This window comes from Actinomadura sp. NTSP31 (genome assembly GCF_041951385.1).
Lineage (GTDB): Bacteria > Actinomycetota > Actinomycetes > Streptosporangiales > Streptosporangiaceae > Spirillospora > Spirillospora napierensis.
Map to the genome: position 1 here is coordinate 1 of NZ_JBGNUT010000027.1, position 113,352 is coordinate 113,352.

The 113,352-nt window shown below is 72.8% G+C and carries 105 protein-coding genes (1 of these 105 only partly in view); 60 read left to right on the forward strand and 45 right to left on the reverse strand.

The window, feature by feature from the left end:
- Positions 1–53: 53 nt before the first annotated feature.
- Entirely contained in the window at positions 54–1,646 is a 1,593-nt protein-coding gene (locus ACA514_RS35015) for a RecQ family ATP-dependent DNA helicase (RefSeq protein ID WP_375045561.1), read from the forward strand.
- 36 nt (positions 1,647–1,682) lie between these two features.
- Here ACA514_RS35015 and ACA514_RS35020 read toward each other — a convergent pair whose 3' ends face one another.
- Complete coding sequence (locus tag ACA514_RS35020; protein WP_375045562.1) at positions 1,683–3,662, reverse strand: BTAD domain-containing putative transcriptional regulator; 1,980 nt, start codon at positions 3,660–3,662, stop codon at positions 1,683–1,685.
- Between the two features lie 112 nt (positions 3,663–3,774).
- On the opposite strand from ACA514_RS35020, the gene ACA514_RS35025 reads away from it, so the two are divergent.
- Entirely contained in the window at positions 3,775–4,653 is an 879-nt protein-coding gene (locus tag ACA514_RS35025; RefSeq protein WP_375045563.1) for an alpha/beta fold hydrolase, read from the forward strand.
- Positions 4,654–4,725: 72 nt separating this feature from the next.
- Here the strand turns inward: ACA514_RS35025 and ACA514_RS35030 are convergent, their stop codons facing one another.
- Positions 4,726–5,619 carry an alpha/beta fold hydrolase gene (locus ACA514_RS35030; protein WP_375045564.1) on the reverse strand — a complete coding sequence of 298 codons (894 nt, stop codon included), beginning with the start codon at positions 5,617–5,619 and terminating at the stop codon, positions 4,726–4,728.
- 205 nt (positions 5,620–5,824) lie between these two features.
- Between ACA514_RS35030 and ACA514_RS35035 the strand changes: the two genes are divergently transcribed.
- From ACA514_RS35035 to ACA514_RS35045, 3 genes are all read left to right on the forward strand, one after another.
- Entirely contained in the window at positions 5,825–7,216 is a 1,392-nt protein-coding gene (locus ACA514_RS35035) for an aspartate aminotransferase family protein (protein WP_375045565.1), read from the forward strand.
- 214 nt (positions 7,217–7,430) lie between these two features.
- Entirely contained in the window at positions 7,431–8,675 is a 1,245-nt protein-coding gene (locus ACA514_RS35040; protein WP_375045566.1) for a cytochrome P450, read from the forward strand.
- A gap of 92 nt (positions 8,676–8,767) precedes the next feature.
- Positions 8,768–10,027, forward strand: coding sequence for a cytochrome P450 (locus ACA514_RS35045; RefSeq protein WP_375045567.1), 1,260 nt, complete (start codon positions 8,768–8,770; stop codon positions 10,025–10,027).
- A gap of 21 nt (positions 10,028–10,048) precedes the next feature.
- On the opposite strand, the gene ACA514_RS35050 is transcribed toward ACA514_RS35045, so the two are convergent.
- Positions 10,049–11,593 carry a long-chain fatty acid--CoA ligase gene (locus ACA514_RS35050; RefSeq protein ID WP_375045568.1) on the reverse strand — a complete coding sequence of 515 codons (1,545 nt, stop codon included), beginning with the start codon at positions 11,591–11,593 and terminating at the stop codon, positions 10,049–10,051.
- Between the two features lie 151 nt (positions 11,594–11,744).
- Entirely contained in the window at positions 11,745–12,332 is a 588-nt protein-coding gene (locus ACA514_RS35055) for a lytic polysaccharide monooxygenase (RefSeq protein ID WP_375045569.1), read from the reverse strand.
- A 383-nt stretch (positions 12,333–12,715) separates the two neighbouring features.
- Between ACA514_RS35055 and leuS the strand changes: the two genes are divergently transcribed.
- Entirely contained in the window at positions 12,716–15,178 is a 2,463-nt protein-coding gene (gene leuS / locus ACA514_RS35060; RefSeq protein ID WP_375045684.1) for a leucine--tRNA ligase, read from the forward strand.
- A 94-nt stretch (positions 15,179–15,272) separates the two neighbouring features.
- Here the strand turns inward: leuS and lexA are convergent, their stop codons facing one another.
- Entirely contained in the window at positions 15,273–15,971 is a 699-nt protein-coding gene (gene lexA / locus ACA514_RS35065; protein ID WP_375045570.1) for a transcriptional repressor LexA, read from the reverse strand.
- Between the two features lie 175 nt (positions 15,972–16,146).
- On the opposite strand from lexA, the gene ACA514_RS35070 reads away from it, so the two are divergent.
- From ACA514_RS35070 to ACA514_RS35080, 3 genes are all read left to right on the forward strand, one after another.
- Positions 16,147–16,479: a LysM peptidoglycan-binding domain-containing protein gene (locus ACA514_RS35070; protein WP_375045571.1), complete on the forward strand. Its 333-nt coding sequence runs from the start codon at positions 16,147–16,149 to the stop codon at positions 16,477–16,479.
- A gap of 292 nt (positions 16,480–16,771) precedes the next feature.
- Positions 16,772–17,245, forward strand: a complete 474-nt coding sequence (nrdR, locus tag ACA514_RS35075) for a transcriptional regulator NrdR (protein WP_344263120.1) — start codon at positions 16,772–16,774, stop codon at positions 17,243–17,245.
- A 119-nt stretch (positions 17,246–17,364) separates the two neighbouring features.
- Positions 17,365–20,169, forward strand: a complete 2,805-nt coding sequence (locus tag ACA514_RS35080) for a vitamin B12-dependent ribonucleotide reductase (protein ID WP_375045572.1) — start codon at positions 17,365–17,367, stop codon at positions 20,167–20,169.
- A gap of 191 nt (positions 20,170–20,360) precedes the next feature.
- On the opposite strand, the gene ACA514_RS35085 is transcribed toward ACA514_RS35080, so the two are convergent.
- Positions 20,361–20,849: a MarR family winged helix-turn-helix transcriptional regulator gene (locus ACA514_RS35085; RefSeq protein WP_375045573.1), complete on the reverse strand. Its 489-nt coding sequence runs from the start codon at positions 20,847–20,849 to the stop codon at positions 20,361–20,363.
- Positions 20,850–20,929: 80 nt separating this feature from the next.
- On the opposite strand from ACA514_RS35085, the gene ACA514_RS35090 reads away from it, so the two are divergent.
- Positions 20,930–21,607, forward strand: coding sequence for a DUF4386 domain-containing protein (locus ACA514_RS35090; protein WP_375045574.1), 678 nt, complete (start codon positions 20,930–20,932; stop codon positions 21,605–21,607).
- Between the two features lie 5 nt (positions 21,608–21,612).
- Here ACA514_RS35090 and ACA514_RS35095 read toward each other — a convergent pair whose 3' ends face one another.
- Positions 21,613–22,530, reverse strand: coding sequence for a serine hydrolase (locus ACA514_RS35095; protein WP_375045575.1), 918 nt, complete (start codon positions 22,528–22,530; stop codon positions 21,613–21,615).
- Positions 22,531–22,640: 110 nt separating this feature from the next.
- Between ACA514_RS35095 and ACA514_RS35100 the strand changes: the two genes are divergently transcribed.
- The 5 genes from ACA514_RS35100 (at position 22,641) to ACA514_RS35120 (ending at position 27,109) form a co-directional block, all read left to right on the forward strand.
- Positions 22,641–23,267, forward strand: a complete 627-nt coding sequence (locus ACA514_RS35100) for a GntR family transcriptional regulator (RefSeq protein WP_375045576.1) — start codon at positions 22,641–22,643, stop codon at positions 23,265–23,267.
- 32 nt (positions 23,268–23,299) lie between these two features.
- Entirely contained in the window at positions 23,300–23,764 is a 465-nt protein-coding gene (locus ACA514_RS35105; RefSeq protein WP_375045577.1) for an OsmC family protein, read from the forward strand.
- 28 nt (positions 23,765–23,792) lie between these two features.
- Positions 23,793–24,698 (forward strand): LysR family transcriptional regulator, encoded by a 906-nt coding sequence (locus ACA514_RS35110; RefSeq protein WP_375045578.1) that lies wholly within the window; start codon positions 23,793–23,795, stop codon positions 24,696–24,698.
- A gap of 124 nt (positions 24,699–24,822) precedes the next feature.
- On the forward strand, positions 24,823–25,986 hold the full coding sequence (locus ACA514_RS35115; RefSeq protein ID WP_375045579.1) for an alpha/beta fold hydrolase: 1,164 nt from the start codon (positions 24,823–24,825) through the stop codon (positions 25,984–25,986).
- Positions 25,987–26,104: 118 nt separating this feature from the next.
- Positions 26,105–27,109 carry a hypothetical protein gene (locus ACA514_RS35120; protein WP_375045580.1) on the forward strand — a complete coding sequence of 335 codons (1,005 nt, stop codon included), beginning with the start codon at positions 26,105–26,107 and terminating at the stop codon, positions 27,107–27,109.
- Here ACA514_RS35120 and ACA514_RS35125 read toward each other — a convergent pair.
- Both ACA514_RS35125 and ACA514_RS35130 read right to left on the reverse strand, forming a co-directional pair.
- Entirely contained in the window at positions 27,106–27,687 is a 582-nt protein-coding gene (locus ACA514_RS35125; protein ID WP_375045581.1) for a TetR/AcrR family transcriptional regulator, read from the reverse strand. The two genes, ACA514_RS35120 and ACA514_RS35125, sit on opposite strands and share 4 nt — an antisense overlap.
- A gap of 72 nt (positions 27,688–27,759) precedes the next feature.
- On the reverse strand, positions 27,760–28,725 hold the full coding sequence (locus ACA514_RS35130) for a pirin family protein (protein ID WP_375045582.1): 966 nt from the start codon (positions 28,723–28,725) through the stop codon (positions 27,760–27,762).
- A gap of 133 nt (positions 28,726–28,858) precedes the next feature.
- Between ACA514_RS35130 and ACA514_RS35135 the strand changes: the two genes are divergently transcribed.
- On the forward strand, positions 28,859–29,908 hold the full coding sequence (locus ACA514_RS35135) for a biotin/lipoate A/B protein ligase family protein (RefSeq protein WP_375045583.1): 1,050 nt from the start codon (positions 28,859–28,861) through the stop codon (positions 29,906–29,908).
- Between the two features lie 22 nt (positions 29,909–29,930).
- On the opposite strand, the gene ACA514_RS35140 is transcribed toward ACA514_RS35135, so the two are convergent.
- On the reverse strand, positions 29,931–31,049 hold the full coding sequence (locus ACA514_RS35140; protein ID WP_375045584.1) for a Gfo/Idh/MocA family protein: 1,119 nt from the start codon (positions 31,047–31,049) through the stop codon (positions 29,931–29,933).
- Positions 31,050–31,256: 207 nt separating this feature from the next.
- Here ACA514_RS35140 and ACA514_RS35145 point away from each other — a divergent pair, with 207 nt between their 5' ends.
- Entirely contained in the window at positions 31,257–32,804 is a 1,548-nt protein-coding gene (locus ACA514_RS35145; RefSeq protein ID WP_375045585.1) for a TerD family protein, read from the forward strand.
- Positions 32,805–32,886: 82 nt separating this feature from the next.
- Here the strand turns inward: ACA514_RS35145 and ACA514_RS35150 are convergent, their stop codons facing one another.
- The 4 genes from ACA514_RS35150 to ACA514_RS35165 form a co-directional block, all read right to left on the reverse strand.
- Positions 32,887–33,519, reverse strand: coding sequence for an endonuclease (locus tag ACA514_RS35150; RefSeq protein WP_375045586.1), 633 nt, complete (start codon positions 33,517–33,519; stop codon positions 32,887–32,889).
- Positions 33,520–33,593: 74 nt separating this feature from the next.
- Complete coding sequence (locus ACA514_RS35155) at positions 33,594–34,313, reverse strand: ribonuclease HII (protein ID WP_375045685.1); 720 nt, start codon at positions 34,311–34,313, stop codon at positions 33,594–33,596.
- A gap of 89 nt (positions 34,314–34,402) precedes the next feature.
- Complete coding sequence (locus ACA514_RS35160) at positions 34,403–35,008, reverse strand: DNA-binding response regulator (RefSeq protein ID WP_375045587.1); 606 nt, start codon at positions 35,006–35,008, stop codon at positions 34,403–34,405.
- Between the two features lie 108 nt (positions 35,009–35,116).
- Positions 35,117–36,367, reverse strand: coding sequence for a sensor histidine kinase (locus ACA514_RS35165; RefSeq protein ID WP_375045588.1), 1,251 nt, complete (start codon positions 36,365–36,367; stop codon positions 35,117–35,119).
- 314 nt (positions 36,368–36,681) lie between these two features.
- Here ACA514_RS35165 and ACA514_RS35170 point away from each other — a divergent pair, with 314 nt between their 5' ends.
- From ACA514_RS35170 to ACA514_RS35180, 3 genes are all read left to right on the forward strand, one after another.
- A complete protein-coding gene (locus ACA514_RS35170) occupies positions 36,682–39,273 on the forward strand; it encodes an AAA family ATPase (RefSeq protein WP_375045589.1) in 2,592 nt (863 codons plus the stop codon).
- Between the two features lie 49 nt (positions 39,274–39,322).
- The gene (locus ACA514_RS35175; protein WP_375045590.1) at positions 39,323–40,408 is read left to right on the forward strand and encodes a winged helix DNA-binding domain-containing protein; all 1,086 of its coding nucleotides are present in this window, start codon (positions 39,323–39,325) and stop codon (positions 40,406–40,408) included.
- Positions 40,409–40,472: 64 nt separating this feature from the next.
- Positions 40,473–41,168, forward strand: a complete 696-nt coding sequence (locus ACA514_RS35180) for a histidine phosphatase family protein (protein ID WP_375045591.1) — start codon at positions 40,473–40,475, stop codon at positions 41,166–41,168.
- A gap of 29 nt (positions 41,169–41,197) precedes the next feature.
- On the opposite strand, the gene ACA514_RS35185 is transcribed toward ACA514_RS35180, so the two are convergent.
- From ACA514_RS35185 to ACA514_RS35230, 10 genes are all read right to left on the reverse strand, one after another.
- A complete protein-coding gene (locus ACA514_RS35185; protein ID WP_375045592.1) occupies positions 41,198–42,046 on the reverse strand; it encodes a biotin-dependent carboxyltransferase family protein in 849 nt (282 codons plus the stop codon).
- Positions 42,043–42,657 (reverse strand): 5-oxoprolinase subunit PxpB, encoded by a 615-nt coding sequence (gene pxpB, locus ACA514_RS35190; protein WP_375045593.1) that lies wholly within the window; start codon positions 42,655–42,657, stop codon positions 42,043–42,045. The genes ACA514_RS35185 and pxpB overlap by 4 nt, the downstream gene beginning before the upstream one ends.
- On the reverse strand, positions 42,654–43,406 hold the full coding sequence (locus tag ACA514_RS35195; RefSeq protein ID WP_375045594.1) for a LamB/YcsF family protein: 753 nt from the start codon (positions 43,404–43,406) through the stop codon (positions 42,654–42,656). The genes pxpB and ACA514_RS35195 overlap by 4 nt, the downstream gene beginning before the upstream one ends.
- A gap of 86 nt (positions 43,407–43,492) precedes the next feature.
- Positions 43,493–43,861 carry a hypothetical protein gene (locus tag ACA514_RS35200; RefSeq protein WP_375045595.1) on the reverse strand — a complete coding sequence of 123 codons (369 nt, stop codon included), beginning with the start codon at positions 43,859–43,861 and terminating at the stop codon, positions 43,493–43,495.
- Positions 43,858–45,918 (reverse strand): SseB family protein, encoded by a 2,061-nt coding sequence (locus ACA514_RS35205; protein ID WP_375045596.1) that lies wholly within the window; start codon positions 45,916–45,918, stop codon positions 43,858–43,860. The genes ACA514_RS35200 and ACA514_RS35205 overlap by 4 nt, the downstream gene beginning before the upstream one ends.
- Positions 45,919–45,980: 62 nt before the next feature.
- Positions 45,981–47,768, reverse strand: a complete 1,788-nt coding sequence (locus tag ACA514_RS35210) for an SseB family protein (protein WP_375045597.1) — start codon at positions 47,766–47,768, stop codon at positions 45,981–45,983.
- Positions 47,769–47,866: 98 nt separating this feature from the next.
- Positions 47,867–49,417, reverse strand: coding sequence for a hypothetical protein (locus tag ACA514_RS35215; protein WP_375045686.1), 1,551 nt, complete (start codon positions 49,415–49,417; stop codon positions 47,867–47,869).
- 171 nt (positions 49,418–49,588) lie between these two features.
- On the reverse strand, positions 49,589–49,837 hold the full coding sequence (locus ACA514_RS35220; RefSeq protein WP_344263059.1) for a hypothetical protein: 249 nt from the start codon (positions 49,835–49,837) through the stop codon (positions 49,589–49,591).
- A gap of 140 nt (positions 49,838–49,977) precedes the next feature.
- Positions 49,978–50,754 carry a cytochrome b/b6 domain-containing protein gene (locus ACA514_RS35225; RefSeq protein ID WP_375045598.1) on the reverse strand — a complete coding sequence of 259 codons (777 nt, stop codon included), beginning with the start codon at positions 50,752–50,754 and terminating at the stop codon, positions 49,978–49,980.
- Positions 50,741–51,442: a molybdopterin-dependent oxidoreductase gene (locus tag ACA514_RS35230; protein ID WP_375045599.1), complete on the reverse strand. Its 702-nt coding sequence runs from the start codon at positions 51,440–51,442 to the stop codon at positions 50,741–50,743. The genes ACA514_RS35225 and ACA514_RS35230 overlap by 14 nt, the downstream gene beginning before the upstream one ends.
- A 191-nt stretch (positions 51,443–51,633) precedes the next feature.
- Between ACA514_RS35230 and ACA514_RS35235 the strand changes: the two genes are divergently transcribed.
- The 3 genes from ACA514_RS35235 to ACA514_RS35245 all read left to right on the forward strand — a co-directional run bounded on the left by ACA514_RS35235 (position 51,634) and on the right by ACA514_RS35245 (position 56,685).
- Entirely contained in the window at positions 51,634–52,215 is a 582-nt protein-coding gene (locus tag ACA514_RS35235) for an HhH-GPD-type base excision DNA repair protein (RefSeq protein WP_375045600.1), read from the forward strand.
- 462 nt (positions 52,216–52,677) lie between these two features.
- Positions 52,678–54,759: a SpoIIE family protein phosphatase gene (locus tag ACA514_RS35240; RefSeq protein ID WP_375045601.1), complete on the forward strand. Its 2,082-nt coding sequence runs from the start codon at positions 52,678–52,680 to the stop codon at positions 54,757–54,759.
- A gap of 264 nt (positions 54,760–55,023) precedes the next feature.
- Positions 55,024–56,685 carry an RNA polymerase sigma factor gene (locus ACA514_RS35245; protein WP_375045602.1) on the forward strand — a complete coding sequence of 554 codons (1,662 nt, stop codon included), beginning with the start codon at positions 55,024–55,026 and terminating at the stop codon, positions 56,683–56,685.
- A 104-nt stretch (positions 56,686–56,789) separates the two neighbouring features.
- Here ACA514_RS35245 and ACA514_RS35250 read toward each other — a convergent pair whose 3' ends face one another.
- Complete coding sequence (locus ACA514_RS35250; RefSeq protein ID WP_375045603.1) at positions 56,790–57,530, reverse strand: YaaA family protein; 741 nt, start codon at positions 57,528–57,530, stop codon at positions 56,790–56,792.
- A 60-nt stretch (positions 57,531–57,590) separates the two neighbouring features.
- Between ACA514_RS35250 and ACA514_RS35255 the strand changes: the two genes are divergently transcribed.
- Positions 57,591–58,334, forward strand: a complete 744-nt coding sequence (locus ACA514_RS35255; RefSeq protein ID WP_375045604.1) for a GNAT family N-acetyltransferase — start codon at positions 57,591–57,593, stop codon at positions 58,332–58,334.
- A 195-nt stretch (positions 58,335–58,529) separates the two neighbouring features.
- Here the strand turns inward: ACA514_RS35255 and ACA514_RS35260 are convergent, their stop codons facing one another.
- The 3 genes from ACA514_RS35260 to ACA514_RS35270 form a co-directional block, all read right to left on the reverse strand.
- Positions 58,530–58,754: a hypothetical protein gene (locus tag ACA514_RS35260; protein ID WP_344263044.1), complete on the reverse strand. Its 225-nt coding sequence runs from the start codon at positions 58,752–58,754 to the stop codon at positions 58,530–58,532.
- 137 nt (positions 58,755–58,891) lie between these two features.
- Entirely contained in the window at positions 58,892–59,965 is a 1,074-nt protein-coding gene (locus ACA514_RS35265) for an ABC transporter permease (protein ID WP_375045605.1), read from the reverse strand.
- The gene (locus ACA514_RS35270) at positions 59,962–60,864 is read right to left on the reverse strand and encodes an ABC transporter ATP-binding protein (RefSeq protein ID WP_375045606.1); all 903 of its coding nucleotides are present in this window, start codon (positions 60,862–60,864) and stop codon (positions 59,962–59,964) included. The genes ACA514_RS35265 and ACA514_RS35270 overlap by 4 nt, the downstream gene beginning before the upstream one ends.
- A 227-nt stretch (positions 60,865–61,091) precedes the next feature.
- Between ACA514_RS35270 and ACA514_RS35275 the strand changes: the two genes are divergently transcribed.
- Positions 61,092–63,182, forward strand: a complete 2,091-nt coding sequence (locus ACA514_RS35275) for a type IIA DNA topoisomerase subunit B (protein ID WP_375045607.1) — start codon at positions 61,092–61,094, stop codon at positions 63,180–63,182.
- 191 nt (positions 63,183–63,373) lie between these two features.
- Here ACA514_RS35275 and ACA514_RS35280 read toward each other — a convergent pair whose 3' ends face one another.
- Positions 63,374–64,252, reverse strand: coding sequence for a hypothetical protein (locus ACA514_RS35280; RefSeq protein ID WP_375045608.1), 879 nt, complete (start codon positions 64,250–64,252; stop codon positions 63,374–63,376).
- A gap of 254 nt (positions 64,253–64,506) precedes the next feature.
- Here ACA514_RS35280 and ACA514_RS35285 point away from each other — a divergent pair, with 254 nt between their 5' ends.
- The 8 genes from ACA514_RS35285 (at position 64,507) to ACA514_RS35320 (ending at position 70,764) form a co-directional block, all read left to right on the forward strand.
- On the forward strand, positions 64,507–64,989 hold the full coding sequence (locus ACA514_RS35285; protein ID WP_375045609.1) for a hypothetical protein: 483 nt from the start codon (positions 64,507–64,509) through the stop codon (positions 64,987–64,989).
- Complete coding sequence (locus tag ACA514_RS35290; RefSeq protein ID WP_375045610.1) at positions 64,986–66,122, forward strand: sensor histidine kinase; 1,137 nt, start codon at positions 64,986–64,988, stop codon at positions 66,120–66,122. Before ACA514_RS35285 ends, ACA514_RS35290 begins: the two co-directional genes overlap by 4 nt.
- Before the next feature lie 16 nt (positions 66,123–66,138).
- A complete protein-coding gene (locus ACA514_RS35295) occupies positions 66,139–66,801 on the forward strand; it encodes a response regulator (protein WP_375045611.1) in 663 nt (220 codons plus the stop codon).
- A gap of 122 nt (positions 66,802–66,923) precedes the next feature.
- Positions 66,924–67,280: a hypothetical protein gene (locus ACA514_RS35300; protein ID WP_375045612.1), complete on the forward strand. Its 357-nt coding sequence runs from the start codon at positions 66,924–66,926 to the stop codon at positions 67,278–67,280.
- A gap of 53 nt (positions 67,281–67,333) precedes the next feature.
- Positions 67,334–67,696, forward strand: a complete 363-nt coding sequence (locus ACA514_RS35305; RefSeq protein WP_375045613.1) for a nuclear transport factor 2 family protein — start codon at positions 67,334–67,336, stop codon at positions 67,694–67,696.
- Positions 67,697–67,741: 45 nt separating this feature from the next.
- Positions 67,742–68,293 (forward strand): flavoprotein, encoded by a 552-nt coding sequence (locus ACA514_RS35310; RefSeq protein ID WP_375045614.1) that lies wholly within the window; start codon positions 67,742–67,744, stop codon positions 68,291–68,293.
- A 195-nt stretch (positions 68,294–68,488) separates the two neighbouring features.
- Positions 68,489–70,168: a purine-cytosine permease family protein gene (locus tag ACA514_RS35315; RefSeq protein ID WP_375045615.1), complete on the forward strand. Its 1,680-nt coding sequence runs from the start codon at positions 68,489–68,491 to the stop codon at positions 70,166–70,168.
- Positions 70,165–70,764 carry a cysteine hydrolase family protein gene (locus ACA514_RS35320; protein ID WP_375045616.1) on the forward strand — a complete coding sequence of 200 codons (600 nt, stop codon included), beginning with the start codon at positions 70,165–70,167 and terminating at the stop codon, positions 70,762–70,764. Before ACA514_RS35315 ends, ACA514_RS35320 begins: the two co-directional genes overlap by 4 nt.
- 82 nt (positions 70,765–70,846) lie before the next feature.
- On the opposite strand, the gene ACA514_RS35325 is transcribed toward ACA514_RS35320, so the two are convergent.
- Together ACA514_RS35325 and ACA514_RS35330 are read right to left on the reverse strand one after the other, a co-directional pair.
- Positions 70,847–71,050: a DUF397 domain-containing protein gene (locus ACA514_RS35325; RefSeq protein WP_375045617.1), complete on the reverse strand. Its 204-nt coding sequence runs from the start codon at positions 71,048–71,050 to the stop codon at positions 70,847–70,849.
- Positions 71,040–71,948: a helix-turn-helix domain-containing protein gene (locus tag ACA514_RS35330; RefSeq protein WP_375045618.1), complete on the reverse strand. Its 909-nt coding sequence runs from the start codon at positions 71,946–71,948 to the stop codon at positions 71,040–71,042. The genes ACA514_RS35325 and ACA514_RS35330 overlap by 11 nt, the downstream gene beginning before the upstream one ends.
- Before the next feature lie 245 nt (positions 71,949–72,193).
- Here ACA514_RS35330 and ACA514_RS35335 point away from each other — a divergent pair, with 245 nt between their 5' ends.
- A complete protein-coding gene (locus ACA514_RS35335) occupies positions 72,194–72,880 on the forward strand; it encodes an ATP-binding protein (protein ID WP_375045619.1) in 687 nt (228 codons plus the stop codon).
- Between the two features lie 33 nt (positions 72,881–72,913).
- On the opposite strand, the gene ACA514_RS35340 is transcribed toward ACA514_RS35335, so the two are convergent.
- Positions 72,914–75,412, reverse strand: a complete 2,499-nt coding sequence (locus ACA514_RS35340; protein ID WP_375045620.1) for a DNA topoisomerase (ATP-hydrolyzing) subunit A — start codon at positions 75,410–75,412, stop codon at positions 72,914–72,916.
- Between the two features lie 175 nt (positions 75,413–75,587).
- Between ACA514_RS35340 and ACA514_RS35345 the strand changes: the two genes are divergently transcribed.
- Complete coding sequence (locus tag ACA514_RS35345) at positions 75,588–76,754, forward strand: lactate 2-monooxygenase (RefSeq protein WP_375045621.1); 1,167 nt, start codon at positions 75,588–75,590, stop codon at positions 76,752–76,754.
- Here ACA514_RS35345 and ACA514_RS35350 read toward each other — a convergent pair.
- Positions 76,708–78,192: an FUSC family protein gene (locus tag ACA514_RS35350; protein WP_375045622.1), complete on the reverse strand. Its 1,485-nt coding sequence runs from the start codon at positions 78,190–78,192 to the stop codon at positions 76,708–76,710. The genes ACA514_RS35345 and ACA514_RS35350 overlap by 47 nt on opposite strands.
- A gap of 38 nt (positions 78,193–78,230) precedes the next feature.
- Between ACA514_RS35350 and ACA514_RS35355 the strand changes: the two genes are divergently transcribed.
- From ACA514_RS35355 to ACA514_RS35375, 5 genes are all read left to right on the forward strand, one after another.
- The gene (locus ACA514_RS35355; protein ID WP_375045623.1) at positions 78,231–78,665 is read left to right on the forward strand and encodes a MarR family winged helix-turn-helix transcriptional regulator; all 435 of its coding nucleotides are present in this window, start codon (positions 78,231–78,233) and stop codon (positions 78,663–78,665) included.
- Between the two features lie 53 nt (positions 78,666–78,718).
- Positions 78,719–80,011, forward strand: coding sequence for an alpha-amylase family protein (locus ACA514_RS35360; RefSeq protein WP_375045624.1), 1,293 nt, complete (start codon positions 78,719–78,721; stop codon positions 80,009–80,011).
- A gap of 91 nt (positions 80,012–80,102) precedes the next feature.
- Positions 80,103–80,759: an ATP-binding cassette domain-containing protein gene (locus ACA514_RS35365; RefSeq protein WP_375045625.1), complete on the forward strand. Its 657-nt coding sequence runs from the start codon at positions 80,103–80,105 to the stop codon at positions 80,757–80,759.
- A gap of 140 nt (positions 80,760–80,899) precedes the next feature.
- Complete coding sequence (locus tag ACA514_RS35370) at positions 80,900–82,036, forward strand: sensor histidine kinase (RefSeq protein WP_375045626.1); 1,137 nt, start codon at positions 80,900–80,902, stop codon at positions 82,034–82,036.
- Positions 82,033–82,638, forward strand: a complete 606-nt coding sequence (locus ACA514_RS35375) for a response regulator (RefSeq protein WP_375045627.1) — start codon at positions 82,033–82,035, stop codon at positions 82,636–82,638. The genes ACA514_RS35370 and ACA514_RS35375 overlap by 4 nt, the downstream gene beginning before the upstream one ends.
- 72 nt (positions 82,639–82,710) lie before the next feature.
- Here ACA514_RS35375 and ACA514_RS35380 read toward each other — a convergent pair whose 3' ends face one another.
- The 5 genes from ACA514_RS35380 to ACA514_RS35400 form a co-directional block, all read right to left on the reverse strand.
- A complete protein-coding gene (locus ACA514_RS35380; RefSeq protein WP_375045628.1) occupies positions 82,711–83,400 on the reverse strand; it encodes a class I SAM-dependent methyltransferase in 690 nt (229 codons plus the stop codon).
- Positions 83,401–83,439: 39 nt separating this feature from the next.
- Entirely contained in the window at positions 83,440–84,201 is a 762-nt protein-coding gene (locus ACA514_RS35385; protein WP_375045629.1) for an SDR family NAD(P)-dependent oxidoreductase, read from the reverse strand.
- Between the two features lie 126 nt (positions 84,202–84,327).
- Positions 84,328–84,909 carry a TetR/AcrR family transcriptional regulator gene (locus ACA514_RS35390; protein WP_375045630.1) on the reverse strand — a complete coding sequence of 194 codons (582 nt, stop codon included), beginning with the start codon at positions 84,907–84,909 and terminating at the stop codon, positions 84,328–84,330.
- Between the two features lie 40 nt (positions 84,910–84,949).
- The gene (locus ACA514_RS35395; RefSeq protein ID WP_375045631.1) at positions 84,950–85,522 is read right to left on the reverse strand and encodes a hypothetical protein; all 573 of its coding nucleotides are present in this window, start codon (positions 85,520–85,522) and stop codon (positions 84,950–84,952) included.
- A 97-nt stretch (positions 85,523–85,619) separates the two neighbouring features.
- A complete protein-coding gene (locus ACA514_RS35400; RefSeq protein WP_375045632.1) occupies positions 85,620–86,498 on the reverse strand; it encodes a hypothetical protein in 879 nt (292 codons plus the stop codon).
- 173 nt (positions 86,499–86,671) lie between these two features.
- On the opposite strand from ACA514_RS35400, the gene ACA514_RS35405 reads away from it, so the two are divergent.
- From ACA514_RS35405 to ACA514_RS35460, 12 genes are all read left to right on the forward strand, one after another.
- Positions 86,672–87,943: a sensor histidine kinase gene (locus ACA514_RS35405; protein WP_375045633.1), complete on the forward strand. Its 1,272-nt coding sequence runs from the start codon at positions 86,672–86,674 to the stop codon at positions 87,941–87,943.
- Positions 87,931–88,578, forward strand: a complete 648-nt coding sequence (locus tag ACA514_RS35410; RefSeq protein ID WP_375045634.1) for a response regulator — start codon at positions 87,931–87,933, stop codon at positions 88,576–88,578. Before ACA514_RS35405 ends, ACA514_RS35410 begins: the two co-directional genes overlap by 13 nt.
- A complete protein-coding gene (locus ACA514_RS35415; RefSeq protein WP_375045635.1) occupies positions 88,575–89,408 on the forward strand; it encodes a DUF4097 family beta strand repeat-containing protein in 834 nt (277 codons plus the stop codon). The genes ACA514_RS35410 and ACA514_RS35415 overlap by 4 nt, the downstream gene beginning before the upstream one ends.
- Positions 89,409–89,995: 587 nt before the next feature.
- Positions 89,996–91,069: a methionine ABC transporter ATP-binding protein gene (locus tag ACA514_RS35420; protein ID WP_375045636.1), complete on the forward strand. Its 1,074-nt coding sequence runs from the start codon at positions 89,996–89,998 to the stop codon at positions 91,067–91,069.
- Complete coding sequence (locus ACA514_RS35425) at positions 91,066–91,722, forward strand: methionine ABC transporter permease (protein WP_375045637.1); 657 nt, start codon at positions 91,066–91,068, stop codon at positions 91,720–91,722. The genes ACA514_RS35420 and ACA514_RS35425 overlap by 4 nt, the downstream gene beginning before the upstream one ends.
- A gap of 32 nt (positions 91,723–91,754) precedes the next feature.
- Entirely contained in the window at positions 91,755–92,570 is an 816-nt protein-coding gene (locus ACA514_RS35430) for a MetQ/NlpA family ABC transporter substrate-binding protein (RefSeq protein ID WP_375045638.1), read from the forward strand.
- A gap of 122 nt (positions 92,571–92,692) precedes the next feature.
- Positions 92,693–93,661 (forward strand): STM4015 family protein, encoded by a 969-nt coding sequence (locus ACA514_RS35435; protein WP_375045639.1) that lies wholly within the window; start codon positions 92,693–92,695, stop codon positions 93,659–93,661.
- Positions 93,662–93,683: 22 nt separating this feature from the next.
- Positions 93,684–94,769 (forward strand): STM4014 family protein, encoded by a 1,086-nt coding sequence (locus tag ACA514_RS35440; RefSeq protein WP_375045640.1) that lies wholly within the window; start codon positions 93,684–93,686, stop codon positions 94,767–94,769.
- Entirely contained in the window at positions 94,757–95,557 is an 801-nt protein-coding gene (locus ACA514_RS35445) for an STM4013/SEN3800 family hydrolase (RefSeq protein ID WP_375045641.1), read from the forward strand. The genes ACA514_RS35440 and ACA514_RS35445 overlap by 13 nt, the downstream gene beginning before the upstream one ends.
- Complete coding sequence (locus tag ACA514_RS35450; RefSeq protein WP_375045642.1) at positions 95,554–96,846, forward strand: STM4012 family radical SAM protein; 1,293 nt, start codon at positions 95,554–95,556, stop codon at positions 96,844–96,846. Before ACA514_RS35445 ends, ACA514_RS35450 begins: the two co-directional genes overlap by 4 nt.
- Positions 96,846–97,700, forward strand: coding sequence for an STM4011 family radical SAM protein (locus tag ACA514_RS35455; RefSeq protein WP_375045643.1), 855 nt, complete (start codon positions 96,846–96,848; stop codon positions 97,698–97,700). The genes ACA514_RS35450 and ACA514_RS35455 overlap by 1 nt, the downstream gene beginning before the upstream one ends.
- A 270-nt stretch (positions 97,701–97,970) precedes the next feature.
- Positions 97,971–98,357, forward strand: coding sequence for an ATP-binding protein (locus ACA514_RS35460; RefSeq protein ID WP_375045644.1), 387 nt, complete (start codon positions 97,971–97,973; stop codon positions 98,355–98,357).
- A gap of 99 nt (positions 98,358–98,456) precedes the next feature.
- Here ACA514_RS35460 and ACA514_RS35465 read toward each other — a convergent pair whose 3' ends face one another.
- The 3 genes from ACA514_RS35465 to ACA514_RS35475 form a co-directional block, all read right to left on the reverse strand.
- On the reverse strand, positions 98,457–99,608 hold the full coding sequence (locus ACA514_RS35465; RefSeq protein ID WP_375045645.1) for a DUF6745 domain-containing protein: 1,152 nt from the start codon (positions 99,606–99,608) through the stop codon (positions 98,457–98,459).
- 12 nt (positions 99,609–99,620) lie between these two features.
- Positions 99,621–99,947, reverse strand: a complete 327-nt coding sequence (locus tag ACA514_RS35470) for a hypothetical protein (protein WP_375045646.1) — start codon at positions 99,945–99,947, stop codon at positions 99,621–99,623.
- 79 nt (positions 99,948–100,026) lie between these two features.
- Positions 100,027–101,397 carry a threonine/serine exporter ThrE family protein gene (locus ACA514_RS35475; protein ID WP_375045647.1) on the reverse strand — a complete coding sequence of 457 codons (1,371 nt, stop codon included), beginning with the start codon at positions 101,395–101,397 and terminating at the stop codon, positions 100,027–100,029.
- A gap of 146 nt (positions 101,398–101,543) precedes the next feature.
- Here ACA514_RS35475 and ACA514_RS35480 point away from each other — a divergent pair, with 146 nt between their 5' ends.
- Entirely contained in the window at positions 101,544–103,637 is a 2,094-nt protein-coding gene (locus ACA514_RS35480; protein WP_375045648.1) for a RecQ family ATP-dependent DNA helicase, read from the forward strand.
- 330 nt (positions 103,638–103,967) lie between these two features.
- Here ACA514_RS35480 and ACA514_RS35485 read toward each other — a convergent pair whose 3' ends face one another.
- Positions 103,968–104,540, reverse strand: coding sequence for a CGNR zinc finger domain-containing protein (locus ACA514_RS35485; RefSeq protein WP_375045649.1), 573 nt, complete (start codon positions 104,538–104,540; stop codon positions 103,968–103,970).
- A gap of 84 nt (positions 104,541–104,624) precedes the next feature.
- Here ACA514_RS35485 and ACA514_RS35490 point away from each other — a divergent pair, with 84 nt between their 5' ends.
- Positions 104,625–105,116, forward strand: coding sequence for a carboxymuconolactone decarboxylase family protein (locus tag ACA514_RS35490; RefSeq protein WP_375045650.1), 492 nt, complete (start codon positions 104,625–104,627; stop codon positions 105,114–105,116).
- Complete coding sequence (locus ACA514_RS35495; RefSeq protein ID WP_375045651.1) at positions 105,113–105,574, forward strand: HPP family protein; 462 nt, start codon at positions 105,113–105,115, stop codon at positions 105,572–105,574. Before ACA514_RS35490 ends, ACA514_RS35495 begins: the two co-directional genes overlap by 4 nt.
- 133 nt (positions 105,575–105,707) lie before the next feature.
- Here ACA514_RS35495 and ACA514_RS35500 read toward each other — a convergent pair whose 3' ends face one another.
- The gene (locus tag ACA514_RS35500) at positions 105,708–105,917 is read right to left on the reverse strand and encodes a hypothetical protein (RefSeq protein ID WP_375045652.1); all 210 of its coding nucleotides are present in this window, start codon (positions 105,915–105,917) and stop codon (positions 105,708–105,710) included.
- A gap of 207 nt (positions 105,918–106,124) precedes the next feature.
- Here ACA514_RS35500 and ACA514_RS35505 point away from each other — a divergent pair, with 207 nt between their 5' ends.
- On the forward strand, positions 106,125–107,150 hold the full coding sequence (locus ACA514_RS35505; RefSeq protein ID WP_375045653.1) for a LysR family transcriptional regulator: 1,026 nt from the start codon (positions 106,125–106,127) through the stop codon (positions 107,148–107,150).
- Positions 107,151–107,189: 39 nt separating this feature from the next.
- Here ACA514_RS35505 and ACA514_RS35510 read toward each other — a convergent pair whose 3' ends face one another.
- Entirely contained in the window at positions 107,190–108,113 is a 924-nt protein-coding gene (locus ACA514_RS35510) for a carbohydrate kinase family protein (protein WP_375045654.1), read from the reverse strand.
- A gap of 164 nt (positions 108,114–108,277) precedes the next feature.
- On the opposite strand from ACA514_RS35510, the gene ACA514_RS35515 reads away from it, so the two are divergent.
- Positions 108,278–110,722 (forward strand): GNAT family N-acetyltransferase, encoded by a 2,445-nt coding sequence (locus ACA514_RS35515; protein ID WP_375045655.1) that lies wholly within the window; start codon positions 108,278–108,280, stop codon positions 110,720–110,722.
- Here the strand turns inward: ACA514_RS35515 and ACA514_RS35520 are convergent.
- On the reverse strand, positions 110,719–111,060 hold the full coding sequence (locus tag ACA514_RS35520; RefSeq protein WP_375045656.1) for a hypothetical protein: 342 nt from the start codon (positions 111,058–111,060) through the stop codon (positions 110,719–110,721). The genes ACA514_RS35515 and ACA514_RS35520 overlap by 4 nt on opposite strands.
- A gap of 137 nt (positions 111,061–111,197) precedes the next feature.
- Between ACA514_RS35520 and ACA514_RS35525 the strand changes: the two genes are divergently transcribed.
- The 3 genes from ACA514_RS35525 to ACA514_RS35535 form a co-directional block, all read left to right on the forward strand.
- Positions 111,198–111,779: a DUF5998 family protein gene (locus ACA514_RS35525; RefSeq protein WP_375045657.1), complete on the forward strand. Its 582-nt coding sequence runs from the start codon at positions 111,198–111,200 to the stop codon at positions 111,777–111,779.
- Positions 111,780–111,786: 7 nt separating this feature from the next.
- Positions 111,787–112,911 (forward strand): alkaline phosphatase family protein, encoded by a 1,125-nt coding sequence (locus ACA514_RS35530; protein WP_375045658.1) that lies wholly within the window; start codon positions 111,787–111,789, stop codon positions 112,909–112,911.
- 115 nt (positions 112,912–113,026) lie between these two features.
- A protein-coding gene (locus ACA514_RS35535) for a sulfurtransferase (protein ID WP_375045659.1) crosses the window boundary here: on the forward strand, positions 113,027–113,352 show its start. It continues 505 nt past the right edge of the window; 326 of the gene's 831 nt are visible here — the first part of the coding sequence; its start codon is at positions 113,027–113,029; the stop codon falls past the right edge of the window.

A 113,352-nucleotide genomic window follows, 5' to 3' on the forward strand; every position in this document is an offset into this window, starting at 1 on the left:
CCCCCGCCGCCGTCTTCGCGCATGGGCTCCTCCCGGCGGGGGAGTGAGGTGGCGTGAGCGGACGGGACGCCGGCGCGGTCGCGCGCCGGGCGCTGGGCCTGGAGCGGTTGCGGCCGGGGCAGCGCGAGGCGATGGAGGCTCTCGCCGGGGGCCGTGACGCGCTGGTCGTGATGCCGTCGGGCGGCGGCAAGTCGGCCGTGTACGAGGTCGCCGGGATCATGCTGGGCGGTCCGGTCGTGGTGGTGTCCCCGCTGGTGTCGCTGCAGCGCGACCAGGCGCTGGGGCTGCGGGAGGCGGGGCTGGAGACGCACGTGCTGAACGCGTCGACGGGGCGCGGGCGGCGGGAGGAGGCCGAGGCGGCCCTGACCGGGACCGCGGCGGCGTTCGTGTTCATGGCCCCTGAGCAGCTGCTCCGCGACGACGTGCGCCGGTTGCTCACCGGTGCGCCGCCCGCGCTGCTGGTGGTGGACGAGGCGCACTGCATCTCGGCGTGGGGCCACGACTTCCGTCCCGACTACCTCCGGCTGGGCGCGGTCGTGGCGGCGCTTCCGGAACGGCCGGTGGTGGCGGCGTTGACCGCGACGGCGGCTCCGCCCGTCCGCGCCGAGATCGTCGAACGGCTGGGGCTGCGCGATCCGGCGGAGGTCGTCCGGGGGTTCGACCGGCCGGAGATCCGGCTAGCGGTGCGCAGGTTCCGGGACGCGGACGAGCAGTCCGGCGCCGTCGTGGAGGCCGCGCAGGAGTTCGAGGGCCCCGGCATCGTCTACGCGGGCACCCGCAGGGAAACCGTCCGGTACGCGGACCGGCTGGACGGCGCCCGTCCCTATCACGCGGGGTTGCGCAAGAGCGAGCGCGACGAGGTGCAGGCGTCGTTCATGGACGGCGCGACGAGGATCGTCGTGGCGACGAACGCGTTCGGCATGGGCATCGACAAGCCCGACATCCGCTTCGTCCTCCACGCGAACGTTCCGGGTTCGCTCGACGCGTACTACCAGGAGATCGGACGCGCCGGACGGGACGGCCGGCGCGCCGACGCGGTCTGCTTCTACCACCCTGACGACCTGGCCCTGCCGAAGTTCTTCACCGGTGGCCTGCCCGACGAGGACACGGTCGCGGCCGTGTACGGCGCGGTGAACGAGGGGCCGGTGACGCGCCGGGATCTGGCCCGGCGGGTCGGGGTCCCTGCTCGCCGGCTCGCCGTCGTCCTCGATCTGCTGGAGGAGGCCGATGCCGTGCGGCTGCGCAAGCGCGTCGGGCCCGTCCGCGACGCGCCCGGGGCGGAGGAGGTGGTCGCGAGGGTGACGCACCTTGCCGAGCAACGGCGCGATGTGGAACGGACGCGCATCGAGATGATGCGCCGCTACTGCGAGCTGACCGATTGCCGTCGCCGCTTCCTGCTGCGGTACTTCGGCGAGAGGTACGACAAGCGGTGCGGACGGTGCGACAACTGCGAGGCGGGACGCGCCGAAGCGCGCGCGGACAACCGGACGTTTCCGACGGGCGCGCAGGTGGAGCACCGCGAATGGGGTCACGGGCAGGTGGTGGACGGGGAAGGGGACCGCGTCACCGTCCTGTTCGACGATGTCGGCTACCGGGAGCTGCTCGTGGAGTCGGTCCTCGACCACGACCTCCTCAAGCGCATCTGACCGCCCGCGATCGCCCGCGTGCGAAACCGTTCGCGTTCAACCGGCCGTGATGCCGCGCTCGATCCGGGCGAGCCAGGCGTCCACCGGTCCGAAGGTGAGCAGGCCGCTGCCCGCGCCCGCGAGCTCCCCGGCGGCGGGCAGCAGGCGGCTGCGGGAGCGCTCCAGGAGCGGCGTGTCGCCGAGTTCCAGCGCGACCGCCGCCTCCAGGCAGCACATCGCCTCGTACATCAGGTCGGCGGGCGGCTCCGGCAGGCCGTGCAGCGCCGCCTTCGCCTCGTCCCGCCGCCCGGCGTTCAGGAGCGCGAACGGTTCGACCCAGTCGCGGTACGGCCCCCAGTCGTCGTCCATGTCGACCTCGACCCGGTTCCGGCCGTCGAGCAGGCGCGCGCTGAGCAGCGCGAGAGGCAGCAGGCCCGCCGACAGCCCGGGCATTCCGGCGCCGTCCAGGGACCTGGCCGCAGTCCGGTACGCCGCCTCCGTCTCCGCCACTGAGGCCTGCCCGGACGCGGCCAGCCGCAGCGCCGCGTACCACTGCGTGAACACCCCGACCAGCGGGCGTTCGTGGCGTTCGGCGAGCCGCTCGACCTCGGCCGCGTGGCGGTCGGCGGTCGCGAAGTCGGCGAGCGCGCCGCGGGCCTGGACCCGCACGAGGTGCCCGAGCACCTCGAAGCTCGCCAGGCCGTGCCGGGCCGACAGCTCGACCAGCTCGGCGCCGATCGCGTCCCTGCGGGCGGCGAGCCCAGCCCGCGTGCACGACTGCATGAACGCGCCGTTGAGCGCGAACGCCAGCACCGCCGGATCGTCCAGCCGCCGCGCCAGCGCCTCCGCCTCCGCCGCTGCCTCCGGGCCCCGCGGCGACCGGGTCCCGCGCATCTCCAGCGCGATCGTGGACAGCAGCCGCGCCCGCGTCGCGTCGTGCGCGGGCTCCGGCGGCAGCCCGGCCAGGGCGCGTTCGGCCGCCGCGACGATCCGGCGTGCGAGCTCCGGGTCGTCGCTGCGCGTCCACACCGCCGGGACGTCGTAGGCGCCGATGACGCGGGCGGTCAGCTCCGGGTCGCCGAACTCCTCCGCCGCGGCGACGGCCGCCAGCCGGTGCCCCCGCGCCGCCTCCAGGCCGGGGCCCCCGGTCACCGCGAGGTCGCGGATCAGGCCGATCGTGGAGTCCAGGCGGGTGCGGGCGCTCGCGGCGACCGTGCGGTCGTAGTCGGCCGCCGCCCGCGTCCACAGCCGCGCCGCCGCCGACTCCGGCTCGGCCGGCCGGTCCAGGCCCGGGTCCTGGGCGAGCACGGCCGACTCCATCCGCCGCAGCTCGGGCCCCGGGTCCAGGCCGAGCTGCCCGGCGAGGATGTCGCGGGCCCGGCGCAGCACCGCCAGCGCGTCGGCCTGCCGTCCCGTCCGGTACAGGGCGAGCGCCAGCAGCCGCCAGCCGGATTCCCGCCACGGATGCTCGCTGACGTGGGCGTCCAGGTCCGGGACGGTCTCGGCGGCCAGCCCGGCGTCGAGCCGCGCCTGCGCCCGCCGCTCCACCGCGTGCAGCCGCAACTCGGCCAGCCGGGAACGCTCCGCACGGGTCCAGTGCTCGTCGGTGAAATCGGCGTAGGCGGGCCCGCGCCACCAGCCCAGCGCCTCGTCCAGCGCGGCCTGCGCACGGCCGGGCGGCAATTCGGCGGCGGCGGAGACGGCCTGCTCGAACCGCCAGGCGTCCACGTCGCCCGGCTCCGCGCGCAGCGCGTACCCCGGCCCCTCGGTGACCAGCAGCCGGGACGGCGTGCGCGGCGGGCGGTCGGGCTCCAGCGCCCGGCGCAGCGCGGCCACGAACGTCCGGACCGCGCCCACCGCGCCCGGCGGCGGCACGTCCCACAGGTCGTCGACCAGCAGCCCGACCGGGACGACCCGGCGGCGGGCGATGATCAGCCGGGCGAGCACGGCGCGGTGCCGCGGCCCCTTCAGGGCGATCGGTGCGCCCGCCGCGTCCCAGGCCGTCACCGGCCCCAGCACCCCGAACACGACCCCCACCCGTCTCGCCCTTCCCCGCCGGCCGCCCCTCGTCACGGTAGCGCGCTGACCGGATGCTCATTCGCGCCCCCCAACCTGGGGATAACCGCTCATGAAGGAGAAGGACCACACCATGACCACGACGATCAACGGTTTCGACTACCAGCGGGTCACCGTCGCCGACGGCGTGTCCCTGAACGCGGCCGTCGGCGGCTCGGGCAGCCCGGTCGTGCTGCTGCACGGCTTCCCGCAGACGCACCTGATGTGGCGGCACGTCGCCGCCGACCTGGCCGCCGACCACACCGTGATCTGCCCGGACCTGCGCGGGTACGGCGCGAGCGACAAGCCGGACGAGGCCGGCCCGGACACCTACTCCAAGCGCACCATGGCCGCCGACACCGTCGCGCTCGCCCGCGCGCTCGGCCACGAGCGCTTCGCGCTGGCCGGACACGACCGCGGCGCCCTGGTCGCCTTCCGCGCCGGCCTGGACCACCCGGACACGATCACGCATCTGGCCTGCCTGGACGTGCTGCCCACGCTGGAGATGTGGGACGCGATGCACGGCGTGAGCGCCGCCGTCGGCTTCCACCTCTACCTGATGGCGCAGCCGCCCGGCCTGCCCGAGCAGATGATCGCCGCGACCGCCGACGCGTTCTTCGGCCACTTCCTCGACGTCTGGGGCGCCGGCCCGGACGCGATCCCCGCCGACGTCCGCGCCGCCTATCTGGACGCCTGCCGCGCCGCCGTCCCGTCGATCGTCGCCGACTACCGCGCGTCCGCCGGCATCGACGTCGAGCACGACCAGGCCGACCGCGACGCCGGCAACCGGCTGCGGATGCCGGTCGCCGTCCTGCAGCAGGACTGGGGCGCCGCGCTCGGCTACGACGCGCGGGCCCTGTGGTCCGCCTGGGCGCCGGACCTGGTGCACGCGACGGTCGACCACGGCCACTTCATGGCCGAGCAGGCGCCCGCCGAGATCGCCAAGGCCCTCCGCGACCTGCTGGCGCGCTGAGCCGTCGCGGCGCGCTGAGCCGTCGCGGCACGCCGAGCCGTCACACGCTGAGCCGTCGCGCGCGGGGGCCGTTCAGTCGGACAGCCAGTCGAGGATGCGGCGGTTCACGTCGGCGGGACGGTCCAGCTGGAGGAAGTGGCCCCCGCCGGCGACGAGGTCGGCGCGCGAGCCGGGCGGGAGGGCGGCCAGGACGGCGCCGAGGTCGCCTCCGGGGGCGACGATGTCGGGCCCCAGGCAGCCGTCCTCGGAGCCGTGCAGGTAGAGGACGGGGCGTTCGCCCACCGACGAGGCCGCCTTCTGCTCGGCGGCATAGCGTTCGATGTGGCGGGACGGGTCGAGCATCGCGCGGTAGTAGCCGATCGCGGCCGCCAGGTTGTCCGGCGCGGCCAGGCAGTCCATGACGTGGTCGACGTCTTCGGCGGCGTAGCCGGAGTCCTTCGGCGACCAGTCCCGCCATAGGCCCTCGATGAAGGAGCGGTTGACGGCCGCCTCCGCCAGCGGCGTCTGGAAAAGGAAGATGTAGAACGAGCGCTTGAGCTGCTCGTAGTCGAAGAAGGCCGTGACCATCACCGCGAGAGGCGGGACGGACATGGCGACGGCCTTGCGCCAGCGGCCGGGGGCCGCCGCGGCGGCGCCGTAGGCGGCGAAGGCGCCCCAGTCGTGCCCGATGACGACGGCGTCGGCGCCGCCGCCGAAGGCCTCGTGCAGGGCGTTGGCGTCGGCGGCGAGGGCGCCGCCCTGGTAGGCGCCGTCCTCGGGGACGGACGTGGGGGCGTACCCGCGCATGAAGGGCGCGACGGCGCGGTGGCCGGCGGCGGCGAGTTCGGGGAGCAGGTGCCGCCAGGTGTGCGCCGAGTCCGGAAAGCCGTGCAGGCACAGCGCGAGCGGCCCGTCCTCGGGCCCCGCCGCGAAGTATCCGAACTCCAGCCCGTTCGCCTTGACCGATCCGGTCGTGATGTCGCCCATGCGGGTGATCGCCTCCTTCGTCCCGCCGCGACGCTACCCCGGCGCGTCCGCGGCGGATCGGGCCGGCTGCGGTTACCGGACAGCATCGCTACGGATACATGTGTCTGAATACGTATTTACATCGAATTCCGTTGTCATCTAGCATCAGGACAACTGGATCGCTCAGATTTTGTGGGCGTCCTCGAGTCATGACAAGGGAAGCGTGATGACGGAGCCGGACAGGACCAGCCAGCAGAACGAACCGATGCAGAGGGCGGCCCGCGACCACCTGTGGATGCACTTCGCGCGGCACTCGGCGTCGCAGGAGGGCGCCGAGATCCCGATGATCGTCCGCGGCGAGGGCCCGTACGTCTACGACGCGGCGGGCCGGCGCTACCTCGACGGGCTGTCCGGGCTGTTCACCGTCCAGGCCGGGCACGGCCGCGAGGAGCTGGCGCAGGCCGCCGCCAAGCAGGCCGCCGAGCTGGCCTATTTCCCGATCTGGTCGTACGCGCACCCGAAGGCCGTCGAGCTGGCCGAGCGGCTCGCCGGGCTGGCGCCGGACGGCCTGGACCGGGTGTTCTTCACCACCGGCGGCGGCGACGCCGTGGAGAGCGCCTGGAAGCTCGCCAAGCAGTACTTCAAGCTGACCGGCAAGCCGACCAAGCACAAGGTGATCAGCCGCGCGGTCGCCTACCACGGCACCCCGCACGGCGCGCTGTCGCTGACCGGCCTGCCGGGGCTGAAGGTGCCGTTCGAGCCGCTGGTGCCGAGCGCGTTCCGGGTGCCGAACACCAACATCTACCGGGCGTCCGAGCACGGCGACGACCCGGAGGCGTTCGGCCGCTGGGCCGCCGACCGGATCGAGGAGGCCATCGAGTTCGAGGGGCCGGACACCGTCGCGGCGGTGTTCCTGGAGCCGGTGCAGAACTCGGGCGGCTGCTTCCCGCCGCCGCCCGGCTACTTCCAGCGCGTCCGGGAGATCTGCGACCGGCACGACGTGCTGCTGGTGTCGGACGAGGTGATCTGCGCGTTCGGCCGCCTCGGCACCATGTTCGGCGCTCAGCGGTTCGGCTACACGCCCGACATCATCACCTTCGCCAAGGGCGTGACGTCCGGGTACTCGCCGCTCGGCGGGATGCTCGTCGCCGACCGGCTGTTCGAGCCGTTCAAGCACGGCACGACGATGTTCGCGCACGGCTACACCTTCGGCGGGCACCCGGTGTCGGCGGCGGTGGCGCTGGCGAACCTCGACCTGTTCGAGCGCGAGGACCTGCTCGGCCACGTGATGCGCAACCGCGACGCGTTCCGTGCGACGCTGGAGCGGCTGGGGGACCTGCCGATCGTCGGGGACGTCCGCGGCGACGGCTACTTCTACGGCATCGAGCTGGTCAAGGACAAGAACAGCCGGGAGACCTTCGACGACGACGAGTCGGAGCGGCTGCTGCGCGGCTTCCTCGACAAGGCGCTGTACGAAGCGGGGCTCTACTGCCGCGCCGACGACCGCGGCGACCCGGTCGTCCAGCTGGCACCGCCGCTGATCTGCGACCAGTCGCACTTCGACGAGATCGAGCAGATCCTGCGGTCGGTCCTGACGGAGGCGTGGGCGCGGCTCTGATCCTTCCGGGCGCGCCCGTGCCCGGTGCGGGGTGGGCGCGCCCGGAAGCACGGAACGAACCACCTCGAACGTGCGGAACCGCCCCGGACCGCCGGGGAGGGGCTACGCTCGGGGGCGGTGTGATGCGGGTCACCGCGCCGTCCGGTGTCGGTCATGCACTTTACTTTGAGACAGTGCATGTAAACCGAATCACGTTCGGACGAGGTGATAGCACGTGCTCACGGTCGAGGACATCAACCTGACGGACTGGGAGTTCTGGCGCCGGCCGCACGACCAGCGGCACGAGGCGTTCAAGGCCCTGCGATGGCATCCCGAACTCGTCAGGTTCGAAGAGCCGGACATCATCATCGCGCCGCAGGGGCCGGGCTACTACGCGCTCACCCGGCACGCCGACGTCGTCGAGGCGTCCCGCCGGCCGCAGGACTTCTGCTCCGGCCGCGGCGCCATCAGCATCCCGGACATGCCCGGCGACATGCACGAGTACTTCGGCTCGATGATCAGCATGGACGACCCGCGGCACGCCAAGATCCGCCGGATCGTGTCCCGGGCGTTCTCGCCGCGGATGATCCAGCGGTTCGAGGACCGGGTCGAGGCGGTCGCCGCCGAGATCGTCGGCAGCGTCGCGGCCGGCCGCGGCAGCGGCGACTTCGTCGCGGACGTGGCCGCCCGGCTGCCCCTGAAGATCATCTGCGACATGATGGGCATCGCCGAGGACCAGTACCAGACCGTCCTGGACGCGACCAACGTCATCCTCGCGGGCAACGACGCCGAGTTCGTCCCCGCCGGCGACCCCGAGCAGCTCGCCCTCGCGCTGCTCACCGCGGGCGAGACGCTGCGCGGCCTGGTCGAGGAGCTCGGCCGGCGGCGCCGCGAGGACCCCACCGACGACCTGACGTCCGCGCTGGTCAACGCCAACATCGACGGGGAGTCGCTGACCGACCAGGAGCTGGGGTCGTTCTTCATCCTGCTCGTCGTCGCCGGCAACGAGACGACCCGCAACGCCATCGCGCACGGCCTGGACCTGCTCACCCGCAACCCCGACCAGCGCGCCCTGCTCACCGAGGACTTCGACGGCCGCATCGCCGGCGCCGTCGAGGAGATCGTGCGGTACGTGTCGCCGGTCATCTGGATGCGCCGCACCGCGACCCGCGACACCACGCTGAACGGCCACGAGATCAAGGAGGGCGACAAGCTCGTCCTCTACTACTGGTCGGCGAACCGCGACGAGTCGGTCTTCACCGACCCGGAGAGGTTCGACATCCTGCGCGACCCCAACCCGCACGTCGGGTTCGGCGGCCCCGGCCCGCACTTCTGCCTGGGCGCCCACCTGGCGCGCCGGGAGGTCACCGTGATGTTCCGCGAGCTGCTGGCCAAGGTGCCCGGGATCAAGGCGGGCGAGCCCGACCGGCTGGAGTCCAACTTCATCAACGGGATCAAGCGCCTGCCCTACACGGTCTGAACCCGCGGGGCGGACCCCCTTGACGCCGGTGCCGGCTTTGTCACGATGGCGGAGGGCCCGCCATGCGGGACGGCCCAGCGCGGGAGGCGACAATGAGGACCGGCACCATCCGCCCCGAGGACCTGGACCTGTCCGACCTGGAGTTCTGGGCGCGGCCGCTGAGCGAGCGCAACGCGGCGTTCACCGCGCTGCGCTCGCTCGACCGGCCGGCGTTCTTCGCCGAACCGGACATGTCGTTCATCGGCGCCGAGAGCGGGCCCGGCTACTACGCGCTGGTCCGGCACGCCGACGTCGTCGAGGCCAGCCGCACGCCGCAGGTGTTCTGCTCCTCCCGCGGCAACATCGCGGGCACCTTCGATCCGCCGCCGGAGTTCCTGGAGTACTTCGGCTCGATGATCAACATGGACGACCCGCGGCACGCCCGGCTGCGCCGGATCGTCTCGCGCGCCTTCACCCACCGGATGATCGCCAAGATCGAGGACGACATCGGCCGGGCCGCGGTGCGGATCATCGAGGACGTCCGGCCGGCCGGGGGCGGCGACTTCGTCACCGAGGTCGCCGCCCGCCTCCCGCTGAAGATCATCTGCGATCTGATGGGCATCCCCGAGGAGCACTACCAGCGGGTCTTCGACCTGTCCAACACCGTGATCGGCGCCTTCGACCCCGAGTACGTGCCCGACTTCGCCGAGGTCGCCGCGGCGATCCTCGCGGCCGCCGAGGAGCTGCGCGGCATGGTCCGCGACCTCGCCGCCGAGCGGATCGAGCGGCCCGCCGACGACCTCACCACCGCCCTCGTCCACGGCAACGTCGACGGGGAGTCGCTGACCGACCAGGAACTCGGGTCGTTCTTCATCCTGCTCGTCGTCGCCGGCAACGAGACGACCCGCAACGCCATCGCGCACGGCCTGAAGCTGCTCACCCTCAACCCCGGGCAGCGCGACCGCTGGAAGTCCGACTTCGACCGGTACGCCCCGACGGCGGTCGAGGAGATCGTCCGCCTGGCCAGCCCCGTCACGTTCATGCGCCGGACGGTCACCCGCGACTACGAGCTGAACGGGCAGCGCTTCAAGGACGGCGACAAGGTCCTCATGTACTACTGCTCGGCCAACCGCGACGAGGCCGTCTTCCCCGACCCGGACGCCTTCGACATCACCCGCGACCCCAACCCGCACCTCGGCTTCGGCGCCGCGGGCCCGCACTTCTGCCTCGGCGCCCACCTGGCCCGGCAGGAGATCACGGTGATGTTCCGCGAGCTGTTCCGGCGGCTCCCGGACGTCCGCTCGACCGCGCCACCGGAACGGCTCTACTCCAGCTTCATCAACGGCATCAAGCACCTGCCCTACGAGTTCTGACCGGCCGGGAAGGGCCCCGCGTTAGCGGAGCTCGCGCTTGAGGATCTTGCCGGTGGCGGTCATCGGCAGCTCGTCGCGGAACTCCACGATCCGCGGGTACTTGTAGTTGGCGAACTGCTGTTTGCCCCACGCGATCAGCTCGTCCTCGGTCACCGTGGCGCCGGGCTTGCGGATCACGTACGCCTTGACCTCCTCGCCGTGGCTCGGGTGCGGGACGCCCACCACGGCGGCCAGCGAGACGTCCGGGTGGGTCATGAGGACCTCTTCCAGCTCCCGCGGGTACACGTTGTAGCCGCCCCGGATGATCATGTCCTTGGAGCGGTCGATGATGTAGTAGTAGCCGTCCTCGTCGCGGCGCGCGACGTCGCCGGTGCGGAACCAGCCGTCCCTGATCGCCTCGGCGGTCGCCTCGGGCCGGTCGTAGTAGCCCTTCATGACGTTGTGGCCGCGCACGGCGATCTCGCCGGGCCCCTCGCCCTCGACGTCCTTCCACTCGTCGTCGACGAGCTTCATCTCCACGCCCCAGACCGGCAGCCCGATCGAGCCCGGCCTGGTCGGCCGGTCCGGGCGGTTGAACGAGCAGACCGGCGAGGTCTCCGACAGCCCGTAGCCCTCCAGGACGTTCATCCCGAACTTCTCGCGGACGCCCTTGATGACCTCCATCGGCAGCGCCGCGCCGCCCGACACCGCGACCCGCAGGTTCTCCCGGATCGCCGCGACGTCCTCGGCGGAGGTGTCGTCGCTCAGCAGCGCCCAGTACATGGTCGGGACGCCGGCGAAGATGGTCACCTTCTCCTTCACCATCAGCTCGACCGCCTCCTTGGCGTCGAACCGCGGCTGCATGACGAGCGTGCCGCGCCGGTAGAACCCGACGTTCATCACGCAGGTCTGCCCGAAGATGTGGAAGAGGGGCAGCGTCACCAGCGACGTGTCGTGCAGCGTCCGCGCGAAGAGCGTGTCGTCGACCATCGCGTTCATCAGCAGGTTGCCGTGGGTCAGCTCGGCGCCCTTCGGCTGCCCGGTCGTCCCGCTGGTGTAGATGATCACCGCGGTGTCGGTGCCCTCGGTCCGCTCGGTCTCGAACGTGCCGGGGTGGCCGGCGAGCGCCGCCCAGAACAGCTCGGCGCCCTCGATCGGCGACTCGGCCGCGGCCGGGTTCGCCGGCAGCAGGAAGAAGTGCTCGCAGCCGGGGGCGTTCTGGAACCCGGCGTGGCCGGTCTCGCCGAGCGGCAGCTGCGGCGTCCCCTCGAAGCAGAAGAACGCCTTGGCGTCGGAGTCGCTCAGGTGGTAGGCGATCTCCCGCGGCTTGAGCAGCACGTTCAGCGGGACGACCACCGCGCCCGCCTTCAGCGCCCCGAAGTAGACCATCGGGAAGTACGGCAGGTTCGGGCTGGACAGCGCGATCTTGTCGCCGGGGCCGATGCCGCGCGCCCGCAGCAGGTTCGCGACCTGGTTCGCGACCTGGTCGACGAAGGAGTAGGAGAGCCGCAGGTCGCCGAACACGACGGCGTCGCGGTCGGGCGTCTCCCTGGCGGCGTCCTCCAGCAGCACGGACAGGTTGAGCATGGCACTCCTCGCGCGGGACCGGCCGGTTTGTTACCGAGGAGTCTATGACCAGGTGGCCAGGCGGGACGCGCGGTCCCGCCCGGCCACGGGGTGCGGGCGCCCGGAGCGGCGGGCCCGCGGAGGGGCGGTCACCGGACGGGCGCGGGGGAGGTCACCCGAAGTCGACGTCCGAGCACTGGTAGAAGGCGTTTCCGGTGTCGGCGATGTCCCAGACGGCGAGGATCATTTGCCGGCCGTGCTTGGCGGGCAGCGTGCCGCTGTGGCTGACGTCGTACGCCGGGCGCTGGCCGCCATAGTTCACCTGGAGGAACGGCGCCAGGTCGAGCTGCGCGCGGGTGAGCGGCCGGGTGGGGTCCCAGCCGTCACGGGTGATGAAGTAGCGGAACGACGTGGTGGCGTGGGCGGCGGTGAGGTGCCAGGTGAAGGTGTACGGCCCGCCGGCCACCTTCGTGGCGGGCCAGGTGCCGCCGCGCGGGTCGTCGAGCGGGGCCCAGCGGCTGTCGCCGGCCGCGCAGAGCGTCCCGTCGGCGGGGCCGGACTGGGGGAAGCCCTTCGGGCCTTCGGTGCTCTGCGGTTCCCACTGGATGGGCCCGCAGTTCTGCACGGCGCCCTGCTTGCAGAGGAGCGCCCGGCTGGGCGGGCTGTTGGTGTAGCCGTGGGCGAGTGCGGGAGCGGCGGTGAGGAGGGTGGCGCCGGCGCCCAGGGCGGCGGCGACGGCGAGGGTGGACTTGCGTGGCATGCGCGTCTCCTTGGCGGGGGTGGCCCCCTCTGGATGAGGGGGCGGGAGCGAGCCTCGGCCGGAGTCTCCAATAAATAGGAAAGTTTCCTTTTGGTAGAGGATGAGCGTCCGGCACCGCCCCGTCAACCCCCCGGCCGGCCCGGCCGAGCCCCCGCCGCAAGGCTTGCGGTTGCGCTACTCTTGATGTATGTCGGCCAGGCTGCTCCTTCGACGACCACGTTGACGCATCGACGTCGACGTGGTGGCCCCTCCTGCGCGAGGGGTCGTTTCATGTGGCGGAGAGCCCGTTGGCCCTGTGAACCTCAGATGAATACCGGAGCGGAAGCGTGAGCAGCGACGAACCCACCCGCGGAGCCGCGGGGGGTACAGGGGGGTCGTCCCCCCTGACCGAGACGTACGACCCACGGGCGGTTCAGGACAAGTGGCAGGCCCGCTGGGCGGAGCTCGACCCCTTCGCGGCCGAGGAGAAGGACGACGGCCGCGAGCGGCGCTACGCGCTGGACATGTTCCCCTACCCCAGCGGTGACCTGCACATGGGGCACGCGGAGGCGTTCGCCATCGGCGACGTCGTCGCCCGCTACTGGTTCCAGCGCGGCCACAACGTCCTGCACCCCATCGGCTGGGACTCCTTCGGCCTGCCCGCCGAGAACGCCGCCATCAAGCGCGACTCGCACCCCGCCGAGTGGACCTACGCCAACATCGAGACGCAGGCCGCCTCCTTCCGCCGCTACGCCCCGTCCTTCGACTGGACGCGCCGCCTGCACACCTCCGACCCGGAGTACTACAGGTGGACGCAGTGGCTGTTCCTGCGCTTCTACGAGCGGGGCCTGGCCTACCGCAAGGGCGGCCACGTCAACTGGTGCCCGAAGGACCAGACCGTCCTGGCGAACGAGCAGGTCGTCGGCGGGCACTGCGAGCGCTGCGGCGCGCTGGTCGAGAAGCGCGTGCTGACCCAGTGGTACTTCAAGATCACCGACTACGCGGACCGGCTGCTGGACGACATGGCGCAGCTGGAGGGCAAGTGGCCCGAGCGCGTCCTGCTGATGCAGCGCAACTGGATCGGCCGCTCCACCGGCGCCGACGTCGACTTCGCGATCGAGGGCCGGGACGAGCCCGTCACCGTCTACACCACCCGTCCCGACACGCTGTTCGGCGCCACGTTCATGGTGGTCGCAGCCGACGCCGCGCTGGCCGAGGAGGTCTGCCACCCCGACCAGCGCGCCGCGTTCGAGGCCTACCGCGAGGAGGTCTCGCGGGAGAGCGAGATCGAGCGGCTGTCCACCGAGCGCGAGAAGACCGGCGTGTTCCTGGGCCGCTACGCGGTCAACCCGGTCAACGGCGAGCGGCTGCCGGTCTGGGCGTCGGACTACGTGCTGGCCGAGTACGGGCACGGCGCGATCATGGCGGTGCCCGCGCACGACCAGCGCGACCTGGACTTCGCGCTGAAGTTCGGGCTGCCCGTCCGCGTCGTGGTCGAGACCGGGCTGCCCGACCCCGCCGAGACCGGCATCGCCACCCCCGGCGACGGCCGGCTGGTCAACTCCGGCCCGATCGACGGGCTGGGCAAGGCCGACGGCATCGACCGGATCATCGAGGTGCTGGACGAGCGCGGAACCGGACGCGCCTCCGTCAACTTCCGGCTGCGCGACTGGCTGGTGTCCCGGCAGCGGTTCTGGGGCTGCCCGATCCCGATCGTGCACTGCGCGGCGTGCGGCGAGGTCCCCGTCCCCGACGACCAGCTGCCCGTCCGGCTGCCGGAGAACCTGCGCGGCGCCGACCTGGCCCCCAAGGGCACCTCGCCGCTGGCCGCCGCGTCCGAGTGGGTCAACGTCGCGTGCCCGAAGTGCGGCGGCGCCGCCAGGCGCGACACCGACACCATGGACACCTTCGTCGACTCGTCCTGGTACTACTTCCGGTACTGCTCGCCCGGCTACGAAGAGGGCCCGTTCGACGTCGAGCAGGTCCGCAAGTGGATGCCGATCGACCAGTACACCGGCGGCGTCGAGCACGCGATCCTGCACCTGCTGTACAGCCGGTTCTTCACCAAGGTCCTGTACGACATGGGCATGGTCGACTTCACCGAGCCGTTCACCCGGCTGCTGAACCAGGGCCAGGTGATCCTGAACGGCAGCGGGATGTCGAAGTCGACCGGCAACCTGGTCGACCTGGGCGACCAGATCGGCGAGTTCGGCGTGGACGTCGTCCGGCTGGCGATGCTGTTCTCCGGCCCGCCCGAGGACGACATCGACTGGGCCGACGTGTCCCCGCACGGCATGTCCAAGTTCCTGACCCGGGTGCACCGCATCGCCACCGAGGTGTCCTGCGCGCCGGGCACCGACCCGGCGTCCGGCGACACCGAGCTGCGCCGGGCCACCGCCCGCACCGTCGACGAGGCCACGAAGATGGTCGAGACGCAGCGGTTCAACGTGGCGATCGCGCGGATCATGGAGCTGGTCACCGCGACCCGCCGGGCCATCGACTCCGGGCCCGGCGCCGCCGACCCGGCCGTCCGCGAGGCCGCCGAGGCGATCGCGGTGCTGCTGTCGCTGTTCGCCCCCTACACCGCCGACGAGGCGTGGGAGGTGCTCGGGCGCACCGCGCCGGTGATCCACGCGGGCTGGCCGAAGGCCGACCCGGCGCTGCTGGTCGAGGAGTCGGTGACCTGCGTCGTGCAGGTCGCCGGCAAGGTCCGCGACCGGCTGGAGGTGCCGCCCGGCATCGCCGCCGAGGAGCTGGAGCGGCTGGCGCTGGACTCGGCGAAGGTCCGGGACGCGCTGGGCGGCGCGGAGATCGCCAAGATCATCGTCCGCGCGCCGAAGATCGTGAACATCGTCCCGAAGCGCTAGCGGCGGCCTGAGACGCGCGGAGGCGGCCGCGGGGACCAGCCCCGCGGCCGCCTCTCGGTGCCGCTTCCGCGCCGGACGCGCGACGCGCCGTGCGCTACATCTTGCGCAGGACCGCCACGACGCGTCCGAGCACGGACGCCTCGTCGCCGGGGATCGGCTCGTAGGCCGAGTTCTGCGGCATCAGCCAGATGTGGCCGTCCCGGCGCTTGAAGGTCTTCACCGTCGCCTCGCCGTCGATCATGGCGGCGACGATGTCGCCCTGCTCGGCGACCGGCTGCTGGCGGACCACGACCCAGTCGCCGTCCGCGATCGCCGCCTCGATCATCGAGTCGCCGGTGACCTTCAGCAGGAAGTGCGTGCCCTCGCCGACGAGCTGCTTGGGCAGGGTGAAGACGTCCTCCACCGCCTCCTCGGCCAGGATCGGCCCGCCGGCGGCGATCCGGCCGACGAGCGGGACGTAGGCCGGGGCGGGCCGCGTCGCGGTCGGCTGGCCGCCCACCGCCTCGTAGGAGTCGGGCTCGGTGCGCACCGGCGTCGTGCCGGGGACCCGGACCTCGACCGCGCGCGGGCGGTTTGGGTCGCGCCGCAGGTAGCCCTTGCGCTGCAGGGCCCGGAGCTGGTGCGACACGCTGGAGGTGCTGGTCAGGCCGACCGCCTCGCCGATCTCGCGCATCGAGGGCGGATACCCCCGGCGCTGGACCGAGTCGCGGATCACCTCCAGCACCATGCGCTGCCGCTGGGTCAGGCCCGTTTCGTCCATGGGCCCGTCGGGCAGCTCCCGGACCTTGCTCATCGCTCGTCGCCTCCCGGGCGCCTCGGCTCCGTCACTCCTTGCAATGAACGCTATCGCGTCCGGACGAAATGATCAAACAATTGTTCGAAGATGTGCTCGCGTTTCGCGGGTGGGCTGCGGTACAACATCGTACAGGCGTTCGATCGAAAATCCATTCGAAGTCCAGGAGGGTGAGATGCCCGTTTCGTCGTCCGGGGAACGTGCTCCACTGCGCCTCACCCGCCGCGGGCGCGCCGTACTGGTCGCCTTCGCCGCCGCCTGCACGCTCGCCGCCCTGTGGCTGGACGGCGGCAGCGGCGCCTTCGCGGGCGGGCGCGCGCAGCACCACCGGCCGTCCGGGCACGTCCGGAGCACGGTCGTCGAGCCCGGCGACACGCTCTGGCGCATCGCCACGGACTGTGACCCCGGCGCCGACCCGCGCGTCACCGTCCAGCGGATCATCGACCTCAACGGGCTCGGCGGCGACCCCACGGTGCAACCGGGCCAGCAGCTCGTCCTGCCGGGCTGACCCGCCTCGCCTGGCCGGGATCGCCTGGATTGCCAGGATCGCGGCGCCCGGAACGGGGCCGCCCCGGCCGGGGTGCGGCGACACGCCCGGGGCCGCAACCGGATCGTCCGACGTGACCTGGATCTACGCGGCGGATGTGACGAGAGTCCGCTTCCGAGGCCCCGGATCAGGTTGCGTAGCCCTGCGTCGAGCCGTACGGTTGACCACAACATCTAGTAGTCACACTGATGTAAGTCACCCATATATGGCGTGCAGTCGGTGTGAGTCGTTTCCGTCAGGGGAGGGAAAGAGCGTGCACTGCCCGTTCTGCCGCAACCCTGACACCAAAGTGATCGACAGCCGTGCGACCGATGACGGCGGTGCCATTCGGCGCCGCCGCGCGTGCGCGGAATGCGGCAAGCGATTCACCACGCAGGAGAATGTGCTCGTGATGGTGGCCAAGCGCAGCGGGGTCACCGAGCCGTTCTCCCGGGAAAAGATCATCGCCGGGGTGCGCAGGGCCTGCCAGGGCCGCCCGGTGGACGAGCATGCGCTCGCGAAGCTGGGGCAGCGGGTCGAAGAGGCGATCAGATCGTCCGGATCCGCGGAAATCCCCTCGCACGAGGTCGGCCTCGCCATCCTCGGGCCGCTTCGCGAACTCGACGAGGTCGCCTATCTGCGATTCGCCTCGGTCTACCGGAGCTTCGAGTCGCTGGACGACTTCGCCAAGGAGATCGAAGCACTGCGGAAGGCCGGTTCCTCGGGGGAGCCCGGCCCGCCCCGGTAGGGGCGGTTCCGGAAATACCAGAAGCACATTGTGAAGGCGCCTCCGCGCGGGCATGGCCCGTGCGGCGGCGGAGTTGTTCCTGTACAGGGCCCGGCGGGAGGGCCCGGGAGGGGGAAGCCATGACGGAGACCGTCAGCGGGCCGACGCGGCGCGGCAAGGGAGGGCGCAAGGGGCTGAAGATGGAGCGGATCTTCACCACGCCCGGCGTTCACCCCTACGACGAGCTGCGCTGGGAACGCCGCGACGTCGTCATGACCAACTGGCGCGACGGCTCGGTCAACTTCGAGCAGCGCGGTGTGGAGTTCCCCGACTTCTGGTCGCTGAACGCCGTCAACATCGTCACGTCCAAGTACTTCCGCGGCGCCGTCGGCACCCCGCAGCGCGAGTGGAGCCTCAAGCAGCTCGTCGACCGCGTCGTCGGCGTGTACGTCCGGACCGGCCTCGAGAACGGCTACTTCGCCACCGAGCAGGACGCCGAGGTCTTCGAGCACGAGCTGAAGTACGCGCTGGTCCACCAGCTGTTCAGCTTCAACTCGCCGGTCTGGTTCAACGTCGGCACGAAGTCGCCGCAGCAGGTGTCGGCCTGCTTCATCCTGTCCGTGGACGACACGATGGAGTCGATCCTGGACTGGTACAAGGAAGAGGGCGTGATCTTCAAGGGCGGCTCGGGCGCCGGCCTGAACCTGTCCCGCATCCGCTCCAGCAAGGAGCTGCTGTCGTCCGGCGGCACCGCCAGCGGCCCCGTCTCGTTCATGCGCGGCGCCGACGCGTCCGCCGGGACGATCAAGTCCGGCGGCGCCACCCGCCGGGCCGCGAAGATGGTCGTGCTGGACGTCGACCACCCCGACGTCGCCGAGTTCATCGAGACCAAGGCGCGCGAGGAGAACAAGATCCGCGCGCTGCGGGACGCCGGGTTCGACATGGACCTCGGCGGCAAGGACATCGGCAGCGTCCAGTACCAGAACGCCAACAACTCCGTCCGCGTCTCCGACGAGTTCATGCACGCCGTCGAGTCCGACGGCGAGTTCGGGCTGCGCGCCCGGATGACCGGCGAGGTCGTCGAGACGGTCAAGGCCAAGGAGCTGTTCCGGCTCATGGCCCAGGCCGCCTGGGAGTGCGCCGACCCCGGCATCCAGTACGACGACACGATCAACGACTGGCACACCAACCCCGAGTCCGGCCGGATCACCGCGTCCAACCCGTGCTCGGAGTACATGTCGCTGGACAACTCGTCCTGCAACCTCGCCAGCATCAACCTGCTGAAGTTCCTCACCGGCGAGGGCACCTTCGACGTCGCGCGGTTCGTCAAGCTCACCGAGCTGATCATCACGGCGATGGACATCTCCATCACCTTCGCCGACTTCCCGACCGAGAAGATCGCGCAGACCACCCGCGACTACCGGCAGCTCGGCATCGGCTACGCCAACCTCGGCGCGCTGCTGATGGCGACCGGCCACGCCTACGACTCCGAGGGCGGCCGGTCCCTCGCCGCCGCCATCACCTCGCTGATGACCGGCGTCGCCTACCGCCGCTCGGCCGAGATCGCCGGGGTCGTCGGCCCGTACGAGGGCTACGCGCGCAACGCCGAGGGCCACAAGCGGGTCATGCGCAAGCACGCCGCCGCCAACGACGGCATCCGCGTCCTCGACGACATGGACCGGGCGATCCACGCCGCCGCCGCCAAGCAGTGGCAGGAGTGCCTGAAGGCGGGCGAGAAGCACGGCTACCGCAACGCGCAGGCGTCGCTGCTGGCCCCGACCGGCACCATCGGCCTGATGATGGACTGCGACACCACCGGCATCGAGCCCGACCTCGCGCTGGTGAAGTTCAAGAAGCTCGTCGGCGGCGGCTCCATGCAGATCGTCAACCAGACGGTGCCGCGCGCCCTGCGCATGCTCGGCTACCAGCAGGAGCAGATCGAGGCGATCGTCGAGTACATCGGCGAGAACGGCCACGTCGTGGACGCCCCCGGCCTGCGCCCCGAGCACTACGAGGTGTTCGACTGCGCGATGGGCGAGCGGGCGATCAGCCCGATGGGGCACGTCCGGATGATGGCGGCGACGCAGCCGTTCCTGTCCGGCGCGATCTCCAAGACCGTCAACATGCCCGAGCAGGCCACCGTCGAGGACATCGAGAAGGTGTACTTCGAGGGCTGGCGGCTCGGCCTGAAGGCCCTGGCGATCTACCGCGACAACTGCAAGGTCGGCCAGCCGCTGTCGGCCGCAGGCAAGAAGGAGGAGGCCAAGACCGAGGCCGCTCCCGCCGAGGTGCGGCCCGTCCGCAAGCGGCTGCCGAAGCAGCGGCCCGCCACCGTCACCCGCTTCTCCGTCGCGGGCGCCGAGGGCTACATGACCGCCTCGTCCTACCCGGACGACGGCGTCGGCGAGGTCTTCCTCAAGCTCGGCAAGCAGGGCTCCACCCTCGCCGGCGTGATGGACGCCTTCTCCATGGCCATCTCCATCAGCCTCCAGTACGGCGTGCCGCTGGAGACCTGGGTGGAGAAGTTCACCAACATGCGGTTCGAGCCCGCCGGGATGACCGACGACCCCGACATCCGCATGGCCACCTCGGTGATGGACTACATCTTCCGCCGCCTGGCGCTGGACCACCTGCCCTTCGAGGAGCGCGCGGGCCTCGGCATCTTCACCGCCGAGGAGCGCGCGATGCAGGCCAACGGCGAGGACCCGGCGTCCCTGCACGACGACGAGGTGATCGAGCACGAGACCCTCGCCCAGTCGGCGGAGATCACCCGCCCGGCGGCCCCGGCGTCCGCGCCCGAGGCGCGCTCCTCGATGGAGGTCATCGAGAGCCGCCAGGGCCGCACCGCCGACGCGCCGCTCTGCCTGACCTGCGGCACGAAGATGCGCCCCGCGGGCAGCTGCTACGTCTGCGAAGGCTGCGGCTCCACCAGCGGCTGCAGCTGATGCCGCACGCCGTTCGGGCGTGAATCGGAGTAATTGGAGCGGGGGAGTCGGCGTTGCGCCGGCTCCCCCGCTCCGGCTTTCCGGCGGCCGGGCGAAGCGGCGGGACCGGGCCGACCGAGGAAGAGCGGGCACGAGGGGGATCTGGACGCTGTCCAGGTCCCCCTCGTTCTGTGTGGGGGCGCGGTGGTGGGTCAGGGTTGGGGTTTGGGGTGTAGGCGGCGGTAGCCGGGGTGGACGTCGGGGCGCAGGCCCTGCTGGTCGGCGATGCGTCGTAGGAGCGCTTGGAGCCGGTCGTGTTCCTCGGGTGTGAGGGACTCGCAGATCTGTTGTTCGTGGTTCATGCCCACCTGGGCGAGTTCGGCGAGGAGGTCCTCGCCCTTGCCGGTGAGGTGCAGCGCGTAGATGCGGCGGTCGCTGGGGTTCCGGCGGCGCTCGATCAGGCCGCGCCCCTCCAGCTCGTCGGCGAACGGGACGAACCGGCTGGGCGGCATGCCCAGGTCGCCGGCGAGTTCGCGCTGGCTTCGGCCGGGGGCGGCGGCCAGCATGCGCAGCAGGCCGGCCTGCGGAGGTGTCAGGTCGAGGCCGGCGATCCGTTCGGCGAACAGGCCGGCGGCGTGCGCCCCGAGCTGGGCCAGCAGGAAGGCGACCCCCGTCCGGGGCGTGGGTGCGCTCGCGGTCATGGCGACATCGTAGCCGCTTGACAATCGTTTCACTTTGTAATCATTATCGAGTGTATACGGATCGTCGAGAGGGAGAGACCATGAACACCGAGACCGGCCGCCGCCCGCAGTCCGGGCCGCCGCTACTGCTGCCCGTCCTCGCCTTCACCGCGCTGACCGCCGCCTACGTGGTGGCCAACCGGTCCACGCCGCATCCGGACGCGTCCGGCGCCGAGGTCCTCCGGTACGCCCGGGACCACGGGACCGCGATCAAGGCCGGAACCTTCCTGCTGCTCGGGTCGGCGTTCCCGCTCACGGTGGCCGCCGGGACCCTCTACCGGCGACTCCGCGCGCTGGGCGTCACCGCGCCGGGGTCGGCGATCACGCTGGCCGGCGGGATCCTCGCGGCCGGCATGCTCGCGCTCAGCGCGATGTTCGGATGGGCGGGCGGCCGGCTGCCCGCGGACGCGAGCCCGGCGCTCGCGCGGGCCCTGGCCGATCTGTCGTTCCTGTCCGGCGGCCCCGCCTACGCGGCGACGTTCGCGCTGCTCGTCGCCGGTCTGTCGGTGACGGGGCTGTTCGCGGGGCTGCTGCCCCGGCCGGTCTCGTGGGTCGGCCTGGCGATCGCCCTGGTCGGCATGGCCGGGACGCTGACCCTGGTGGGCTCCGGGTTCGCCGTCCTGGTCCCGGTCGTCCGGTTCGGCGGCCTGCTGTGGCTGATCGCCGCCGCCGCGCTGATGCCGCGCACCCGCCACGACGTGCGGTCCCGCGCGGCGTGAGCGCGCTACCGCTGGGAGGCGCGGTCGGACGAGACGGCGCGGGCGAGGGCGGCGACGACGCTCGCGCACGCGTGCTCGACGGCCGCGATTCCCTTCTCCAGCGCCGGGTCGCGCTCGGAGACGGCCGCGACGAGGAACAGGCGGCCCGCGTCGCGGATCAGGCCGATGCTGTTGACCGTCCAGCGTCCGCCATGGACCTGCCGGGGCAGCCAGCCGTTCTTGAGCGCGACCTCCGCGCCGTCTTCGGCCGCGGCGCTCACTCCCCACGCCTGCTCGGGCGTCACCTCCGCCATCAGTCCCCGCAGGTAGCGGCGGCCGGCGGCGTGCAGGGGAGAGCGGCCGGAGGCGAGCGCGGCCAGCAGCCGGACCTGGTCGGCGGCGCCGGTCGTCGTCGACCCCCACGCGCCGCCCGGGCCGGGGTCGGTGTCGCGCAGGCCGAGCCTGCGGTTGGCGGACGCCAGCCCGGCCGCCCCGCCGATCTCGTTCCACAGCGCGCTGGTCGCGCCGTTGTCGCTGATTTTGATCGCCTTCTCGGCGAGCGCCCGCTCCGATGCGGTCAGGGCGCGTTCCTCCCGCTGGGCGCGCAGGAGCAGGGCGATGACGATGTCGACCTTGACGATGCTGGCGGTCGCCGTCCGCAGGTCGCCGTTGTAGGTGTAGCCGAGCCCCGTGGACACCTCCCGCACGGACACCGACAGGTCACCGGGCCTGTGCGCGAGGTAGCGGTCGAGGGCGCGGGTCAGGGCCGCGCGCTCTGACCCGCCGAACGCGGGAGTGGCGGACGGTGCGGGCATCGGCCTTCCGGTGGACGTTGGCGCCGGCGTGCGGGACGGGATCGTCGTCCGGACGACGGCGGACGAGCCTGCCGCCAGTATGGCGAGGGCGCCGGCCAGCGATGCGACCAGGAGCGCGACCGGTCTCATGGCGGCGGGGACGGGACGTCGGAATCCATGATCGTGAGTGTTCTGAGCGCGCCGTTACCTTGCCGTTAACCGATTTGCATGCACTGCATCCATTGCATACAATGGGCGCCGTGCAGGGTGACGTGGTGTATCGGCAGCTCCGCGACCTGATCGTCGCCGGGCGGTACATGCCGGGGGAGCGGCTCACCGAGTTGTCGGTGAGCGCGGCGCTGGAGGTGAGCCGCACGCCGGTCCGCGAGGCGCTCCGCCGGCTCGAGGGCGACGGGCTCGTCCAGGGGACCGGGCGGGGCGTCGTGGTGAACGCGCTGAGCGCGGAACGGCTGGCCCATGCCCACGAGGTGCGCGCCGCGCTGGAGGCGCTCACCGCCGAACTCGCCGCCGACCGGCAGCGGGCCGGCCGCGTCCCGCCCGCCGACCTGGCCGATCTGGAGCGGCACGCGCTGCTGATCGAGGACGTCACGGCGGCCGGTGACCTCGACCGGGCGGTCGCGCTCAACCGGGAGTTCCACCGCGGGATCGCCGAGCTGGCCGGCAACCCGATCGCGCTGGAGGCGCTCGACCGGCTGTGGGACCGGATCATCGTCTCGACGCGCGCGTCGCTCACCGCTCCGGACCGCCCGGAGACGGTGGCCGGCGAGCACCGCCGCCTGCTGCGCGCGATCGTGGACGGCGACCGGGCCCTCGCCGGGCGCATCGCCGGGGAGCACGCCCGCGCCACGAGCGCGACTCTCAACTGACCGCGACTTTCAACTGGCAGGGAGGACGTGCGATGCCCAAGACCCATCACTACGAGGTGACGGTGACCTGGTCGGATGACACCGGCACCAGTTCCTATCGCGCCTACGACCGGTCCCATGACGTGGAGGCCGCAGGAAAGGCGCCGATAGCGGGCAGTGCGGATCCGTCGTTCCGCGGCGACGCGTCCCGGTGGAATCCGGAGGAACTGCTCGTCGCGTCGCTGTCGCAGTGCCACATGCTGTGGTTCCTCGCCCTCTGCGCGGGCGAGCGGATCGTGGTCACGGCCTACACCGACCGCCCGCACGGGACGATGATCGAGACGCCGGACGGCGGGGGGCGGTTCGAGGAGGTCGTGCTGCGTCCCAAGGTGACCCTGGCGGATCCGGCCCGCGCCGGCGACCTGGGAAAGGTGCACGCGCAGGCCCACGAGAAGTGCTTCATCGCCAATTCGGTGAACTTCCCGGTCCGGCACGAACCTGAGACGGTGGCGGTCTGACGCGGCCGATGAGTGAGATGCTGGCGCGATGATCGGATCTCGCCAGCTCGAGTACTTCCGGGCCGTCGCACGCGAGCTGCACTTCACCCGCGCCGCCGAGGCGCTGCAGATAGCGCAGCCCGCGCTGTCCCAGCAGATCCGCAAGCTCGAACGGCAGCTCGGCATCGCGCTGTTCGAACGCAACAACCATCGTGTGGAGCTGACTCCGGCGGGCGCCGCCCTGCTGGAGCACGCCGAACGGATCCTCGCCGACATCGCGGCGGTCGAGGAGGAGATGAGCGGCTGGGCCGGCGGGACGCGCGGCCGCATCCGGCTGGGCGGCGCGCGCGGGCTGACGGCGCGGCTGGCGCGCCTGCTGGCCGCGTTCGCCGCCGAGTTCCCCGGCGTCGTCGTCGAACTGCTCGAGATGAACACCGAGGAGATGGTCGCGGGCCTGCACGGCGGACGGCTGGACGCGGCGACCCTCGTGCGGCTGCCCCCGCAGGAGGAGGGACGCCGGCTCGCCTCGCTGCCGCTCGGCGAGGAGCCGCTCGTCCTCGTCACGGCGGAGTCGGCGCCGCTGGCCGGCCGCTACCGCGTCCCGGTGCCGGCCCTGGACGGCATCGACCTCGTCTGCTACCCGCAGGGTTCGGTGATCCGGGAGATCGTGCTGTCGGTCCTCGCGGACGCCGGGGCGGCGGCGCGGATCCGGTTCGAGACCCGCGAGTACAGCACGGCGCGGGCCATGGCGAGCGTGGGCCTGGCCGCGGCCGTGATGCCGCGCTCGGTGGCCGAGGAGCCCGGGCTGCCGGTCGGCATCGTCCGGCTCGACCCCGAGCCGACCTGGGCGCCGTCGCTGGCGTGGCCGGCGGGGCGCCGGCCGGGCCCGGCGCTGGCGGCCTTCATCGCCTTCATGGAACGCCACCCGGAGCTCGCGTCGGTCGGAGGGCCATAAGCACGACGTTCATAAGCACGATGTTTGACCGATAGCTGTTTTATGTCTTGGACATCTGATGCGCCCGCACGCGACGATCGACGTGTTCCGCACAGCGCGGGGCTACTGGGACAGGAGCATCACGATGAACCGTGACGAGCGTGCACGCAGGGCTTATGAGGGCTTGATGGGCGTGCCGCCGGAGGAGGCGTTCGCCGATGTGCGGAGCGTGTCCCCGCAGATGTACGAGACGGTGCTCGAAGGGGCGTTCGGCGGCCCGCTGGCGCGTTCGGAGCTGAGCCGCCGGGAACGGGAGCTCGCGAGCGCGGCGATCGTGGCGTCCCTCGGAGGCGCCGACCGGCGCCTGGCCAGCCATGTGCGCGGGGCGCTCCACCAGGGGGTCGCGCCACACGAACTGCTGGCCCTCGCCGAGCACGTCGCGGTCTACGCGGGCTTCCCGCGCGCGTTGAACGCGCTGGACGTGGTCAACGAGGTGCTCCAGGAGGCGGGTGCTCCCGGGCAGCCCGCGCTGCACCGCGTCCAGCTGGCCGACCATGAAACCGTCGTGGCGCAGAAGGGCGACCGCGGTCCCGCGGTGATCCTTTCCCATTCCCTCGGTGTGGACTGGCGCATGTGGGAGCCGGTCATGGAGCGCCTGTCGCAAGGGCGCCGCGTCTTCGCCTACGACTTCCGCGGCCACGGCGGCGCGGCCGGCGCGCCCCGGCCCTTCACCATGGACGACCTCGCCCGGGACATGGGCGGCGTCCTGGACGCGTTCGACGTCGACCGGGCGCACGTCGTCGGGCTGTCCATGGGCGGCGGCATCGCGCAGACGTTCGCGGTGCGCTCACCGGAGCGGATCGAGTCGCTCGCCCTGCTGGCCACCACCGACCAGGCGTTCGCCGCGTTCGAAGGGCGCGCCCGCTCCGGCGAGGAGGACGGCATGGAGGCGCAGATCGTCCCGACCCTGACGCGGTGGTTCACCGCCCCCGCGCTCGCCACGAACGGGTGGGGCGTGCAGTACGCGCGGGAACTCATCCGGCGCTTCGACCCCGCCGACTGGGCCGCCGCCTGGCGCGCTTTCAAGGACGTCGACGTCGAGGGCAAGCTCGCCGGGCTCCAGGCGCCGACCCTGGTGCTGGTGGGGGAGGAGGACTACTCGACCACCCCCGAGGTCATGTCGGGGGTCGCCGAGCGCATCCCCGGGTCGACGTACCAGGTGCTGCCGGGCACGCCGCACATGCAGACGCTCGAACAGCCCGCCCTCGTCGCCGACGCGCTGGACCGCTTCCTCCCGGCCGACCGCTAGAACGAGAGGCGCGGAGACCGCCCGTCGGGACGGCTCTCCGCGCGCTCGCCCGTGCGGGGGAGCCGGGTGGTTCCCACGGGGGAGGCGGGCGCGGCGCCGCCGCTCGAAACTCTCCATCATGAGCAACGGGCTGCACACGCCGGTGAGCGGGACCGCCACACCGGTCGAGACGGACGGGATCGGCGCCAGATGGACTACGGTCCGCAAAGCGGCCGGCTACGGCGCCGCCCTCTCCCTGTCCCTCTACCTCGCGGTGAAGATCGTCTGGGTGGTGGCGGCGCTGCTCGGGCACACGCCGTCCGACTTCGGCGACGGCGACTGGATCCTGCTGAACACGGTCACCGTCGGCATGTCGGTCGTCGGCGTCGTCCTCGGGCTGGGCCTGGCGCAGCGATGGGGACGCCGCGTCCCGGCGCCGCCGCTGGTCTTCTGCGCCTGGACGGGCGCCGGGTTCCTCATCCCGATGATCCCCTACATGCTGCTCAGCGCCTTCGTGGGCGGGGACTCGGAAAGCGGCGGCTCCGGCGGGTCCGGCGGGTCGGACGCGGCGCCGTCCTGGGAGATGGTCTTCATCGGCGTGGGGTTCGCGGGCATGGCCGTGGGGCTGGCCGTCGGGCTCCCGATCTACATGCGGGAAAGGTGGCCGGCCGCGTTCCTCGGACGGGTCGGGGACCACGGGCCTGCGCTCCTCGGGCGGCACCGCCTCCGAGCCCTGAACGCCCTGGTCGCGGCACTGGCGCTCCTGTGGACGTACTGGGCGGCGGGCGGAACGCTCGGCATCGCCCACCCGGACATGATGGGCGCCAACGGGCGGCTGCTCGTCGGCAATTCCGCGCTCTGGGCCGTCATAGGCGCCGCTGCGGTCCGGGCTGTCGCCGCCGGACGCCCGAGGATTCCCCGGTGGATCCCGATGGCGCTGGGCTTCATCGCGTCGGGCTCGCTGTTCGCGTGGTCGGCGTGGAAGCTCCCCTGGGCGCTCCTCCACCCGGGCGGCTACACGCCCGTCGAGTACACGGGCGTTTCAGTGGCCGAGTACGGGCTGGGCATCACCGCCGGGATCACGATGCTCGCCGCGCTCCTGAAGGCGGCGCGACCCGGGTCGCGACCGGCGACCGCTCGCTAGGAGCCGCCCGCGATGATCGCCGTCAGGAGCAGGTCGAGGCGGGCGTCGCCGTGTCCGGGTCTCAGCCGGTGCCCGTGCGCGAGGGTGGCTAGGCCGTGCAGCGATCCCCAGGTCACCTCGGCGAGCGTCTCCACGTCCCGCCCGCCCGCGAGCGGCTCCAGCGCGGAGACGAACTCGCCGAAGGCCTCCCGCAGGGGCGCGGGCGACGCGCCGGTCCCGAACGTCACGTCGATCTGCTGGACGAACATCGCGTCGTACAGCGCGGGCCGTTCCCGGGCGAAGTCCAGGTAGGCCCCGGCCATGGCGCGCAGCGCCTCCTCCGGCGCCGGCCGGGCGGTCCGCGCCTCGCGCAGGAGGCCGGCCATCTCGCCGTACCCGTCCACCGCCACCGCCGCGACGATGGCGTCCTTGCCTTTGAAGTGGCTGTAGAGGACGGGCTGGCTGTACTCGACGCGTTCGGCCAGCCGCCGGGTGGTCACCGACTCCCAGCCCTCCGCCTCGGCCATCTCCCGGGCGGCCCTGACGATCAGCCGGTGACGTTCTGCTCGTTCGCGCTCACGGCGTTCTTGTACGGACACAGGGTGGACCCTAGCATCGCTAGACAAGCGAGCAAAGACAACATTCGGCTCGATGCACACGGGCGGACGCGGTCAGCGGACGCGCCCCCGAGGCTTGAGGGGCACGTCGGGAAGCGCCGGCGCCGGGATCGGAGGCCCGTCGTAGCCGTGCACGGCGCCGAACCGCTCGCCGGACGTCCAGTCCTCGCGCGCCCGGCGGATCTCCTCGCCCGACCGCGCGACGAAGTTCCACCACATGACCAGCTTCTCCTCGAACGGCTCGCCGCCCAGCAGGACGAGCCCGCTCGCCCCATCGGCGCGCAACCGCAGCTCCCGGCGGCCGCATCCGAGGTAGACCATCGAGCCCGGCTCCGCGCGCACCCCGTCCACCTCGGTGACGCCCGACATGGTGAGCACCGCGTACTCGAAGTCCGCCTCGACGGGCAGGCGCACGTCGGCGCCGTCCGCCAGGGTGATGTCCGCGCCGACGATGGGGCTGTACGCGGTCCCGGGTGAGACCGCGCCGTCGAGTTCGCCGAGGATCACCGTCCCGCCGAAACCCGGGCCGCGCACCACGGGGAGGTCACCGTGGTGCTCGAACGCCGGTTCGGTGCCGCGATGCGCGTCCGGCAGCGCCACCCACAGCTGCGCCCCGTGCAGCGTCGGCGCGTGGTCGCGCGGCGACTCCTCCGAGTGCGCGATGGCCCGCCCGGCCGTCATCAGCCCCAGCTCGCGCGGCCGGACGGCCTGCAGGCTGCCGAGGCTGTCGCGGTGCAGCACCTCCCCGGCGTGCAGCCAGCTCACCGTCTGCAGCCCGATGTGCGGATGCGGCGGCACCTGCATCCCGGGCTCGCCGGCTATGTCGTCCGGGCCGTAGTGATCGACGAAGCACCAGGCCCCGACCATCCGCCGGCCGAGGCTCGGCAGCAGCCGGCGGACGACCGTGCTCTCGCCGAGCGGCACCCGCCGCGGCGGGAGCACCTCGTGCACCGGCCCTCCGGCGACGTCCTCCCGGCCCCCGCACGTGACGGCCTTGGGCCGCACATCAAGATTGCTCACCGCACCGACTCCTTCATGAAGGCCACGCTACGGAACAGTCTGCGCGCGAACCCGACCGGGACCGACGACGTCCCCTTCCGCTTGGAGCGGAGCGCGGAATCGGGACCGGGGCGCCGGGGTTTGAAGGAACGTGATGCACGGTGAGTACAAGGTCCCCGGCGGCAAGCTCGTGGTCGCCGATGTCGACGTGGTGGACGGGCTGCTGCGCCGCCCGAGGATCAGCGGCGACTTCTTCATGGAGCCGGACGAGGCGCTGGAGGCCATCGACGCCGCCCTGGACGGGGTGCCCGCCGGCCTGGAGGCCAGGGAGATCGGGGCCCGCGTCCAGGCAGGGCTGCCGGCCGGGACGGTGATGCTGGGCATCACCGCCGAGGCCGTGGGCATCGCGGTGCGGCGCGCGGTCGCGCGGGCGTCGGACTGGCGCGACCACGAGTGGCGGCTGGTCCATGAGCCGCCGCAGGGCCCGGCGCTGCACATGGCGCTCGACCAGGTGCTCGCGGAGGAGGTCGGCGCGGGGCGCCGCCCGCCGACGCTGCGGGTGTGGGAGTGGGCGTCGCCGGCGGTGGTCATCGGCAGTTTCCAGTCGCTGCGCAACGAGGTCGACGCCGAGGAGGCCGGACGGTACGGCGTCGAGGTGGTGCGCCGCATCAGCGGCGGGGGCGCGATGTTCGTCGAACCCGGCAACACCATCACCTACTCGCTGTACGCGCCCGCGTCGCTGGTCGCGGGCATGTCGTTCGCCGAGAGCTACGCCTTCCTCGACGACTGGGTGCTCGGCGCCCTCGCCGAGCTCGGGATCCGGGCCTGGTACCAGCCGCTCAACGACATCACCTCCGACGAGGGCAAGATCGCCGGCGCGGCGCAGAAGCGGCTGGCCTCAGGCGCGGTGCTGCACCACGTGACGATGTCGTACGACATCGACGCCGCGAAGATGCTGCGGGTGCTGCGGATCGGCCGGGAGAAGGTGTCCGACAAGGGCATCGCCAGCGCCGCCAAGCGGGTCGATCCGCTGCGGCGGCAGACCGGCCTGCCCCGCGAAGAGATCATCGACCGGATGATCGCGCACTTCCGGAGCCGGTACGGCCTGGTCGCCGACGGGCTCACCGACGACGAGCTGCGCCTCGCGGACAAGTACGCGGCTGACAAGTTCACCACCCCCGAATGGACCGCCCGCGTCCCCTGACCCGCCCGGCCCGGTCACGGGTTCAAAGGGTCTGGCGCGTCCCGGTTCCTGCGGAACGGCGGACGGCGTCGAGGAGCCGGTGCACGTGCAGGCCCGTGTCGAAGCCCGGCACGGTACTGGCGCCCGTCCGGATGTCCTCGGCGAAGCGGGCGTAGAACTGCGCGACGTTGAGGACCTCGACCGTGCGCGCCTGCTCGGGGACCCATAGGTAGTCGTCCGGGATCGGCAGGTCCTCGCGGGGCGCTCCGCCGCCCCGGGCGCCGCGGAGCGCCAGGGCGCCTATCTGGACGCCCTCCTTGGCGCCGGGGCCGGGAGAGACCAGGGCGAGGTCCCCGTCGGTGCCCGCGATCTCGATCCGGGTGCGGGCGGCGGTGACCTTCGCGTCGTGCACGTGCACCGAGGCGGTGGCGCCTCCGGCGAGAACCGCGCCCACGACGATCTGGTCGGGTGTGTCGACCTTGACCGTCTCGTTCGTGCCCGTCACGGGGTACTCGGTGCGCTGCACTGCCAGCTCCGCCGACAAGGCCGTGACGTTGCCGGCGATGTACTCCAGGACGTCCAGCGTGTGGCCCGCGCCGACTTCGAGTGAGCCGGCGCCGTTCGTCTTGTCGAATGTGTAGGCGGCCCAGGCGGGGATCTCTCCTCCGCCGGCCTTGCCGCGCGCCGCGTAGACGTTGACGGAGGTCACCCGGCCGACGTATCCGTCGGCGACGAGGTCCCGCGCGTACTGCACGGCGGGGGAGAAGCGCGCTTGCAGCCCCACCGCGTGCCGCGCGCCGGTGCGCCGCGCGAGGTCCAGCAGGCCCTCGGCCTCTGCGGTGTCGAGCGCGAGGGGCCACTCGCAGTAGACGTGCTTGCCCGCGTCGAGCGCCGCCCGGACCAGCGCGTCGTGCGCCGGCACCTTGACGGTGATCACGACCAGATCGACGTCGGGATGCGCGGCGAGTTCCCGGGCGTCGGTGAAGGCGTGCGGGACGCCGAACCGGTCGGCCGCCGCGCGGGCGCTGGCGGCCCGGCTGGTGCCGACGGCCGTGACCTCGTAACCGGGCAGTGCGCGTAGGGCGGGGATGTGGGCCCGCGCGGCCCAGCCGCGGTCGGGGTTCGCGCCGACGATGCCGACCCGGATGCCGCCGTCTGCCATGAGGACCTCCTCGGATAACCGGACATTGATCGTCCGTTTCATCGAGGCTAACGCAACCGGACGCCGCTCGTCCACTTAAAAGGACGATGCGGGTCCGGTTGGGCCCCGGAACTACCCGGCGGCGTCGTGCGTCCACCTCACATGCAGGTCGCGGTGCCGCGGGTCGGCCCGTAGGTTGGTCACGTCGGCCGATGACGAGGAGCGTTAATGTCCATGCAGAAGGGCGCCAACACCGCGGTGCCGGTTCCCGCGGTCCGCGTGGAGGTCGGGTGGCAGAGCGGCCCGGGCGTGCCGGACGCCGACGCGTCGGCGCTGCTGCTGGCCGAGTCCGGCCGGGTGCGCTCCGACGACGACTTCATCTTCTACAACCAGCCGGCGCACGCGTCCGGCGCGGTCCGGTACGAGGGCAAGCAGCAGGGGCCGACGACGGTGGACGCCCTGGCGGTGGACCTCGGCCGCGTCGAACCGGCCGTCGAGAAGATCGTGATCGCCGCGTCCGCGGACGGCGGGACGTTCGGCCAGTTCCAGGGGCTCTACGTGCGCGTCGCGGACGCCTCCGGCGGTACCGAGGTCGCGCGTTTCGACAGCCCCGGCGCCACGAGCGAGACCGCGTTCGTGCTCGGTGAGCTTTACCGGCGGCAGGGCGGATGGAAGTTCCGCGCCGTCGGGCAGGGATACGACACCGGGCTCGCGGGCCTGGCCACCGACTACGGCATCACGGTCGACGACCCCGGCCAGTCGTCCGCGCCGCCTCCTCCGCAGGCCCAGACGCCCGCCCCTCCGCCGCCGTCGGCGGCCCCTCCCGCCCCGCCCCAGCCGCAGGCTCCGCCGCCCGGCCAATACGCGCCTCCCGGCGGGCAGTACATGCCGCCGCCTCCAGGCCAGTACGCCCCGCCGCCAGGCCAGTACGAGCAGCCGGGCCAGCCGGGCCAGTACGCGCCGCCGCCCGACCAGTACGCGCCTCCGCCGCCGCCGGGCGGGCAGTACATGCCGCCTCCACCGCCGGGGCAGCCCGGGCAGCCGGGGCAGTACGCGCCTCCGCCGCCGCCCGGGTACGCGCCTCCGCAGGGACCTCCGCAGGCGCCGCCTCCGCAGGCCCCGCCGCAGGCGCCGGCCCCGCAGGGCGGGAAGATCTCCCTGACCAAGAACCAGCCGTCGGTGTCGCTCACCAAGCACGGCGCCACCTCGGGGCACATGCGGGTCAACCTCAACTGGACGGCGCGCGAGGGCGTCGCCAAGGGGCGGCTCGGCAAGCGCCGGCGCGGCGTCGACCTGGACCTCGACCTGTGCTGCCTCTGGGAGCTGCAGAGCGGGCGCCGGGGCATCATCCACGCGCTCGGCGACATGGGCGCGCTGGACCGCCCGCCGTTCATCCGGCTCGACAAGGACGACCGCACCGGCGCGATCGAGACCGGTGAGAACCTCACCATCAACCTCGACCACACCGCCGACTTCAAGCGGATCCTGGTGTTCGCCGAGATCTACGAGGGCGCCGACGACTTCCGCGGCCTGGACGCGATCGCCACGCTGTTCCCGGTGAACGCGCCGCCGATCGAGATGCGCATGGACGACTGCATCGACGGTTCCCGCGACGCCGTGCTCGCCCTCATCGAGAACGTGGGCGGGGAGTTGCTGGTCCGGCGGGAGGGCCGGTTCGTGATGCCGCCGCCCGGCCGTCCGCGCTGGGGCAAGATGGCGGTCGACGAGGCGTACGGCTGGAAACTGGAGTGGGTGGCCGCGCGCGGCAAGGACTGACCCGGCCCGCGAGCACCCCAATGGCCCCCGCCGATGGCGGGGGCCTACCGGCGTTTCCGGCGTTTCCTGCCCATCGAGGCTCTCAGGCGGCCTTGACCGTGTCGGCGAGCTTCTTGTCGCGGGCCACCCGGACCAGTGCGGCGCTGAGCCGCGCGAGGTCCTTCTCCGGCACCTTGGAGGCGAGCTTCCCGGCGTCGGTGGGCAGCCCCAGCCGTTCCGCGCCCTTCTTGACCTGGCCGTCGACGTAGGGACGCAGCCACGGCCAGATCGCCTGTGCCTCCCGGCAGAAGATGTCCACGCCGGTGGGGCCGATGCCCGGGAACTCCCGCAGCAGCTCCGCCAGCTTGCCGGGATCGCGTCCGGCCTCGATGGCGAGCTTGCGCAGATCTCCCTTGTACTTGTCCTGGACCAGGTCGGCCGTCTCCCCGAGCCGTGTCGCGGTGCTCTCGTCGTAGCGCACGTAGTGGCCGCGTCCGAGCGCGTCCACGCGTTCCTGCCAGGTCAGCTTGGCCATGCCGCGGGCCGTCCCGCCGCCCGCCTCGAACAGCTCCCGTGCGGCGGCCAGCGCGATCTCCGACGAGATGCGGGCGCTCAGCAGGTTCGCCAAGACGAGCAGCTTGAACAGCGCCGCCGGCTGGTCCTTCAAGGGGATCCCGGCCTCTTCGGCGAACGTCTCTCCGGACTCGTGCAGCAGCTTCCTGACGACGGCGTCCATGGCTTTGCACCTCCCGTAGAGCGACGCTTACCCGGACCGCCGGGGATGACTCATCGCCCGCGCGCGGGCGGCCTCTACAGAAGGCTGAGCTGTCCCTCTCCAGCGAGCGGGTCGCGGTGCTTCTTCAGGTGCCGCCACTGGGGCAGATCGTCCAGATACGACCAGGAGAGCCGGTGGTGGGGTGTGGGCCCGGACTCCTCCAGGGCCCGCTGGTGGACGGGCGACGGGTAGCCGGCGCTGTCGGCGAACCCGTACCCGGGGAACTCGTCCTCCAGGTCCGCCATCAGGCCGTCCCGGTGGACCTTCGCCAGGACGGACGCCGCCGCGACCGTCACCGACCGCTGGTCGGCCTTGATCTCGCAGCGCACCCGCCACGGGCGGCGCAGGAAGTCGTGCTTGCCGTCCAGGATCACCACGTCGGGCGGATGCGGCAGCGCCTCCAGCGCGCGGACGGCGGCGCGGCGCAGCGCCTCGGTCATCCCGACCTCGTCGATCTCCTCCGGGGAGGCGGCGCCGATCGCGTGCCCGGCGAGCCATCCCGGCAGCACCTCGGCGAACGACGCGCGGTGCGCCGCCGTGAGCAGCTTGGAGTCGGTCAGCGCGACGGTCCGCTCGCCGCGCCCGCGCAGCACCGGCGGCGCGCTCAGATCGGTCACCGCCGCGCACACCACGACCGGGCCCGCCCACGCGCCGCGGCCGACCTCGTCCACGCCGACGATCCGGACCGGGCGGCCGCCGTCGGCGAGCGCCGCGCGCAGCTCGTCCTCGATCTCGTAGCCGGCGGCGCGGGAAATGGCCCCGCGCGCGGGCCGGGCGGGATCCAGGCCGGGCAGTGCGTCGGCGGTGCCGGTGGCGGAGTGGTCCTCAGGGACGTGTTCGGTGGTCACAGCCAGCCATTGTGGCGGGCCGTCCCGACCGCCTCGATGCGATTGCGCGCACCGGTCTTCCCGATCGCCGCCGACAGGTAGTTGCGGACGGTGCTCTCCGACAGGTGCAGGCGCCCGGCGATGTCGGCGATGGTCGCGCCGTCGGACGCGGCGGACAGCACGTCCCGCTCCCGCTCCGTCAGCGGGTTCGGGCCGACCGACAGCGCCGCCGTCGCGAGGGCCGGGTCGACGACCCGCTCGCCGGCCAGCACCCGCCGGAGCGCGGAGACGAGCTCCTCGATCGGGCCGTCCTTCACCAGGAACCCGCTCGCGCCCGCCTCCATCGCCCGGCGCAGGTAGCCGGGGCGGCCGAAGGTGGTGACGATCAGCACCTTGCAGCCGGGCAGCTCGCGCCGCAGGTCGGCGGCCACGTCGAGGCCGCTGCGGCTCGGCATCTCGATGTCGAGGACCGCCACGTCCGGGCGCGTCCGCAGGGCCTCCGGGAGCACCTGCGCGCCGTCCCCGACCTGCGCGACGACCTCGAGGTCCTCTTCGAGGCCGAGCAGCAGCGCCAGCGCGCCGCGCATCATGCCCTGGTCCTCGGCGAGCAGAACTTTGATCACGGGTCTCCTCCCGGCCCCATTGTCCACCGGCGCCGCGGTGACCGGCGCCGCGTCCCGGCGCAGCCCGATCAGATCGGTACAGGCCCGATCAGATCGGTACAGGCCTGATCAGATCGGTACGGTCGCCGTCAGCAGGAATCCGCCGCCGGGCGCCGGCCCCGTCCGCAAGGTGCCGTCGGCGGCGGCCATCCGTTCCGCCAGCCCGCGCAGGCCATGCCCGCCCGGGCCCAGCGAGAGCCCGCCGGGGCCCATGCCGGGGTGGTCGCCGTTGTCGCCGCCCTGGGCGGACGCGTCATGCGGGGCGCGAGTGCCGGTCCGCCCGCCGGGGCCCGTCCCGTCGTCACCGATCTCCAGGACGGCGCGGTCGCCGTCGTTGCGGACCGTGATGCGGCAGTGCCGGGCTCCGCTGTGCCGGATGACGTTGGTGACGCCCTCCCGCACCGCCCACCCGAGCAGCGCGTCCGGTTCCGGAGGGAGGGTCGGGCCGGCGCGCTGGACGGTCCCCTCCACGCCGGAGTCGGCCAGTGCGGTGAGCGCCGCGTCGAGTTCCTCGGCGAGGCCGCGGCCCCGGTATCCGGACACGGCCTGCCGCACCTCGCCGAGGGCCTGCCGCCCGACGCTCTCGATGTCGGCGGCCTGCTCGGCGGCCAGCGCGGGGTCGCGCCCGGCGACCAGCCGGACGGCCTGCGCCTTGACGACCATCAGCGACAGCGTGTGGCCGAGCAGGTCGTGCAGGTCCCGGGCGAAGCGGAGCCGTTCCTGCTCCACGGCCGCCTTCGCCAGTTCCTCGCGCGCCTCGCGGAGCATGCGGATGACGGCGAACAGCCGCAGGACGACCGCCGTCACCAAGGCCGCGGTGACCACGGCGTACCAGTTGCCCAGGACCGTCGAACCGTCGTCCCCCGCCGCCCACGAGACGGCGACGGTCAGCAGGGAGACGCCTCCGACGCCGACGAGCATCGGGAGTTCCGGCCCCTTCGTCTGGCGGGGCATATGGCCCACGACGATCCCGGTGGCCAGGCCGAGGAGCGCCCATAGCGTGAACCAGCGGTGCCCGAAGGCGGTGGTGGCGGCCGAGGCCAGGGCGGCCTCCACCAGCAACAGGCCCACCGGCACCTTCATCGGCACCCGCCCGTCGAACGCGGTGCGGGCGACGCCGAGGTGCACAGCCCCGAACGCGACGAGGGCGGGGATGGCCAGCCAGATCGGGTGCGACCGGCCGGCGATGATGTCGCGCAGCGGCCACGCGAGTACGATCAGCCAGAAGACGAACGCGTCCCCCTCGGGGCCGTTGCGGTCCAGTTTGTCCACGTCGAGGTCGGGTGTCCGCCTGGGCGGGACGTCCTTCCAGAGCTTCACCCTGCGCTCTCCTCGCTCACGCGGAAACCGTACGCGGCGGAGACGGTCATGCCGAACGCGCCGTCCCGTGGCACGTGGCGACGCCGGCGAACTCCACCGCGCCGGTCGTTTCCTCGGTCTGGACTGTCATGGAGTCGACGCTACGGATTTCACCGCGGCGCGCTGCAGAGCAGAACCTCTCCTTTTGGACGGGACAAATGTCCTGGTCTTCCGGGGGAGCGAACACGACCCTCAACGGGGCGGCGTCGTCAGGAGTCAACGAACGCGGCGCGGGGAGTCCCCTTCCGGCCGGTCCTGCGCTTTACTCGCTTTTGATGGCTTTGTTTGGCAGGTCCCGCTCCCGCCCGGCGAAGGACGCCGCGGCACGGGATCTATTCGAGCGCCTGCGCTGGCGTTACTTCCAGGTGCCGGCGGGGCTGCGCTTCCTGGGCGGGGTCCTGCTGGTCGCGCTGGTGCTGGCGGCGATGGTCGTCCTGGACGGGCCCGTCCTCGGCACGGCGGCGTTCGCGGTGATCCTGCTCATCGTCGTCCATCTGACGCTGCGCTCGCCCACCGGGATGGCGGTCGTGGCGGTCGTCGCGTCATGGCTGGCGCTGTCGGTCCCGCTGGCCCGGCTGTACCCGGACGAGGGGCGCCCGCCCTACCTGAGGCCCGAACTGCTCCTCGGGCTGCTCGCCCTGCCGGTGGCGTTCCTGGCCTTCCGCCTGCGCGGGTACGCGCCCTGGCGGACCGCGCTGCTCGCGCTGGTCGCGGCCGGCGTGGCGACGGCGGCGATCGCGCATCCGCTTCCGCAGGCGAGCGTCCTGCCGGGGTGGGCGGCCGCCTTGGCGGTGCTCGCCTACCGCTGGGACCAGGCGCGGCGCGCCGTGCCGGCCGAGGCGTACGAGACCGGCTGGGTTCAGGAACAGGCCACCCCGAAGGGGGACGGAACGGTGGGATCTCGTCGGAACCCCTCCGGCCCGGACCGGCGCGACCGGCCCGACCGGCGCGGCGGCGGCGCGGCGCGGCCCTCAGACGCGCCCCCGCGCGACGACGCGCCCGGTTCGGCCGCCGGGGCGGCGGCCGCCGCGGCGGCGGTCCAGGGGCAGCGTGCGGCCGCGCAGACCGCGGACGCCGCCGCGGTCCCGGAGTCCCGCGCGCCCGCCGACGCCCGCGGGACGGACGAGCCGGGCATCTCGGTCGCGGAGGCGCTCGCCGAGCTCGAGGGCATGATCGGGCTGGAGCCGGTCAAGCGGCAGGTCCGTTCCATCGCCGCCTCGATCGAGGCCGCGCACATGCGCGCCGCCGCCGGAGTCCCCACCGAGAAGCCCATGCGGCATTTCGTGTTCGTCGGCCCGCCCGGCACCGGCAAGACCACGGTCGCCCGCGTCCTGGCGAAGATCTTCTACGCGTTCGGGCTGCTGCCCGAGCAGACGGTGGTGGAGGCCCACCGCGCCGACCTCGTCGGCGAGTTCCTGGGCGCCACCGCCATCAAGACCAACCGGCTCGTCGACTCCGCCCTCGGCGGGCTGCTGTTCATCGACGAGGCCTACGCGCTGATCAACTCCGCCGAGGGCCAGCCCGACCGGTTCGGCGACGAGGCCGTGCAGGCGCTCCTCAAGCGCGCCGAGGACGACCGCGACAACCTGGTGATCATCCTCGCCGGGTACGACGCGCAGATGGAGGAGTTCCTCGGCTCCAACCCCGGGCTCGCCTCCCGCTTCGGCACCCGCGTGCGCTTCCCGTCCTACCGGCCCGCCGAGCTGCTCCGGATCGCCGAGTACCACACGGAGCTACGCGAGGACCGGCTGTCGCCCGAAGCGCGGAGCCTGCTCTCCGTGCGCTTCGAGGAGGTCGAACGGCGCGGCATCGTCGACGAACTGGGCAACGGACGGTTCGTCCGCACGCTGACCGAGGCGGCGGCGCGCGCGCGGGACGTGCGGGTCGTCGGCGCCGTCTCCTCCTCCGGCGAACCGGCCAGGCCCACCGCCGACGACCTCGTCACCCTCCGCGAGGAGGACGTCGAGACCGCCTTCGCCGAGGTGACCGAGCGGTACCGGGGCTATGCCGAGACGCCGACGCTGGAGGAGGCGCTCGGCTCCCTGGACTCGATGATCGGGCTGGAACCGGTGAAGCGGCAGGTCCGCGAGATCGCCGCGCAGCTCCAGGTGGCGCGGATGCGCCGGGACCAGGGCCTGGTGACCCGGCCGCCGACGCGGCATTTCGTCTTCACCGGCCCGCCCGGCACCGGCAAGACGACGGTCGCGCGGGTGCTCGGCAGGATCTTCGCCGCGTTCGGCCTGCTCGCCCGGCCGCAGGTGGTCGAGGCGCAGCGCGCCGACCTCGTGGGGGAGCATCTGGGCTCGACCGCGCTGAAGACCAACAAGGTGGTCGACTCGGCGCTCGGCGGCGTGCTGTTCGTCGACGAGGCGTACGCGCTGACCAACCCGGGCTACTCGGGCGGTGACGCGTTCGGCGCCGAGGCGGTGCAGGTCCTGCTGAAGCGGGCCGAGGACGACCGGGACCGGCTCGTCGTCGTGCTCGCCGGATACGAGGCCGACATGGACCGCTTCCTGTCGTCCAATCCGGGCCTCGCCTCGCGTTTCGACGTCCGGGTGGACTTCCCCTCCTACGGCCCCGACGAGCTGCTGCGCATAGCGCAGCTCATAGCCGAACAGGGCGGTGACCAATGGGAGGAACACGCGCTCGACGACCTCGCCCTGGTCTTCCAGCGCGTCTGCGGGACGGGCCGTATCGATGAACTCGGCAATGGCCGCTTCGCCCGCTCGCTGTACGAGAAGGCGTGCGCGTGCCGGGCCCTGCGGGCGGCGGGGCTCGGATCCGCGGCGACCACCGACGACCTGACGGTGCTGACCGCCGACGATGTGCGCGATGCCTTCGCCGAGCTCTCCCACCGCCTCAGCTGACATCCGGCCTCAGGCCCGTTCTGTCAGTAGGCCGCGATGTAATCGCGGGATGACCTCGGTTACATGGGCGCAGGTACTGGCCTGGCGGATGCGGCGGCAGTTCATCGAATCGCCGGGCGGGGCACCGGCCGTGGACATCGCGCGCCGGCTGGCGGGCGTGCAGGCGCAGGTCGCCTCCGCCGCCGGGGTGGCGGTGGCGGTCCGCCGCGCGGCCCCCGAGCCGGGTGAGGTGACCCGCGCGGTGCTGGACGATCGGACGCTCGTCAAGACGTGGGCGATGCGCGGCACCCTGCACCTGCTGCCGGCGGACGAGGCCGCCGCCTACCTGGTGCTGTGCGCGGCGATCCGCAACTGGGAGAAGAGCGGCTGGCAGCGGAACTTCGGCGCCACCCCGGCCGACCTGGACGCGATCGCCGCGGCCGCCGCCGAAGCGCTCGCGGGCGGCGGGGCGCTCACGCGCGAGGAGCTGACCGCCGCCGTGGTGGAGGAGACCGGTTCCCGGCATCTCGCGGAGGTGCTCGGCTCCGGATGGGGCACGCTCCTCAAGCCGCTGGCCTGGTGGGGCGTCCTCTGTTTCGGGCCGCCGCAGGGAACGCGGGTCACGTTCACGTCCCCCGCCCATTGGGTGCCGGGATGGACGGGCCTGCCTCCCATGGACGAGGCCGCCCGCACGGTCGTGCGCGCCTATCTCGGTGCGCACGGTCCGGCGACGCCGGAAATGTTCGACAACTGGCTCATGCGCAAGGGCAACCGGAAGAAGGATGTGAAGAGCTGGTTCGCCGCCGCCGAAGACGGGCTCTCCACGGTGGAGGTGGAGGGCGTCCCCATGTACATCTTGGAAGAACACCGCGAAGAGCTCCTGGACACGGCGCCCACCACCTCCGTCCGGCTCCTGGGCGCGTTCGACCAGTACGTCCTCGGCGCGGGCACGAGCGCCACCTACCTGATACCGGTGGAGCACCGCGCCGAGGTGAGCCGTGCGGGGGGATGGATCTCGCCGGTCGTCCTGCACGAGGGGCGCGTTGCCGGAGTGTGGGAGATGAAGGACGGCGATCCGGTGGTGACCGCGTTCGAGGACGTGCCCGCCGGCCCCCTCGAAGCCGAGACCGCCCGCCTGCGGCGGCTGGCGGGCTGACGCGCGGGCCTGCGGAGCACCCCGGCGTGGAGCGGGCGCCGCTCGCCCGCATAAGGTGCCGTTCGTGGACGAGCGGGAAGAGCCGGTCGAATACCGGCAGAAGCGTTACCAGCCGCCGGAAGGCGCGACCGAGCTGCTGCTGATCCGGCACGGTGCCTCCGCGCCGGCCCGGCCCGGCGCGCCGTTCCCGCTGGTGGACGGCCAGGGCGACCCGGAGCTGGCGCCGGAGGGCCGCGAGCAGGCCGACCGGGTCGCCGAGCGGCTCGCCTCGACGCGGCTCGACGCCATCTACGTGACCACCCTCCGCAGGACCGCGCAGACGGCCGCGCCCTTGGCGCGCAAGCTCGGGATCGAGCCGAAGGTCGAGCCCGCCCTGCGCGAGGTCCACCTCGGCGAATGGGAGGGCGGCCTGTTCCGCAAGATGGTCGCGGAGAACAGCCCGGTCGCCCAGCGCATGCTCGAGGAGGAGCGCTGGGACGTCATCCCCGGCGCGGAGGGCGACGAGGCGTTCGCCGCGCGGGTCCAGGAGGGCCTGGCGCGGGTCGCCACCGCCCATCCCGGCGGGTGCGTGGCGGTGTTCACCCACGGCGGCGTGATCGGGCAGGCGCTCGCGGCCGCCGCCGGGTCCAGGCCGTTCGCTTTCCTGACCGCGGACAACGGGTCGATCTCGCGGCTCGTCTGGGTGAACGGCCTGGCGTCGGTCCGCGGATTCAACGACGTCTCGCATCTGGACTGGTCCGCGCCCGCACCGCTGTCCTGACCGGGCCGTCCTGGCGGAAGCAGCGCTGCTCAGCGGCGGAACCGGACGTGCTGCCCCGGCCGCAGTTGCGCCGCGTCCGGCACGGACGCCGAGGCCAGCACCGCGATGACCGGGTAGCCGCCCGTCGTGGGATGGTCGGCGAGGAAGATGATGGGCAGGCCGCTGGGCGGCACCTGGATCGATCCGGTGACCATGCCCTCGCTGCCGAGCTCCCCGTCCCTCGCCCGGGCCAGCGGCGGCCCTTCGAGGCGCACGCCCACGCGGTTGCCCTCCGGAGACACCTGGTAGGGCGCCGACGTGAGCGCGGCCATCGCGTCCTCGGTGAACCAGTCGCCCCGTGGACCGGGCAGGACGCGCAGGACCGGAGTGCCGGCCGGGGACGGTGCCGGGGCCACGTCCACGGTGATGGCGCCCAGCCCCGTCGCCGGGCCCGTTGGAAGCCGGTCGCCGGGCGCCAGCGGAGCCGGGCCGAGACCGGACAGCAGATCGGTGGACCGGCTGCCGAGCACCCGGTCGACCGTTATGCCGCCGCGCACGGCGAGGTAACTGCGCAGACCCGACGCGGGGGTGCCGAGCTCTACCACTCCACTACGCCGCACATGACACGGCGCGTTCGTCCCGTGCGCGCGCCCGTCGATGCGCACGGGCACCGGCGCGCCGGTGACGGCCACCCAGGCGTCCTTGTGGAAACGCAACAAGCCGCCGCCGAAGGTGAACTCCACGCACGCCGCGTCTTCCGGATTGCCGACGAGCCGGTTGGCGAGGCGCAGGGCGCGCTCGTCGGCCGCGCCCGAATGCGGGACGCCGAGATGGGCGAGGCCCGGCCTGCCGAGGTCCTGGACGGTCGCCAGCGGGCCGGGCCTGACGACCTCGATCAAGAAGGCTCCTCGGGGACGAACCGGACGCGCGTGCCCGGCCGCAGCAGGGACGGGGGATCGCGCGTCACGTCCCATAGCGGCAGCGGACTCCGCCCGAGCAGCCGCCAGCCGCCCGGCGACCGCGACGGGTAAACCGCCGCGTACGGTCCCGCGATCGCCACCGAGCCCGCCGGGACGGCGGTGCGCGGCGACGCGCGGCGCGCCACGTGCAGCGCCGGGTCCAGGCCCGTCAGGTAGCCGAAGCCGGGGGAGAAGCCGAGGTAGGCGACCGTGTACGAACCGGACGCGTGCCGCCGGACGACCTCCTCGCGCGGCAGGCCGGTCAGGCGCGCCACCTCGTCGAGGTCCTCGCCGTCGTAGACGACGGGGATCTCGACCGGCTCCGCGTCGCCCGCCGCGTCGGCGGGCAGCGGCAGGTCCGGCAGGCGGGCGGCGAGCCGGTCGAGGTCGGCCGTGGGGTCGGCCACCACCAGGACGGTCTGCTCGCCCGGGACGACGTCCAGGACGCCGGGCCAGGACGCCTCGCGCAGCGCGGCGTTCAGCCGGTGGGCCGTCGCCAGGTCGCCGGTCTCCACGAGCAGGGCCGCGTCACCGGCCCTCAGCACTCTCACGCGAACGGCTCCAGCGCGACCCCCGCGCCGGACAGCGCCGACCGGACGGCCTGTGCGAGCGCCACCGCGCCCGGTGTGTCACCGTGCACGCAGATGGAGCGCGCCTTGAGCGCGACCTCGCTTCCGTCCACGGCGACGACCGTTCCCTCCACGGCCATCCGGACGGCCCGCTGCACGACGGCGTCCGCATCGTGCACCACGGCGCCCGGCTCCCGGCGGGACACCAGTCCGCCCGCGGGCGTGTAGGCGCGGTCGGCGAAGCATTCGGCGACCACGGTCAGCCCATCGGCGACCTCGTGCACGGCCGATCCGGGGAGCGTCAGCAGCGGAAGCTGCGGATCGTAGGCGCGCACCGCGTCCGCCACCGCCGCGGCCTGTACGGCATCTCGGGCGATCCGGTTGTACAGCGCGCCATGGGGCTTCACGTAGCTCACACGTCCGCCCTCCGTACGCGCTATGCCGTCCAGAGCCGCGAGCTGGTACAGGATCTCGGCGGTGAGCTCGGGCGCGGCGACGTCCATCTCGCGGCGCCCGAACCCCGCCAGGTCCCGGTAGGAGACCTGGGCGCCGATGGTCACGCCGCGTTCGGCCGCCGCGGCGCACACCCGCCGCATGATGAGCGGGTCGCCGGCATGGAATCCGCAGGCGACGTTCGCGCTCGTGATGACGTCGAGCAACGCCAGGTCGTCGCCCAGCTCCCAGATGCCGAAGCCCTCACCGAGGTCGGCGTTGATGTCGATGACCGCCATGCCCAAGACCTACCACGCCCGGGAGCCGCCGCCGGTCGCGCGGTCCGCCGCCCGGCCGCATCAGACGGCCGCGCCGGACGGCCGCGTCAGACGGCCTCCTCGCGCACGTCCTCCACCTCGTGCTTCGACGCCCACGCCTGGTACACGCCGCGGTCGAACAGCTCGAGCCCGAGGCCCTCTGCCACCGGCGCCTTCCCGCCGGTGTACTCCACGCGCAGCCAACCGTGGTGCTCGCCGAGCACCACGAACGGCTCGCCGCGCCACGTGCAGTGGGTGCTGACGTACGTGACGTCCTCCACCTCGGAGGCGGGCACCACCTGCACGAACCGGCCCGGCCCGATCTGCCGGAACCCGTCGGCGTGCTCGCCCGTGTAGAGCCGCACGCGGTCCGCGTCCGGGCTGGCCTCGTACTCGGTGCCGCGCCAGCGCGCGTAGAAGCCGTGCCGGATCCTCATCCGCGTCCTCCCGGCAGCCTGACGAGCCATCGGCGCAGGTCGGCGTCATACGCCGCGACCAGGGACTCCCGGGCCCCCGCGTCCAGCCGGTACAGCTCGGCGCCGTGCGGCAGCCGCTGGCTCTCGATCTTGAACTCGGGGACGGCGGGACCGTCGCCCGGCGCGTACCCCGAACCGGGGAAGGGCGCCTTCTCGATCACCCATCCGCCCGGGATGATCCCCATGCTCCACTCGTCGATGCCCCCGAGCGGCCGCCGGAACAGGGACGGCTTCACCGCGGGCCACCGGACGACGAAGATCTCCTCCTCGCCGGGGGAGAACGGCGACCCCTCGTACACCAGGCCCAGGCCGCGGATCAGCGCGGCGGGGGTGTTCAGTTCGGCCACGTCCTGGAGCCGGTGCACGTATCCCGCGACGAGGTCGTAACCGCCTTCGAGGTAATGCTGCACATGCTCGCGCCGCAAGACCTTCTGCATCACCAGGACGTCGGTGGCGGGCTCCATCGGCGCCGCGCCCATCGGCGCCGCGTCGCCAGGCGGCCCGCCCTCCGGCGCGACGTCGCCCGCATGCGGGGCCCGGTCCGGCCGCGTCTCCGGGACAGGCTCCATGCGGTCGAACGCGGGTGCCTGCGGCGGCGGCCCCTGGACGGGGGCGTCCCGTGTCGTGGACCGGGCGCTCACCGCGGGCGCGGGCGGTGCGCCATATGTCCGCGGGCTCTGGGGAGCCATCGGCGGGTTGAACGGGGCGGGCTGCGGATCGCCGGCCGCCGGGCCGGCATGAGGGGCGGGCGGCGGCGCGGGCGCGGGGGCCTGCTCCCGCGGCGGATGCGGGACCGCCTGCGGGACTGTCCGCGGGGGTGCTTGCCGAGCGCCCCCGGCCGGCGGCGGAACCGGGAGGCCGTGCGGGTCGGCCGGCGTCTCCCGCGCGCTCACCGGCTCGGGCCGCCGCACGGGCGCCGGACGGTCCGGCCGCGGCCGGGGCGGAGCCGCGTCGGCGGCGGGCTGTGAGGGGGCCTGTGCGGCCGCGGGAACCCCGGCCGGGGGCGCGGAGTCCTGCTGGGGGCGCGGAGGCGCCTGCGGCGATCTGGCGGCGGTCTGCGCGCGTCCCGCGACCGGCCGGCGGCGCCGCCCGGACGTCCGGGTCGACCGGCCGGCCACCCGGACGTCGGCCGGGTCCGGGACCGCCGGGCGGGCGGGCGGTTCCGGGGCGACGGGCTCGAACAGGGCGTGCGCGTCCAGGTACGAGGCGCTGGGCAGCCCCGGGTCGATCGCGAGCTGCCATTCCGGGTGGGGCCAGTGCCGGGACAGGTGCGACAGCGACGCCTCGCGGTGCTGGACGGCCTGCCCCTGCAGCGAGCGGTTCATCGCCTCCGGAGAGGTGAACGCCAGCACGAAGGTGCCGTCGCCGAACTGCGCCGTGGCGAACCGGTTCTCGGCGGTGGGATCGCCGGACGCCGGCAGGTACAGCGTGGCGCGCGCCAGCAGCCGCAGGTACGCCTGCTGGTCGCCGCGCTCGCGCGCCTCGATGAGCGCGGCCTGCAGGGCGGAGCCGGTCGGGCCGGCCGCACGGGCGCCGTCTTGCCCGGCGGGCGTTCCCTCGGCCTCGGGAACGGCCAGCGGGATGCCGAGGCCGGGAAGCGCCAGCGGCCCGCCCTCCGGCCCCATCCGGCTCGCCTGGTAGACGAGTTCGAGCGGGGACTCGGTCCCGTAGACGTCGCGGAAGGCGCCGACCATCTGGCCGGCGAGCATCGCGGCCGACTCCAGCATCTCCTCGGACGCGCGGTTGCCGCGCTCGCGCCAGGTGTAGCGGTTCCACCAGTTGCGCCGTTCCTCGCCGTCGGGCGGCTCCCACCCGAGGGTGGTGAGGCGCCGTTCCTGGCGGGGCGCGAGCGGGCGGGGCAGGAACGCGCTGCCGACCGCCTCGGCGTCGAGGCCGCCCTCGATGCGCATCGCCTGCGCGTACGGCAGGCCGCTCGGTCCCTGCACGATGAGGAACGACTTGACGGGGAGGCGCGACAGCTCCAGCGTCAGCCGTTTGGCGAAGTCGTTCCAGTCCACTCGGGGTCCACTCTCGCGTCCGGGGGTGGGATTGCCGTACCCGACGGTAGCCGAACGCTCCGTCACTCCGCCCGGGGAGCCGGGAGGGCGTCGGTCCGCGCCGGGCTCCACACACCGCCGATGGCGTCGTAGACGGCGACGGGGACGTCGTCGTCCTCGCCGGTGGAGCGCCACAGACGGGTGCCGTGGGGCGGCTGCATGGGCACCTGCATGGGAACCCGCATGGAGTAATCGGCGGGCTGCTGCTCGACGACCGGTTGCGCCTCAGGCTGTGGGGCACCGGCCGGTCGCACGTCGGGTTGCGGTGTGCCGGGCTGTTGCGGTGTGCCGGGCTGTTGCGCGGCCGGCGGTTCGCCGGCGGGCGGTGTCCCGTCCGTCGGGGCGCCCAGGGGGGCGGCGGTGGACGGTTCGGGCTCCGGGGTCTCCGGCTTGGCCCTTCCCAGGTCCGGTGTACCGGCTTCGAGCGCGGCCCTCAACTCCTCCGCCGTGTACGGGTCGATCGCGGTGCCGGAGTCGTCGTAGGGATCGTCGGCGCGGCCACTCCCGTTGACGCCGGGAATGCCGTTGAGGCCGGTCGCCCCGTTAAGGCCCGGGATCCCGTTGACGGCGGGCGAACCGTTGACGGGGAACGAGCCGTTGGCCTCCGGCGACGGCCCGCTGACACCGCGCGGCCCGTACATGCCCGAACCGTCGGGTGCGGACGCCGGCCCGCCGCCGGCATGGCCGGGACCGGCCGCCGTATCCGGACCGATGCCGCCGTAGGGGCCGGGGACCTCGGGACCGGCGGACGGCGTCTCGCGCTGGGCGGCCTCCAGGCGGGCGAGGGCGGACGCGTCCAGCAGGACCTCGCTCGGCAGCCCTGGATTGACGGCCAGCTGCCAGGACGGGTCCGGCCAGCCCGCCGCCAGCAGGGCGAACGACGTGCGCCGGTAGAGCGGGTGCTGGTCGCCCGTGCGGGCCAGCGCACCGGGCGAGGTGAACAGCGTGACGTAGGTGCCGCTGCCGATCGTGATGGTGGGCAGCTCGGCGCGGTCGGGGTTCTCGACGGCGTGCCCGGTCGCCGGGAGCACGAGGTCGGCGCCCGCCAGCAGGGTGAAGTAGGTGGCGTGGTCGCCGCGCTCCTTCGCCTCGGCCAGCCGCGCCTCGAGCAGCTCGGCGTCGCCGCCGGGGGCGCCGGGGGGCGGCACCGGCATGGGCGGGCCGGCGGGCGGCGGCGTGACGGGCGGCAGGCCGGCGGGCGGCGGGCCTGCGGACGGCGGGGTGACGGGCGGCGGCATGACGGGGGGCAGGCCGGCGGGCGGCAGGCCGGGGGCCGCCGGGGGCGCGGCGTCCGGGCCGGCCGCCTGCGGGGCGATCGCGGCCGACGAGCGGCGCTTGCTCACCCGGGACGGGTCCGCGATGTCGATGCCGAAGTCGAGCAGCTCGATCAGGCCGGTGCCGTGCCGGTGGAACGACTCGTACACCAGGTCGGAGGGGCGGCGGACGCCCTGCACGTCGCGCAGCGCGGTGACCATCACCTCGGCCAGCCGCGCGTAGTCGCCGACGGTGACCGACCGCATCCCGCCGGGCGTGCCCGCCTCGGGCAGCTCGGTCCACCAGTTCCGGGGCGCGGGGTCGGCGGGCGGGCGCCAGCCCGCGTCGCTCATGACCTCCTCGTCGGCCGGCGTGAGCAGCAGCGGCCCGTCGAGGAAGTTGTTGCTGACCGCCTCGGCGTACAGCCGGTCCGGCTCGCGCATCGCCTGCACGTAGTGCCGGCTCTCGTCGCGTTCGCGCACGATCAGGATGGTGTCCCGGTCGAGACCCGCCAGTTCACGCCCCAGCCGGCGGGCGAACTCGGACCACTCCAACAAGATCACTCCCTACGACCGGGGGGCGGTCCCGGGCCCCCGCGAGACCATGCCCGAGATCCGATGATTGTCGCCGGGGACGCCGCGCGCAAACCGGGACTTCACTCGGGCGGCGGTTCGTGACGCAGCACACGCAGCGCTTCCCTGAGGGCGTCCGGGTCGTCGCCGCAGCGATCGAGGACGCCGATGAGTTTGTGCAGGATCTCGTGGCGTTCATGGCCGATGTCCAGCAGCGACTGGGCGGTCTCCCACAGCTGCGGCGGGTCGCCCCTCCACAGCCGGTCGGTGAGCCTCTCGTGCGCGTCCAGGTGCTCCTCGTCCGCGCCGGGGTGCTCGAACTCCAGGATGACGCGGCGGTCGGCCGGATCGGACGGGTCGAGCGCCGACAGGTCGACCGAGCCGTGCCGGCCGGAGCGCCGGTGGGTGCCGGACAGGAACGGCAGCGCGAACGCGCGGCGGGGGAGCGCCTCGAGCTCCCCGTCGGGCAGCAGCCGGACGACGAGGTCGCGGTCGAGGCCGAAGGCGGACGGGTCGCGGTACGCCTCGGCGAACTTCCCGGTCGCGTCCCAGACGGCGTCCAGGGTCGCCCTGACGCCCTCCTCGGGGAGGCCGGTGCGCTTGCCCGCCCAGCGCACCCACGCCGCCAGCACGTGCGGCACGGCCTCCTGCTCGGCGGGGGACAGGAGGACCTTGCGGGGCAGCCAGTCGAGCAGGAACATCTCGCACTTGATCGGGCTGACCCGCAGCGGCCGGCCGAAGTCGTGCGTGCAGCCGTAGGCGATGATCCGGTCCACGCAGCGGCTGGCGGCCGACAGGTCCGACAGGTCGCCGGCCTCGTCGGAGGACAGGAACCGCGCCGCGATCGTGGCGCGCCGGTCGCGTCCGTACACCGGCGGCTGCGGCAGGCGCCCGCCCGGCGGGAGGATCCCCACGCGGGCGCGCACGAAGGCGTGGTAGGAGCCGAAGGTGTCGTTGACCGGCGGCTCGGTCGTGTCGTTGGTGAGGTCGAGCGCGCTGCGCAGCAGCGCCTTGGTGTCGCGCGGGTCGAGCTGTTCGAACCGCATGAGGGGGTTGTCGCGGCCTTCGCGGCGGCAGTGGTCGAGGAGTTTGTCGACCTGGGACGACACCCATGCGTCGCGCACCATCCCGCATGCCGGGGGGCGCCCGCCGCGCGGCGACGGCCGGGACGCCGGGGTGGACGGGGCGTCGGCGTACGGGACGACCCCGGCCTTGTTGCGGTCGACCAGGACGACCAGCGCGTGCCGGTCGGCGCCGCCGTAGGTGTAGGTGCAGACGATGGAGTCCTGGTCGCCGTACACGTCCCGGGACACGAAGCACTCTTCCGGCTCCACCATGCCGACGCGGTCGGCCCATCCGGGGCGGGCGACGCCCCGCTCCATCAGCTCCAGCGCGGCGCGCTCGGCCCTGGCGGCCTGCCGCGGCGTGCCCAGGTACGCCATCCCGGTGAGCAGCGCGAGCGCGGCGGGGGTGCCGGCGCGCGCGGCGTGGTCGGCCAGCGCCTCGCCGATGACCACCTCGACGTCCCCGGCGGACACCCGGTGGCCCCACCAGGAGCCGAGGATCTCGCTGACGATGAGCTCGGCGTCCAGCGGGCTGCGCACGGCCAGCAGTTCGCGGGCGTGCCGCAGCATCCCGTCGAAGATCTCGGAGACCTCGCCGGGCGGGGCGGACCCGGCCCGCGCCGGATCCCCGGACGAGGAACGGCGGCTGGGAGGACTCACGGTCCCTAGTTTCTCAGATCCCGCGGCGGCGCGCGCCCGTAAGGCGCCGGACCGCCCCGGGGGACGGGACCGTTCCGGGGCTCAGCCGTCCACCCCGGTTCCCTGGGTCCGCCCTGACGGCGGCTCGGATTTCAGCATGCCGACGAGATGTTCGCGCGCCATGCGCTCCACGCGCGCGGGCGTCGGGTCGAGGCCGAGATGGGCCATGCACGCCTGGACGTCGGCGACGCACTGGTCCACGGCGTCCGAGGTGAAGTTCGCGAACTCGTCGGCGAGCCGCCGCGTGAGAGCGTCGCGGGTCTCGCTCCGGTGATCGGTCAGTGCAGGCATCTGCGCACACCTCCGCGCACGGGGTCCCGGCGGACGGGGATGCCGCCGGCCGAGGCGGAGTGCGCGTGGATCACCCCTGGTCGGGGGCTTCCGCCCGAACGTCGCCTCGATGTCTCATTCCAGCGCGTTCCTGGGGAGAGTCAAGACATACCGGGGCGTCGTTTCGCAAATTCTGGACCACCTTCTCCGGTCGCGCCGGTGGCCTCCTCGCCCGATCCCGTGCCGCGGCCGCCGTCAGGCGCTCTGGCGGCGCTCCGTTGGACGGCGTCCAACCAGCCCGGGTGGTGTCTGGCCGCCCAGTCGCGGTCGACGCGGCCGGTGAGCATCCCGCCGAGCGCCTCCGTATCCCGGAACGCCTCCCACAGGTGTCCCGCCACCACGATGACGATGAGGAGGAAGAGCCAGTCGTGCACGAACGTGGCGCCCGTGCGCCAATGGACCGGCCACGGGTCCGGGAACGTCAGCATCTCCCCGGTGCCGAGCATCAGCAGGATCGCGCCCGCCGTGAACGCCGCGTTCAGTTTCTGGCCGGCGTTGAACTTGCCCACGGGCAGGACACCCCGGCCGTGCCGCACGGCCCTGCGGTCGCCGCGCTTCAGCCACTCCCAGTCGTGCGGCGCGAACCTGTTGAGGTTGCGCAGGTCGGTCCGGAACGCCCTGGAGACGAGGCCGAGGACGATGGGGGCCGGCAACGCGAAACCGCACCACACGTGGACGGTCTTCACCAGTTCGCGGTGCCCGACCACCGTGGACAGCATCGGCAGGTAGAGCATGCCCGCCGTGACGAGGCACACCCCCATCAGCAGCGCGGTCACATGATGGATCGCCCGTTCCGCCCGCGTGAACCGCAGCATCCACGCCGGCCGTGCCGCCCCGGGACTGGCCGGTTCGGGGTGCAGGGCGTCATGTGGGTGCATCGTCACGTCCGTTCGACCGGCCGACCCAGGCGTCCACGTCGTAGCCGAGGTCCTCCCAGTAGCCCGGCTTGACCTTGTCGGTGAGCTCGATACCGCTGAGCCACTTCAGGGACTTGTAGCCGTACATGGGCGCGACATAGAGCCGGGTGGGGCCGCCGTGGTCATGCGTGACCGGCTTGCCGTCCATCTGCGTCGCGACCAGGACGTCGCGGCGCCGCGCCTGGGCCAGCGTCAGCGACTCGGTGTAGGTGCCGTCGAACGACTTGAACCGGACGGCCTTGGCCTGCGGTGACACCCCCACCGCGTCCAGGAGGTCGGGGAGGGCGACGCCCACCCACCTCACGTCCGGCACCCGCCAGCCCGTCACGCATTGGAAGTCCTTGTCGAGGACCGTCTGCGGCAGCCGCGCCAGGTCGGCCATGCTGAACGCCTGAGGCTTGTCCACCAGGCCGCCCACGGTCACCCGGTGGGTGGCGACACTCTGCCGCTTAACGCTTCCGGTGACGGAGTAGTAGCGGAACCCTCCGGCCGCCGGGAGGACGTCCTGGATCCCGCCCACGGGCGCCAGGGCACGGTTCACCTTGTTCTGTACGGATGCCCCCACGGCGACCCCCGCGACGCCGAGGCCGAGCATCCCGAGCACGACCCGCCGCCCTACGGGACTGCCTTCTGCCGGCTCCTCGTTCACCTCTCCATTCGAGCACTGCGGCCTGCGAACCGCCAGGTTCCGGGCGTCCTCGTAAGACTTCTGACAGATTCGCGCCGCCGATGCCACCGCCGATGCCACCGCCGATGCCGCCGCCACCGACGACGACGCCACCGGCCGGGGGCCGCCTGTACCGGCCTACCGGCACCCGACGGCGGTCCTAAGCTGGCCCCATGGCCACGAAGGTTCACCTAGCACAGCGGCCCGAGGCCGACGAACTGCTGGGCCGCAGCCCGCTCGCCGCATTGGTGGGAATGCTGCTCGACCAGCAGATCCCGATGGAATGGGCGTTCTCGGGCCCGTACACGATCGCGCAGCGGCTCGGGACGGACGATCTCGACGCCCATGAGATCGCCGCCTGCGACCCGGAGCGGTTCGCGGCGCTGTTGTCGGAGAAGCCGGCCGTGCACCGCTACCCCGGTTCGATGGCCAAGCGGGTGCAGCAGCTGTGCCGGTACCTCGTCGAGAACTACGACGGGGACGCCGAGAAGGTGTGGAAGGACGCGGCCGACGGCAAGGAGCTGTTCAAGCGGCTGAACGGGCTGCCCGGCTTCGGCAGGCAGAAGGCGCAGATCTTCCTGGCGCTGCTGGGCAAGCAGTACGGGGTCCAGCCGGAGGGCTGGCGGGAGGCGGCGGGCGCGTACGGCGAGGAGGGCTCGCACCGGTCGGTCGCCGACATCACCGGCCCGGAGTCGCTGGCGAAGGTGCGCGCCTTCAAACAGGAGATGAAGGCCGCCGCCAAGGCCGGTAAGTAGCGCCGGCGGGTAAGGGCGCGCCGGACACAAAAACGGTCTTTATCGTCTTTTTGTCCACCAAAACGGGCGGAGGGTGACCGGAACGGCCGGCGACCGGAAACTCGCCGAAGCTGCGGAGTTGGCCGCCCATCCCGCCCCGGGCGCCGTAACATCGCCTACTCGCCCTCCTCATGGGGCCGCGTCCGGCGTCCCGTAGGAAGGCGTCCGAATCCCGCGCCGTCGCATGGGAGCACAGAGACAAGGATGTCCTTCAGGGCTTCCGTAGGCGGCGAACCACCGGGATGATGAATACCTGACTCCGACCGGTGTTGTGATGGAGGCGGGAGCGCTAGCCTGCTCCCATTCACTCATAGTGATGAAAACTTGCCGCGCGGTACGGGACCCTCTGGGGCGGAGGTGTTGTCCATGAGCACCGAGACGTCCGTGCCCCAACCCCGCGTCTCAGGGGTGGAGGGACAGCCCATGGATGCGTCCGACTCCGCGCTGTACGCGACCCTGCTGAAAGAGGCTCCCGGCGGCCTGGCGTTCTTCGACGGCGACCTGCGCTGCCGCAGGGCCAACGACGCGCTCGCGGCGCTGCTCGGCGTGGACGTCCGCGACCTGCAGCGGCGGCGGCCCGCCGAGGTGCTGCCCGAGACCCTGGCCGGCGCGTTCGAGACGGCGCTGCGCACGGTGCTCGCCGAGGACCGCCCGCTGGCCGACCTCGACCTCGTCGTCCCCGCCGACGGGGAGCCCGGACGCGCGGCCGGGCCGTCCGCGGTCGCCACCGCCGTCGAGGAGCGCATCCTCGCCTGCACGTGGCTGCCCGCCCGCGGGTCCGGCGGCGAGCGGCTCGGCGTGGTGCTGACCGCACTGGACGTGACCGAGCGCCGCCGCGCCGAGGAGGTCATCCGGCGCAAGGAGCAGCGCTACCGCTCGCTCGTGGAGGCCAGCGCCCAGGTGGTCTGGGTGGCCGCGCCCGGCGGCGGCGTGATCGACGACGCCCCGGAATGGCGCGCGATCACCGGCCAGGCCCCCGAGGACTACGCCGTCGGCGGCTGGATGGCGGTCGTCCATCCCGAGGACCGTCCCCGCATCGAGGCGGCCTGGCGCGACTGCGTCGCGGACGACCGGGTCTTCGAGACCAACTACCGGATCCGCACCAAGAGCGGCACGTACCGGCACTTCGACGTGCGGGCCGTCCCGATCCGGCGCGGTGACGAGGTCATCGAGTGGGTCGGCGCCAACACCGACGTCACCGGCCAGCGCGAGGCCGAGGAGATGCGCGGGCGGCTGACCGAGCAGCTGTCGGCCGCGGCGCTGCGCACCGCGCGGCTCCAGCAGGCCACCTCGATGCTCGCCGAGGCGCTGACCGTCTCCCAGGTCGTCCAGGTGATCACCGAGGTCGGGCGGTCCGCCATCGGCGCCGACTACTCGGCCGTGGCGTTGCTGGACGACGACAAGCTGCGCCTCAGCATCGTCACTCCGTCCCAGCCCGGCGCGGAGGGCGACGCCCGCCCGGCCTCCCGGGACGACATCAAGGTCGCCGACCAGACCGTCATGTCGGTCGCGGTGCGCGAGAGCCGCCCGTTCCTGGCCGAGCATCCCGACAGCCTGCGCCTGCAGCTCGGCCGCGACGAGAAGGAGCTGTTCGCCCAGCATCCGGAAGAGCGCGCGTGGGTGGGCCTGCCCCTGCTGGCCGCGGGCGCCCCGATAGGCGCGCTGCGCTTCTCCTTCACCCGGCCCAGGGAGATCACCGAGGAGGAGCGGGTCTTCCTGGAGGCGCTCGCCGGGCAGTGCGCCCTGGCGGTGGAGCGCGCGCTGCTGTTCGAACGCGAGCACCGGACCGCCGAGGAGCTCCAGCGCAGCCTCCTGCCGAGCGACCTCCCGCAGCTGCCCGGGATGGTGCTGGCCGCCCGCTACAACCCGGCCACCCGCCATGTCCAGGTCGGCGGCGACTGGTACGACGTCTTCCGGCTCCCCGACGACCGGCTCGCGGTCGCGGTGGGCGACGTCATGGGCAAGGGCGTGCTCGCCGCGGCCGGAATGGGACGCGTCCGCAACGCGCTGCGCGCGCTCGCGCTGAACGACCCGCGGCCCGCCGCGGTGCTCGCCGGACTCGACCGGCTGTTCAGCGCCACCGAGGACGAGGAGCAGTTCACCACGGTCGCGTACGCGGTCATCGACCCCGAGACGGGCCGCGGCGCCTTCAGCAACGCCGGCCACCCGCCGCCCCTGCTGATCTCCCCGGACGCCCCCGCGCGCGTGAGCACGCGGGAGCCCGGCACGCCGCTCGGCTGGCCGAGCCAGCGGCAGCAGACAAGTTTTTCCATCGAGACCGGCAACACTGTGGTCTTCTATTCCGATGGACTTGTGGAGAACCGTAGGCGTGGGGTGGACGCCGGGCTGGAGGAACTCGTCGCGACGGCCGCGGACGCCCCACCTGAAGTGGTAGGAGATCCAGAAAGACTCGTCGACTTCCTGGTCGATCGGATGCTTGCCGGGTACGAGCAGGTAGACGATGTGACCGTGCTCGCCCTGCACGTCCCGCCCAAGTCCAGGTGAAACCCGAGTGAAGCCCGTCGCAGACGGTGAGAAGTCGGTCCCGCCCGTACGAAGGACCGCCTCGCGCCCTCTAAGGTGGAGAGTTACCGGGTAGGACCTCAGGGCGGAATGCGCAGCAGTGCCAGAATGCTTGACCCAGTGAGAGCGGGTACGCTGCGGTCCCGCACCGGGAGGTCCGCCCAGTGTGTGGTCCCACCCAGTGTGAGGCCGGGCCCGTCAGGGCACTTGGGTCAACCAAGCCACACGTTCGTTCGAGAGGTATTTGTGTCGCCTGCTAGCTCGACCTCGAAAGCGTCAGATCTGCACGATCACGTCATCGCGCAACTGATCGAGCGTGGACGGTCCCAGGGTTACCTCGAAGCCGACGACGTACGCCGTACGTTCGAGGAGGCCGACATCCCCGTGTCGAAGGCCTCCAGCATTCTGCGGAGCCTCAGCAAGGAGGGTGTGACCGTGGTGGTGAGCGCTGCCGATTCCGCGGCGCCCAAGCGTTCGCGCAAGCGCGCGGCGCCGCCGGCGCGCAGGCCCAGGACCACCGCTGCCGCCAAGGAGCAGCCCGACACGGTGACCGCGGTCGTCGGCGACGACGCGGTCCCCGAGGACGCGCCGCGCACCGAGGCCCCGCGGCCCGCGGCGCCCAAGCCGGCTCCGCCCAAGTCCGCCAAGGCCAAGCCGAAGAAGGCCGCGCCCGCCAAGAAGGCCGCGCAGCCCGCGGAGGCCAAGGCGGCCGCCCCGGCCAAGAAGTCCGCCGACGACCCCGACCTCGACGACGAGGTCGACGTCGACCTCGAAGAGGACCTGAAGGACCTCGAGGTCGAGCTCGTCGACGAGGCGCCCGCCGAGGCCGAGGAGACGCCCGACGGCGAGGAGGACGAGGCCCCGGCCGCGCCCCCCGTCGCCGAAAAGGCCGCCCCCGCCGGCAAGAAGGGCGGCGACGCCCCGGCCGAGGAGGAGGGCTTCACCCTCGGCGACGACGACGAGGACGCGCCCGCCCAGCAGATCGCCGCGGCCGGCGCCACCGCCGACCCGGTCAAGGACTACCTCAAGCAGATCGGCAAGGTCCCGCTGCTCAACGCCGAGCAGGAGGTCGAGCTGGCCAAGCGGATCGAGGCCGGCCTGTTCGCCGAGGAGCGGCTGGCCGCCGACGGCCCCGCGCTGGGCGAGGAGGACCTCGAGGACTTCGAGTGGATCGCCGAGGACGGCCGCCGCGCCAAGAACCACCTGCTGGAGGCCAACCTCCGGCTGGTGGTCTCGCTGGCCAAGCGCTACACCGGCCGCGGCATGCTGTTCCTGGACCTGATCCAGGAGGGCAACCTCGGTCTGATCCGCGCGGTCGAGAAGTTCGACTACACCAAGGGCTACAAGTTCTCCACGTACGCCACCTGGTGGATCCGGCAGGCGATCACCCGCGCGATGGCCGACCAGGCCCGCACCATCCGCATCCCGGTGCACATGGTCGAGGTCATCAACAAGCTGGCCCGCGTGCAGCGCCAGATGCTCCAGGACCTGGGCCGCGAGCCCACCCCGGAGGAGCTGGCCAAGGAACTCGACATGACCCCGGAGAAGGTCGTCGAGGTGCAGAAGTACGGCCGCGAGCCGATCTCCCTGCACACCCCGCTCGGTGAGGACGGCGACAGCGAGTTCGGCGACCTGATCGAGGACTCCGAGGCGATCGTCCCGGCCGACGCGGTCAGCTTCACGCTGCTGCAGGAGCAGCTGCACTCGGTGCTCGACACGCTCAGCGAGCGCGAGGCGGGCGTGGTGTCGATGCGGTTCGGCCTCACCGACGGCCAGCCGAAGACGCTGGACGAAATCGGCAAGGTGTACGGGGTGACCCGGGAGCGCATCCGGCAGATCGAGTCCAAGACCATGTCGAAGCTGCGCCACCCGTCCCGCTCGCAGGTGCTGCGGGACTACCTCGACTGACACGTTCTTCTCACCGTGAAGGCCCCCGTCCGGCGGACGGGGGCCTTCACGGTGGCGCGTCCGGGCGTCCGGGCGTCCAGGCGGCCGGGCGCGTGCGCCGTCCGTCAGGAATGCAGGATCACGTCGAGGTTCGCGCCGTTCAGCTCGGCCGTGTGCCCGAGGCCGGTGACGGCCTTCAGCAGCTCCTCGGGCGTCGCGGGGTCGGCGCCCGTCCTGATCAGGTCATGGGCGATCGCGCCCCGGGTGGCCTTGGCCATGTGGCTGACGACCGTCCGTTCGGGCGCGCCGTCCACGATCCGCTCGCGGAAGACGCGGACCGCGACGGCGGGCCCGGGGGCCTTCCAGGCCGACGCGTACGGTCCGGAGCGCATGTCGACGATCAGCCCGTCCAGGTCGAGCGCCTTGCGCATCACCGGCCGCCAGAACGTCCCCAGACGGCCCACGGGCGGTAGCGACACCGACATGGACAGCCGATACGGCGGGACGCGGTCGGTGAGCCGCAGCGCGCCCCACAGGCCCGAGAAGACCACGATGTGTTCGGCGGCGGCCCGCGCGTCCAGGTTCGGCAGGTCCAGGTTGTCGTAGAGGACGCCCGTGTACAGCCGTGCCGCGGGCAGCGCGGGCGCCTCGCGCAGTGCCCTGTTGCGCTCCAGGGCCTCGTCGATCTGCCCGGCCGGCAGCCCGAGGACCTCCGGCGCGTCCTTGCGGCGGGACGCCCTGGCCAGGGCGGTGATGACCCGCCTGCGCGCCGCGGTCAGCCCCGGGAAGCTCAGCGAGGCCGGGTCGAGGGGCGGCCCGTCGCCCTCGGTAGCCTTCTTCTCCGACGGCGGCAGCAGGATGTGCACGTTCCCCCCGAAAGCGGTGTTCTCTGGTGACGGGTGTTTCTTGATGGCGGGTGTTTCTTGATGGCGAGGTACTCGACGGTCCAGGGGCCACGGGACCTCGACCGGCTCGTGGCCGAGGCCTGGCCCGCGCGGTCCGTCCAGGATATTGGGGGCTGGCTGCTGCGCCACGCCGACGGCGTCACCAAGCGGGCCAACTCCGTCCTGCCCCTGGGCGTTCCTGAGGACCTCGATGAGGCCCTGCGGCGGACGGAGCGCTTCTACGGCGAGCGCGGCCTGCCTGCGGTGTTCTCCATGAGCGAGCGCGCGCGGCCGGACGGGCTCGACGCGGTCCTGGAGGCGCGGGGCTACGAGGTGGTCGATCCGACGCTCGGCATGGCGGCCGACATCGACGGCCCGTACGAGCGGGACGGTGTGGAGATCGCGGACGAGCCGTCCGCCCGCTGGCTGGACGTCTGGTGGTCGGTGGACGGCCGCTACGACGACCAGTTGCCGACGGCGGCGCGGATCCTGACCGGCGTCCCGGCGGGGTACGCCTCCCTCGGCGGTGTCGCCGTGGGGCGGGGCGTCCCCCAGGGCGAGTGGCTGGGGATCTACGCGATGGCGGTGTCGCCGGAGGCGCGCCGCCGGGGGCTGGGGCGGCGCGTCCTGCGCGCGCTGCTCGGCTGGGGGCGCGAGCAGGGCTGCGAGCGGGCGTACCTGGTCGTCGTCGAGCGGAACGCCGCGGCGCGGGCGATGTACGCGGCCGAGGGGTTCACCGAGTCGGGCGGATACCACTATCGCGTGAAGAGCGTCACGCCGGGGTGAGAAGGCCGGCGGCGCGGCGGTCCGCGCCACCGGCAGGCCATTTCATGGATACGCAGTGTGATGAATCGATCACTCACCGAATCCATTCGGTCATTGCCCGGGATGGGGTCCGATGGGACCGGCGACTGAAATGCGAACGGCGGTCACCGTCTCGGGTGACCGCCGTCCGCGGGCGTGCTATTTCGATGCCTGCCGCTAGTCGTCCACGGCGGCGGCCGGGGTTTCGTTGAGCCTGTCGGTCTCATCCTGAATGTCGGCCCCGTTGGCGCGCAGGGCCTCCGTGTACTTACGCCCGTGGTGGGCGCAGAACAGAAGGTCGCCGCCGCCTACAAGGACCGCACGGACGTAGGCCTGAGCGCCGCAGCGGTCGCACCGGTCGGCGACGGTCAGCGGCTTGGTCGGGGCAAGGGCTCCAGTCACGGCACCTTCCTCATGCTCGGGGTCGGTACTTAAGACAACATCTAACCCGACGTGGACGTTCCCAACCTGGTTCTTCGTACGCCCACAGCGGAATGGCCCAATTAGTGACCGAGGTCACATCGGCCGGTTCGCGATTGTCACGCGGCGTCCCAGCGGAAGAGGCGCATGGCGACAAGGCCGCCCACCACCGCGAAACCGAGCAGGATTCCCATCTGCGGCAGCGCGGACATCGGCCCGAGGCCGCGGCCCATCACGTTCAGCATCCCGGTGTTCAGATACCGCAGCGGGAAGATGTAGGCCAGCGTCCGCATCCACGTCGGCGAGGCGTCCAGCGGGAAGAACGAGCCGCCGAGGAACGCCATCGGCAGCACCACCAGTTGCGTCACCGCCTGGGCCGTCTCCTGCGTCTTCGCCCACGCGCCGATCACCATCCCGATCGCCAGGAAGGCCAGCACCCCCGAGAGCACCATGGGGATGGCCATCCACCAGTAGTGGCCGAGCTTCAACCCGAACACCGGCAGCTGCGCCACCGCCACGAACAGCCCGAACTGCACGAGCGCCACCGCCAGGCTCACCGCGACCCGCGCGGCGAACACCGTGGGCACCGGCGCCGGGGACAGCTGGAGGCGGCGCAGGATGCCCTTCGTCCGCCACGTCACGAGCGTCTGGGACGCCCCGAACACGCCGGCCGACGCCAGCGCCCAGCCCAGCAGGCTCGGCGTGAAGAACTGGATCGCCTTGAGCGAATCGTCCTCCACCTGCCGCGCGGCCACGCGGTAGGCGGGCGGCTTGCCGGTCGCCGCCTGGTTCGCGCCCTGGACGATCGAGTTCATCAGGCCCTGCACGGTCCCGGACTTCACCTGGTCGGCCGCCGAGTAGTGCACGACCAGCTGGTTCCCGACCTGCTCCACCGCCGCGTCCGCGTCGCCCTTGGTGACCTTGTGCAGCGCGCCGTGCCTGTCGGAGGTCCTGGACAGCTTCATGGTGTCGCGGAGCTCGCCGCCCCCGTGCGCCATCGCCCCGTCCAGGATCGACACCCGGCCGATCTCCAGCACCTTCACCTTGGAGGTGCTCTGGTGGCCGAACACGCCGCCGAAGATCACCAGGAACATCAGCGGGAACAGCACGGTGAAGAACAGCGCGCCGCGGTCCCGCCGGAAGCCCAGGAACATCGCCCGGGACAGGCTCTTGAAACTCTCCAGTGTGCTCACGCCCTGTACTCCCGTCCGGTGAGCTCCAGGAAGACGTCCTCGAGGGTGGCGCCGCGGATCTGCACCCCGTCCAGCGCGTCCTTGGCGGCCATCGCCGCCACCACCGCGGAGGGGTCCCGGGTGGAGATCGTCAGCGAGACGCCGTCGTCCTCGGCGTCGTCGGCGCCGGGCAGCCGGCGCGCGTCGGCCTCGGTCAGCACGCCGCTGGCGATGCTGATCCGGGCCGGCGCGTCCAGCCCGCGCACCAGCACCGCGGGCGGCCCGAGCCGCAGGATCCGGCCCGAGTCCATGATCGCGACGCGGTCGCACAGCATCTCGGCCTCGTCCATGTAATGCGTGGTCAGGACGATGGTGCGGCCCTCGGTGTTGATGGCGCGCAGCACGTCCCACAGGTTGCGCCGGGCCTGCGGGTCCAGCGCGGCGGTCGGCTCGTCCAGGAAGACCAGCTCCGGGTCGTGCACGAGCGCGCACGCGATCGACAGCCGCTGCGCCTGCCCGCCCGACAGCTTCTCCACCCGCACGTCCGCCTTGTCGGCGAGCCCGACGGTCTCCAGCATCGCGTCGGCCTTCTTCGCCGGGACGCCGTACAGCGACCCGAACGTCCGCAGCTGCTCGCGCGCGGTGAGCCGCTCGAAGAACGACGACGCCTGCAGCTGCACGCCGATCCGGGGGAGCAGCCGCGGGTTGCGCGGCCACGGGGGGAGACCGAGGACCGAGACCGTCCCCTCGTCGGCCTGCCGCAGCCCCTCGACGATCTCCAGGGTCGTCGTCTTGCCGGCCCCGTTGGGCCCGAGGATCCCGAAGAACTCGCCCTCGTCGACGGCGAACGTCACCCCGTCCACCGCGTTGACGTCCCCGTAGCGCTTACGGAGGCCGCTGACCTCGATCGTTTCTGCCATGGGCAGGACATTAGGGAAGCGCGGCGGGCCGGGGCACCCACCCATAGGTGGACGTTGCGGCGGTCCACCCCCGGTTGGGGGAGAATCGGACGGACCGCGGGGGACCGGCGGGGGAGATCGTCCGCGCGGGCGTGCCGGAACGGCCGAGGCGGCGAGCCCTTCGAACGTTTGTCGGTGCCCGGGGGTACCCTCTTGCCGAATGTCCTACCCCCGAGGAGCACACGCAGTTGACCGCCGCGACCGCCGAAGCGATGACCGATGACCCGCACGGCTACTCCGCCCGGCACCTCTCGGTGCTGGAGGGGCTGGAGGCCGTGCGGAAGCGACCCGGGATGTACATCGGGTCGACCGACAGCCGTGGCCTGGCGCACTGCCTGTGGGAGATCGTCGACAACTGCGTCGACGAGGCCCTGGCCGGGTACTGCACGCACATCAGCGTGACGCTGCGCGCGGACGGGTCGTTCGAGGTGGGCGACAACGGCCGCGGCATCCCGGTCGACCTCGAGCCGAAGACCGGCCTGCCCGGCGTGGAGCTGGTGATGACCCGGCTGCACGCGGGCGGCAAGTTCGGCGGGGTGTCCTACACCGCGTCCGGCGGCCTGCACGGCGTCGGCGCGTCCGTGGTCAACGCCCTGTCGGCCCGGCTGGACGTGGAGGTCGACCGCGAGGGCCACACCCACGCGATCAGCTTCCGGCGCGGCCTGCCCGGCGAGTTCGCCGACGACGGCCGCCCCAACGCCCGGTTCAAGAAGAAGTCGGGGCTGCGGCAGACCCGCAAGGTCGCCAGGAAGGTCACCGGCACCCGGGTGCGGTTCTGGCCCGACATGCAGATCTTCCTCCAGGACGCCACGGTCGAGCAGCCCCTCGTCATGGACCGGATGCGGCAGACCGCCTTCCTGATCCCGGGGCTGACGATCGACGTCCGCGACGAGCGCGGCGAGGAGGTCGTCGAGGAGACGTTCCGCTTCGACGGCGGCATCAGCGAGTACTGCACCTACCTCGCCAAGGACGCCGCGCTCGTCGAGGTGCTGCGGCTGCAGGGCCGCGGGCACTTCACCGAGACCGTCCCGGTACTGGACGACCAGGGCCACCTCACGCCCACCGACGTGGAGCGCGACCTCGAGGTCGACGTCGCGCTGCGCTGGGGCACCGGCTACGACACGATCACCCGGTCGTTCGTGAACGTGATCGCCACCCCGAAGGGCGGCACCCACCTGCGCGGCTTCGACCGGGCCGTGCTCAAGGTCGTCAACGAGCAGCTGCGCGCCACCCGGCTGCTGAAGAACGGCGACGAGGACGTCATCAAGGAGGACGTCCTGGAGGGCCTGACCGCGGTGGTGACGGTCCGGCTGCCCGAGCCGCAGTTCGAGGGGCAGACCAAGGAGGTCCTCGGCACCTCCGCGGCCACCCGGATCGTCTCGCAGGTGGTCACCCGGGAGCTGAAGGAGATCTTCGAGAACCCGCCGCGCGGCCAGAAGCAGCCGCTGCGGGCCGTGCTGGAGAAGATCGTCGGGGCGGCCAAGACCCGGATCGCGGCCCGCACCCAGCGCGACAACCAGCGCCGCAAGACCGCGCTGGAGAACTCGGCGCTGCCGGCCAAGCTGGTCGACTGCCGCAACGCCGACGACCGCAGCGAGCTGTTCATCGTCGAGGGCGACTCGGCGCTCGGCACCGCCAAGCTGGCCCGCGACTCCGAGTTCCAGGCGCTGCTGCCGATCCGGGGCAAGATCCTCAACGTGCAGAAGGCGTCCGTCGCGGACATGCTGAAGAACGCCGAGTGCGCCGCGATCATCCAGGTGATCGGGGCCGGGTCGGGCCGCACGTTCGACATCGACGCCGCCCGCTACGGCCGGATCATCCTGATGGCCGACGCCGACGTCGACGGGTCGCACATCCGCACGCTGCTGCTGACGCTGCTGTTCCGCTACATGCGGCCGATGCTGGAGGCGGGGCGGGTGTTCACGGCGGTCCCGCCGCTGCACCGGATCGAGCTGGTCAAGCCCAGGAAGGGCCAGGAGAAGTACGTCTACTGCTACAGCGACGGCGAGCTGACCCGCAAGCTGGTGGAGTTCGAGCGCAAGGGCCAGCGCTGGAAGGAGCCCGTCCAGCGGTACAAGGGCCTCGGCGAGATGGACGCCGACCAGCTCGCGGAGACCACGATGGACCCGCGCCACCGCATCCTGCGCCGGATCCGGGTGGAGGACGCCGACGAGGCGGCGAAGATCTTCGATCTGCTGATGGGCAGCGATGTGGGGCCGCGCCGGGAGTTCATCACCGCCGGGGCCTCCGAGCTGGACACCGAGCGCATCGATCTCTAGCCGCACCGGTCTGTAGGCGCACGGATCTGTAGGCGCACGGATCTGTAGGCGCACGGATCTGTAGGCGTACCGATCTGTGGCCGTCGCTCCGGGGGCGGTGCGGGTGCCGCCCCCGGGGCGCGCTGGGTGCCGGTGACGCCCGGTGCGGGGCCGGGGCCGTCAGGTCGTGCACGGCCCCGGGGAGGGGCGGGTCAGCGGCCGATCCGCAGGTCGCGCAGCCGCTGGATCGGGTCCTGCTTCGCCTTGCGCTGCACGGCGGCCGGCGACGGCGGGGCGTACGTGGCGAGCGCGAGGTAGGTGTCGAACGACGCGCTGTTCTGGCCCGACGCCGACGGCAGCCCGGCCTTCCAGTCGATCACCGGTCCGAACAGCCCGCAGCCGGACGTCCGCGGCACCGCGAAGGCGGTGTCGGAGGCCGGTGTGTGCAGGACCGGCGGGTGGTGGAAGGTGTCGTTGACGTCGCCCTCGTCGACGACGCTGATCTGGCCGAGGTCGACGCCCAGGTTCAGCTTGACCGGGTCCTTCTTGGAGCCGATCGAGCAGCCCTTCCCGACCGCGTCGTTGATGATCTTGATCTTCATCTCGAGCCCCGCGTTGGGCAGGTCGAAGCTGAAGCCGCCGGTGTACTTCGGCTGCACCTGCACCTTGTTGAACGGCAGGCCGTCGAGGCCGGGCACGTTCAGCCCGAGCAGGCCGAGCACGCCGCCGGGGACGGTCATCGGCTTGCCGGCCAGCGACACGCTGGTGAACTCCGACGGGGACGACGCGTCGGCCTGGACCGACTGGACGGTGATCCGCATCGGCTGGGTGATGGTCTGGCCGAGCCCGCCGAGCTTCATGGTGCCGCCGGTCACGACCATCTGCATGCACATCCCGAGGGACGGGTCGATGCCGGCGGGCAGCGGCGGGCAGTCCTTGGCGAAGTCGAACGCCGGCACGCCGGGCGCGGGCGCGGGTGCCGCGGCGGCCGTCGCGGGGGACTGGGGGGACGCCTGGGCGGGCGCGGCGACCGCGCCGAGCGCCAGGGCGAGGGGCGCCGCCACGGAGGCGGCGCGAAGGATGGATTTCACGGGTTCTGGACGCGCCTTTCGTCGGATGCGCGGACCGCTGGTTGGAGCGATCCACGCCGGAGTGGTACCCGATTCAAAAACGTGATCGTTTCTCGAAGCAAGATCGCACACCTGACCGGATTCGGCCAGCTTTCACTGGCGATGTCCGGGCGTGATCCACCGCTGACGGAGGGTTCTCCACCCGCCGGTGGAGAGCCGCAAGTCCAGCCGGACGCCGATCCCCGGCGCGGCCGGCCGGACCTACGGTCGAGACCATGAACACCGCCGACAACGTGCTCATCGCCCTCGCCGTGCTCGGGCTCGTCCTCTACCGGCAGTTGCGGTCCCGGCCGGTCGGCGAGCGCAGGCTCTACACCCTGCCCGCCGTCCTCGCCGTGATCGGCGTGGCGCAGGGCGGCCTGCTGGACCAGGCGCACGCGGGGTTGAGCGTCGCGCTCCTGGCGGTCGAGGCCGTCGCCGCCGTCGCGTTCGGCGCCCTGCGCGCGGTGACCGTCCGGCTGTGGCGCGCCGACGACGGCGAGCTGTGGCGGCGCGGCACCGGCTGGACGCTCGCGGCGTGGCTGGTGTCGATCCTCAGCCGCGTCGGGTTCCTGGCGGCCGGGCACGCGCTCGGCCTGAAGGTCGGCTCCAGCGCCTTCCTGGTCTTCCTGGCCCTGACGCTGATCGTCCAGAACCTGCTGGTCGTGTGGCGCGGGCGGCGCCTCACGGGGGCCGCACCGGTCGGCGCCGCATCGTGAGGTTCAGCCCGTTCACCGTCGAGGAGCGGCTCGTCCGGACGGTCGCGATCTCGGTCGTGCTGATCTGGGGCGGCGTGGCCTACCTCCACGGGCTCCTGCGGGGAATGCCCGCCCCGGCCCTGCACGGCACGGGGCTGGCGGTCGTCCTGCTCAACGCCGCGACGTTCGTCCTGCTGGGAACCGGCCTGTGGGTGGGCCGGCCGAAGGACTCCCCGTGGCGCTGGGCGGGGAACTCCCTGCTGCTGGCCTCGATGGGGACGTCGCTGTCGCTCTATCCGATCGCGCCGCACGGCGGGGGCGGCTACTACTTCTCGATGGCGGCCCTGTGGGCGCTGCTGATGAGGGTCCCGGCGCGCTGGGGCCTCGGCCTCGGGACCGCGACCGTGGTCTCCGTCGCCGCGCTGGGCGAGGCCGCCGGGCACGGGCCCGACTACGGGCTGCTGGCCGCGTTCGTCGGCCTGACCCTCGGCGCCCTCGCCAGCCGGCAGAGCGTCCTCGCGCAGGAGGCCACCCGCCGCGCGGAGGCGGCCAACGCGGTGCTGGCCGAGCGCTCGCACATCGCGCGGGAGATCCACGACATCCTCGCGCACTCGCTGTCGGCGCAGATCGTCCACCTGGAGGGCGCGCGGCTGCTGCTGTCCCGGGACGGGGACCGCGTGCAGGCCCTCGACCGGGTGGAGCGCGCCCGCAACCTGGCCCGCTCCGGCCTGGAGGAGACCCGCCGGGCGCTGGCCACGCTGCGCGGGGAGATCCCCGAGCCGAAGGACGTCATCGCGGAGCTGGCGGAGGAGTTCTCCGTCGGCACCGGCCGCCCGTGCGACGTCCAGGTGACGGGTGCGCCGCGCGAGCTGACGCCGCAGGCGGGGCTCGCCGTCGTCCGCACCGCCCAGGAGGCGCTCACCAACGTCCGCAAGCACGCGCCGGGGGCCCGCTCCCGTGTCACGCTGCGCTATCTCAGCGACGCCGTCGAGCTCGAGGTGACCGACACAGGCGGCACCGAGCCCGTCCGGGGGATCGAGGGCGGCGGCTACGGGCTGGTCGGCATGCGGGAGCGCGCGGAACTGATCGGTGGGACCCTGGAGACCGGGCCGGAGGGCAGGGGATTCCGCGTCGCCCTCCGGGTGCCGGCGTGACACGAGGCGGGGGACGGTGAGCGACGAGACGAGGATCCTGGTCGTCGACGACCAGACGGTGGTGCGGGAGGGCCTGGTCCTGCTGCTGGAGCTGCTGCCGGGCATCGACGTGGCCGGATCGGCGGGCGACGGCGAGCAGGCCGTCGCCATGGTCGGCGAGCTGCGGCCCGACGTGGTGCTCATGGACCTGCGGATGCCGCGGGTGGACGGGGTGGAGGCGACCCGGCGGATCAAGCAGGCGCATCCGGACGTCGAGGTCGTCGTGCTGACCACCTACGCCGACGACGAGTCGATCTTCGCGGCGCTGCGCGCCGGGGCCCGCGGGTACCTCACCAAGGACGCCGGCGCCGACGAGATCGCCCGTGCGGTCGCCGCCGTCCGCGGCGGCGCGGCGCAGCTCGACCCGGCGATCCAGCGCCGCCTGGTGGAGGCGGTCGCCGCCGACCAGCGGCCCGCCCGCCCCGCGCGCGGCGAGCTGCCCGACGGGCTGACCCGGCGCGAGGCGGAGGTGCTCGCGCTGATCGCGCAGGGCCGGTCGAACACCGAGATCGCCGGCGACCTGTTCATCAGCGAGGCGACCGTGAAGACGCACATCAACAACCTGTTCGCCAAGGCGGGCCTGCGGGACCGCGCGCAGGCCGTCACGTACGCCTTCCGGCACGGGCTGGCCGGGTCCTAGACGCCTCCGCCGGGCGGGGACGATCAATCGGTCAGCGGGCGGCAAGACCTCGGTCAAGGCGCCCGTCCCGGGGCGGCGCCGTCCCCAGCATGGGAGGTCCTGGAACCCGGAAGGACCTCGGCGTGCACAGAACCCTGATGATCGCGGAGTACCTGCGGCCGTACGCGCAGTGGCGGATCGCCCGCCCCGACCGCACCGACGACTGCCGCAACGCCCGCGCCGCGATCGGCCTCATCGACGCGGCCGCGTACGTGACGCAGCTGGACGACTGCGACCGCGTGATCGTCCGGATGGCCGTCGCCGGCTGCTTCGCCAAGGGCCGGTTCGACCCCGGCCCCGAGGGCGAGGCGCTCGTCCGCGACTGGCACTACGAGGAGGCCGTGGACGGCCCGGCGGACCTGCTGGAAGGCCTGGCCGCGTGCGCGGAGCGCGCCTGCGCCGACCGCGCCGACCGCCTCGCCGCCCTCAGCCTGCCCTAGGCGCGGCCGGTCGCGCGGCGGCGGCCAAGCGTTCGCTTGGTAGCCTCGGTCGCATGCCGACCGAGGAACAGATGAAGAGCACGCTCCAGGCCTATGTCGACGGCTTCAACTCCGGCGACCCCGCGGCCGTCACCGGCCTGTACGCCGACGACGCCGTCGTGGTCGACCCGGTCGGCAACCCGCCGATCCAGGGCCGTGCCGCGATCGAGGAGTTCTACGGCAACGCCGTGGCCGCCGGAGCCAAGCTCGCGCTGGACGCCCCCGTCCGCGGCTCCCACGGCGACCGCGCCGCGATGGCCTTCAGCGTGCACATGCCCGGCATGCGCATCCGCGTCATCGACGTCATGACCTTCGGCGACGACGGCAGGATCGTCCGGATGGAGGCGCACTGGGGGCCCGGCGACGTCGAGTCCTGACCGGCGCGTGGGAGGGTGGAACCCGATCGAGATCCTGGAGGTCGGGTGGCCGCGCGTCCGGTGCTGTACGTGATCGCCTGCGGCGGGCGGCCCGCCGCCGAACTGCCGGCCTTCGTCGAGCGGCTGCTCGGCGACGGCTGGACGGTCTGCGTCGTCGCGACGCCGTCCGGCACGAAGTTCCTCCACGCGCCGCGCCTGTCCGGGCTGACGGGCTTCCCCGTCCGCTCGGACTACAAGCGTCCCGAGGAGCCCGACGCGCTGCCGCCCGCCGACGCGTTCGCGGTCGCGCCCGCCACCTTCAACACCGTCAACAAATGGGCGCACGGGACCAGCGACACGCTGGCGCTCGGCCTGCTCAACGAGGCGGTCGGCCTGGGCCGCCCCATCGTCGCCGCACCCTGGCCCAACGCGGCGCTCGCGCGCCACCCGGTCTTCAGCCGCAGCGTCGCCGAGCTGCGCGCCTGGGGCGTCACCGTCCTGCTGGACCCGGACCGCCTCCCGAACCCGGATTCGGACGAACCGAGCGGCGCGGCGTTCCCCTGGACGGAACTCCACGACCACCTCCGCTCGCTCCGCGCCGGTCTGACAAGGGGATGACCCGGGCGACGGGTCCGGCCGAAACCCGCCCGGACTCGGCGCATGCCCCGGCCGCCGGTACGAACCCGCAGCCCAGAACCCCTTCGCCGCGGGACGACCCGGCGTAACGGGGCGCAACCGGTTCCGACACCCCGGAGAAACATCCCGTTCCTAGCTTCTGCGGTGCCCGCCGCCCCGCTAGGAAAGGAGCCGGGTTTGGATCTGGCCGAGAACCCGCAGATGGAGGACTACTCCCTGCGGTACACACCCAGCGCGTTCCGCACCTGGTCGCCGTGGATGGTGTTCCTGAGCTGCCTGGTGGGGCTGTCCGCCATGGCCGGATACGCGCTGGACGCCGCGTTCGTCAACGAGTTCGGCTTCGGCAGCTCGCTGCTCGGGTTCGCCATCGCGGGCGTCGTGACGCTGCCGCTGACCATCGTCATCGCCTTCGCGATCACCCGCAAGCACATCGACATCGACCTGCTCACCCGCGGCTCCGGGTTCGGCTACCTGGGCTCCACGGTGACCTCGCTGGTCTACGCGACCTACACGCTGATCTTCCTCGCCTACGAGGGCGCGATCATGGCGCAGGCGGTGACCGCGCTCTTCCATGTCGACGTCCACATCTCGTACGTGATCGTCTCCATCGTGATGATCCCGCTCACGCTCTACGGGATGACGTTCAGCTCCAAGTTCCAGGCGTGGACATGGCCGGTCTGGATCCTGCTGATCGGCTTCGCCCTCGTCGTCGCGGCGACCGCGCCGCACTCCGGGCACCACATGGTCCACCCGGTGACGTCGCACGGCGCGGCGGCCGCGACGGGGCTGACCCTGACCGCCGTGTTCACCATCGCCGCCGCGCAGCTGTCGTTCGCCGTGCAGATCGGCGAGCAGGGCGACTACCTGCGGCTGATGCCCGACCCGAAGGGCGCGGCCGGGCGCCGCAGATGGCGCCTCGCGGTGCTGATGGGCGGGCCGGGCCTGTCCCTGTTCGCCGTCGTGATCTTCTTCGCGTCCACGCTGCTGGTCGGCTACGCCGACACCCGGACGACGCCCGACCACGTCGCGGTCCCGGTCGACCTCTTCACGGTCGTGTACGAGCGCGCGGTCGGTGACCACACGGTGGCGCTCGTCCTGGCGGGCGTGCTGGTGCTGCTCTCCCAGATCAAGATCAACATCATGAACACCTACTCGGGTTCGCTGTCGTGGTCGAACTTCTTCTCCCGGATCCTGCACCGGCACCCCGGCCGCGCCGTGTGGGTGATCCTCCAGGTCGCCCTCGCCCTGGTGCTGATGGAGATCGACATCTTCGCGCACATCGTCACCGTGCTCGCCTGGTACGCCAACATCGGGATCGCCTGGATCGCCGCGATGGCGTCCGACCTGGTGATCAACAAGCGGTGGCTGCGGCTCAGCCCGCCCGAGGTGGAGTTCCGCCGCGCCCACCTGTACAACGTGAACCCGGTCGGGTTCGGGTCGATGGTCGCCGCGGCCGCCGTCTCGATCGTCGCCTACTACGGCGTGTTCGGCGACACCGCCGCCGACCTGTCGCCGTTCATCTCGTTCGTCCTGGCGCTGGCGCTGCCGCCGCTCGTCGCGGCGGCCACCCGCGGCCGCTGGTACATCGCCCGCACGAGCGTCTTCCCCGAAGGCGCGACCGAACTGCCCTGCGCCGTCTGCGAAGGCTCCTACGACGTCGTGGACATGGCGACCTGCCCGTTCCACCAGGGGCACATCTGCTCGCTGTGCTGCTCGACCGAAGGCTCCTGCCGCGACGCCTGCAAGCCGAGCGCCTGGCGCCCGCCGAAGGAGCCCGTCCTGCTCGGCATGCCCGGCACGGCGCCGGCCCCGTCCCTCCCCGACTCCCTCGACAAGGCCCCGGAGGCACTGCGATGAACACCGCCCTGATCGTCGTCGACATGCAGAACGGATTCGTCCACCCGGACGGGTCGCTGCCCACCCTCGGCATGCCCCTCGCCGACGCGGGCCGCGCGGTCCGCCAGTGCGCCGCCGCCGTGACCGCGGCCCGCGCCGCCGGCACGCCGGTGGTCTTCACCCGGCACGTCTACCGCCCGGGACGGGCCGACGAGGGCGCCAACCTCGGCGGCGCGCACCCGGACCTGGCCGAGATCTCCGCGCTGGCCGCCGGCACCTGGGATGCCGAGGTCACGGACGACCTCGGCTGCGGCCCGGACGACCTGGTGGTGGACAAGGTCCGTTTCGACGCCTTCCTGTGGACCTCGCTCGATCCGCTCCTGCGCGGCCTCGGCGCGGAGAACCTGCTGGTCTGCGGGGTCGTGACGAACATCTGCGTGGAGTCGACCGTCCGGGCCGCCTACATGCGCGACTACGGGGTCACGGTCCTCGGCGACGCCTGCGCGGCCCTCACTCCGCGGCTCCACGACATCGGCCTCGAGGTCATGCGCGACTGCGGCTTCGCGACGGTCACCACCGTGGCCGAAACGTTCGCCGCTCCCGTCCCCGCCGCCTGACCCCCGCCGTCGACCGCGACGTGCCGCCCTTGCGCACCTACCGGCCAAGGGCGACACGCCGCGGTCAACGATGCGGACGCTGTCAGGGAAGGTCGTGGGCGCCGGTCTTGACGGTACGGACGAACGCGGACCAGGCGTGGGGCGTGAACGCCAAGACGGGCCCGTCGGCATCCTTGGAGTCCCGGACCGCGCACGCGTCGACAAGCGAGGCCACCTCGACACAGTCCGCGCCTTGCGCCGAGTGAGCGCTCTTCCGCCAGACGAGTAGGTCTCCCTTAGTGCTCATTTACGCCAATATGCCGCTTCTGGTGTTGCTTGGCGAGTTCTGAGATCACGTCGAGTGATTCGTCGACGCCGAGGGCCGTCATGGCGAGCTGGTTGAAAGCGAGCGCGTAACTGTGGACCTGGGCGTCGTCCTCGATGTAAAGGGCGCTGGTCAGACCATCGAGGTAGACGACGTCGGCCATATGGTGCTCAGCGAAGTCCATGTGAGTGAACGCCCCGGTCAGAGCCGGATGAGCGCCCGTCGTAAGGGGAAGCACCTGGAGCATCACGTTGGGGAGCTCGGCCAGCTTGAGCAGGTGGTCGCACTGCCGGACCATGACGTCCGTGCCGCCGACGGATCGGCGGAGCGCGGCCTCGTCGATGATCGACCACAAGCGCAGCGGCCCGTGCCGGCGCTCCTCAAGGAGTCTCTGTCGCGTCCTGCGCACCTCCACGCGGCGATCCACTTCCGCTGCGGGTGCGAACTGCATCAGCCCTACTCTGATGACCTCGCGGGCGTATTCCTCGGTCTGCAATAGGCCGTTGATCATCTGAGCGTTGTAGCAACGAAGGGATGCGGCCTCGGCCTCGAGTTCGATGTACGCGGCGTAGTCGGTGTGGATGGTGTCGGCGTAGGCGTCCCACCAGCCGCGTTGGCGTGACGAGCGGGTCAGGCCGAGAAGTGCCTCGCGCTTCTCGAGGGACACGTCGTACAGGTCGCACAGCTGATTGACGTCTGCGGTCTTGATGCCTTGCCCTGCCCTTTCGATGCGGGAGAGCTTCGCCGCGGACCAGCGGCCCGCACCGCGTCCCTGCAGCTCCGCGACCACCTGGTCGAGCCTGAGGGTCGATCGCTCCCGAAGGCGGCGCAGTTCGGCGGCGAGTCGACGTTCGCGGACGGTGGGGCGGCGTTCGGTCATAGCCCGAGTCTGCCTGCGTCGCGCCCCGCCGCGTGGCGAGAACGCCAAGATCCTTTGACTTTGCTCATGGAATTTTCCATTTCCAGTTGCATCGAGGTCTGGGTGAAGAGCACGATGCGGAGCGAGCACATCACTCAGAGTGCTCTCTGGTGGCAGGTGGGACGGTGATCACGATGCGGGACGTCGAACGCGGTATCAGTGGGGCGGGTGGCGGGGCGGAGGTGGTTCGGGGCGGGGGGTGTGCGGTGTGGGCGCTGCCGGCGGACGCGACGTGCGCCGCGTTCGCCCGGGCGCGGCTGAGCGCGACCATGCGGGGGCTGCGGATGCCCGACGTGCTGGTCTGTGACGCGGCGACGATGGTGTCGGAGCTGGTGACGAACGTGCATCGGCACGCGTCCGGCACTGTGTCAGAGCTGTACGTGTACCGGACGGGGGAGCGGGCGGAGATCGTGGCGAAGGTCTTCGACGGGGCGCCGTGGAAGGGCGCGGTGCCCGCGGCGCGGCGGCCGTTGCCGCTGGACGAGGGCGGGCGCGGGTTCGAGGTGGTGAACGCGCTCGCGGCGGAGCACGACGGGCGGTGGGGCGTGCATCGCAGCAGGTCGCGACTGGCGTTCGCGCCGATCACGGGGAAGGCCGTCTACTTCGCGCTGCCGATGGTGGGGGTCGCGCTGCCCGTCCTGTGCAAGGACCCTGTCGGCGCGATGTCCGAATTGGAGGCGGCGCTGAGCGGGCGCGGGCTCAGGGCGTTGCACCGGTGCCAGGGATGGGACATGGCCGTCCTGTCCGTCCGCGCGGAGATCACCGTGTGGGCGCGGCGGCACGGGTTCGTCGTGACGATGCCGTCCGTGGGGACCGTCCGGTATCCGCTATGGGACGTCACCGAGGTCGCGGAGGCCGTCGTCCGGTGCCATGAGGAGCTGGACGCGCGGTGAGCCGGGCCCGCGCCGGGCGGGCCCGGCTCACCGTTACTCCTCGTCGGAGGCGGGTTCGTCGCTGTCCGGCGGGACCGGGCCGATGGGGCCGCTGATCGACACGATGCGGGTCGTCAGCCGCTCGCCGGAGCCGTCGCGGCGGCCGAGCGTCGCGTTCAGCGTGGCGGGCTTGCCGTTCGCGCCGGCGGCGCGCAGCGGGGTCGGCGCCGCCCACGCCTGGAGCAGGACGTCCTCGCCCTTGAGGAACCGGTGCGCGCGGACGCCGCCGGTCGCGCGGCCCTTGGCCGGGAAGTCGGCGAAGTCGGCCAGCTTGATCGCGCCGGTCTGGGTGCCGGGCAGCGCCGACGACGAACCGGAGACCGTGATCACCCGGGCCTCGCGGCCGGGGTCGAGCGCGCCGAACCACAGCACGTGGGCGTCGGCGCCGAGCTTGATGCCGGCCACGCCGCCGGCGGCGCGGCCCTGCGGGCGGACGACGGACGCCGGGAAGTGCAGCAGCTGCGCGTCGGTGCTGATGAAGACGAGATGCTGCTCCTCCGACATCAGCTGGACGGCGCCGACCACCCGGTCGCCCTCCTTGAGGCCGATGACCTCGAACTCGTCGCGGTTGGCGGGGAAGTCGGGGACCACCCGCTTCACCACGCCCTGGGCGGTGCCGAGCGCGAGCCCGCCGCCCTCGTCCGTCAGCGCCGCCATGCCGACGACCGTCTCGTCCGGTTCCAGGTCGACGTACTCGGTCACCGGCGCGCCGCCCGCCAGGGACGGCGGCGTCGCCGCCGGGGGCAGCCCCGGCAGGTCGAGGACGTCGATGCGGATCATCCGCCCGAGCGAGGTCACCGCGCCGACCTGGCCGCGGGCCGTCGCCGGGACGACCGAGATCAGCACGTCGTGCGGGGCGCGCGGGCCGCTGTCGGGCAGCGGCTCGGGGCCGTGCGTGCGGGCCAGCAGCCCGGTGGACGACAGCAGCACCGTGCACGGGTCGTCCGCCACCTCCAGGGGCACCGCCGCCGCGGCGGTGTGGCCCGAGGACTCCAGCAGGATCGTGCGGCGCGGGGTGGTGTACTCGGAGGCGACCTCGCCGAGCTCCTTGGACACCAGGCCGCGCAGCTTGCGCTCCGACTCCAGGATCGCGGTCAGCTTCGCGATCTCCTTGGCCAGCTGCTCCTTCTCCTTCTCCAGCTCGAGCCGGTCGAAGCGGGTGAGGCGGCGCAGCGGGGTGTCCAGGATGTACTGGGCCTGGATCTCCGACAGCTCGAAGATCTGCATCAGCCGCTGCTTGGCCTGCGCGGCGTCGTCGCTCTGCCGGATGACCTGGATGACCTCGTCGATGTTCAGCAGCGCGATCAGCAGGCCGTCGACGAGGTGCAGGCGGTCCTCGCGCTTCTTGCGGCGGAACATCGACCGGCGCCGCACGACCTCGATGCGGTGGTCGACGTACACCTGCAGCAGGTCGCGCAGGCCGAGGGTGCGGGGCCGGCCGTCGACGAGCGCGACGTTGTTGATGCCGAAGGTCTCCTCCATCGGCGTCAGCTTGTAGAGGTCCTGCAGGACGGCCTCGGGGTTGAAGCCGTTCTTGATCTCGATGACCAGCCGCAGGCCGACGTTGCGGTCGGTGAGGTCCTTCAGGTCGGCGATGCCCTGGATCTTCTTGGCGTTGACCAGTTCCTTGATCTTGGCCTTGACGCGCTCCGGGCCGACCGCGTACGGCAGCTCGCTGACGACGATGCCCTTGCGCCGCGGCGTGACGTTCTCGATGGTCGTGGTGGCGCGGGTGCGGAACGTCCCGCGGCCCTTCTCGTAGGCGTCGCGGATGCCCTCCAGCCCGACGATCATGCCGCCGGTGGGCAGGTCGGGGCCGGGGACGAAGCGCATCAGGTCGTCGAGGGTGGCGTCGGGGTGGTCGATCAGGTGCCGGGCCGCCGAGACCACCTCGCCGAGGTTGTGCGGGGCCATGTTGGTGGCCATCCCGACCGCGATCCCGGACGCGCCGTTCACCAGCAGGTTGGGGAACGCGGCGGGCAGGACCTCGGGCTCCTGCTCCTGGCCGTCGTAGTTCGGCCGGAAGTCGACGGTGTCCTCGTCGATGGAGGCGACCATCATCAGCGCCTCGCGCGACAGGCGGGCCTCGGTGTACCGCATGGCGGCGGGCATGTCGTCGCCGCCGAGCGAGCCGAAGTTGCCGTGCCCGTCGACCAGCGGCATCCGCATCGCCCACGGCTGGGCCATCCGCACCATCGCGTCGTAGATCGCGCTGTCGCCGTGCGGGTGCAGCTTGCCCATCACCTCGCCGACGACGCGCGCGCACTTGACGTGCCCGCGGTCGGGGCGCAGCCCCATCTCGTTCATCGAGTACAGGATCCGCCGCTGGACGGGCTTCAGCCCGTCGCGGGCGTCGGGAAGCGCCCGCTGGTAGATCACCGAGTAGGCGTACTCGAGGTAGCTGCCGCGCATCTCCTCGGAGACGTCGACGTCGACGATGTTCTCCTCGAAGTCCGGCGGCGGGGGAGGGGCTTGGGATCCGCGTCGTGCCATGCCCCACATTGTGGCCGGTCCCGCCGACATCTTTCGCCCGCCCCACCGGAAGGACCGCGGATCGGATCCCGGCGGCGCCGCGGGCGCGCGATCCGGTCAGCGGCCGTGGCAGATTGGTCCCGGACGGTTTCCGCACGCGGCCGCGCCCCGGCCGCGTCCCCCGTGGAGGTATCCGATGAGCGCGCTGGCCGACTTCCAGAACTCGATCTACCTGCAGGGACTCGGCGACGTGCGGCCGTCGCTGCCGACCGACCTGACGCGGCTGGAGGGACTGGCCGAGGGCGTCCTGTCGGCGCAGGCGTTCGGATACGTTGCGGGATCGGCGGGCAGCGAGGCGACCGCGCGGGCGAACCGGGAAGCGTTCGACCGATGGCGAATCGTGCCGCGTTTTCTGCGGGACGTGGCGCACCGCGACCTGTCGGTGGAGGTCCTCGGCACCGCGATGCCGTCGCCGATCCTGCTCGCGCCGATCGGTGTGCAGTCGATCCTCCACCCGGACGGGGAGCTCGGCACCGCGCGCGCGGCGGGGGCCGAGGGGGTGACCATGGTGCTGAGCACCGCGGCGTCCCACTCCATCGAGGAGGTCGCGGAGGCCAACGGCGACGGCGCGCCCCGCTGGTACCAGCTCTACTGGCCCAAGGACCGCGACCTCGCCGTCAGCTTCCTGGAGCGGGCCAAGGCGGCGGGCTACACGGCGCTCGTCGTCACGCTCGACACGTTCACGCTGGCGTGGCGGCCCCGCGACCTGGACCAGGCGTACCTGCCGTTCCTGCGCGGCATCGGCGTCGCCAACTACTACAGCGACCCGGTCTTCCAGAAGGCGGTCGGCGGGCCCGTCACCGACGCCAACCGCGACGCCGCGCTCCTGCATTGGGTCGCCAACTTCGGCAACCCCTCGCTCACCTGGGACGACCTCGTCTTCCTGCGGGACCACTGGGACGGGCCGATCGCGCTGAAGGGCGTGCAGCACCCCGACGACGCGCGCCGCGCGGTGGACGCGGGGATGGACGGCGTGATCGTGTCCAACCACGGCGGGCGCCAGGTGGACGGCGCCGTCGCCTCGCTGGACGCGCTGCCCGGCGTCGTCGAGGCCGTCCGCGACCAGGCCACCGTCCTGTTCGACAGCGGGATCCGCACGGGTTCGGACGTGGTGAAGGCGCTCGCCCTCGGCGCCAAGGCGGTGCTGCTGGCGCGCCCGTACGCCTACGGGCTGGCGCTCGGCGGGCAGGCCGGGGTGCAGCACGTCCTGCGCTGCATCCAGGCCGAGCTGGAGCTGACCCTGGCGCTGTCCGGAGTCACCCGGCCGGAGGAGCTTTCTCCGGAGGTCCTGGTTCGCGCGTAGGCGCTGTAGGCGGGAGCTCTTTTACGCGCGGGGCGTAGATCTCGTGGATGCGGGCCAGCCCCGCATCAATGGCGTGCGCGGCCGGGTCGTCGTCGTGCCCTGCGAGCGGCTTGTAGGGCGCGCCGTCATGTCGTCCCCCTATAGCGCGCCTTACAGCCCCCACATTGGCGCGCAATGCCCTGGCGCCGGGCCCAAGGGCGCGGACGTGAGGCACGGTCTCGCGTAGGACGTCGACGACATCGGCATGGTGCGGCCGGGTGCGGGTGACGAACCGGTGCAGCCGTAGCGGCCCATAGACGGTGTCCAGCTCGGTGACGGCGTCCTCGAAGCGCGCGCGGGCGTGCGGCTCGTCCTTCAAGACGTCGGTAAGGGCGGCCAGGGACTCGGACGCCTGGCGGCGCAGGACGTCCCTGGTGCGGAACGGCAGGACGGACCACGCCGCCCCGGCACCGATGACGGCGCCGGCGAGGATCGCTTCGAGGCGCGTCTGCAGAAGCGGGACGGCGGACTGGCCGAAATACCCGTACAGCAGCGACAGAGCGGCCGTGACGCCGCCCGCCCAGTAGGCGTAGCTCCACTGACGCAACCACGCCGCCGCGCCCAGCACGGCGAATATGAGGACGACCGCGTGGGGATCCCGTGGAGCGAACACCCCGGATGCCAGCGCGGCGAGGACCGTCCCTCCGGCCGCGCCGAGCGCGCGCAGCAGACCCTTGTGGAGGGCGTCGCCGCGTCCCCGCGCACCGTTGCACACGATGAACGCCGTCAGGACGACCCACGACCAGTGGTCGGGGAACAGCCAGTGCCCGACGGCGAACGCCGTGCACAGGGCCACGCCCATCTGCGCCGCCATGCGGGTGCTGGCGCGCATCCTCTTGCCCTGAGCGGGCGCAGGCGGGGGAGCCTTCGAGTGGCCGGCGCGCCATGGGCGTTCTACGGCGAGCTGTACGGCGGTCACCCAGAAGTAGGCGATGAACGCGACTGCGGGCGCCCACATGAGGTGGGTCGATGGCGCGCCGGGAGCACCGTGGGGGATGACGAGCAGGGCGATCGCTGGGAGCATCATCAGCGTGCCCGCCTTGGTGAAACGGGGTCCGAAGCGGCGGATCCAGACCCCGGACGTGACGAGGGCGGCGAAGGCGGCGTCGCCCGCGAACGCGTCGTCGCGCATGAGGGTGCCGAGGCCCACCGACAGGAGGGCGACGGCGGGCATGACGACGAATCCGGTCAGGCGGTCGGGTAGGGGGGCGCCCCGGTGTGCCCTCGAAAGGGTGACGGACAGCACGACGGCCTGCATCACGGAGTCGATGTGCAGATGTGCCGCGTGCTCCAGCAGCAGCGTCGACCCGAAGGCCGCGAGGACGGCGACCATCGTCGTTGCCGCGACGATGGTCGGCGCCTTGAGGGCGCCGATGGTCCCGGTCGTGCCTGCCCCCATGGCCACCCCCACGATTTAGTAAGGAATAGCGTAGCATTATGGCGAGCGATCGGCCCGACGTGCCGGCGGAGGCGGTGGTGGAGATCCGCCGCGGGGTGATGCGCATGGCGCGCCGGATGCGCTCCTCGCGCTCCCCGGACGCGCTGAGCGGCAACAAGCTGATCGTGCTCGGGCACCTGGCCCGCCGCGGCCCCAGCTCGGCGGGCGAGGTGGCGGAGGCGGAGGGTCAGAGACCCCAGTCGCTGACCAGGGTCTTCGCCGAACTCGAAGAGGCCGGGCTGATCGTCCGCGCGCGCGACGAGCGGGACCGGCGGCAGTTCGTGCTGACCCTCACCCCGGCCGGCGCCGAGGCGCTCAGGCACGACCTCCGGGAACGCGACGCCTGGCTGGCCGGTGCGCTAGCCGGGCTCGGCGAGACGGAGCGCGAGGTGCTGCGGATCGCCGCCCGGTTGATGGAACGGCTGGCCGAATAGTTCGCTATCGCTTACTATTTTCAGATCGACGATTACCGGGTAGGGAGACGCGCATGCGCTGGCCCGATCACGCCATCTGGTGGCACGTGTACCCGCTCGGCTTCACCGGCGCCGAACGGGCCGCCCTCCCGCCCGGCGCCCCGCCCGAGCATCGGCTGGACAGGATCGCGGGATGGCTCGACCACCTGCTCGCGCTCGGCTGCAACGGCCTCGCCCTCGGACCGGTGTTCGCGTCCGAGACCCACGGCTACGACACCGTCGACCACTTCCGCGTGGACCCCCGCCTGGGAGACGAGGCCGACCTGCTGCGGCTCGTGGAGGCGGCGTCGGCGCGAGGCGTCCGCGTCCTGCTCGACGGCGTCTTCAACCATGTCGGACGTGGCTTCCCGCACTTCGCCGACGTCCAGGCGCGCGGTGAGGCGTCACCGTACGCCGGGTGGTTCGTCCCCGACGAGAGCGGTGACTTCCGCACGTTCGAAGGCCACCACAAGCTCGTCGTGTTGAACCACGATGAGCCGCAGGTCGCCGACTACGCCGTGCAGGTCATGAGCCACTGGCTGGAACGCGGCATCGACGGATGGCGGTTGGACGCCGCGTACGCCGTCCCGGCCGGTTTCTGGAGGACGGTCACCGACCGCGTCCGCGCGCGCTTCCCCGACGCATGGCTCGTGGGCGAGGTCATCCACGGCGACTACGCGGGCACTGTGGAACGCGCCGGATTCGACTCCGTCACCCAGTACGAACTATGGAAGGCCATCTGGAGCTCGCTGAACGACCGCAACTTCTTCGAACTGGCCCATGCGCTCACCCGCCACGACGGGATGCTCCAGACGTTCGTCCCGCAGACCTTCCTCGGCAACCACGACGTGACGCGCATCGCCAGCCGTCTCGATGACGAACGCCATCTCGCCCACGCGCTCGTCATCCTGCTCACCAATGCGGGCGTCCCGTCCATCTACGCGGGCGACGAGTTCTCCTTCCACGGCATCAAGGAGGAACGCGAAGGCGGCGACGACGCCATCCGTCCGGCCTTCCCGGAGCGGCCCGTCGAAGCGCCCGGCCATGGCGCCCCCTACCACCGCCTCCACCAGGACCTCATCGGCCTGCGGCGCCGCCATCCCTGGCTCGTCCGCGCGCACACCACGGTCACCACCTTGACCAATACGACCCTGTCCTACACAGTTGGGCAGGGCGACGAGCGACTGGGAGTCGTCCTCAACCTCGCCGACGAGCCCGCCAAGGCGGACCTGCCGGCCGCCGGTTGGACGCGCATCGCCGGTGAGGCGGACTTCCACGCCGACGGCGCCGTGATCCCCCCGCAAGGCTGGGCCGTCGCGCACCCATGACAAATGTCATCGGTGACCACTGCGAACCTCACGGCCCGTTCCTGACGTCCGTGACTGCCCGGCTCGATCGCCCGGCGGCAGCATGGGGCACATGAGGGCACCCGTGATCGAGGTACGCGACCTGCAGTTGAACGAGGCCGTGCGGGACGTCTCGTTCACCGTGGCCAAGGGCGAGGTGTACGCGCTGCTCGGCCGGTACGGATCCGGCAAGACCACCCTGCTGGAGATGCTCGCCGGCCTGCGGCGCCCCACGGGCGGGACGCTCCGCGTCCGCGGCGCCGACCCCTACACCGACCGCGACGCAGCCCGCTCCGGAGCCGTCTGGCGGGACGGCGGGCTGTTCCCCGGACTGACCGTCGCCGAGATCATCGACGCCTGGCGGCGCTGGACGCTCGACCCGATCACCCGCGACGAGGCGCTGCGCCTGGCCCGCCTCACCGGCCACGCCGGCACCCCGTTCGAGCGGCTCGACGCCGGGCGGCGGCGCCTGCTCGACCTCGCGCTCGCCCTGGTCGGGCGGTCCGACGTGGTCTTCCTCGACGAGCCCACCGCCGGGCTCGACGAGGCCGCCGCCCGCGAGGTCTGGGCCGTGCTGCTGACGCTGGCCGCCCAGGGCGGCACGATCGTGATCAGCACCCGGGACCCCGGCGAGGCGTGCCGCGCCGACCGCGTCGGCGTGCTGGACGGCGGCCGCCTGGTCACCGGCCGCGCCGCGGACCGGCTCGGCACCGCCGCCCGCGCGGCCTGACCCGTGCGCCGCGCGGCCTGACCCCGCCGCCCGCGCGGCCTGACCCCGCCGCCCGCGCGGCCTGACACCGGCAGGAGCCCCCCGACCGGCATGTCCCCTGACGACCGGCGTCTCCCTTGACGAGCGCATACGCTGGGCGCGTGCAGCCGAGGATCCCGCGCCCCACCGCGATCGCCGCGATCATGGTCGGGCTGACGGCGTTCACCCTGGCCGGGTTCCTGCTGCCCGCCCTCTGGTACGAGGTCTTCGACCGCCACGGCCCCGGGCGCATCCTGCTCGCCGTGGCAGCCGTCGCGACCGTCTTCGCCCTCTACGCCCGGCTGCTGTGGCTCAACCTGATGCGCCGCACCGCGCCCGGCCACCGGTTCGGGCTGGCCGCGATCGCCGCGATCTGCTGGACGCTGCCGCCGCTGCTCGGCACCGGCCACGGCTGGGGCAACGCGCTGCTCGTCCCGGCCGGGCTGATCGCCGTCGTGCTGCCGCTGCGCCCGGCGATCGCGGTGACGGCCGCCGCCACGGTCCTGACCCCCGTCTACGGGATCGTCCTCGGGCTGCCCGCGCTGAGCGCCCTGTACGACTTCGCCGGCGTGCCGCTCGCCGCGTTCTCCGGATACGTCCAGGTATGGCTGTTCCACGTCGTCCAGGAACTGCGGGAGGCGCGCGCCGAGACGGCCCGGTCCGCGGTGGGCGAGGAGCGGCTCCGCTTCGCCCGCGACCTGCACGACGTCCTCGGCCACAGCCTCCAGGCGGTCGCGCTCCGCGCCGAGGTCGCCGAACGGTACCTGGACCGCGACCCCGGCCGCGTCCGCAAGGAGCTGACCGAGATCCAGACGATGGCGCGCGACTCCGTCCGCGACGTCCGCGAGGTCGTCCGCGGCTACCGGGCCACGTCCCTGCGCACCGAGCTGGACGGCATGTCGGCCGTGCTGCGCGCCGCCGGGATCCGCTGCGACCGGCCCGAGGTGTCCCCGGAACTCCCCGCCCACGTGCACGAACCGCTCGGCTGGGTCGCCCGCGAGGCCGCCACCAACGTGCTCCGGCACTCCAGCGCCACCTGGTGCGAGATCACCGTGGACGCCGGCCGCGACCGCGTCCGCGTGGAGATCGTCAACGACGGCGCGCCGCGCCGCGCCGCCGCCGGCGGCAGCGGCCTCACCGGCCTCGCCGAGCGGATCACCGCCGCCGGCGGGCGCTTCACCGCCGGCCCCGGCGGCGACGGCACGTTCCGGGTGACCGCCGCCGTCCCGGCGGCCCCCGCACCGAGGGGAGCGGCATGATCCGGGTCCTGCTGGCCGACGACCACCTGCTGATCAGGGAGGCCCTCGTCCTGCTGCTGGAGACCGAGGACGGCATCGAGGTCGCCGCCGACGTCGGACGCGGCGACGAGGCCGTCGACCGCGCCCTCGCCCTGAAACCCGACGTCGCCGTCCTCGACATCGACATGCCCGGCCTGGACGGCCTCGCCGCCGCCGAGCGCCTCGCCCGCGACCTGCCCGGCTGCCGCCTGGTGATCGTCACCGCGCACGGCCGCCCCGGCAACCTGCGCCGCGCCATGGCCGCCGGCGTCCGCGGTTTCCTCGGCAAGGACGCCCCCGGCTCCCGGCTCGCCGAGGTCATCCGGCAGGTCGCCGCCGGCGCCCGCTACATCGACCCGCAGCTCGCCGCCGACGCCCTCGCCGCCGAGGAGTGCCCGCTCACCCCCCGCGAGCTGGACACCCTGCGCGCCGCGGCCGACGGGTCCCCCGTCTCCCGCATCGCGCGCGGCCTCGGCCTGTCGGAGGGGACCGTCCGCAACTACCTGTCCGCCGCCGTCACCAAACTCGGCGTCGACAACCGCCACGCCGCCGTCAACACCGCCCGCGACCTCGGCTGGCTGTAGCCATCCGCACCGCCCCGGGCGGTCGGGGCTCGGGTGCTCGAGATGCGGGCGTATCGGGCTTGATCGTGGGTGTTACCGGCGGGCCAGGAGCAGGGAGCCGCGCTTCGTCACGGGCAGGGGAGTGCGGAGCCGGGTCGCCGCCTCGGCGGCCTGCGGGCGGGGCACGTGGCGGGCGACCAGGTAGTCGCGGATCGCGGCGCGGTCGGGCAGCGTGATCAGCGGGGCGTCCCAGCGCTCCACCTCCACCTCGCGGAATACCTCGCAGACCCGCGCGGGCGCGTCCTCGGCGTCGAAGCCGGACGGTTCGGGCCGCCAGACCGGCGCCAGCTCCGGGCTGTCGGTCCGGCAGATCGCCGTCACCAGCAGCGTCCCGCCCGGTGCGAGCACCCGCCGCGCCTCGCGCAGGGCCAGCCCAGGATCGTCGAGGCGGTAGAGCAGGTCGACGGCGACGGCGGCGTCGAACGCCCCGTCGCGGAAGGGCAGGCGGAGCGCGTTCGCCCGCACGCGCGGCCCCGGGTGCGCGCGCAGCAGCGTGCCGGACGCGTCCAGCCCCACCAGCCGGAACGGCGGCGGACCGGGGAGGGCGCGGTTGAGCGCGCCCTCCCCGCAGCCGATGTCCAGCACCCGGGTCGCCCGCGCCGCCAGCAGCTTGGCGGCGATGTGGTCGTGCAGGCTCCGCGCTCCGATCAGGTACTGGCGGGTGATCCGCGCGGCGAGGCGGCACCGCTCCGGGTCGGCGTCGTGGTCGGGCGGCAGAGCCATACCTGGAGTCTGCCCAGCCGCGCGTGCCGAGAAGCGTCGTCAGGCGGTGGTGCCACCGTCGATGACCATGTCGTGGCCGACCAGGTAAGCGGACTCGTCGGAGGCCAGCCAGACGACGGCGCCTGCCACCTCGGACGGGTCGCTCGGCCGCCCCGCCGGGACCGTCGCCCTCAGCCGCTCGTCGCGGTCCGCCCGGGTCTCGCCCGGCCGCAACGACATGGGGGTGTCGCTGGCCCCCGGGCTGACCGCGTTGATGCGGACCCCCTCGCCGATGTGATCGATGGCCGCCGTGCGGGTCAGCACGCTGACACCCGCCTTGGACGCGGCGTACGCGGCCATTCCTGGCAGGCGCCGGTGCGCGCCGATGTTGGAGGAGATGTTCACGATGGCGCCGCCGCCGTGCGCCCGCATATGGGCGATCTCGTGCTTCATCGACAGGAACACCCCGGTCAGGTTCACGTCGATGACCGCGCGCCAGGCGTCGTCGTCGACGTCGGTGACCGGGCCTGTCGCGCCGAGGACCCCGGCGTTGTTCACCGCGACGTGCAGACCGCCGTGGCGTCCGGTGACCGCCGCCACCATGGCGGCGGCATCGCCGGGGACGGTCAGGTCGGCGACCACATGGTCGGCGCGGCCGCCCTCGGCCCGGATCTCTTTGACGGCCTCGGTCAACGTGCTCTCGGCGCGCCCGGCCAGGACCACCGTGGCGCCCTCCCGCGCGAAGGCGCGGGCGGTGGCGCGCCCGATCCCGCCGGCGCCGCCGGTGACCAGCACGACCCGGCCGGTGAAGCGTTCTCCCATGACAACCCTCTCATTTCTAGAATGATCGATCTCGAATAAGGGTCTGAGGAAACCCACCCCTGAACCCGGACGGGGTCGGCGACGACACCCGCGCCCGGGCGATGGCGGTGGGAGTCTCCGGCCGGATCAGGCGAGGAGGGCTTGGGCCTGGCGGGCGGCGTCCCGGAGCCGGCCGTCCTCCGCGGGGGCCCGGCCGAGGACGCGCATGCCCTGGAACAGCACCAGCAGCAGCCGGGCGAGGGCGCGCGGATCGGCGCTCTCGGGGAGCTCGTGCTGGGCGCGGGCGCGGGTCAGCGCCGAGGTGAGGGACGCTTCGAGGAAGGTCCAGCTCGCCTCGACCAGGCGGGCGGCCTCGGCGTCCCGGGGGGCCAGCTCGACCGCCGTGTTCACCACCAGGCAGCCGAGCCGCGGACGTTCCCGGCCCGCCTCCGCGGCATAGCGCTCGATCAGCGCCCGGACGGCCGGCAGGACCGGACCGGGCTGCGACAGCGCGTCGGCGATCTTCGGGTCGGTCGTCTCGAGGTAGCGTTCGAGCGCCCGCAGGAAGAGCTCGTGCTTGCCGCCGAACGTCGCGTAGACGCTCGCGCGGGCGATGCCGAGATGCGCGACGAGGTCGGCCATGGAGGTCGCCTCATACCCGCGCTCCCAGAACAGCTCCAGCGCGCGCTGCAACGCGGCGTCCGGATCGAACTCCTTCGTCCGTGCCATGGGCACGACCGTACGGCTATAGAGATCGATCGGTCAAATATCAGACTTCCGAGCGCACCGGGAGGCCCGGCCGGTCCAGGTCCAGGGTGTCGAGGACCGCCCCGTCCGTCGCGAGGGCCTCCAGCACGGGGCCGCGCCGGACGCCCCAGACCACGACGATGTGCCCGTGCGCCGGGACGTCCAGGATGCGCTTGCCCACCCGGACCCTCGCCACCTCGGCCGAGGCCCGCAGCCGCGCCTCGTTCACCCACTTCGCGCCCCAGGGCAGCAGCCGGTTGGCGTTCCGCACCGTGCGCCCCGAGCCGTACTGGTACAGGTACCGGCCCATCTCGCCCGACGAGCGCCGCACCAGCGGGTCATAGGGCGCCGAGCCGCCGCCCCCGCCGAGGCCCATCCACTCGCCGTCCCGCCGATGGAACGTCCGGCCCTCGATGAACGGGTCGACCCCGGAGCCGCCCCACTGGTGCAGGAACGTGACAACGGCGACGTCGCCGTCCATGTCGAGGCCGAGCGGAAGGAAGTCCCGTTCCTCGTCGAAGGTGTCGGGGGCGGGAACGGGCATGCCGTCCCGAAGGAGCCGCAGGCACTCCTCATGCACCTCGTGGTCGTTCATGTTCGGGGACCTCTGATCGTGCAGGCAGGGCGAGGGGCCCTCCCGCGTGAGAGGGCCCCGACGTTCGACTCACTCTAGAGGTCCGGCTCGTCTGGTTTCACCCGTCTGGCGTACTCCCGTCGATGCTTTGCCATCTGCCCTTCATCGACCCGTCTTCCACCCCTCTCACACCCGTACCGCGCAGGTGACACGGCCGCCCGGCCCCCGATCGGCGGCCCTCCTCTCCTGGTACTCCGGTGCTCGGTTTCGCGGGCGTTCCGCGGCTGCGGAGCGCCCGCGCGGACCCCGATGGGCGTCCCTCCTCATCGGTGACGTCGCTGGGTGGCCGCATGGACGGCGCGCCGGTGTGGAGGGCCCGCGCGGCGAGGGCTGCGAACGCGCAGGCGAGCGGCAGTTCCAGGCCGGCCGCCATCGCGAGGGCGAGGGAGCGTTCCGCACCGGGCGCCGAGGTCAGGACGTCGAACCAGGCGTCCATGGCCAGCAGGGCGCCGGTGGCGGCGGCGGTCAGGCCGTGCCGCGGGTCGCGCCGCGCGAGCAGCACGCCGGTGCTGAGCATCCCGGTGGCGATCATCGCGTCCAGCCCGATCCAGGCCATCGGCCAGTTCGACACGCGGGCGGTGGACGGCAGGGTCCGGGCGAGCACGATCATCCACGGCACCATCATGGCCGCGCCGCCGACGAGGCCCAGAGCGATGCGCCGCTCCCACCGGCGCCCCGACGCCCGGCCACCCCGTGCCAGGCCGCCCCGTGCCAGGCCGCCCAGTGTCAGGCGGCCCAGTGTCAGGCGGCCCAGTGTCAGGCGGCCCAGTGTCAGGCGGCCCAGTGTGAGGCGGCCTGGGGTCAGGCGGCCTGAGGTCAGGCGGGCCGAGGCCGGGCGGGCCGAGGCCGGGCGGGCCGGCGCGGCGGGGGAGGTGTTCTGCCGGGAGCGGGGGCGGCGGGCGGGGACGGAGGTGAAGGGGGCGGTGTTGGCGACCATGAGCGCACTCCCTGATGATCCGGCACGGCTTGCCGGGGGCGAGATCAACACTGGCCGCGGAACGGCTCACGATCAGTAGCGCGCCTTTCCGAATGGGGGTGGCACCAGGTTCACCCCCGGACCGGAAGTTCACTCCATGGCGGTGCCGGAACTGGGGCAATACGGTTGCGTCCATGGCATCCATCTCTCCGGCCCGGCGTGCCTTCGCGCACGCTCCGTGGTCGCCGGCGGCGTGGCGCGACACCACGTTCGTCGCCTCGGGGGTGCCGCTGCAGTTCGCCGGCTGGGCCGTGCTGGGCGTGGTCTGGCCCTTCTGGGCGCCGGTGAACGTGACGCCGGTCATGCTCGTGCTGGCGGGATCGTGCGTCGTGGCGCTGCTGGTGCTGCGCCCGCTGACGCGCTGGCAGCGGGAACGGTGCTGGGCGATGCTGGGGCTGCGCATCCCGCCCATGCCCGGCTTCGACGAGGGCCGTGCATGGGAGGTGCTGCGCCGGCTGCGCTCGCCGGAGGTGTGGCGGGTGCTGCGGTACCACCTGGTCGTCGGGCCGCTCCTGGCGCTCGGCGGGCTGGCCACCATCGCCGCCTGGGCGGGCGGGGTGATCCTCGCGTTCAGCCACGCGTACGCCTGGACGCTGCCCGCCGCGAGCGCCCTGAGCGTGACCGACAAGGCCGGCACGATCCGGGTCAGCCTCCTCACGGTCGCCGGCGTCCTGCTGCTGATCGCGGCGCCGTGGATCGCGGCCGGGGTCCGGAGCCTGGACGCGCGCGCGGCCGTCGCGATGCTCGGGCCGGACCGCGCCGCCGAGCTGGAGCGGCGGGTCGAGGACCTGGCCGAGAAGCGCGCCAGCGTCGTCGACGCCGCCGACCTCGAACGCCGCCGCATCGAGCGCGACCTGCACGACGGCGCGCAGCAGCGGCTGGTCTCGCTCGCGCTGAACCTCGGGCTGGCCCGCGAGACCCTCACCGGCGTGCCGGACGAGGCCATGCGGGTGATCGTCGAGGCGCACGAGGAGGCGAAGGAGGCGCTGACCGAGCTGCGCGACCTCATCCGCGGGCTGCACCCGGCGGTGCTGGAGGACCGGGGTCTGGACGCCGCGCTGTCCGGCATCACGGCGCGGGTGCCGCTGGAGGTCCGGCTGCGGGTCGAGGTGGAGCCGCGGGCCTCCTCCACCGTCGAGGCGGTGGCGTACTTCGTGGTGTCCGAGGCGCTCACCAACGTCGTCAAGCACGCCAGGGCGAAAGCGGTGGAGGTCACCGCGCTGCGCCGCGGCGACCGGCTGCTCCTCACCGTCGCCGACGACGGCGTGGGCGGCGCGGACTTCTCCACCGGCAGCGGGCTGCCCGGGCTCGCGCGCCGGGTCCGGTCGGTGGACGGTACGTTCCGGATCATCAGCCCCGCCGGGGGCCCGACGACCGTCACCGTGGAGTTGCCGTGCGCATTGTGATCGCCGAGGACTCGGTCCTGCTGCGGGCCGGGCTGATCAAGCTGCTGGAGACCTCCGGGTTCGAGGTGGCGGCGGCGGTCGGGGAGGCGGAGGGCCTGCTGGCGGCGGTGCGCGAGCACCGCCCGGACGCCGCGATCATCGACGTGCGGATGCCGCCGGGCTTCACCGACGAGGGCGTCCGGGCCGCGCTGGTGATGCGGCGGGAGGCGCCCGACGTCGCGGTGCTGCTGCTCTCGCAGTACGTCGAGGAGCGGTACGCGGCGGACCTGCTGTCGACCAGCACCAGCGGCGTCGGGTACCTGCTCAAGGACCGGGTCGCGGACGTGTCGGTGTTCCTGGACGCGCTGCGCCGGGTGGCCGCCGGCGGCACCGCGCTGGACCCCGAGGTCGTCTCGCAGCTGCTCCTGCGCCGTCACCGCGACCCCCTCGACCGGCTGACGCCGCGCGAGAAGGAGGTCCTGGCGCTGATGGCGGAGGGCCGTTCGAACGCGGGGATCGCAGCCGCCCTCGTGGTGAGCGAGAGCGCCGTCGCCAAGCACATCAACAGCATCTTCGCCAAGCTCGACCTCCCGCACGCCGAGGGCGACCACCGCCGCGTGCTCGCCGTGCTCCGGTTCCTGGACGGAGAGACATGACCTCCACAGAGGCCCGCGGCGCCACCGGGCCGCGGGCCGCCGCGGACCGCCCGCGGCGGCGCGGTGTCTGGATCTTCCTCGCGGCCGCGACCGCGGTCGTGGTGGTGGCGCCCGTCGGCCTGGTGGCGTGGGGGCGGGAGATGCGGCGGACCGCGGAGTACGCCACCCCCTACCACCAGGCGATCAGGGAGCTGCGGCTCGACGCCGGAAGCTCCGAGGTGTCGGTCGGGACCGGCCCGGACGGCCAGGCGCGGGTCTACGAGCGGCTGCGCTGGGTGCTGCGCAAGCCGGTCGTGACGGAGTCGGTCAAGGACGGCGTGCTGTCGATCGTCTCCAGGTGCCCCCGGTCGGCGGGGCTCTACAACGGCTGGGAGTGCGGCGCCGACATCGACGTCCGGGTGCCGGCCGGCGTGCGGGTCGCGGCCGAGTCGCGCTCGGGGGAGATCACCGTGCGCGGGATCGCCGGCGACCTGGACCTGCGGACCGGGTCGGGCGAGATCCAGGTGGCCGACGCGCGGGGCGCGCTGCGGGCGCGGGCCGGGTCGGGCACGATCCGCGGCACCGGGCTGGCCTCGCCGGAGGCTCGGGTGGACGTGGGCGCGGGCGAGATCGACCTGCGCTACGCCGAGCCGCCGCGGCTGGTGGACGTGACGGCCGGCGCCGGCTCCCTGAAGATCATCGTGCCGGCGGGCTCCCAGTACCGGGTCCAGGGCTGGACCGGCTCGGGTGACACGCATCTCAACCGGGCCCTCGTCGACGACCGGTCCGGCCGGCTGATCTCGGTTCGCAGCGGCTCGGGGACGTCCTACGTCGACTACCGCGACGACTGACCGGCACCGGCGGGGCCGGGCAGGTGGCGCTGACCGGCCGATTCTCGCCATCGAAGCGATTTGCGTCATTTGTCGTTGGTTGGTTGACTGATGACATGAGCCTCGTACGCCCGTGCCGTGAGCACGGCCCGCTGACCCCGCGGGCCCTGCGGTGTACGTGCTGCCGGCGAATGTGTGACCGCTGAGGGCCCCCGCCTGAGCCTCGCGCCCCGAAGCGAGCGAACTCCGAGACCCGAGTCGCGCATGAACTTCCAACGCCACCTGCTGAGCCACGCCCCGTACCCCCCTGGTCGGACCTGACCGGCCCGCGCCCGATCGAGCGCGCGGCCGCCGCCGGCGGGCCCCGGCCGTCCGGCCGGACCCGTCGAGGCCATCGTCGGGCGGCCGTCCGGGACGCGGAAGTGGAATCGCGTTCTGTGGATAACCGCCGCCGCGGCCCGGCTCCCGCACGTCCGGCCCCCGCACGTCCGGCCCCCGCACGTCCGGGCGTCGCCGCTCCCTGATCGGGCGCGCCTTCAGGGGCGGACCCGTCCACCACCCGCACCGCCGCCGGCCCCGGCGGCGCCCGTCCGCACGGATGATTCTCTGTGATCCAGATCGAAAAACTTCGGAAGGTGCACCGCGCCCGCGGGCGCGAGGTGACCGCCGTCGACGGCGTCGACCTGACCGTCCGCGAGGGCGAGGTCTTCGGCGTGCTCGGCCCGAGCGGCGCAGGCAAGAGCACCCTGCTGCGCTGCGTCAACCTGCTGGAACGCCCGGACGAGGGCCGGATCGTGATCGACGGGCGCGACCTGCTCGCCCTGCGCGGCGCCGAGCTGCGCCGCGCCCGCCAGGGCATCGGCATGATCCACCAGCACTTCGGCCTGCTCGGCAGCCGCACGGTGGCCGGCAACGTCGCGTTCCCGCTGGAGGTCATGGGCGTCCCGCGGGCCGAACGCGCCGAGCGCGTCGCCGAACTGCTGGACCTGGTCGGCCTCACCGGGCACGCCAAGGCCTACCCGGCGCAGATCTCCGGCGGCCAGAAGCAGCGCGTCGGCATCGCCCGGGCGCTCGCCGGGCGCCCCAAGGTGCTCCTCTCGGACGAGGCGACCTCCGCGCTCGACCCGGAGACCACCGCGTCGATCCTGGAGCTGCTGCGCGACCTGAACCGCCGCCTCGGCCTGACCGTCCTGCTGATCACCCACGAGATGGACGTGGTCAAGCGGATCTGCGACTCGGCCGCGGTGATGCGCGAGGGCCGGTTCACCGAGTCGGGGCCGGTGACCGAGCTGCTCGCGCGCCCCGGATCGGAGCTGGCGCGCGGGCTCTTCCCGCTGCCGGCCGCCGAGCCGCGCGAGGGCACGACCCTCGTCGAGGTCACCTTCGTGGGCGGGGCGACCGACCGGCCGTTCGTGTCGGCGCTGGCCCGCAGGTACTCGCTCGACGTCAACATCCTCGGCGGCGCCGTGGAGACGGTCGGCGGCGAGCGGGTCGGGCGCCTCCAGCTCGAACTGCCGGGCGACCCGTCCGCGAACGCGGCGCAGCTGGCGTTCCTGCGCGAGTCCGGCCTGGCCGTCGAGGTCAGGACGCGCGCGTCCGCCACGGCGCGGCCGCCGGCCACCGGCGGCGCGCCGCCCGCCGCCCGCCCGATCCCCGCGCCCGCCGAGGAGGACGCCCGATGAGCTGGGACGAGGTCGTGCCGCTGCTGTGGCCCGCCACCCGCGAGACGCTCTACATGACCGGAGTGGCCACGCTCTTCACCGCCGTGCTCGGACTGCTGTTCGGCGTGCTGCTGGTGGTCACCGAGCGCGGCGGGCTGCTGCCCGCGCCGCCGGTCAACAAGGTCCTCGGCGTGGTGGTCAACATCGGCCGGTCGCTGCCGTTCCTGATCCTGATGGTGGCGATCATCCCCTTCACCCGGATCGTGGTGGGCACCAGCATCGGCAACGCCGCCGCGATCGTCCCGCTGACGGTCGGCGCCATCCCGTTCTACGCGCGGCTCGTCGAGATCGCGCTGCGCGAGGTGGACCCGGGAGTGATCGCCGCGGCGGACGCGATGGGCGCGACCCGCCGGGAGATCGTCGGCAAGGTGCTGATGCGCGAGGCCCGGCCCGGCCTGGTCTCCGGACTGACCGTCACCGTGATCGCGCTGATCGGCTACACCGCGATGGCCGGCACGGTCGGCGGCGGCGGGCTCGGCAACCTCGCCGTCACCTACGGCTACGAGCGCTTCGAGACGAAGGTCATGGTCGCGACCGTGCTGCTGCTCGTCGTCCTCGTCCTGATCATCCAGGCGGTGGGGGACCTCGTCGCCCGCCGCCTGTCCCACAAGTGACACCGCTCTCACCGCACAGAAAGGCACTCCTCGTGCTCCGCAAGATCACCATCGCGCTCGCCTCCCTCGGCCTGGTCGCGGGCCTGGCGGCCTGCGGCTCCTCGGACGCGTCCGACGATCCGGACGCCCCGCTGAAGGTCGCCGTCAACCCCGTCCCGCACGGAGACATCCTGAAGTACGTCAAGGACAATCTGGCGGCCAAGGCCGGGCTGAAGCTGGACATCGTGACCTTCGACGACTACCAGCAGCCCAACACCGCGCTGAAGGAGAAGCAGGTCACGGCCAACTACTTCCAGCACGTGCCCTTCATGGAGGAGTACGAGAAGAAGTCCGGGACCAAGCTGACGTTCGTCGCGCCCGTCCACCTGGAGCCGCTCGGCGTGTACTCCAGCAAGGTGAAGAGCCTGCAGGCGATCCCGCAGAACGCGACCGTGGCGGTGCCGAACGACCCCGCGAACGAGGGGCGCTCGCTGAAGCTGCTCGCCGACAACGGGCTGCTGACGCTGAAGCCGGGGGCGCCCACGAGCGCCACGGAGAGGGACATCGCGAGCAACCCCAAGCACCTGAAGTTCAAGCCGCTGAAGGCCGCGCAGCTGCCGCGCTCGCTCGACGACGTGGACGCGGCGGTCATCAACGGCAACTACGCGCTCGAGGCGAACCTGTCGCCTGCCAAGGACGCGCTGGCCGCCGAGAAGCCGGAGGGCAACCCCTATGCCAACGGCGTCGTCACGCTGCCGGAGAACGCGAACGACGCGCGCGTGAAGAAGCTCGTCCAGTTGCTGCGCGGGCCCGAGGTGCGCAAGTACGTGCAGGACAAGTACAAGGGCTCGGTGCTGGTGGCGTCCTAGCCGCTCCGGAGCGCTCCTGAGCGGCTCCTCGGCGCCCGGGGCGCGGTGGTGCGCCGAAAGCGCCGCGGTTTGTCCGTCGGTCCTGATAGGACATGGTGCCGACGAGCTTCCGAAAGGGTCCCATGGGCGTTTATCAGCATCTGGACGAGTTCGCCGGTCTGCCGGTGGCCACCTTCGACTGCGAGACGGGAGTGGACGAGCACGGCGACGCCATGGCCGGCGGGGAGGAGGCCGACGATGACCTCCCGCCCGCCGGCGATGCCGCCTGGTACGTCGGGACGATGTTCGACGAGGAGCCCTTCGCCGACACGTTCGCGCGGTTCCTGGAGACCGTCGACACCACCGAGGTGACGGCCCTGATAGTCGGCTACTGGGGCGCGTCCTACGACGAGAACCACGCCGACCCGGTGGCGCTGCTGACGGAGAACGCCGGGGCCTTCCCGAACCTGAAGGCGCTCTTCCTCGGTGACATCACCGCCGAGGAGTCGGAGATCTCCTGGATCGAGCACGGCGACATCTCGCCGCTGTTCACCGCCTTTCCGGGCCTGGAGGGCTTCGAGATCCGCGGCGCGCAGGGCCTCGTGCTGTCCCCGATCGAGAGCACCAGCCTGCGCGCGCTGCGCTTCGAGTCGGGCGGGCTGCCCGCACGGATCGTCCAGGCCGTGGGCGCGAGCGACCTGCCGAACCTGGAGCACCTCGACCTGTGGCTGGGCGAGGACGGCTACGGCGGCGACGCGACCGTCGCGGACCTGGCCCCGTTCCTGTCCGGCGAGCGGCTGCCCGCGCTGCGCCATCTCGGCCTGGAGGACAGCCAGATCCAGGACGAGATCGCCGCGGCGGTCGCGGGCGCGCCCGTCGTGGCGCGGCTCGCGTCGCTGAGCCTGGCGATGGGCATCCTCACCGACCGGGGCGCGGAGGCGCTGCTGTCCGGACAGCCCCTCACCCACCTGCTCAGGCTGGACCTGCACCACCACTTCCTGTCCGACGCCATGGTGGAACGGGTGAAGGCCGCGCTCCCCGGCGTCGAGGTCGATCTGAGCGAGCAGGAGAAGCCGCAAGGCGACTGGCACTACATCGCGGTGTCGGAATGAGCTCTCGCGGCGCGGTGGTCGGATGAGGTTCGTCGTGGTCGGGACGCCGGGCGACCGGCGTCCCGACCTGTTCGCGCGAGCGTGCCGGTCGTGCGGCCTGCCCGAACCCCGGCTCATCGCTTGGACGGACGTACTGCGCGGCGCGAACATCGTCCTCAACCCCGGTGACGTGCTCCGCGTCGACTCCCCGGGAGAGGACCCTGCGGCGGACGCGCTCCTGCGCGGGCCCGGTGACCCGTCGCGTGTGGGCGGCGGTGGACGCTGGTACGCGACGTTCACTGCGAGCCTGGAGCGTATCCAGGACGCCGCCGCGCGCGCGGGCGCCCGCCTCCTCGGCGACGTCGAGGAGATCGCGGTCATGTTCGACAAGCGGCGATCGCACGCACGGATGGCGGCCCAGGGCGTGCCCGTTCCGCACGCGCTCCCGCCAGTGGGTTCCTACGCGGAACTGCGCGCGCACATGGCCGAGCTGGGGGAGCGGAGGGTCTTCCTCAAGCCGGCGCACGGTTCGTCGGCGTCGGGCGTCGTCGCGTTGCAGACCGCGCCGGGCGGCCGCGTCCGGGCCGTCACGTCGGCCGCCTTGAGCGAGGGCGGCCTGTTCAACTCGTTGCGGGTCCGCGCCTACGAGACGGAGCGGGAGGTCGCGGTGCTCGTCGACTCTCTCGCGCCCGACGGGCTGCATGTGGAGCGGTGGCTGCCCAAGGCGTCGCTCGGCGGCCGGGTGTTCGACCTGCGGGTCGTCGTCATCGGCGGCACTCCCACGCACGTGGTCGCCCGGACGAGCCGCAGTCCCATGACCAACCTGCACCTCGGTGGCACGAGAGGCGACATCGCAGCGGTCCGGCGCGCGCTCGGGCCGGATGGCTGGCGCCGGGCGCTCGACGTGTGCGCGCGGGCGGCGGCCTGTTTCCCACGGAGCCCGATGGTGGGCGTCGACCTGCTCGTCCTCCATGGGATGAAGCGGTTCGCCGTCTGCGAGGTCAACGCGTTCGGCGATCTGCTCCCCGGGCTCACCGGCCTGGTCGGCGGCCCGGCGGAGGGACTGGACACCTACGCCGCCCAGATCGGAGCCGCGCTGCCGGAGACCGTCGCCGTATGCACGACATGAACGAGGTCATCGGCAGCCATGACCTGCTGCTGGTGACGCTCGATACGCTGCGGTACGACGTGGCCGCCGAACTGGCCGCCGCCGGCGAGACGCCCATCCTGGCCTCGCTCCTCCCTGGGGGCCGTTGGGAACGCCGCCACACGCCAGGCAGTTTCACCTATGCCGCGCACTCGGCGATGCTGGCCGGTTTCCTTCCCACGCCCGCGTCCCCCGGCCCGCACCCGCGACCGTTCGCGGGGACATTTCCGGGCAGCGAGACGACCGCGGCCGGGACCTGGACGTTCGACGCCGCAGACCTGCCCACCGGGCTCGCGTCCGCCGGCTACCACACGGTGTGCGTCGGCGGCGTCGGCTTCTTCAACAAGCTCACCCCGCTCGGGTCCGTACTCCCATCGCTGTTCGCCGAGAGCCATTGGGAGCCCGGATTCGGCGTGGCCGACCCTGCGTCATTGCCCAACCAACTCGACCGGATAGCCGACGTCATGGCGCGGCTGCCCGCCGAGCGCCGTCTGTTCCTGCTCCTGAACGTCGCGTCCCTGCATCAGCCCAACTGGTTCTACCTGGACGGCGCTACGCGCGCGCACGGGGACACGCGTGCCAGCCACGCCGCCGCACTACGCCATGTCGATGCTCACATAGGGCGCTTGTTCGAGTTGATGCGCCGTCCTTGCTTCGTCATCGTCTGTTCCGACCACGGGACGGCGTACGGAGAGGACGGCCACACCGGTCACCGCATCGGCCATGAGGTCGTGTGGACGGTTCCGTACGGGGAGTTCGTTCTTTCGTGACCACCACCGCCCCCTACCAGGCGTACGTCTACGCCTATCCGCACAAGACCGCGTACCGTCCGCTGGAACCCGAACCCTCCTTGCGGGAAGTGTGGGCGGCAGAACCATCGGACTCGCTGTTCCTCTACATGCACGTGCCGTTCTGCGAGATGAGGTGCGGCTTCTGCAACCTCTTCACCCGGACGGGCGCGCCCGAAGAACTGACCGGTGCGTATCTCGACGCCCTCGACCGCCAGGCGACCGCGGTACTGGACGCGCTGGGCGGCGGCGCATCGCTAGCCACCGCCGCGTTCGGCGGCGGAACCCCCACCTACTTCACCGCGCCGGAGTTGGAACGGCTCTGCGACATCGCCGAAAGGTTCCCCGGCTTCGGCGCGGTCCCGCTGGGAGTGGAGACGTCCCCGGCCACCGCGACCACGGACCGGCTGACCGTGCTCGCGGAACGCGGCACCACCCGCGTCTCCATCGGCGTGCAGAGCTTCATCGACGAGGAGGCGCGCGCCGCGGTGCGCCCCCAGAAGCGCGCCGAAGTGGAGGCGGCCCTCGACCGGATCAGGGCCGTGGGCTTCCGGGCGCTCAACATCGACCTCATCTACGGCATCGACGGGCAGACGCCCGCCACATGGCTGCATTCCCTGAACGCCGCGTTGAAATGGCGTCCGGAGGAGATCTACCTCTACCCGCTCTATGTCCGCCCGCTCACCGGCCTGGGACGTCGCGCGCAGGAGTGGGACGACGAGCGCCTCACCCTGTACCGGATCGGCCGGGACCATCTCCTCGGCGAAGGCTATGAGCAGGTCTCGATGCGCATGTTCCGGTTGCCGGACCATGGGTCGGGCGGTACGGAGTACTGCTGCCAGACCGACGGAATGGTCGGCCTGGGCTGCGGAGCGCGCTCGTACACGGCCGGCCTGCACTACTCGTTCGAGTACGCGGTCGAGCAGCGGCATGTCCGGTCCATCATCGACGGCTACGTGCGCGAGGACGACTTCAGCACCGCGCGGGTCGGATTCGGACTGGACGCGGAGGAACAGCGCCGACGCCATTTCCTCCAGTCGCTCCTTCAAGCGAGCGGGCTCGATCGGGGCTCCTACAAGGCGCGTTTCGGGACCGACCCCTGCGCCGACTTCTCCGCCGACCTGAGAACGCTCGACGACCGCGGCTGGCTGGAAACGACCGACGTGACCATCCGGCTGACCCCCGAGGGCCTCGCCCACTCCGATGCCGTCGGCCCGGCGCTGTTCTCCCGTCAGGTGAAGGAAATGATGGCCTCCTACAAGGCGCGCTGATGGAACACCTCACGATCCTCTACAGAGGGCCGCTCGCCAGCTGTGACTACGACTGTCCCTACTGCCCCTTCGCCAAACGGCGCGACACACCCGAGCAACTGCGCGCCGACCGGGCCGCCCTTGAGCGCTTCACCGAGTGGGTCGCCGACCAGGACCACCGCGTGTCGATCCTGTTCACGCCCTGGGGCGAAGGGCTCATCAGGTCCTGGTACCGGCGGGCGCTCACCGAACTGAGCCATTTCCCGCACGTCGAGCGCGTCGCGATCCAGACCAACCTCAGCCACCGGGTCTCGTGGACGTCCGGGGCGGACCCGTCCAAGCTCGCGCTGTGGGCGACGTACCACCCCGGCCAGGTTCCCTATGAGCGCTTCTTGGGAAAGTGCCGCGAACTCACCGAACGAGGCATCCGCCACAGCGTCGGGATCGTCGGCGAGCCCGAGCACCTGGAGGCGGCACGCCGCCTCCGCGCCGAACTGCCCGCCGGCACCTATCTGTGGGTCAACGCCGCCGAGGGACGCGCCTACAGCGAGGAGGAGGCCGCCTGCTGGACGGCGCTGGACCCGTTGTTCCCGGTCAGCCGCCGTCCGCACGCGAGCCGCGGTCTCGCCTGCCGCACCGGTGACACCGTCGTGTCGGTCGACGGAGAGGGCACGGTGCGCCGCTGCCACTTCGTCCCGTCCGTTATGGGCAACCTCTATGACGGTTCGTTCCGCGATGCCCTCGCCCCGCGACCTTGCCCGCAGGACACGTGCGACTGCCATATCGGCTATGTCCACCTGGAGCCGCTCGGCCTCTACGACACGTTCGCCGGGGGTGTCCTCGAACGCGTCCCCGCGCTGCTCGGCCAGATGTAGCCGGAGGGTGACCCACCCCTGCGACCTGCCCCGACCATGCCGGACGACCGGTGCGGCGGGCGTCCCGTACCACCTTGCAATTCTCCGCCGGGCCCGCCACGCTGTGGGTGGTCCGCGATGGTCACTACACGGAGCCGAATGACTGCGAACGGTGAACGAATCAGGCGGTGGCCGAACCGCGCCGATGGTGCGGACGGAGGGATCGGATCCCGTGCACGCCCGCCCCTGAGGGCGCATGCTGGCGGTAGCAGGCGACCGTTAGGCGATGCCGTGGACTTTCTCGAACGCCCTCACTTCGTCCTCGCGCTGAGACCGGTGGACACATCGGTGCGTGCGGCGCGCGACATCGTCCGCGCCGCGCTGGAGGGATGGGACCGCCCGGACACCACGGGCGACGTCGAGCTCATCACGAGCGAACTGGTCACCAACGCGATCCGTCATGCCAGCGCCGTCACTCTCGTGCTGTACCTGCCCGACGACAAGACGGCCATGGTGGAGGTATGGGACGACAATCCCGAGGGGCCGGCCGAGCCCCCGCACGACATGCAGGCCGAAAGCGGCCGCGGGCTCTTCCTCGTCGGTGCGCTGGCCCGTGCCTGGGGATGGCGGGCCACCGACGAGGGGAAGGTCACCTGGGCGCAGGCCATCACTCCCTGAACCGGGCGGGCGCCTCTTGGTGACTGGGGAAGTGCTACCAAGAGGCCCCCGCCACGAGCACGGACGGCGCGCATCTCCCGGGAGCCGCCGTCCAGGGGCTCACGTCTGCTTCCGCGGGTGATAGTCGGCTTCGTCGACGCCGAACGTCCACGCCACGCCCGCGCGCGCGGTGCGCGTGGACGGCGGGACACGCAGGTAGTAGGTGCGGTGCGTGCCGTCCGGTTCCGGCGTGGAGTTGACCACCTCGACCATGACGACGGGCTCGTCACCGGGGAGGTCGATGGACCACAGCACACCGGTCTCGTCCTGGTGCAGGGGCCGGGCGCCCGTCTCCGCCAGATAGCGGTCATAGCCGAATATCTCCAGCATGACCCGGCGCAGCTCAGCGTTCTCCTCCGAGGAGATGCGGTCCGCCGTGAGGCCGGTGAGCGAGGCCACGAAATCGGGCGGGATCGGCATGCCGCGCCACGCGTGCAGGGAGAACCCGTCGGGATAGGCCAGCGCCGGGCCGTCACCGCGGTGCAGCCGTCCCGGTTCGTCCCGGTGCAGTTCGCACGGACGCTCGGACATGACGACCAGCCGCTCGTAGGGCCACCACCAGCCGGTCGAACGCGCCGCTTCCGCCAGGCCCGCCAGGGGCCCCTCCAGCCGGCCCAGCGACTCGAACAACGCCAGCCACGGCGCGTCGTGCTGGCCGAGGACGGCGTCGAGCGTCGCGGCCCGCAGGAGCGCCTCCGCCGCGTTCTCCTCCGGTGTCGGTTGCGCGTCGCCGGCCCTGGCGGACCCGGCCCGCGCCTGCTCTCCGACGGCCCCGCGCACCCGCGTGACCAGCGACTGGATCGGGTTCCAGAGAAGGCCGCCGGTCTCGCTCCAGGTCCGCGGCCACTGCTCCGGCCCCTGTTCGGAGCAGGCCGCGGTACGTTCGGCCTCCCATGGGCCGGTCCGCACGTCGGCCAGGACGCTCGCCCCTGCGGGTGCCCCATCGAGGTCGGTGTCGGCCTGCTCGACCAGACCGTCGAGCTCGGCCTTCCGCAACACCCCGGAATGCCCGCCGAGCACGGCGGCGACGACGGCCCCGCGCGCGGGCGAGGGCACCCACAAGAACCGTTCGGGGACGGCCAGGCCGGCGGCCGCGTAGGCGGCCGCCACTGCCATCTCGGCCCGCATGCGGTCGGCGGGATCGGTGCGGAACGCGGCCGACTGCCAGTCGCCGACCACGAAGTGCGCTTCACGCCGCATCTCGGTGAACACGTCCGCCGCCCCTCAGTCCGCCACGACCCGGACGGAGCCCGGCACGTACTCGCGCTGGCGGATCACCCTGTACCAGCCCTTGGGCAGGGTGATCGCCGCGTGCTCCTCGTGCACGAGCCGTCCCCCGGACGGCAGGTGAAGGTGGTCGGGCGCGAGCGGGTCGGGGACCCGCAGCAGTGAACCCGGCGCGGACAGCGCGTGCGCGTGCCCGGTCGCCTCGCCCAGCGCGAGCACCATGCGCCCACGTCCGTCCCTCGGGGAGGGCGGAAGGTCCCGGACGGACCGCGGGACCTCCTCCTCGGGCACGGGCAGGATCAGGACGTCTCCCTGTCGGTACATGCCGCGAACGTAGCGGCCGCCACCGACAGTTCCGGCGGGCCAGGGGCGCCAGTCCCAGAGGCGACCCGAGGGGGCGGGGTCAGAAGCCCCGGGTACGGCGCGCCGCAGGCCGTGCCCAGCGTCCGCCCGCCGTGAGCCCGACGCGCTGGAACGCGCGCACGAGCTCGCCACCGAGGTTCACGCCGGCGCCCAGCGCGAGGGCCACGGACAGCGCACCGATGAGGCTCAGCACTCCCGACTGCGGGGAGCCGGTGTTCAGCTCGACCATCCCGCGGTAGAGCGCCGTCCCCGGCAGCAGCGGACCGATGGCCGGCACCACGTACGGCATCACCGGGGCCCCGTGGCGGCGCGCCAGCCAGTTCGCCAGCACGCCGACGACGATCGCCGCCACCGCCGAGGCCAGCACGGGCGGAACGTTCCATCCTCTGAGCAGCACGTAGAGCGTCCAGATCAGCGCGCCGCCGAGGGCGGAGGCCAGGAGCACGTCCCGCGGCGCCGCGAGCGACACGGCGAACGTCACCGAGACCGCGGCGGCCGCCATCAGGGGGACGGGTCTCAGCGTCGCCGGCGCGGTGGGCAGGTGGCTCACGTCGATCGGCACGTTGACGTTCACCGCGATGTACACGACGGCGCCGAGGCCCGCGACGATGGCGGCGATCATGAAGAAGACCTCCAGCCCGCGCGCGGCCGCGCTGACGAGGTCGCCGGTGATGCCGTCCTGGATGCTCGCCACCAGCGGCCGCCCCGGCAGCAGCGCGAGGATCGCGCCCGTGACGATGGTCGAGGCGTGCTCCGGGTTGCCCATCGCGACCACGATGGCGGCGCCCGCCGCGCCGAGCGCGGCGGCCACCGTCAGCTGGAAGAACTCGGCGATGCCGCGGCGGGCGAGGGCCGCGGCGGTGCGGTCGCCCAGCAGGGTGGCGGCGAACGCCGTCCCCGCGACCAGGGGCCCGCCGCCGGAAAGGACACTGGCCGAGGCGGCGATGAGCCCCAGCGAGACGACGATGAGCCACGGCGGGTACGGGCCGCGCCCCCTCTTCATCAGCGCCAGCCGTCTATGGGCCTCGTCCAGTTCCAGCATCCCGATGGACGCCTCCTGGACGAGGGCGTGCAACCTGGTGAGGCGCCAGTAGGCCGGCGTGCGGCGCCGGATGGCACGGGCCCCCGTCATCGGCGGCGCGCCCTTGCCGGGATGGGCCGAGACAAGGATGCTGGTCAGCGTCACCTGGACCTCGCACCGGGGGAGTTCGTAGGCGACCGCCAGGCCCAGCATCGCCTCGTTCACGCGCTCGGTGGTCTCGCCGCTGGCCAGCAGGAGCTCGCCGACGCGCAGGACCAGGTCGACCGCGCGGGGGTCGACGACTTCGCTCGGCTCGTCCTCGGGGGGTTCCGGCGGCGACCCGTCCATCAGGACGTGCCATGTCCGCCGCAAGCGTTCCGCCGCGCCCATCCCCCGCAGGTGTCCTTCCGCCGTGAAACCGATCTTCCCGGCAGGCTACCCGCGGCCGATCCCTTGATCACCGGCGGGACCCGTGCGGATATCCACAGAACGTGATTCTGGTGCGACCGTCCGAGCTGCGCTGATACCAAGGAGCCATGAGCACTCCCGACGGACTCCGCGACGACGCCGAGCGCTGCCTGCGCGCCCTCGCCGGCGAGCACGCCCGCCTCCGCGACGACCAGTGGACGGCCATCCGCGCCCTCGTCGTCGACCGGCGCCGCGCCCTGGTCGTGCAGCGCACCGGGTGGGGCAAGTCCGCGGTCTACTTCGTGGCGACGCGGCTGCTGCGCGAGCGCGGCGCCGGCCCGACCGTGATCGTCTCACCGCTGCTGGCGCTGATGCGCAACCAGATCGAGGCCGCCGACCGGGCCGGCATCCACGCCCGCACGATCAACTCCGCCAACACCGACGACTGGCGGCGGATCTTCGCCGAGGTGGAGGCCGGCGAGGTCGACGTCCTGCTGGTCAGCCCCGAACGGCTCAACAACCCCGACTTCCGCGACCTGGTGCTGCCGCAGCTCGCCGCGGGGGCGGGCCTCGTCGTCGTCGACGAGGCGCACTGCATCTCCGACTGGGGCCACGACTTCCGTCCCGACTACCGGCGCCTGCGCACCCTGCTGGCCGAACTCCCGTCCGGCGTCCCCGTCCTCGCCACGACCGCCACCGCCAACGCCCGCGTCACCCAGGACGTCGCCGAGCAGCTCGCCGGCGACGACGCCCTCGTCCTGCGCGGCCCGCTCGAACGCGATTCGCTCCACCTCTCGGTCGTCAGCGTGCCCACCGCCGAGCAGCGCATCGCCTGGCTCGGCGAGCACCTGGCGTCCCTGCCGGGATCGGGCATCATCTACACCCTCACCGTCGCCGCCGCCCACGAGATCACCGGATACCTCCGCGACCGCGGCCACGAGGTGGCCGTCTACACCGGCCAGACCGACCCCGCCGAGCGCCTCCAGGCCGAACAGGACCTCCAGGCCAACAGGCTGAAGGCGCTCGTGGCCACCAGCGCCCTCGGGATGGGCTTCGACAAGCCCGACCTCGGCTTCATCGTGCACGTCGGCGCGCCGCAGTCGCCGGTCGCCTACTACCAGCAGATCGGGCGCGCCGGCCGCGGCGTCGACCGCGCCGAGGTGATCCTGCTGCCCGGCCGGGAGGACCGCGAGATCTGGGCCTACTTCGCCAGTCTCGCGTTCCCGCCGGAGCAGGTGGTCCGCGCCACCCTCGACGTGCTGGACGCCGCCGACCGCCCGCTGTCGACCGGCGCCCTCGAACCCCAGGTCGACCTGAGCCGCAACCGCCTGGAGATGATGCTGAAGGTCCTCGACGTCGACGGCGCCGTCCACCGGGTGAAGGGCGGCTGGACGTCGACCGGCCGCCCCTGGTCCTACGACCGCGAACGCTACGAGCGCGTCACGTCCGAACGCCGCCGCGAGCAGCAGGCCATGCTCGACTACATCGCGACGACGTCCTGCCGCGAGGAGTTCCTCCGCGCCCAGCTGGACGACCCCGCCGCGGCGCCCTGCGGCCGCTGCGACAACTGCACCGGCGAGCACCGGCCCGCCGAGGTCACCTCCGAGGGCGCCGCCCAGGCCCGCGACCGCCTGCACCGTCCCGGCGTCGACGTCGCGCCCCGCCGCATGTGGCCCACCGGCGTCAAGGACGACCTCGGCGTCTCCGGCCGCATCAAGCCGGACCTGCAGGCCGGCACCGGACGCGCCCTCGGCCGGCTCACCGACATCGGCTGGGGCAACCGGCTCCGCGACCTGTTCGCCGCCGGCGACACCGACATCCCCGCCGACATGGTCGACGCCGTGGTGAAGGTCCTCGCCGCCTGGGACTGGCCCGCCCGCCCCACCGGCGTCATCACGATCGGGTCGCGCTCCCGTCCCCGCCTCGTGAGCACCTTCGGCCACCGCATCGCCGAGATCGGCCGCCTTCCCTACCTGGGCGAGCTGGTCCCGATGGGCGAGCCCGTCCCGCGCCGGCACAACAGCGCCCAGCGCCTCCGCTCGGTGTGGAACTCGCTGACGATCCCCGACCCCGTCGCCATCGCCGCGAAGGAGGCCCCAGGCCCCCTGCTCCTCGTCGACGACCGCATAGAGACCGGCTGGACCATGACCGTGGCCACCCGCCTGCTGAAAGAGGCGGGAGCCCAGACGATCCTGCCCCTCGTCCTCGCCACCCCCAACTGACCACCCACCCCCGGCCCACGCCGGGCTCCCGCCCACGCCGGGCGCCGACCCACGCCGGGCTCCGGCCTGCGTGTTCGCGATGGCGGAGATCTTCGCGTCGGGGCCTCGGGCGCCGGGCAGCGGGATGCTGGCCGTCTTGGGGCCCGGCCTTGTCTTGGCGTCGGTGGGGTTACCTCGGCGATGCGGACGGCTGCACGTGCGTGTCCGGGGCCGGTTCGGGCGCGGTGGTTCCGCCGCGGTCAGCGCGGAGGGGCGCCGTACTCGGTGAGTCTGACGGCGCGCATGTCTTCGCTTGTTCGGTCGAATGCGCGTTCCGGGCGTGGGCCGCGGTCAGCGGTGGTGCTGGTGGTAGTGGCGGGCGGCACGCGCCCTGTTCCCGCAGGCGATGGAGCACCATTCCTGACGCGGATGCCTTTTGACGAAGTAGAGCACGCAGCGTGGCGCAGGGCACACCCGCACCTGGTCCGCGATCGGGTCGGTGAAGAAGCCGATGGCCGCGTCGGCGAGGGCCGCGGTCAGCCGCGCGGCGGTGCCGTCGACCGTGGGGGTGAACTCCTCGCGCGGCTCGTCCTGCCACCGGAGCTGCCGCAGGACTGGGGACGCGGCGCGGTTGAGCAGGGCGAGGGCCTGGTCGAAGGGCGGCAGCGCGTCGGCGTCCGCGCGGCTGGGCGGCGCGGGGGCGACGAGGCGGGCGAAGAGCGCGCGGACGGCCTGGCGCAGTTCCACGACCTGGGCGCGGACGGCCTCGTCCGCCGTGAACGCGGCCGTGTCGAGGTAGGGGGACAGGTCCTGCTCGCGGACCCAGGCGGTGAGGCCCTCGAGTGTGGCGAAGCGGTCGGTCAGGCCGGTGCGCCCGGCGCGGATCGTCCCGGCGAGGCGAAGCGCCGGCGGTTCGTCGCTCATGTCACAAGTCTAACGGCATGTGGACTTGATCGCCGTTATGTTATAACGGATCAGCTCGTTGGATTCCGTTAGAAGGAGCGCGTCATGATCGAGGCCGTGCGGAACGATCCGAAGCTGGACGCGCTGGAGAAGCGCCTCGGCCGCGTGCCGAACATGCTGCGGGTCATGGCGAACGCGCCCGCGGTGCTGGACGGATACCTGGGGCTGTCCCGCTCGCTCAAGAAGGCGTCGCTGCCGCCCGCGACGGCCGAGCGCATCGCGCTGGCGGTCGGCGCGGCGAACGACTGCGGCTACTGCGTCGCGGCGCACACCCACGGCGCCCGCGGCGCCGGGCTGAGCGACGCCGAGGTGGAGGCGGCGAAGGCCGGGACGTCCGCGGACGCGAAGGAGGCGGCCGCGGTGGCGTTCGCCCGGGAGTTGACCGAGAGCCGCGGCCGGGCCGACGACGCGGCGGTGCGGCGGGCCGGGTGGAGCGAGGCGCAGGTCCTGGAGATCATCGGGATCGTCGCGCTGCAGACGCTGACGAACTACGTCAACAAGGTCGCCGGGACGGAGAACGATTGGCTGCCGTTGTGAACGCGCGTGTGAATGCGCGGCTGCGTCCGGTCTGGGCGACGCTCGTGATGCTGGTGCCGCTGGGGGTGGTGCAGGCGGTGGTGGACGAGCCGCTGCTGGCCCCGCCGCTGGCGGCGTCCGCCGCGCTCCTCGCGGTCGCTCCCGGGACCCCGGCGGCGCGGGCGTCGGCCGTACTCGCCGGGCACGCGCTGTCGGTCGCCGCGGGGTTCGCGGTGGCGCTGGCCGCCGGCCCCGGCACGGTCGCGGCGACCGCCGGGGCCGGTCTGGCGGTGGCGGCCATGGTGCTCGCCGGGCGGTTCCACGCTCCGGCGGTGGCGTCCGCCGCCCTCGTGGGAGCCGGCGGGGCGGTGGCGCCGGCGGTCGCGCTGCTGGCCGGGGCGCTCGGGGTGGCGGCGCTCGCCGCGCTGCCGCTCCCGGGCGGCCGGACCCGCGCGGAGGCGGGTTCGGCCCGGCCGTGACCGCGAGGCGCCGCCCGCGCGCCCCTGTAGGCGCGGGCGGTGTGAATGGGGACCGGCCCGTGCGCGCGGCCCCGCGCACGGACCGGTGTCCGGTCCGGGCGCCGCGGCGGAGAAGGGCCGCGGCGAACCGGGGTCAGTGCACCCTCTGGGGGCGGACCTTCAGCCCCCGGGGGCCGCCGCCCGGGTGGGTGATCCTCCCGGCGGGCTCGTCCCGCATGGCCGAGTAGACGAGCCGGTCCTCCGGCTGCGGCGGGACGGCCGAGGGCACGACCGGCACGGCGATCTTCTCCGGCGGCCGCGCGTGGGCGGGCGGGACGGTCTGCGCGGGATCGGTCGGCGTCACGGATCTGCTTCCTCGGGTACGGGGGCGACGAGAGGGAAGTGTTCTAGAGGTCAGAAAACCATGTCCAGCTGTTTGGGAGAACATCTTGAGATAAGTTGAGCGGGAAATGTCATCATTTCCCGCTCAAATGAACGGCCGGCCATTTCGGCGGGACCGCGGAGCGGGCGAAAGAGCAGGGCGAAGGAGCAGGTAGTAATGTCCCTCCCCGTGTCATCGACCCTCGACGCGCTCCTCGACTGCCCGCCGGGCCTGCTGGACACCACGTTCGACCAGCTGCGGACGCTGCTGGTGGTGCACGAGACGGGGTCCGCGCTGCGCGCCGCGCGGGCGCTCGGCCGCGAGCAGTCCAGCGTCCAGAAGCAGCTGGACACCCTCAACCGCAACAGCCAGGCGCTGTGCGGCGAGGTGCTGACCGTCCGGCAGGGCCGGGGCAAGGACTACCTGTTCACCCCGACGGGCGAGACGACCGTGGAACTGGCCCGCACGACCGTCGCGAACTGGCTGGAGTCGATCCACTGGAGCCGCCGCCGGCTCGGCCGGATGCTGACGGTCGGCACCACCGAGTTCACCCTGCCGATCGTGTCGCGCGCGTGGGCGGCGGTGTCGGAGGAGTTCCGGCAGCGCGAGGTCGAGTTCAAGGTCGCCCACGTCCGCACCAAGGACCTGTGGTCCCGGCTGGAGACCAAGCAGGTCGACCTGGTCTGCGGCAGCATCGTCAGCACGCCGGAGGGCGACCGGCGGCTGAAGGAGTACGAGGTGGTCGAGTACGCGCGCGGGCAGGCGCTGCTGCTGACCAACCTGCCGGACGGCGAGCTGCCGGACGCCCCGGTCCGCACCAGCCGCCTCGGCCGCGTCCCGCTGGTGCTGCCGCCCGCCGGCCTGGTCGCCGACCTGCTGGCCACCTGGTACGGCCCCGCCTTCCGGGACCGGCTGACCGTCGTCGCCGACATCGACGACGTGCACTACGGCCTGTCGCTGCTGCGCTCCGGCTTCGTCCGCGGCTGCATGATCGTCACCGGCTCGATCGGGCGCGGGATGGCCGCGCAGGACGACCCGGGCACCGTCCCGCTGCGCGCGATCGCCCTGCACGACGACCTGGAGCCGAAGGCCGAGCTCATGACCGGCGCCTTCGTCCGCCGCGCGGACCTGGAGCGCTACGGCGCCGACCACCCGCTCAACCGCCTCTGGGCGGCCGTCCGCGAGGACGTCCGGACCTACACCCCGCTCGCCTGACCGCCCCGCCCGCCTGACCGCGCAGGGCGGGGCGCTCCGCTACTTGATCTGGTTGTCGACCACGTCGAGGGACGGGCGGGCACCGAGGTGCTGGGTGGCCTGGGCGGCCAGGTGGCAGCCGGCGGTGAGGGCGTCGGCGGGCTGCTTGCCGTCCAGCCAGGGCGGCAGGAAGCCGGCGACGAACGCGTCGCCCGCGCCGGTGCCGTCGACGACCTTCTCGACCGGCTCGGCGGCGACCGTGACGGGCTCGGGGCGGCCGTTGGTGTACCAGAGCGCGCCGTCGGCACCGACCTTGATCACGACCTGCGGGTACCAGGCGGTGAGCACCTTGGCGGCCGCGGCCGGGTTCTCGCGGCCGGTGAGGATCTCGGCCTCCTTGCCGGTGACGACCAGGAGCCGGGCGCCCTGCGTCCACTCCAGGAACGGCTCGGCGCCCATCCGCTTGAGCGGGGAGGACGAACCGCCGTCGACCGACACCGACATGTTCGCCTGGCGGGCGAGTTCGAGGGTGTGGATGGCGGCCTTGCGGGAGCCCTCGTTGATCAGCGAGTACCCGGACAGGTGCAGGTGCGTGCCCTGCGAGAACAGGTCCTTGCAGCGCTCGATGTCCTCGGGGAGCAGCGCCGCGTTGGCGCCCGGGTCCGACAGCATGGTCCGGTCGCCCTTGTGGGTGACCATCACCACGCAGGTGCCGGTGGGGCGCTCCTGGTCCATGACGAGGCGGGCGTCGACGCCGTACCCCATCAGCTCCATGTCGCGGTTGCGTCCCGCGATGTCGGAGCCGCGGCGGCCGACGAAGGCGACCTCGATCCCCTCCAGGGCGAGCCAGGACGCGACGTTGGCGCCCGAACCCCCTCCATGGATCGTCACGGCGGCGGGCGTGTCACTGCCCTTCGCCAACGGGAACGCGGCACGAGCCACGGTGTCTGTCATGAGATCGCCGACCACGACCACGCGCGTCATGGAGTCATCACCTCGATCAACACGGCCCGCGCGAGCGGCATCCAGGGCGTGGAACGACCGTAACAGCTCCCGGCCCCGGATTAGGTCTCGAACGCGCAGCGAAACCCCGGATCGAGGGTTTTTCCTCAGCGTGGCGGCGGCGCCCCGTGCCTTACGCTCGGTACGTGACCGAGGGTTATCCGGATCAGTGGGAGGCCGACGTCGTCCTGAGCGACGGCGGGACGGCGCATCTGCGGCCCATCCGGAGCGAGGACGGCGATCTCCTGCGGGTCTTCTACGCGCGCCTGTCGCCGGAGTCGATCTACTACCGGTTCTTCTCGCCGCGCCCGTACCTCACCGACCGTGAGGTCGAGCACTTCACCGGGGTGGACTACGACCGGCGCGTCGCGCTGATCGCCACGATCGCGGGGGAGATGGTGGCGGTCGTCCGGTACGACATGCTGAACGACCGGCCGGAGACGGCGGAGGTCGCGTTCCTGGTCGAGGACGCCCATCAGGGGCGCGGGCTGGGCCCGGTGCTGCTGGAGCACATCGCGGCGGCGGCGCGGGAGCGGGGCGTGCGCCGGTTCGTGGCCAGCGTGCTGCCGGACAACCGGCGGATGACGCGGGTGTTCCGCGAGGCGGGCTACCAGGCCGAGCAGCGGTTCGAGGAGGGCGTGATCGAGCTCGTCCTGGACCTGGAGCCGACGGAGACGTCGGTGGAGGTGATGGCGGCGCGCGAGCACCGGGCGGAGTCCCGGTCGATCCAGCGGCTGCTGTTCCCGGAGTCGGTGGCGGTGGTCGGGGCGAGCCGGGCCGAGCACAGCGTCGGGCAGACCGTCCTGCGGAACCTGCTGGGCGGGGACTTCAGCGGGCCGGTGTACCCGGTGCATCCGACGGCGACGGCGGTCGCGGGCGTGCGGGCCTACGCGTCCGTCCTCGACATCCCCGACGACGTCGACCTCGCGGTCGTCGCGGTGCGGGCGGACGCGGTCCGGGAGGTCGTCGAGCAGTGCGCGGGCAAGGGCGTGCGGGGCCTGGTCGTCGTGTCGTCCGGGTTCGGTGAGACGGGCCCGGAGGGCCGCGCGGACCAGGACGAGCTGGTGCGGCTCGCGCGCGCGTACGGGATGCGGGTCGTCGGCCCGAACTGCCTGGGCATCGCCAACACCGACCCGGACGTCCGGCTGAACGCGACGCTGGCGCCGACCCTGCCGGGGCGCGGCCCGGTCGGCTTCTTCTCCCAGTCCGGCGCGCTCGGCATCGCGATCCTGCAGCGGACGGCGGAGCGCGGCCTGGGGCTGTCGACGTTCGTGTCCGCGGGGAACCGGGCCGACGTGTCCGGCAACGACCTGATGCAGTACTGGGAGGAGGACCCGGCGACCAAGGCCGTCCTCCTCTATCTGGAGTCGCTGGGGAATCCGCGCAAGTTCGCGCGGCTGGCGCGCCGGCTGGGCCGCCGCAAGCCGATCGTGGCGGTGAAGAGCGGGCGCAGCACGCAGGGCGTGCCGATCGGGCACGCCGCCCGGGCGCTGACCCTGCCCGACCACGCGGTCAGCGCGCTGTTCCAGCAGGCCGGGCTGATCCGCGTGGAGGACCTGTCGGAGCTGTTCGACGTGGCGCAGCTGCTGGCCTACCAGCCGCTGCCGTCCGGCGACCGGATCGCGGTCATCGACAACTCGAACTCGCTGGGGCTGCTGGCGCAGGACGCGGCGGTCGCGCTGGGCCTGGAGGTCCGCCCGCGCGTCGACCTCGGGCCGCGCGCGGACGCCGACGACTACGAGGCGGCGCTGGCGGGGGTGCTGGAGGACGACGCGGTCGACGCGGTCGTGGCGCTGTTCACCCCGCCCACGATCGGCGGGTACGACGTGCGGGTCCCGGAGAAGATCCTGCGGCTGGCGGCGGGCGCCGGCAAGCCGATCGTGGCGACGTACCTGGGGACGGAGGGCATGCCGGCCGATCTGCGGATCACCGGCCCGGACGGGATGGCGGCCGAGGGGTCGGTGCCCTCGTACGCCGCGCCGGAGGACGCCGTCCGCGCGCTGGCCTACGTCATCCGGTACGCGCAGTGGCGGTGGACCCCGGCGGGGCATCTGCCCGAGCTGCCGGGCATCGATCGCAGGCGCGCGCGGGCGCTGGTGGAGGGGTGGCTCGATTCCGGCGGCCCCGTGCACGCCGCGCCGGAGCAGGCCGCCGAGCTGCTCGCCTGCTACGGCATCGAGATCGCGCCGGACGCGGGCGGGGGAGTGCCGGTCCGGATCGTGACCATGGAGGATCCGTCGTTCGGCGCTGTGGTCTCGTTCGGCCTCGCCGACGAGACCGCCGCGCTCCTCGACGACCGCGCCTACCGCCTGGCGCCCCTGACGGACGTGGAGGCGGCGGAGTTGATCCGCGCCATCCGCACGGCGCCGCTGCTGCTGGGCCATCGCGGCGCGGAGCCGGTGGACGTCGCGGCCCTGGAGGAGCTGTTGCTGCGGGTGTCCAGGCTCGGTTACGACGTGCCCGAGGTGGCGCGCCTCGAACTGGACCCGGTCATGGCGGACGCGTCCGGCGTCGCGGTGCGCGACGTCGCGCTGCGCCTGGAGCGCCCGCTGGGCCCGCGAACGGAACTGGCCCCCCGCCGCCTGCGCTAACCGGGCGGCGGTGGCGCGGGCTCAGGGGTCGGCGGGACCGGGTCCGGCTCGGGCCCCGGCGGGACCGGGTCGGGGTCCGGCGTCGGCGGGGTGGGCTGCGGCGCGGGTCCGGGCGGTGTCGGCTCCGGCGGCGGGCCCGGCGGGACGGGGTCGGGCGCGGGCCCCGGCGGGACGGGCCCGGGCGGCCGCGGCGGGGGCCCCGGCATCGGGCCGGGCGGCGGCTCGACCGGCGGGACCAGCGGTTCAGGGGCGGGGGCCGGGTCCGGTGTCGGCGGGGGCACCGGCGGCGGGGTCGGCAGCGGGTCCTTGTCGTCCAGCAGCGGGTCCTTCTCGTCCATGGGACCCCCGTACCCGCGTGCCCATCGGGTACCCGTGCGGGCCGCGGTCCGGGCCCGCTCCGCGCGGCGCGCCGGAGCACCCGCCCATCGGGCCGGGCATGTGCGCGTCCGCCCCTGGACAGGGCAGGATAGGGGCCATGAGGGAAACCCGAGCGACCGCTCATGGTTTGCGCACGGCGATCGAGCGCAGCGGCTACTACCCGGCCCTGGTCGCGGACGCGGTCGAGTCGGCCATAGGGGACGAGCGCGTCGTCGCGTACGTCGTGCACCACGAGGCGACGTTCGACCCCGCGATGGAGGTGCGCCGGCACGTGACCGTGCTGGTGCTGTCCGCGACCCGGCTGCTGGTGTGCCACACCGACGAGCACCCGCCCGGCGAGGGCATGGAGCGGCCCCACGCGTCCACCACCACCGAGGCGGTGAAGCTGGAGCGGGTCCAGTCGGTCGCGGTGACGCGCGTCGTCCCGGACCCGGCCGCCTACGTGCCGGGGGTGCCGCCCACGGAGGTCGTGCTGACGATCGGCTGGGGCGCCATCGCGCACATCGACCTGGAGCCGGCGACCTGCGGCGACGAGAACTGCGAGGCCGACCACGGCTACACCGGCAGCGTCACCGCCGACGACCTGTCGCTGCGGGTGAGCGAGGCGGCGGACGGCGCGGACGCCGTCGGGCAGGTGCTGGCCTTCGCCGAGGAGCTGTCGGCGGCGACCGCCGGGTGAGCGTCCGTTGAGCGGGGGGCCGGCGCCGCCCGTCCCCCGGTACGGGGCCGGCGCGCTCGCCGACGTCCCGGTGTCGGTGCTGGCGGCGATGGGCGTCCCGGGCGCGCACAACGTGCTCGGCCTGCCCGCGCTGCCGCGCGCCTGCGTCCTGCTGGTCGACGGGCTCGGCTGGGAGCAGCTGCGCGCCCATCCGGACGAGGCGCCGTACCTGACCGCGATGGCCGGCGGGCCGATCTCCGCGGGGTTCCCCGCGACGACCGTCACCAGCCTCGGGTCGCTCGGCACCGGGCTGCCGCCCGGCGGGCACGGGCTGCTCGGCCTGCAGGTCGCGATCCCGGGCACGGGACGGCTGCTGAACTGCCTGCGCTGGCAGGACGACACGGTCGACCCGGCCCGCTTCCAGCCGGCGCCGACGATCTACGAGCGGGCCGCGGCGGACGGCGTCGAGGCCGCCTACGTGGCCCTCGGCCGGTTCCGGGACTCGCCGCTCAGCCGCGCCACGGCCCGCGGCGCCGACTATCTGGCCGCGGACGGGCTGGGGCAGCTCGTCGGGCGGGCCGAGCTCGCGCTGCGGCGCGGCGACCGGTCCCTGGTGACGGTGTACCACCCGGACCTCGACTCGACCGGGCACACGTTCGGGACCGGCTCGCCCGAATGGCGCCATCAGCTGCGCTTCGTCGACTACCTCGTGCGGGAACTCGCGTCGGTCCTGCCGGCGGGCGCCGCGCTGTACGTCACCGCCGATCACGGCATGGTGGATCCGGCCGAGCGCGTCGACGCGGACACCGTGCCGGAACTGGGCGAGGGGGTGGCGCTGCTCGGCGGCGACGCGCGCTGCCGGTACGTCTACAGCGAGCCGGGCGCCCACGCCGACGTCCTCGCCGCGTGGACCGCGACGGTCGGTGACCGGGCGTGGGTGGTGCCGCGCGAGGAGGCGGTGGCGGACGGCTGGTTCGGCCCCCTCGCGCCCGGGATGGCGGAGCGGATCGGCGACGTGATCGCGGTTCCGCACGGGGACCTGGCGATCGTGGCGTCCGAGCGGGAGCCGTGGCTGAACCGGATGGTCGGCATGCACGGCTCGCTCGCCGCCGCCGAGCAGATCGTCCCGCTGCTGTCGGTGACCCGCCCCTGACCGGGGGCGCCGTGCTCCCCGGCGTGTCGGGCGGCCTGTCGTGCGTAGGCTGCGGATCGTGACGAACCCCGTGGCGCCCCTCCCTAATCCGGGCGATGACGGTCAAACTGGCGATGTGCACCCTCTCATCGAAGTGCCCGCGCTGGACCGGCTGCTCCGGCAGCAGACCCCCCTGGTCCTGCTGGACGTGCGTTGGCATCTGGCGGGGCCGCCGGGAATCGACTCCTACCGCAAGGGCCATCTCCCCGGGGCCGTGTTCGTCGACCTGGACCGCGACGTGGCCGGGCCGCCGGGCCCCGCCGGGCGGCACCCGCTGCCCGGGTCCGGCGACTTCGAGGCCGCGATGCGCCGGGCCGGGGTGTCGGGGAACCGGCTCGTCGTGGTCTACGACGACGCCGACTCCACCTCCGCCGCGCGCGTCTGGTGGTCGCTGCGCTACTT

What these genes read in the sequence shown, in the direction of transcription:
- ACA514_RS35170 (WP_375045589.1), top strand. Translation starts at nt 36,682, where the DNA reads ATGGCTTTGTTTGGCAGGTCCCGCTCCCGCCCGGCGAAGGACGCCGCG.
- ACA514_RS35135 (WP_375045583.1), top strand. Translation starts at nt 28,859, where the DNA reads ATGCACGGTGAGTACAAGGTCCCCGGCGGCAAGCTCGTGGTCGCCGAT.
- ACA514_RS35470 (WP_375045646.1), bottom strand. Translation starts at nt 99,947, where the DNA reads ATGTACCGACAGGGAGACGTCCTGATCCTGCCCGTGCCCGAGGAGGAG.
- ACA514_RS35525 (WP_375045657.1), top strand. Translation starts at nt 111,198, where the DNA reads ATGAGGGAAACCCGAGCGACCGCTCATGGTTTGCGCACGGCGATCGAG.
- ACA514_RS35240 (WP_375045601.1), top strand. Translation starts at nt 52,678, where the DNA reads ATGGATGCGTCCGACTCCGCGCTGTACGCGACCCTGCTGAAAGAGGCT.
- ACA514_RS35110 (WP_375045578.1), top strand. Translation starts at nt 23,793, where the DNA reads ATGATCGGATCTCGCCAGCTCGAGTACTTCCGGGCCGTCGCACGCGAG.
- ACA514_RS35480 (WP_375045648.1), top strand. Translation starts at nt 101,544, where the DNA reads ATGAGCACTCCCGACGGACTCCGCGACGACGCCGAGCGCTGCCTGCGC.
- ACA514_RS35055 (WP_375045569.1), bottom strand. Translation starts at nt 12,332, where the DNA reads ATGCCACGCAAGTCCACCCTCGCCGTCGCCGCCGCCCTGGGCGCCGGC.
- ACA514_RS35445 (WP_375045641.1), top strand. Translation starts at nt 94,757, where the DNA reads ATGCACGACATGAACGAGGTCATCGGCAGCCATGACCTGCTGCTGGTG.
- ACA514_RS35145 (WP_375045585.1), top strand. Translation starts at nt 31,257, where the DNA reads ATGTCCATGCAGAAGGGCGCCAACACCGCGGTGCCGGTTCCCGCGGTC.
- ACA514_RS35030 (WP_375045564.1), bottom strand. Translation starts at nt 5,619, where the DNA reads ATGGGCGACATCACGACCGGATCGGTCAAGGCGAACGGGCTGGAGTTC.
- ACA514_RS35150 (WP_375045586.1), bottom strand. Translation starts at nt 33,519, where the DNA reads ATGGACGCCGTCGTCAGGAAGCTGCTGCACGAGTCCGGAGAGACGTTC.
- ACA514_RS35425 (WP_375045637.1), top strand. Translation starts at nt 91,066, where the DNA reads ATGAGCTGGGACGAGGTCGTGCCGCTGCTGTGGCCCGCCACCCGCGAG.
- ACA514_RS35390 (WP_375045630.1), bottom strand. Translation starts at nt 84,909, where the DNA reads ATGGCACGGACGAAGGAGTTCGATCCGGACGCCGCGTTGCAGCGCGCG.
- ACA514_RS35355 (WP_375045623.1), top strand. Translation starts at nt 78,231, where the DNA reads ATGGCGAGCGATCGGCCCGACGTGCCGGCGGAGGCGGTGGTGGAGATC.
- ACA514_RS35115 (WP_375045579.1), top strand. Translation starts at nt 24,823, where the DNA reads ATGAACCGTGACGAGCGTGCACGCAGGGCTTATGAGGGCTTGATGGGC.
- ACA514_RS35105 (WP_375045577.1), top strand. Translation starts at nt 23,300, where the DNA reads ATGCCCAAGACCCATCACTACGAGGTGACGGTGACCTGGTCGGATGAC.
- ACA514_RS35090 (WP_375045574.1), top strand. Translation starts at nt 20,930, where the DNA reads ATGAACACCGAGACCGGCCGCCGCCCGCAGTCCGGGCCGCCGCTACTG.
- ACA514_RS35330 (WP_375045618.1), bottom strand. Translation starts at nt 71,948, where the DNA reads ATGACCGAACGCCGCCCCACCGTCCGCGAACGTCGACTCGCCGCCGAA.
- ACA514_RS35415 (WP_375045635.1), top strand. Translation starts at nt 88,575, where the DNA reads ATGACCTCCACAGAGGCCCGCGGCGCCACCGGGCCGCGGGCCGCCGCG.
- ACA514_RS35510 (WP_375045654.1), bottom strand. Translation starts at nt 108,113, where the DNA reads ATGACGCGCGTGGTCGTGGTCGGCGATCTCATGACAGACACCGTGGCT.
- ACA514_RS35285 (WP_375045609.1), top strand. Translation starts at nt 64,507, where the DNA reads ATGAACACCGCCGACAACGTGCTCATCGCCCTCGCCGTGCTCGGGCTC.
- ACA514_RS35520 (WP_375045656.1), bottom strand. Translation starts at nt 111,060, where the DNA reads ATGGACGAGAAGGACCCGCTGCTGGACGACAAGGACCCGCTGCCGACC.
- ACA514_RS35175 (WP_375045590.1), top strand. Translation starts at nt 39,323, where the DNA reads ATGACCTCGGTTACATGGGCGCAGGTACTGGCCTGGCGGATGCGGCGG.
- ACA514_RS35340 (WP_375045620.1), bottom strand. Translation starts at nt 75,412, where the DNA reads ATGGCACGACGCGGATCCCAAGCCCCTCCCCCGCCGCCGGACTTCGAG.
- ACA514_RS35035 (WP_375045565.1), top strand. Translation starts at nt 5,825, where the DNA reads ATGACGGAGCCGGACAGGACCAGCCAGCAGAACGAACCGATGCAGAGG.
- ACA514_RS35255 (WP_375045604.1), top strand. Translation starts at nt 57,591, where the DNA reads ATGGCGAGGTACTCGACGGTCCAGGGGCCACGGGACCTCGACCGGCTC.
- ACA514_RS35440 (WP_375045640.1), top strand. Translation starts at nt 93,684, where the DNA reads ATGAGGTTCGTCGTGGTCGGGACGCCGGGCGACCGGCGTCCCGACCTG.
- ACA514_RS35385 (WP_375045629.1), bottom strand. Translation starts at nt 84,201, where the DNA reads ATGGGAGAACGCTTCACCGGCCGGGTCGTGCTGGTCACCGGCGGCGCC.
- lexA (WP_375045570.1), bottom strand. Translation starts at nt 15,971, where the DNA reads ATGAGCAAGGTCCGGGAGCTGCCCGACGGGCCCATGGACGAAACGGGC.
- ACA514_RS35140 (WP_375045584.1), bottom strand. Translation starts at nt 31,049, where the DNA reads ATGGCAGACGGCGGCATCCGGGTCGGCATCGTCGGCGCGAACCCCGAC.
- ACA514_RS35305 (WP_375045613.1), top strand. Translation starts at nt 67,334, where the DNA reads ATGCCGACCGAGGAACAGATGAAGAGCACGCTCCAGGCCTATGTCGAC.
- ACA514_RS35395 (WP_375045631.1), bottom strand. Translation starts at nt 85,522, where the DNA reads ATGAACGACCACGAGGTGCATGAGGAGTGCCTGCGGCTCCTTCGGGAC.
- ACA514_RS35225 (WP_375045598.1), bottom strand. Translation starts at nt 50,754, where the DNA reads ATGCACCCACATGACGCCCTGCACCCCGAACCGGCCAGTCCCGGGGCG.
- ACA514_RS35325 (WP_375045617.1), bottom strand. Translation starts at nt 71,050, where the DNA reads ATGAGCACTAAGGGAGACCTACTCGTCTGGCGGAAGAGCGCTCACTCG.
- ACA514_RS35350 (WP_375045622.1), bottom strand. Translation starts at nt 78,192, where the DNA reads ATGGGGGCAGGCACGACCGGGACCATCGGCGCCCTCAAGGCGCCGACC.
- ACA514_RS35120 (WP_375045580.1), top strand. Translation starts at nt 26,105, where the DNA reads ATGAGCAACGGGCTGCACACGCCGGTGAGCGGGACCGCCACACCGGTC.
- ACA514_RS35195 (WP_375045594.1), bottom strand. Translation starts at nt 43,406, where the DNA reads ATGGCGGTCATCGACATCAACGCCGACCTCGGTGAGGGCTTCGGCATC.
- ACA514_RS35080 (WP_375045572.1), top strand. Translation starts at nt 17,365, where the DNA reads ATGACGGAGACCGTCAGCGGGCCGACGCGGCGCGGCAAGGGAGGGCGC.
- ACA514_RS35220 (WP_344263059.1), bottom strand. Translation starts at nt 49,837, where the DNA reads ATGCCTGCACTGACCGATCACCGGAGCGAGACCCGCGACGCTCTCACG.
- ACA514_RS35235 (WP_375045600.1), top strand. Translation starts at nt 51,634, where the DNA reads ATGGCCACGAAGGTTCACCTAGCACAGCGGCCCGAGGCCGACGAACTG.
- ACA514_RS35345 (WP_375045621.1), top strand. Translation starts at nt 75,588, where the DNA reads ATGAGCGCGCTGGCCGACTTCCAGAACTCGATCTACCTGCAGGGACTC.
- ACA514_RS35025 (WP_375045563.1), top strand. Translation starts at nt 3,775, where the DNA reads ATGACCACGACGATCAACGGTTTCGACTACCAGCGGGTCACCGTCGCC.
- ACA514_RS35405 (WP_375045633.1), top strand. Translation starts at nt 86,672, where the DNA reads ATGGCATCCATCTCTCCGGCCCGGCGTGCCTTCGCGCACGCTCCGTGG.
- ACA514_RS35085 (WP_375045573.1), bottom strand. Translation starts at nt 20,849, where the DNA reads ATGACCGCGAGCGCACCCACGCCCCGGACGGGGGTCGCCTTCCTGCTG.
- ACA514_RS35365 (WP_375045625.1), top strand. Translation starts at nt 80,103, where the DNA reads ATGAGGGCACCCGTGATCGAGGTACGCGACCTGCAGTTGAACGAGGCC.
- ACA514_RS35270 (WP_375045606.1), bottom strand. Translation starts at nt 60,864, where the DNA reads ATGGCAGAAACGATCGAGGTCAGCGGCCTCCGTAAGCGCTACGGGGAC.
- ACA514_RS35215 (WP_375045686.1), bottom strand. Translation starts at nt 49,417, where the DNA reads ATGCTGCGGCACGCCCGCGAACTGCTGGCCGTGCGCAGCCCGCTGGAC.
- ACA514_RS35380 (WP_375045628.1), bottom strand. Translation starts at nt 83,400, where the DNA reads ATGGCTCTGCCGCCCGACCACGACGCCGACCCGGAGCGGTGCCGCCTC.
- ACA514_RS35095 (WP_375045575.1), bottom strand. Translation starts at nt 22,530, where the DNA reads ATGAGACCGGTCGCGCTCCTGGTCGCATCGCTGGCCGGCGCCCTCGCC.
- ACA514_RS35050 (WP_375045568.1), bottom strand. Translation starts at nt 11,593, where the DNA reads ATGCTCAACCTGTCCGTGCTGCTGGAGGACGCCGCCAGGGAGACGCCC.
- ACA514_RS35045 (WP_375045567.1), top strand. Translation starts at nt 8,768, where the DNA reads ATGAGGACCGGCACCATCCGCCCCGAGGACCTGGACCTGTCCGACCTG.
- ACA514_RS35400 (WP_375045632.1), bottom strand. Translation starts at nt 86,498, where the DNA reads ATGGTCGCCAACACCGCCCCCTTCACCTCCGTCCCCGCCCGCCGCCCC.
- ACA514_RS35320 (WP_375045616.1), top strand. Translation starts at nt 70,165, where the DNA reads ATGAACACCGCCCTGATCGTCGTCGACATGCAGAACGGATTCGTCCAC.
- ACA514_RS35485 (WP_375045649.1), bottom strand. Translation starts at nt 104,540, where the DNA reads ATGAGCGACGAACCGCCGGCGCTTCGCCTCGCCGGGACGATCCGCGCC.
- ACA514_RS35375 (WP_375045627.1), top strand. Translation starts at nt 82,033, where the DNA reads ATGATCCGGGTCCTGCTGGCCGACGACCACCTGCTGATCAGGGAGGCC.
- ACA514_RS35360 (WP_375045624.1), top strand. Translation starts at nt 78,719, where the DNA reads ATGCGCTGGCCCGATCACGCCATCTGGTGGCACGTGTACCCGCTCGGC.
- ACA514_RS35435 (WP_375045639.1), top strand. Translation starts at nt 92,693, where the DNA reads ATGGGCGTTTATCAGCATCTGGACGAGTTCGCCGGTCTGCCGGTGGCC.
- ACA514_RS35200 (WP_375045595.1), bottom strand. Translation starts at nt 43,861, where the DNA reads ATGAGGATCCGGCACGGCTTCTACGCGCGCTGGCGCGGCACCGAGTAC.
- ACA514_RS35490 (WP_375045650.1), top strand. Translation starts at nt 104,625, where the DNA reads ATGATCGAGGCCGTGCGGAACGATCCGAAGCTGGACGCGCTGGAGAAG.
- ACA514_RS35475 (WP_375045647.1), bottom strand. Translation starts at nt 101,397, where the DNA reads ATGGGCGCGGCGGAACGCTTGCGGCGGACATGGCACGTCCTGATGGAC.
- ACA514_RS35070 (WP_375045571.1), top strand. Translation starts at nt 16,147, where the DNA reads ATGCCCGTTTCGTCGTCCGGGGAACGTGCTCCACTGCGCCTCACCCGC.
- ACA514_RS35455 (WP_375045643.1), top strand. Translation starts at nt 96,846, where the DNA reads ATGGAACACCTCACGATCCTCTACAGAGGGCCGCTCGCCAGCTGTGAC.